At 61.4% G+C, this 115,343-nt stretch carries 93 protein-coding genes, 2 tRNA genes and 3 rRNA genes (1 of these 98 cut by a window edge); 58 read left to right on the top strand and 40 right to left on the bottom strand.

Annotated features, from left to right (window positions below):
* The 8 genes from PspS35_RS03420 to PspS35_RS03385 all read right to left on the bottom strand — a co-directional run.
* On the bottom strand, positions 1-234 hold the start of the coding sequence (locus PspS35_RS03420) for a paraquat-inducible protein A (RefSeq protein WP_159932786.1). Its footprint begins 426 nt before the window's first position; only the first 234 of its 660 coding nucleotides appear in the window; the start codon lies at positions 232-234; the stop codon falls past the left edge of the window.
* Between the two features lie 151 nt (positions 235-385).
* Positions 386-501 (bottom strand): 5S ribosomal RNA (gene rrf / locus PspS35_RS03415).
* 157 nt (positions 502-658) lie between these two features.
* Positions 659-3,550: ribosomal RNA gene (locus PspS35_RS03410) — 23S ribosomal RNA — on the bottom strand.
* Positions 3,551-3,798: 248 nt separating this feature from the next.
* Positions 3,799-3,874: transfer RNA gene (locus PspS35_RS03405), tRNA-Ala, on the bottom strand.
* 30 nt (positions 3,875-3,904) lie between these two features.
* A tRNA-Ile gene (locus PspS35_RS03400) sits at positions 3,905-3,981 on the bottom strand.
* A gap of 83 nt (positions 3,982-4,064) precedes the next feature.
* Positions 4,065-5,601 (bottom strand): 16S ribosomal RNA (locus PspS35_RS03395).
* Together the 16S, 23S and 5S rRNA genes with 2 tRNA genes alongside form the textbook arrangement of a ribosomal RNA operon.
* Positions 5,602-6,170: 569 nt before the next feature.
* A complete protein-coding gene (locus PspS35_RS03390; RefSeq protein WP_159932785.1) occupies positions 6,171-7,664 on the bottom strand; it encodes a CoA-acylating methylmalonate-semialdehyde dehydrogenase in 1,494 nt (497 codons plus the stop codon).
* Between the two features lie 39 nt (positions 7,665-7,703).
* A complete protein-coding gene (locus tag PspS35_RS03385) occupies positions 7,704-9,053 on the bottom strand; it encodes an aspartate aminotransferase family protein (RefSeq protein WP_032887096.1) in 1,350 nt (449 codons plus the stop codon).
* A 125-nt stretch (positions 9,054-9,178) separates the two neighbouring features.
* On the opposite strand from PspS35_RS03385, the gene PspS35_RS03380 reads away from it, so the two are divergent.
* The 6 genes from PspS35_RS03380 (at position 9,179) to PspS35_RS03355 (ending at position 15,175) form a co-directional block, all read left to right on the top strand.
* The gene (locus PspS35_RS03380) at positions 9,179-10,099 is read left to right on the top strand and encodes a LysR family transcriptional regulator (protein WP_159932784.1); all 921 of its coding nucleotides are present in this window, start codon (positions 9,179-9,181) and stop codon (positions 10,097-10,099) included.
* 88 nt (positions 10,100-10,187) lie between these two features.
* Positions 10,188-11,582, top strand: a complete 1,395-nt coding sequence (locus tag PspS35_RS03375) for a nucleobase:cation symporter-2 family protein (protein WP_159932783.1) — start codon at positions 10,188-10,190, stop codon at positions 11,580-11,582.
* 87 nt (positions 11,583-11,669) lie between these two features.
* Positions 11,670-12,329, top strand: coding sequence for a TetR/AcrR family transcriptional regulator (locus PspS35_RS03370; protein WP_122310327.1), 660 nt, complete (start codon positions 11,670-11,672; stop codon positions 12,327-12,329).
* A 12-nt stretch (positions 12,330-12,341) separates the two neighbouring features.
* Positions 12,342-12,923, top strand: coding sequence for a YigZ family protein (locus tag PspS35_RS03365; RefSeq protein ID WP_159932782.1), 582 nt, complete (start codon positions 12,342-12,344; stop codon positions 12,921-12,923).
* A gap of 57 nt (positions 12,924-12,980) precedes the next feature.
* Positions 12,981-13,667: an SDR family oxidoreductase gene (locus PspS35_RS03360; RefSeq protein WP_099583555.1), complete on the top strand. Its 687-nt coding sequence runs from the start codon at positions 12,981-12,983 to the stop codon at positions 13,665-13,667.
* Between the two features lie 149 nt (positions 13,668-13,816).
* Positions 13,817-15,175, top strand: a complete 1,359-nt coding sequence (locus PspS35_RS03355; protein ID WP_159932781.1) for an 8-oxoguanine deaminase — start codon at positions 13,817-13,819, stop codon at positions 15,173-15,175.
* 87 nt (positions 15,176-15,262) lie between these two features.
* Here PspS35_RS03355 and PspS35_RS03350 read toward each other — a convergent pair whose 3' ends face one another.
* Together PspS35_RS03350 and PspS35_RS03345 are read right to left on the bottom strand one after the other, a co-directional pair.
* The gene (locus PspS35_RS03350) at positions 15,263-16,522 is read right to left on the bottom strand and encodes an IS256 family transposase (RefSeq protein ID WP_159932780.1); all 1,260 of its coding nucleotides are present in this window, start codon (positions 16,520-16,522) and stop codon (positions 15,263-15,265) included.
* Positions 16,523-16,620: 98 nt separating this feature from the next.
* Positions 16,621-17,712, bottom strand: a complete 1,092-nt coding sequence (locus PspS35_RS03345; protein ID WP_159932779.1) for a calcium:proton antiporter — start codon at positions 17,710-17,712, stop codon at positions 16,621-16,623.
* A gap of 193 nt (positions 17,713-17,905) precedes the next feature.
* Here PspS35_RS03345 and PspS35_RS03340 point away from each other — a divergent pair, with 193 nt between their 5' ends.
* The gene (locus tag PspS35_RS03340; RefSeq protein ID WP_003171521.1) at positions 17,906-18,859 is read left to right on the top strand and encodes an adenosine deaminase; all 954 of its coding nucleotides are present in this window, start codon (positions 17,906-17,908) and stop codon (positions 18,857-18,859) included.
* Between the two features lie 69 nt (positions 18,860-18,928).
* Here PspS35_RS03340 and PspS35_RS03335 read toward each other — a convergent pair whose 3' ends face one another.
* Positions 18,929-19,615 (bottom strand): helix-turn-helix transcriptional regulator, encoded by a 687-nt coding sequence (locus PspS35_RS03335; RefSeq protein WP_159932778.1) that lies wholly within the window; start codon positions 19,613-19,615, stop codon positions 18,929-18,931.
* A 133-nt stretch (positions 19,616-19,748) separates the two neighbouring features.
* Positions 19,749-20,678: a LysR family transcriptional regulator gene (locus tag PspS35_RS03330; protein ID WP_159932777.1), complete on the bottom strand. Its 930-nt coding sequence runs from the start codon at positions 20,676-20,678 to the stop codon at positions 19,749-19,751.
* 132 nt (positions 20,679-20,810) lie between these two features.
* Here PspS35_RS03330 and PspS35_RS03325 point away from each other — a divergent pair, with 132 nt between their 5' ends.
* The gene (locus PspS35_RS03325; RefSeq protein ID WP_159932776.1) at positions 20,811-21,824 is read left to right on the top strand and encodes a zinc-binding alcohol dehydrogenase family protein; all 1,014 of its coding nucleotides are present in this window, start codon (positions 20,811-20,813) and stop codon (positions 21,822-21,824) included.
* Between the two features lie 148 nt (positions 21,825-21,972).
* Entirely contained in the window at positions 21,973-22,146 is a 174-nt protein-coding gene (locus tag PspS35_RS30000; RefSeq protein WP_174244781.1) for a hypothetical protein, read from the top strand.
* 8 nt (positions 22,147-22,154) lie between these two features.
* Here PspS35_RS30000 and PspS35_RS03320 read toward each other — a convergent pair whose 3' ends face one another.
* On the bottom strand, positions 22,155-23,348 hold the full coding sequence (locus PspS35_RS03320) for a multidrug effflux MFS transporter (RefSeq protein WP_159932775.1): 1,194 nt from the start codon (positions 23,346-23,348) through the stop codon (positions 22,155-22,157).
* Between the two features lie 84 nt (positions 23,349-23,432).
* Complete coding sequence (locus tag PspS35_RS03315; protein ID WP_159932774.1) at positions 23,433-23,630, bottom strand: cation transporter; 198 nt, start codon at positions 23,628-23,630, stop codon at positions 23,433-23,435.
* Between the two features lie 147 nt (positions 23,631-23,777).
* Between PspS35_RS03315 and PspS35_RS03310 the strand changes: the two genes are divergently transcribed.
* The 3 genes from PspS35_RS03310 (at position 23,778) to cueR (ending at position 26,824) form a co-directional block, all read left to right on the top strand.
* A complete protein-coding gene (locus tag PspS35_RS03310) occupies positions 23,778-24,158 on the top strand; it encodes a hypothetical protein (RefSeq protein WP_159932773.1) in 381 nt (126 codons plus the stop codon).
* 66 nt (positions 24,159-24,224) lie between these two features.
* Positions 24,225-26,426: a heavy metal translocating P-type ATPase gene (locus tag PspS35_RS03305; protein WP_159932772.1), complete on the top strand. Its 2,202-nt coding sequence runs from the start codon at positions 24,225-24,227 to the stop codon at positions 26,424-26,426.
* On the top strand, positions 26,423-26,824 hold the full coding sequence (cueR, locus tag PspS35_RS03300) for a Cu(I)-responsive transcriptional regulator (protein ID WP_159932771.1): 402 nt from the start codon (positions 26,423-26,425) through the stop codon (positions 26,822-26,824). Before PspS35_RS03305 ends, cueR begins: the two co-directional genes overlap by 4 nt.
* An 85-nt stretch (positions 26,825-26,909) precedes the next feature.
* Here cueR and PspS35_RS03295 read toward each other — a convergent pair whose 3' ends face one another.
* A complete protein-coding gene (locus tag PspS35_RS03295) occupies positions 26,910-27,809 on the bottom strand; it encodes a PA4780 family RIO1-like protein kinase (RefSeq protein ID WP_027607961.1) in 900 nt (299 codons plus the stop codon).
* Positions 27,810-27,943: 134 nt separating this feature from the next.
* The gene (locus PspS35_RS03290; protein WP_159932770.1) at positions 27,944-29,221 is read right to left on the bottom strand and encodes an acetyl-CoA C-acetyltransferase; all 1,278 of its coding nucleotides are present in this window, start codon (positions 29,219-29,221) and stop codon (positions 27,944-27,946) included.
* Positions 29,222-29,324: 103 nt separating this feature from the next.
* On the opposite strand from PspS35_RS03290, the gene PspS35_RS03285 reads away from it, so the two are divergent.
* From PspS35_RS03285 to PspS35_RS03270, 4 genes are all read left to right on the top strand, one after another.
* Positions 29,325-30,668, top strand: a complete 1,344-nt coding sequence (locus PspS35_RS03285) for a 3-oxoacyl-ACP reductase (RefSeq protein ID WP_159932769.1) — start codon at positions 29,325-29,327, stop codon at positions 30,666-30,668.
* Between the two features lie 3 nt (positions 30,669-30,671).
* Positions 30,672-31,520 carry a MaoC/PaaZ C-terminal domain-containing protein gene (locus tag PspS35_RS03280; RefSeq protein ID WP_159932768.1) on the top strand — a complete coding sequence of 283 codons (849 nt, stop codon included), beginning with the start codon at positions 30,672-30,674 and terminating at the stop codon, positions 31,518-31,520.
* Positions 31,521-31,822: 302 nt separating this feature from the next.
* Positions 31,823-33,328, top strand: coding sequence for a collagen-like triple helix repeat-containing protein (locus PspS35_RS03275; RefSeq protein ID WP_159932767.1), 1,506 nt, complete (start codon positions 31,823-31,825; stop codon positions 33,326-33,328).
* 186 nt (positions 33,329-33,514) lie between these two features.
* Positions 33,515-35,197, top strand: coding sequence for a POTRA domain-containing protein (locus tag PspS35_RS03270; RefSeq protein ID WP_159932766.1), 1,683 nt, complete (start codon positions 33,515-33,517; stop codon positions 35,195-35,197).
* Between the two features lie 34 nt (positions 35,198-35,231).
* Here PspS35_RS03270 and PspS35_RS03265 read toward each other — a convergent pair whose 3' ends face one another.
* The 3 genes from PspS35_RS03265 to PspS35_RS03255 are packed head-to-tail and all read right to left on the bottom strand — an operon-like array spanning position 35,232 to position 36,129.
* Entirely contained in the window at positions 35,232-35,642 is a 411-nt protein-coding gene (locus tag PspS35_RS03265) for a response regulator (RefSeq protein WP_159932765.1), read from the bottom strand.
* Between the two features lie 55 nt (positions 35,643-35,697).
* Positions 35,698-35,889: a Flp family type IVb pilin gene (locus tag PspS35_RS03260; RefSeq protein WP_159932764.1), complete on the bottom strand. Its 192-nt coding sequence runs from the start codon at positions 35,887-35,889 to the stop codon at positions 35,698-35,700.
* Positions 35,890-35,937: 48 nt separating this feature from the next.
* Positions 35,938-36,129 (bottom strand): Flp family type IVb pilin, encoded by a 192-nt coding sequence (locus PspS35_RS03255; protein WP_159932763.1) that lies wholly within the window; start codon positions 36,127-36,129, stop codon positions 35,938-35,940.
* Between the two features lie 315 nt (positions 36,130-36,444).
* On the opposite strand from PspS35_RS03255, the gene cpaB reads away from it, so the two are divergent.
* From cpaB to PspS35_RS03215, 8 genes are read left to right on the top strand one after another with little or no spacing between them, the layout of a single operon-like run.
* Complete coding sequence (gene cpaB / locus PspS35_RS03250; protein ID WP_159932762.1) at positions 36,445-37,389, top strand: Flp pilus assembly protein CpaB; 945 nt, start codon at positions 36,445-36,447, stop codon at positions 37,387-37,389.
* A 20-nt stretch (positions 37,390-37,409) separates the two neighbouring features.
* Complete coding sequence (locus tag PspS35_RS03245; RefSeq protein ID WP_159932761.1) at positions 37,410-38,627, top strand: type II and III secretion system protein family protein; 1,218 nt, start codon at positions 37,410-37,412, stop codon at positions 38,625-38,627.
* Positions 38,624-39,814: a pilus assembly protein gene (locus tag PspS35_RS03240; protein WP_159932760.1), complete on the top strand. Its 1,191-nt coding sequence runs from the start codon at positions 38,624-38,626 to the stop codon at positions 39,812-39,814. The genes PspS35_RS03245 and PspS35_RS03240 overlap by 4 nt, the downstream gene beginning before the upstream one ends.
* On the top strand, positions 39,811-41,082 hold the full coding sequence (locus tag PspS35_RS03235) for a CpaF family protein (protein ID WP_159932759.1): 1,272 nt from the start codon (positions 39,811-39,813) through the stop codon (positions 41,080-41,082). Before PspS35_RS03240 ends, PspS35_RS03235 begins: the two co-directional genes overlap by 4 nt.
* A gap of 10 nt (positions 41,083-41,092) precedes the next feature.
* Positions 41,093-41,977, top strand: a complete 885-nt coding sequence (locus PspS35_RS03230; protein WP_159932758.1) for a type II secretion system F family protein — start codon at positions 41,093-41,095, stop codon at positions 41,975-41,977.
* 1 nt (position 41,978) lies between these two features.
* Positions 41,979-42,863 (top strand): type II secretion system F family protein, encoded by an 885-nt coding sequence (locus PspS35_RS03225; protein ID WP_159932757.1) that lies wholly within the window; start codon positions 41,979-41,981, stop codon positions 42,861-42,863.
* 11 nt (positions 42,864-42,874) lie between these two features.
* A complete protein-coding gene (locus tag PspS35_RS03220; RefSeq protein WP_159932756.1) occupies positions 42,875-43,591 on the top strand; it encodes a tetratricopeptide repeat protein in 717 nt (238 codons plus the stop codon).
* Between the two features lie 20 nt (positions 43,592-43,611).
* Complete coding sequence (locus PspS35_RS03215) at positions 43,612-43,884, top strand: DUF3613 domain-containing protein (protein ID WP_159932755.1); 273 nt, start codon at positions 43,612-43,614, stop codon at positions 43,882-43,884.
* Here PspS35_RS03215 and PspS35_RS03210 read toward each other — a convergent pair.
* Together PspS35_RS03210 and PspS35_RS03205 are read right to left on the bottom strand one after the other, a co-directional pair.
* Positions 43,881-44,663: a response regulator transcription factor gene (locus PspS35_RS03210; RefSeq protein ID WP_159932754.1), complete on the bottom strand. Its 783-nt coding sequence runs from the start codon at positions 44,661-44,663 to the stop codon at positions 43,881-43,883. The two genes, PspS35_RS03215 and PspS35_RS03210, sit on opposite strands and share 4 nt — an antisense overlap.
* Before the next feature lie 115 nt (positions 44,664-44,778).
* A complete protein-coding gene (locus PspS35_RS03205) occupies positions 44,779-45,264 on the bottom strand; it encodes a prepilin peptidase (protein WP_159932753.1) in 486 nt (161 codons plus the stop codon).
* Positions 45,265-45,336: 72 nt separating this feature from the next.
* On the opposite strand from PspS35_RS03205, the gene PspS35_RS03200 reads away from it, so the two are divergent.
* Together PspS35_RS03200 and PspS35_RS03195 are read left to right on the top strand one after the other, a co-directional pair.
* The gene (locus PspS35_RS03200) at positions 45,337-45,777 is read left to right on the top strand and encodes a TadE/TadG family type IV pilus assembly protein (RefSeq protein WP_159932752.1); all 441 of its coding nucleotides are present in this window, start codon (positions 45,337-45,339) and stop codon (positions 45,775-45,777) included.
* Positions 45,774-48,515, top strand: coding sequence for a PAS domain-containing sensor histidine kinase (locus tag PspS35_RS03195; protein WP_159932751.1), 2,742 nt, complete (start codon positions 45,774-45,776; stop codon positions 48,513-48,515). The genes PspS35_RS03200 and PspS35_RS03195 overlap by 4 nt, the downstream gene beginning before the upstream one ends.
* Here PspS35_RS03195 and PspS35_RS03190 read toward each other — a convergent pair.
* From PspS35_RS03190 to pbpC, 6 genes are all read right to left on the bottom strand, one after another.
* A complete protein-coding gene (locus PspS35_RS03190; protein WP_159932750.1) occupies positions 48,512-50,521 on the bottom strand; it encodes a pilus assembly protein TadG-related protein in 2,010 nt (669 codons plus the stop codon). The two genes, PspS35_RS03195 and PspS35_RS03190, sit on opposite strands and share 4 nt — an antisense overlap.
* Positions 50,522-50,643: 122 nt before the next feature.
* Positions 50,644-51,201 carry a DUF4136 domain-containing protein gene (locus PspS35_RS03185; RefSeq protein WP_159932749.1) on the bottom strand — a complete coding sequence of 186 codons (558 nt, stop codon included), beginning with the start codon at positions 51,199-51,201 and terminating at the stop codon, positions 50,644-50,646.
* 45 nt (positions 51,202-51,246) lie between these two features.
* Positions 51,247-51,849, bottom strand: a complete 603-nt coding sequence (locus tag PspS35_RS03180; RefSeq protein ID WP_159932748.1) for a DUF4136 domain-containing protein — start codon at positions 51,847-51,849, stop codon at positions 51,247-51,249.
* A 24-nt stretch (positions 51,850-51,873) separates the two neighbouring features.
* Positions 51,874-52,623, bottom strand: a complete 750-nt coding sequence (locus PspS35_RS03175; RefSeq protein WP_159932747.1) for a methyltransferase — start codon at positions 52,621-52,623, stop codon at positions 51,874-51,876.
* Positions 52,616-52,924, bottom strand: a complete 309-nt coding sequence (locus tag PspS35_RS03170) for a MazG-like family protein (RefSeq protein ID WP_159932746.1) — start codon at positions 52,922-52,924, stop codon at positions 52,616-52,618. Before PspS35_RS03170 ends, PspS35_RS03175 begins: the two co-directional genes overlap by 8 nt.
* Positions 52,925-53,018: 94 nt before the next feature.
* Entirely contained in the window at positions 53,019-55,349 is a 2,331-nt protein-coding gene (pbpC, locus tag PspS35_RS03165) for a peptidoglycan glycosyltransferase PbpC (RefSeq protein ID WP_159932745.1), read from the bottom strand.
* 91 nt (positions 55,350-55,440) lie between these two features.
* Here pbpC and PspS35_RS03160 point away from each other — a divergent pair, with 91 nt between their 5' ends.
* Positions 55,441-55,734, top strand: a complete 294-nt coding sequence (locus PspS35_RS03160) for a hypothetical protein (RefSeq protein WP_159932744.1) — start codon at positions 55,441-55,443, stop codon at positions 55,732-55,734.
* Positions 55,735-55,854: 120 nt separating this feature from the next.
* Here the strand turns inward: PspS35_RS03160 and PspS35_RS03155 are convergent, their stop codons facing one another.
* A complete protein-coding gene (locus PspS35_RS03155; protein WP_159932743.1) occupies positions 55,855-60,750 on the bottom strand; it encodes an alpha-2-macroglobulin in 4,896 nt (1,631 codons plus the stop codon).
* A 215-nt stretch (positions 60,751-60,965) separates the two neighbouring features.
* On the opposite strand from PspS35_RS03155, the gene PspS35_RS03150 reads away from it, so the two are divergent.
* Complete coding sequence (locus tag PspS35_RS03150; RefSeq protein ID WP_159932742.1) at positions 60,966-62,303, top strand: MATE family efflux transporter; 1,338 nt, start codon at positions 60,966-60,968, stop codon at positions 62,301-62,303.
* Between the two features lie 93 nt (positions 62,304-62,396).
* Positions 62,397-62,708, top strand: coding sequence for a hypothetical protein (locus PspS35_RS03145; protein ID WP_159932741.1), 312 nt, complete (start codon positions 62,397-62,399; stop codon positions 62,706-62,708).
* A gap of 50 nt (positions 62,709-62,758) precedes the next feature.
* On the opposite strand, the gene PspS35_RS03140 is transcribed toward PspS35_RS03145, so the two are convergent.
* The 5 genes from PspS35_RS03140 to PspS35_RS03120 all read right to left on the bottom strand — a co-directional run bounded on the left by PspS35_RS03140 (position 62,759) and on the right by PspS35_RS03120 (position 68,171).
* Entirely contained in the window at positions 62,759-63,622 is an 864-nt protein-coding gene (locus PspS35_RS03140; RefSeq protein ID WP_159932740.1) for an alpha/beta hydrolase, read from the bottom strand.
* 303 nt (positions 63,623-63,925) lie between these two features.
* On the bottom strand, positions 63,926-65,839 hold the full coding sequence (gene speA / locus PspS35_RS03135) for an arginine decarboxylase (protein ID WP_159932739.1): 1,914 nt from the start codon (positions 65,837-65,839) through the stop codon (positions 63,926-63,928).
* Between the two features lie 142 nt (positions 65,840-65,981).
* Positions 65,982-66,353, bottom strand: coding sequence for a translation initiation factor Sui1 (locus PspS35_RS03130; RefSeq protein WP_057724111.1), 372 nt, complete (start codon positions 66,351-66,353; stop codon positions 65,982-65,984).
* Positions 66,354-66,564: 211 nt separating this feature from the next.
* Positions 66,565-67,101: an NUDIX hydrolase gene (locus tag PspS35_RS03125; protein ID WP_159932738.1), complete on the bottom strand. Its 537-nt coding sequence runs from the start codon at positions 67,099-67,101 to the stop codon at positions 66,565-66,567.
* Between the two features lie 2 nt (positions 67,102-67,103).
* Complete coding sequence (locus tag PspS35_RS03120; protein ID WP_159932737.1) at positions 67,104-68,171, bottom strand: DUF2333 family protein; 1,068 nt, start codon at positions 68,169-68,171, stop codon at positions 67,104-67,106.
* A gap of 299 nt (positions 68,172-68,470) precedes the next feature.
* On the opposite strand from PspS35_RS03120, the gene PspS35_RS03115 reads away from it, so the two are divergent.
* The 13 genes from PspS35_RS03115 (at position 68,471) to PspS35_RS03055 (ending at position 85,351) form a co-directional block, all read left to right on the top strand.
* A complete protein-coding gene (locus tag PspS35_RS03115; protein ID WP_159932736.1) occupies positions 68,471-70,141 on the top strand; it encodes a PleD family two-component system response regulator in 1,671 nt (556 codons plus the stop codon).
* Positions 70,142-70,194: 53 nt separating this feature from the next.
* Positions 70,195-72,156 carry a methyl-accepting chemotaxis protein gene (locus tag PspS35_RS03110; RefSeq protein ID WP_159932735.1) on the top strand — a complete coding sequence of 654 codons (1,962 nt, stop codon included), beginning with the start codon at positions 70,195-70,197 and terminating at the stop codon, positions 72,154-72,156.
* A gap of 193 nt (positions 72,157-72,349) precedes the next feature.
* Positions 72,350-72,805 (top strand): type II 3-dehydroquinate dehydratase, encoded by a 456-nt coding sequence (gene aroQ / locus PspS35_RS03105; RefSeq protein ID WP_159932734.1) that lies wholly within the window; start codon positions 72,350-72,352, stop codon positions 72,803-72,805.
* A 24-nt stretch (positions 72,806-72,829) separates the two neighbouring features.
* Positions 72,830-73,291, top strand: a complete 462-nt coding sequence (gene accB, locus PspS35_RS03100; RefSeq protein ID WP_116627258.1) for an acetyl-CoA carboxylase biotin carboxyl carrier protein — start codon at positions 72,830-72,832, stop codon at positions 73,289-73,291.
* 17 nt (positions 73,292-73,308) lie between these two features.
* The gene (gene accC / locus PspS35_RS03095) at positions 73,309-74,670 is read left to right on the top strand and encodes an acetyl-CoA carboxylase biotin carboxylase subunit (RefSeq protein ID WP_116627259.1); all 1,362 of its coding nucleotides are present in this window, start codon (positions 73,309-73,311) and stop codon (positions 74,668-74,670) included.
* Between the two features lie 221 nt (positions 74,671-74,891).
* Positions 74,892-75,770 carry a 50S ribosomal protein L11 methyltransferase gene (gene prmA, locus PspS35_RS03090; RefSeq protein WP_159932733.1) on the top strand — a complete coding sequence of 293 codons (879 nt, stop codon included), beginning with the start codon at positions 74,892-74,894 and terminating at the stop codon, positions 75,768-75,770.
* 30 nt (positions 75,771-75,800) lie between these two features.
* Positions 75,801-77,108, top strand: a complete 1,308-nt coding sequence (locus PspS35_RS03085) for a DUF3426 domain-containing protein (protein ID WP_159932732.1) — start codon at positions 75,801-75,803, stop codon at positions 77,106-77,108.
* 185 nt (positions 77,109-77,293) lie between these two features.
* Positions 77,294-78,307 carry a tRNA dihydrouridine synthase DusB gene (gene dusB / locus PspS35_RS03080; RefSeq protein WP_159932731.1) on the top strand — a complete coding sequence of 338 codons (1,014 nt, stop codon included), beginning with the start codon at positions 77,294-77,296 and terminating at the stop codon, positions 78,305-78,307.
* Positions 78,304-78,624, top strand: coding sequence for a DNA-binding transcriptional regulator Fis (fis, locus tag PspS35_RS03075; RefSeq protein ID WP_002555375.1), 321 nt, complete (start codon positions 78,304-78,306; stop codon positions 78,622-78,624). Before dusB ends, fis begins: the two co-directional genes overlap by 4 nt.
* 81 nt (positions 78,625-78,705) lie before the next feature.
* The gene (gene purH, locus PspS35_RS03070; RefSeq protein WP_159932730.1) at positions 78,706-80,313 is read left to right on the top strand and encodes a bifunctional phosphoribosylaminoimidazolecarboxamide formyltransferase/IMP cyclohydrolase; all 1,608 of its coding nucleotides are present in this window, start codon (positions 78,706-78,708) and stop codon (positions 80,311-80,313) included.
* Between the two features lie 172 nt (positions 80,314-80,485).
* Entirely contained in the window at positions 80,486-81,778 is a 1,293-nt protein-coding gene (gene purD / locus PspS35_RS03065; protein WP_159932729.1) for a phosphoribosylamine--glycine ligase, read from the top strand.
* Positions 81,779-81,880: 102 nt separating this feature from the next.
* Positions 81,881-84,652, top strand: coding sequence for a hybrid sensor histidine kinase/response regulator (locus PspS35_RS03060; protein ID WP_159932728.1), 2,772 nt, complete (start codon positions 81,881-81,883; stop codon positions 84,650-84,652).
* A 102-nt stretch (positions 84,653-84,754) separates the two neighbouring features.
* Complete coding sequence (locus PspS35_RS03055) at positions 84,755-85,351, top strand: MarC family protein (RefSeq protein ID WP_032890615.1); 597 nt, start codon at positions 84,755-84,757, stop codon at positions 85,349-85,351.
* Here PspS35_RS03055 and PspS35_RS03050 read toward each other — a convergent pair.
* From PspS35_RS03050 to cobG, 5 genes are all read right to left on the bottom strand, one after another.
* Positions 85,348-86,127, bottom strand: coding sequence for a hypothetical protein (locus PspS35_RS03050; RefSeq protein ID WP_159932727.1), 780 nt, complete (start codon positions 86,125-86,127; stop codon positions 85,348-85,350). The genes PspS35_RS03055 and PspS35_RS03050 overlap by 4 nt on opposite strands.
* A 224-nt stretch (positions 86,128-86,351) precedes the next feature.
* Complete coding sequence (cobJ, locus tag PspS35_RS03045; protein ID WP_159932726.1) at positions 86,352-87,989, bottom strand: precorrin-3B C(17)-methyltransferase; 1,638 nt, start codon at positions 87,987-87,989, stop codon at positions 86,352-86,354.
* Positions 87,989-88,720 carry a precorrin-2 C(20)-methyltransferase gene (locus PspS35_RS03040; RefSeq protein WP_159932725.1) on the bottom strand — a complete coding sequence of 244 codons (732 nt, stop codon included), beginning with the start codon at positions 88,718-88,720 and terminating at the stop codon, positions 87,989-87,991. The genes cobJ and PspS35_RS03040 overlap by 1 nt, the downstream gene beginning before the upstream one ends.
* The gene (locus PspS35_RS03035) at positions 88,720-89,346 is read right to left on the bottom strand and encodes a precorrin-8X methylmutase (protein ID WP_094949786.1); all 627 of its coding nucleotides are present in this window, start codon (positions 89,344-89,346) and stop codon (positions 88,720-88,722) included. The genes PspS35_RS03040 and PspS35_RS03035 overlap by 1 nt, the downstream gene beginning before the upstream one ends.
* Positions 89,339-90,628, bottom strand: a complete 1,290-nt coding sequence (cobG, locus tag PspS35_RS03030; protein WP_275113837.1) for a precorrin-3B synthase — start codon at positions 90,626-90,628, stop codon at positions 89,339-89,341. Before cobG ends, PspS35_RS03035 begins: the two co-directional genes overlap by 8 nt.
* A gap of 95 nt (positions 90,629-90,723) precedes the next feature.
* Between cobG and cbiE the strand changes: the two genes are divergently transcribed.
* Together cbiE and PspS35_RS03020 are read left to right on the top strand one after the other, a co-directional pair.
* Entirely contained in the window at positions 90,724-91,929 is a 1,206-nt protein-coding gene (gene cbiE, locus PspS35_RS03025; protein ID WP_159932724.1) for a precorrin-6y C5,15-methyltransferase (decarboxylating) subunit CbiE, read from the top strand.
* On the top strand, positions 91,926-92,645 hold the full coding sequence (locus PspS35_RS03020) for a cobalt-precorrin-6A reductase (RefSeq protein ID WP_159932723.1): 720 nt from the start codon (positions 91,926-91,928) through the stop codon (positions 92,643-92,645). The genes cbiE and PspS35_RS03020 overlap by 4 nt, the downstream gene beginning before the upstream one ends.
* A gap of 215 nt (positions 92,646-92,860) precedes the next feature.
* Here the strand turns inward: PspS35_RS03020 and PspS35_RS03015 are convergent, their stop codons facing one another.
* Entirely contained in the window at positions 92,861-93,112 is a 252-nt protein-coding gene (locus tag PspS35_RS03015; RefSeq protein WP_159932722.1) for a DUF6124 family protein, read from the bottom strand.
* Between the two features lie 641 nt (positions 93,113-93,753).
* On the opposite strand from PspS35_RS03015, the gene PspS35_RS03010 reads away from it, so the two are divergent.
* The 10 genes from PspS35_RS03010 to PspS35_RS02965 all read left to right on the top strand — a co-directional run bounded on the left by PspS35_RS03010 (position 93,754) and on the right by PspS35_RS02965 (position 104,201).
* On the top strand, positions 93,754-94,041 hold the full coding sequence (locus PspS35_RS03010) for an addiction module antidote protein (protein ID WP_159932721.1): 288 nt from the start codon (positions 93,754-93,756) through the stop codon (positions 94,039-94,041).
* A 97-nt stretch (positions 94,042-94,138) separates the two neighbouring features.
* A complete protein-coding gene (locus tag PspS35_RS03005) occupies positions 94,139-94,534 on the top strand; it encodes a DUF2946 domain-containing protein (protein ID WP_159932720.1) in 396 nt (131 codons plus the stop codon).
* A 47-nt stretch (positions 94,535-94,581) separates the two neighbouring features.
* The gene (locus tag PspS35_RS03000) at positions 94,582-95,064 is read left to right on the top strand and encodes a copper chaperone PCu(A)C (protein ID WP_159932719.1); all 483 of its coding nucleotides are present in this window, start codon (positions 94,582-94,584) and stop codon (positions 95,062-95,064) included.
* A gap of 11 nt (positions 95,065-95,075) precedes the next feature.
* Positions 95,076-95,483 (top strand): DUF2946 domain-containing protein, encoded by a 408-nt coding sequence (locus PspS35_RS02995; protein WP_159932718.1) that lies wholly within the window; start codon positions 95,076-95,078, stop codon positions 95,481-95,483.
* A 93-nt stretch (positions 95,484-95,576) separates the two neighbouring features.
* Positions 95,577-97,655, top strand: a complete 2,079-nt coding sequence (locus PspS35_RS02990; protein WP_159932717.1) for a TonB-dependent copper receptor — start codon at positions 95,577-95,579, stop codon at positions 97,653-97,655.
* A 119-nt stretch (positions 97,656-97,774) separates the two neighbouring features.
* Complete coding sequence (locus PspS35_RS02985) at positions 97,775-99,157, top strand: PepSY domain-containing protein (protein ID WP_159932716.1); 1,383 nt, start codon at positions 97,775-97,777, stop codon at positions 99,155-99,157.
* A gap of 151 nt (positions 99,158-99,308) precedes the next feature.
* Positions 99,309-101,417: a TonB-dependent receptor gene (locus PspS35_RS02980; protein ID WP_159932715.1), complete on the top strand. Its 2,109-nt coding sequence runs from the start codon at positions 99,309-99,311 to the stop codon at positions 101,415-101,417.
* 50 nt (positions 101,418-101,467) lie between these two features.
* Positions 101,468-102,250 (top strand): ABC transporter ATP-binding protein, encoded by a 783-nt coding sequence (locus PspS35_RS02975; protein WP_159932714.1) that lies wholly within the window; start codon positions 101,468-101,470, stop codon positions 102,248-102,250.
* A complete protein-coding gene (locus PspS35_RS02970) occupies positions 102,247-103,194 on the top strand; it encodes an ABC transporter substrate-binding protein (RefSeq protein WP_159932713.1) in 948 nt (315 codons plus the stop codon). Before PspS35_RS02975 ends, PspS35_RS02970 begins: the two co-directional genes overlap by 4 nt.
* The gene (locus PspS35_RS02965) at positions 103,191-104,201 is read left to right on the top strand and encodes an iron ABC transporter permease (protein WP_159932712.1); all 1,011 of its coding nucleotides are present in this window, start codon (positions 103,191-103,193) and stop codon (positions 104,199-104,201) included. The genes PspS35_RS02970 and PspS35_RS02965 overlap by 4 nt, the downstream gene beginning before the upstream one ends.
* A 7-nt stretch (positions 104,202-104,208) precedes the next feature.
* On the opposite strand, the gene PspS35_RS02960 is transcribed toward PspS35_RS02965, so the two are convergent.
* Entirely contained in the window at positions 104,209-110,133 is a 5,925-nt protein-coding gene (locus tag PspS35_RS02960; RefSeq protein ID WP_159932711.1) for a DUF4329 domain-containing protein, read from the bottom strand.
* A gap of 321 nt (positions 110,134-110,454) precedes the next feature.
* Here PspS35_RS02960 and urtA point away from each other — a divergent pair, with 321 nt between their 5' ends.
* The 4 genes from urtA (at position 110,455) to urtD (ending at position 115,257) form a co-directional block, all read left to right on the top strand.
* Positions 110,455-111,720 (top strand): urea ABC transporter substrate-binding protein, encoded by a 1,266-nt coding sequence (urtA, locus tag PspS35_RS02955; protein WP_159932710.1) that lies wholly within the window; start codon positions 110,455-110,457, stop codon positions 111,718-111,720.
* Positions 111,721-111,857: 137 nt separating this feature from the next.
* Positions 111,858-113,360: an urea ABC transporter permease subunit UrtB gene (gene urtB / locus PspS35_RS02950; RefSeq protein WP_159932709.1), complete on the top strand. Its 1,503-nt coding sequence runs from the start codon at positions 111,858-111,860 to the stop codon at positions 113,358-113,360.
* Positions 113,360-114,427 carry an urea ABC transporter permease subunit UrtC gene (gene urtC, locus PspS35_RS02945; RefSeq protein WP_159932708.1) on the top strand — a complete coding sequence of 356 codons (1,068 nt, stop codon included), beginning with the start codon at positions 113,360-113,362 and terminating at the stop codon, positions 114,425-114,427. Before urtB ends, urtC begins: the two co-directional genes overlap by 1 nt.
* Positions 114,424-115,257, top strand: coding sequence for an urea ABC transporter ATP-binding protein UrtD (gene urtD, locus PspS35_RS02940; RefSeq protein ID WP_174244780.1), 834 nt, complete (start codon positions 114,424-114,426; stop codon positions 115,255-115,257). The genes urtC and urtD overlap by 4 nt, the downstream gene beginning before the upstream one ends.
* Positions 115,258-115,343: the final 86 nt, after the last annotated feature.

Below are 115,343 nucleotides of genomic sequence, written 5' to 3'. Positions count from 1 at the left end.
GATGGGTAGAAAATTCGCGGGGATGTACAGCAGCAGTGCGGCGAGCACTAAGGCGAGACTTCGCTCAACGACATTGTGCCGGTGAGCGTACAGCTCATAGCCGCACCGCGGGCATTGGGCTTTTTCTCCGAGGCCGAGCGCGGGTTTGCGCATAAGCAAGTCGCACTCATGGCATGCCACCAGATCGTCCAGTGGTAAATCCGACACCTCAAGGGTATCAACCGGATCGGGCATAAATAGGGCTCTGGCTCTAAAAAAGGTTAGGTACCTATTCTAGTGGTCTGGTTCAGAAATAACTGTGCAAATTTGTCGTGGTGTTTCCACGCTTTCCGAGCGCCCAAAACAAAACCCCATCTGCTTTCGCAAATGGGGTTTCGGAATTTAATCTTGACGATGACCTACTCTCACATGGGGAAACCCCACACTACCATCGGCGATGCATCGTTTCACTACTGAGTTCGGGATGGGATCAGGTGGTTCCAATGCTCTATGGTCGTCAAGAAATTCGGGTACTGAGTCGCGACCAGTTGGCCTCGCTTCAGCAAATTGGGTATGTGACAGCTTTCGGTGTTTTGTGAGCATCGAACTTTCGGTTCATTGCGTCTTCACACACCGCAATCTGATGCTCTTTCGAGTAGTCAAATTGCTTGGGTGTTATATGGTCAAGCCTCACGGGCAATTAGTATTGGTTAGCTCAACGCCTCACAGCGCTTACACACCCAACCTATCAACGTCGTAGTCTTCGACGGCCCTTCAGGGGACTCAAGGTCCCAGTGAGATCTCATCTTGAGGCTAGTTTCCCGCTTAGATGCTTTCAGCGGTTATCTATTCCGAACATAGCTACCCGGCAATGCCACTGGCGTGACAACCGGAACACCAGAGGTTCGTCCACTCCGGTCCTCTCGTACTAGGAGCAGCCCCTCTCAAATCTCAAACGTCCACGGCAGATAGGGACCGAACTGTCTCACGACGTTCTAAACCCAGCTCGCGTACCACTTTAAATGGCGAACAGCCATACCCTTGGGACCGGCTTCAGCCCCAGGATGTGATGAGCCGACATCGAGGTGCCAAACACCGCCGTCGATATGAACTCTTGGGCGGTATCAGCCTGTTATCCCCGGAGTACCTTTTATCCGTTGAGCGATGGCCCTTCCATACAGAACCACCGGATCACTAAGACCTACTTTCGTACCTGCTCGACGTGTCTGTCTCGCAGTCAAGCGCGCTTTTGCCTTTATACTCTACGACCGATTTCCGACCGGTCTGAGCGCACCTTCGTACTCCTCCGTTACTCTTTAGGAGGAGACCGCCCCAGTCAAACTACCCACCATACACTGTCCTCGATCCGGATAACGGACCTGAGTTAGAACCTCAAAGTTGCCAGGGTGGTATTTCAAGGTTGGCTCCACGCAGACTGGCGTCCACGCTTCAAAGCCTCCCACCTATCCTACACAAGCAAATTCAAAGTCCAGTGCAAAGCTATAGTAAAGGTTCACGGGGTCTTTCCGTCTAGCCGCGGATACACTGCATCTTCACAGCGATTTCAATTTCACTGAGTCTCGGGTGGAGACAGCGCCGCCATCGTTACGCCATTCGTGCAGGTCGGAACTTACCCGACAAGGAATTTCGCTACCTTAGGACCGTTATAGTTACGGCCGCCGTTTACCGGGGCTTCGATCAAGAGCTTCGCGTTAGCTAACCCCATCAATTAACCTTCCGGCACCGGGCAGGCGTCACACCCTATACGTCCACTTTCGTGTTTGCAGAGTGCTGTGTTTTTAATAAACAGTCGCAGCGGCCTGGTATCTTCGACCGGCATGAGCTTACGGAGCAAGTCCTTCACCCTCACCGGCGCACCTTCTCCCGAAGTTACGGTGCCATTTTGCCTAGTTCCTTCACCCGAGTTCTCTCAAGCGCCTTGGTATTCTCTACCCAACCACCTGTGTCGGTTTGGGGTACGGTTCCTGGTTACCTGAAGCTTAGAAGCTTTTCTTGGAAGCATGGCATCAACCACTTCGTTAACTAAAAGTTAACTCGTCATCAGCTCTCGGCCTTAGAATCCCGGATTTACCTAAGATTCCAGCCTACCACCTTAAACTTGGACAACCAACGCCAAGCTGGCCTAGCCTTCTCCGTCCCTCCATCGCAATAACCAGAAGTACAGGAATATTAACCTGTTTTCCATCGACTACGCTTTTCAGCCTCGCCTTAGGGACCGACTAACCCTGCGTCGATTAACGTTGCGCAGGAAACCTTGGTCTTTCGGCGTGGGTGTTTTTCACACCCATTGTCGTTACTCATGTCAGCATTCGCACTTCTGATACCTCCAGCAAGCTTCTCAACTCACCTTCACAGGCTTACAGAACGCTCCTCTACCGCATCACTTACGTGATACCCGTAGCTTCGGTGTATGGTTTGAGCCCCGTTACATCTTCCGCGCAGGCCGACTCGACTAGTGAGCTATTACGCTTTCTTTAAAGGGTGGCTGCTTCTAAGCCAACCTCCTAGCTGTCTAAGCCTTCCCACATCGTTTCCCACTTAACCATAACTTTGGGACCTTAGCTGACGGTCTGGGTTGTTTCCCTTTTCACGACGGACGTTAGCACCCGCCGTGTGTCTCCCATGCTCGGCACTTGTAGGTATTCGGAGTTTGCATCGGTTTGGTAAGTCGGGATGACCCCCTAGCCGAAACAGTGCTCTACCCCCTACAGTGATACATGAGGCGCTACCTAAATAGCTTTCGAGGAGAACCAGCTATCTCCGAGCTTGATTAGCCTTTCACTCCGATCCACAGGTCATCCGCTAACTTTTCAACGGTAGTCGGTTCGGTCCTCCAGTTAGTGTTACCCAACCTTCAACCTGCCCATGGATAGATCGCCCGGTTTCGGGTCTATTCCCAGCGACTAGACGCCCTATTAAGACTCGCTTTCGCTACGCCTCCCCTATTCGGTTAAGCTCGCCACTGAAAATAAGTCGCTGACCCATTATACAAAAGGTACGCAGTCACCCAACAAAGTGGGCTCCCACTGCTTGTACGCATACGGTTTCAGGATCTATTTCACTCCCCTCTCCGGGGTTCTTTTCGCCTTTCCCTCACGGTACTAGTTCACTATCGGTCAGTCAGTAGTATTTAGCCTTGGAGGATGGTCCCCCCATATTCAGACAAAGTTTCTCGTGCTCCGTCCTACTCGATTTCATGACTAAGAGATTTTCGCGTACAGGGCTATCACCCACTATGGCCGCACTTTCCAGAGCGTTCCGCTAATCTCAAAGCCACTTAAGGGCTAGTCCCCGTTCGCTCGCCACTACTAAGGGAATCTCGGTTGATTTCTTTTCCTCAGGGTACTTAGATGTTTCAGTTCCCCTGGTTCGCCTCTTACGCCTATGTATTCAGCGTAAGATAACCATCTTATGATGGCTGGGTTCCCCCATTCAGACATCTCCGGATCAAAGTCTGTTTGCCGACTCCCCGAAGCTTTTCGCAGGCTACCACGTCTTTCATCGCCTCTGACTGCCAAGGCATCCACCGTATGCGCTTCTTCACTTGACCATATAACCCCAAGCAATCTGGTTATACTGTGAAGACAACATTCGCCGAAAATTCGATAATACTCAAAACTGAGTAACTCACAAATTTTACCTTAGCCTGATCCGTTACCAGTGAAAGTAACGTTCAGTCTATCTTTCTATCACATACCCAAATTTTTAAAGAACGATCTAATCAAAGACTAGAAATCAACATTCACCATCATCACAATGGAATGCTCATTTCTAAGCTTTCAACAACAGAAGCAGTAGTGGTGGAGCCAAACGGGATCGAACCGTTGACCTCCTGCGTGCAAGGCAGGCGCTCTCCCAGCTGAGCTATGGCCCCGTATTTCTACAGGCGTTTCCCACACAAAATTGGTGGGTCTGGGCAGATTCGAACTGCCGACCTCACCCTTATCAGGGGTGCGCTCTAACCAACTGAGCTACAGACCCAATTTCGGGCTGCTTCTTTATCGTCTTCTTCAATGAATCAAGCAATTCGTGTGGGAACTTATGGAGCAGCTGATGTCGTCGATTAAGGAGGTGATCCAGCCGCAGGTTCCCCTACGGCTACCTTGTTACGACTTCACCCCAGTCATGAATCACACCGTGGTAACCGTCCTCCCGAAGGTTAGACTAGCTACTTCTGGTGCAACCCACTCCCATGGTGTGACGGGCGGTGTGTACAAGGCCCGGGAACGTATTCACCGCGACATTCTGATTCGCGATTACTAGCGATTCCGACTTCACGCAGTCGAGTTGCAGACTGCGATCCGGACTACGATCGGTTTTATGGGATTAGCTCCACCTCGCGGCTTGGCAACCCTCTGTACCGACCATTGTAGCACGTGTGTAGCCCAGGCCGTAAGGGCCATGATGACTTGACGTCATCCCCACCTTCCTCCGGTTTGTCACCGGCAGTCTCCTTAGAGTGCCCACCATAACGTGCTGGTAACTAAGGACAAGGGTTGCGCTCGTTACGGGACTTAACCCAACATCTCACGACACGAGCTGACGACAGCCATGCAGCACCTGTCTCAATGTTCCCGAAGGCACCAATCTATCTCTAGAAAGTTCATTGGATGTCAAGGCCTGGTAAGGTTCTTCGCGTTGCTTCGAATTAAACCACATGCTCCACCGCTTGTGCGGGCCCCCGTCAATTCATTTGAGTTTTAACCTTGCGGCCGTACTCCCCAGGCGGTCAACTTAATGCGTTAGCTGCGCCACTAAGAGCTCAAGGCTCCCAACGGCTAGTTGACATCGTTTACGGCGTGGACTACCAGGGTATCTAATCCTGTTTGCTCCCCACGCTTTCGCACCTCAGTGTCAGTATTAGTCCAGGTGGTCGCCTTCGCCACTGGTGTTCCTTCCTATATCTACGCATTTCACCGCTACACAGGAAATTCCACCACCCTCTACCATACTCTAGTCAGTCAGTTTTGAATGCAGTTCCCAGGTTGAGCCCGGGGATTTCACATCCAACTTAACAAACCACCTACGCGCGCTTTACGCCCAGTAATTCCGATTAACGCTTGCACCCTCTGTATTACCGCGGCTGCTGGCACAGAGTTAGCCGGTGCTTATTCTGTCGGTAACGTCAAAACAATCACGTATTAGGTAACTGCCCTTCCTCCCAACTTAAAGTGCTTTACAATCCGAAGACCTTCTTCACACACGCGGCATGGCTGGATCAGGCTTTCGCCCATTGTCCAATATTCCCCACTGCTGCCTCCCGTAGGAGTCTGGACCGTGTCTCAGTTCCAGTGTGACTGATCATCCTCTCAGACCAGTTACGGATCGTCGCCTTGGTGAGCCATTACCCCACCAACTAGCTAATCCGACCTAGGCTCATCTGATAGCGCAAGGCCCGAAGGTCCCCTGCTTTCTCCCGTAGGACGTATGCGGTATTAGCGTCCGTTTCCGAACGTTATCCCCCACTACCAGGCAGATTCCTAGGCATTACTCACCCGTCCGCCGCTCTCAAGAGAAGCAAGCTTCTCTCTACCGCTCGACTTGCATGTGTTAGGCCTGCCGCCAGCGTTCAATCTGAGCCATGATCAAACTCTTCAGTTCAAACATCTTTGGGTTTTTAAGAAACCCTAAACTTGGCTCAGCAATCGTTGGTTACATCTTTGATTTCTCGCGGAGTAACTTGTTATGCTGATAATCTTGTTGACTATCAGTCTGACTCCACAAGCACCCACACGAATTGCTTGATTCAGTTGTTAAAGAGCGATTGGTTAAGATCTTTCGTCTCAACCGAGGCGCGCATTCTACAGCAGCCTCATTTGCTGTCAAGTGATTATTTTAAGAAGTTTTCAAGGAATCCTTAATAACTTCAACCACTTGCGCTTCAGATCTCTCATCAGCGGGAGGCGAATTCTACAGCGTTACACGCTGCTGTCAACACCTCTTTTTCAACTTCCTTCTGGCTTCGATGAACTGAAGCACCCGCTGCCGAAAACTGCGTAACTCATTGTTTACCAAGGAGTTTTCCGTTTCGACTGCGCCGGAAGTGGGGCGAATTATAGGCTTCCAGAATCTGGCGTCAACCCTCTTTTTCACATTTCTGTCATATAGGTCAAAAAAGCCCCAAAACGCAAAAGCCGGCCCCAAGGGGCCGGCTTTGCCATTAGCGAACCTTACAAGCTAGGGAAGGCGAACTGCGACGCTTCATGGCTGGCCCGCTGTGGCCAGCGCTGGGTAATGGCCTTGCGGCGAGTATAGAAACGCACGCCGTCCGGCCCATAGGCATGCAAGTCGCCAAACAATGAACGCTTCCAGCCGCCAAAGCTGTGATACGCCACCGGCACCGGCAGTGGAACGTTCACCCCGACCATGCCCACTTCAATCTCGTCACAGAACAGCCGCGCCGCCTCACCGTCACGGGTGAAGATGCAGGTACCGTTACCGTATTCGTGATCATTGATCAGTTGCATCGCCGCTTCCAGGCTATCCACCCGCACGACGCACAATACCGGCCCGAAGATTTCTTCTTTATAGATGCGCATCTCTGGCGTCACACGATCAAACAAGCTGCCGCCAAGGAAGAAACCTTCTTCATGCCCGGCAACACTCAAGCCACGACCATCAACGACCAGCTCCGCGCCCGCCGCCACACCGTCTTCTATATAGCCACTGACCTTATCCCGCGCTTGCCCCGTCACCAGCGGCCCCATATCCAGGCCACAAGACGTGCCCGCACCGATCTTCAGCGCCTTGACCTGCGGCACCAGCTTGGCAATCAACGCATCCGCCACCTGATCACCCACGCACACCGCTACCGAGATAGCCATGCAACGCTCGCCGCAAGAGCCATACGCCGCGCCCATCAAGGCACTGACTGCATTGTCCAGGTCCGCATCCGGCATCAGCACCGCATGGTTTTTCGCCCCGCCCAGCGCCTGTACGCGTTTGCCGCGCTTGGTCGCCTCGGAGTAGATGTACTCGGCAATTGGCGTCGAGCCGACAAAACTCAGCGCTTTGACTTCCGGCGCCTCGATCAACGCATCCACCGCGCCCTTATCGCCGTGCACCACGCTCAATACACCTTTAGGCAGGCCAGCTTCCTGCAACAGTTGTGCGATCAACAACGTCGAACTGGGGTCACGCTCCGAAGGTTTCAGGATGAAACAGTTACCGCACACGATTGCCAGCGGGTACATCCACAGCGGCACCATCGCCGGGAAGTTGAACGGCGTAATACCCGCCACCACGCCCAACGGCTGGAAGTCCGACCAGGCATCAATGTTTGGCCCAACGTTGCGGCTGTACTCGCCCTTCAGAATCTCCGGCGCCGAGCACGCATACTCCACGTTCTCGATCCCACGCTTGAGCTCACCGGCTGCGTCTTCCAGGGTCTTGCCGTGCTCCTCGCTGATCAACTGGGAGATACGTGCTTCGTTCTGCTCCAGCAACTGCTTGAAACGAAACATCACCTGGGCACGCTTGGCTGGCGGGGTATTGCGCCAAGCCGGGAAAGCAGCCTTGGCCGCGTCGATAGCCTGTTGAATGGTTTCACGGCTGGCCAACGGCACCTGGTGAATCACCTGGCCGGTGGACGGGTTGTACACGTCGGCACTGCGACCGCTGTCGTTGACCAACTCACCGTTGATCAAATGCTGGATAAGGCTCATGCAGGGCTCCTGAAAAGTTGTTCTATATAGAAGGAGAAATCAGTCGATCTTGTTCAGCACTTCGCCGACCGCATCAAACAGGCGATCCAGATCCTGCGGCTTGCTGTTGAAGGTTGGCCCGAACTGCAGGGTGTCACCACCAAAACGCACGTAGAAACCGGCTTTCCACAAGGCCATGCCGGCCTCGAACGGCCGCACGATCGCATCACCATCACGCGGGGCAATCTGGATCGCACCGGCCAGGCCGTAGTTACGAATGTCGATCACGTTCTTGCTGCCCTTCAATCCGTGCAGCGCATTCTCAAAGTGTGGAGCGACTTCGGCTACGCTCTGCACCAGGTTTTCCTTCTGCAACAGGTCGAGTGCCGCCAAGCCCGCCGCGCAAGCGACGGGGTGCGCCGAATAGGTGTAGCCGTGGGGGAATTCCACCGCGTACTCAGGCGTCGCCTGGTTCATGAAAGTCTGGTAGATCTCGCTGCTGGCGATCACCGCGCCCATTGGGATCGCGCCGTTGGTGACTTGCTTAGCGATGCACATCAGGTCGGGGGTCACGCCGAAGCTATCAGCGCCAAACATCGAGCCGGTGCGGCCGAAACCGGTGATCACTTCGTCGAATACCAGCAGGATATTGTGCTGGTCGCAGATCTCACGCAGACGCTTGAGATAACCCTGCGGCGGCACCAGCACGCCCGCGGAACCGGCCATCGGCTCGACAAACACGGCGGCGATGTTGGAGGCGTCATGCAGCTCGATCAACTTGAGCAGTTCGTCGGCCAACGCGATGCCGCCCAGCTCAGGCATGCCACGGGAGAAGGCATTGCTCGCCAGCAAGGTGTGTGGCAGATGGTCGACGTCCATCATCGCCTGACCAAACATTTTACGATTGCCGTTGACGCCACCCAGGCTGGTGCCCGCGATGTTCACGCCGTGGTAGCCACGGGCCCGGCCGATCATTTTGGTCTTGGTGGCTTGGCCCTTCAGGCGCCAATAAGCACGCACCATCTTCACCGCCGTATCGGCGCACTCGGAGCCGGAGTCGGTAAAGAACACATGATTGAGGTTGCCTGGGGTCAAGTCGGTAATCTTTTCCGCCAGTTGAAAGGACAACGGATGACCGTACTGAAAGCCAGGGGAGTAGTCCAAGGTGCCCAATTGCTTGGCCACCGCTTCCTGGATTTCCTTGCGTGTGTGCCCGGCGCCGCATGTCCACAGGCCCGACAGCGAGTCGTACACCTTGCGCCCCTTGTCATCGGTCAACCAACTGCCTTCAGCGGCCACGATCAGTCGCGGGTCACGCTGGAAGTTACGGTTGGCCGTGTAGGGCATCCAGTGCGCGTCCAACTTCAGTTGGCTGGCCAGGGACGATGGGGCGTTTTCGGGCATGTTCATCAGCAAAACCTCGCAAGGCAAAAGGCAGCGTCGGGATTGAAAAGCGTTGTTGCAGCTAAATTGCCACGGCGATAAAGTCGGTGAAATCCAACTCTTCTAACCTTCAGTCAGGCCTTGACTAAACTATGAGCAGCCGTCGACCCGATCCCCTGGCCCAAGTCAGCGACTTTGATATTCGCCTACTGCGCATCTTTCGCAGTGTGGTGGAGTGCGGTGGCTTTTCGGCAGCAGAAACCGTGCTTGGTATCGGCCGCTCAGCCATCAGCCAGCAAATGAGCGACCTTGAGCAACGCCTTGGCTTAAGGCTCTGCCAACGCGGTCGCGCCGGGTTCTCCCTGACCGAAGAAGGCCGCGAGGTCTACCAATCCGCCCTGCAGCTATTAAGTGCTCTGGAAAGTTTTCGCACCGAAGTCAACGGCCTGCACCAGCATTTGCGTGGGGAGCTGATCATCGGCCTCACCGACAACCTCGTCACCCTGCCCCACATGCGCATCACGCACGCCCTGGCCCAACTAAAGGAGCGCGGCCCGGACGTACAGATCCAGATCCGCATGATCGCCCCCAACGAAGTCGAACAGGGCGTACTCGACGGTCGCCTGCATGTCGGTGTAGTGCCGCAGGCCAGTGCCCTCTCCGGGCTGGAATACCAACCGCTATACAGCGAACGCTCACTGCTCTACTGCGCAGTCGGCCACCCGCTGTTTTACGCCGACAACAAGCAGTTGGACGACGAACGCATCGACAGCCAGGACGCCATCGCCCCGACCTTCCGCTTGCCTGCCGACATCCAGGCTCATTACCAGGCGCTCAACTGCACCGCCAGCGCCTCGGACCGTGAAGGCATGGCGTTCCTGATCCTCACCGGGCGTTACATCGGCTACTTGCCGGACCACTACGCCAGCTTGTGGGTGCAACAAGGCCGACTGCGCGCGCTGAAACCGGCTACACGTTTTTACGATTTGAGCCTCGCATCGGTCACGCGTAAGGGGCGTCGCCCTCATTTGGTGCTGGAGAGCTTTCTCGAAAGCCTGGCCGCAACGCGCTAACTCGGGCCTTACGCAAAAAGCTGAGCAACTGGACAGCTTTTTGCAAGAGCACAAGGACCTAGAACCGTCCGTCACGAGTTTGCCCGCCATGCCACCAGAATCCTCCAGCCCCAGCGACCTGATCTACGGCCTCAACGACCGTCCCAAACCCGCGCCCGCCTTTTTGGCCGCACTGCAACATGTGCTGGCCGCTTTTGTCGGCATCATCACCCCGCCACTGATCATTGGTTCCACCCTGGGCCTGACCGCCCATTTGCCCTACCTGATCAGCATGGCGTTGATGGTGTCCGGTGTCGGCACATTCATCCAGGCGCGTAGGCCATTTGGGATCGGCGCCGGGATGATCTGCCTGCAAGGCACCAGCTTCGCCTTTCTCGGCGCGGTGCTGTCGGCCGGTTTCCTGGTGAAGCAGCGCGGCGGCAGCCCGGAAGACATCATGGCGATGATCTTCGGCGTGTGCTTTTTCGGCGCGTTGGTGCAGATCGTGCTGAGCCGTTTTATCGGCCAACTGCGCCGAGTCATCACGCCGTTGGTTACCGGGATTGTCATCACCCTGATCGGCATCAGCCTGATCAAAGTGGGTATCACCGACCTCGGCGGTGGCTTCAATGCACCGGACTTCGGTGCGCCCACCAACCTGGCGCTGGGCCTGTTCGTGGTGCTGACGATCATCCTGCTCAATCGCTCCAACACGCCCTGGGTGCGGCTCTGCGCGATTATCATCGGCCTGGTGCTTGGTAGCCTGGCCGCGTGGCTCAGCGGCAAACTCGTCCCCCAAGCCCTACCGGATTTACCGCTGGTGAGCCTGCCGATCCCATTTCGCTTTGGCTTCAACTTCGACTGGAGCGCTTTCCTACCGATCGCGCTGATTTACCTGATCAGCAGCATCGAAACCGTCGGCGACCTCACGGCCAACTGCATGATCGCGCGCCAGCCCATCAGCGGCCCCTCCTACATAAGCCGACTCAAGGGCGGCGTACTGGGCGATGGCGTGAGCTGCATGATCGCCGCCACCTTCAGCGCCTTCCCCAACACCACCTTCGCGCAGAACAACGGCGTGATCCAACTCACCGGCGTGGCCAGCCGTTACGTTGGCTTATATATAGGCGTGGTGCTGTTTTGCCTCGGCTTGTTTCCGTTGATTGGCGCGGTGCTGCAGCAAATCCCCAAACCGGTATTGGGCGGCGCGACGCTGGTGATGTTCGGCAGTGTGGCCGCCGCCGGCGTACGCATCCTCGCCCAGGCGCCGCTGGACAGGCGCAGCATGCTGATCATCGCGACGTCGTTTGGCGTCGGCCTGGGCATCGCCGCGCAACCGAACCTGTTGCACCTGATGCCGACGCTGGTGCAGAACCTGTTCGACTCGGCCATCACCAGCGGCGGGCTGACCGCCATCGTGTTGTGCCTGTTACTGCCGGAATCCAAGGCGACCGAGACCGCCGCAAACCAAGCGCCGGAAAGCGACACGCTGGAGCCGCTTTAAGGGTTTTATTGCATCGGGACTTGTCTGAGGCTTGAGGGTGGGTTATCTGTGCACACGTCGTCTCTATCGATCAGCACGGTAATCTCCATGAGCCTCGAAGTTCCTGCCCACAGCAACCACGCCGGTAAGCCCGCCAGCCGCATTCGGCAAAAGAACGAACAAGCGATTCTCCAGGCTGCTGAAGATGAGTTCGCGCGCCATGGCTACAAGGGCACCAGCATGAATACCATTGCTGCGAGTGCCGGGCTGCCCAAGGCCAACCTGCACTACTACTTCACCAATAAGCTGGGCCTGTATATCGCGGTGCTCAGCAATATCCTCGAGCTGTGGGACAGCACCTTCAACACCCTGACCGCCGAGGACGACCCGGCCGTCGCCCTCTCCCGCTACATCCGCACCAAGATGGAGTTTTCGCGGCGCCAGCCCCAGGCCTCGCGCATCTTCGCGATGGAGATCATCAGCGGCGGCGAATGCCTTACCGAATATTTCAGCCAGGACTACCGCACCTGGTTCAGTGGCCGTGCGGCGGTGTTCCAGGCCTGGATCGACGCGGGCAAGATGGACCCCATCGACCCCGTGCACCTGATCTTCCTGCTGTGGGGCAGCACCCAGCATTACGCCGACTTCGCTACCCAGATCTGCCGCGTCACCGGTCGCACCAAGCTGACCAAGCAGGACATGGAAGACGCCGGTACCAACCTGATCCACATCATTCTCAAAGGCTGCGGCATCAAGCCGACCCTCTAGACGAAGCCACTTATGCCTTTCACGCTTACCGGCCTTTGCGAGTTTCGCGAAGAAATACGCAAAAGCCGCTTCATCACCCTCGCCGCACCGATCAGCAGCCCGCAGGACGCCCAGGCGTTTTTCGAGCAACACAGCGACCTGAACGCCACGCACAACTGCTGGGCCTGGAAGCTGGCCGATCAATACCGCAGCAGTGACGACGGCGAACCCGGCGGCACCGCCGGGCGACCAATCCTGGCGGCCATCGAAGCCCAGGGTTTTGATCAGGTCGCCGTGTTGGTGATTCGCTGGTATGGCGGTATCCAGCTGGGTACCGGCGGCCTGGCCCGCGCCTATGGCGGCGGCGCAAACAAATGCCTGCAGAATGCCGAACGCCTCGAACTGATCAGCCGCGTACCGCTGAGTTGCGCCTGTGGCTTCTCCGAGTTGAACCTGGTGAAACTGCGCGTCGCCGAACTGGGTGGGCTGGTGGTCGAAGAAACCTTCACCGCCAACGGCGTCGACCTGCAACTTGCACTGGGCGAAGCCCACATCGACACACTGCAAACCCAACTGGCCGACCTGAGCCGTGGGCGCATCCTGCTGCAACGCTGAAACTGTTACTGTTATTTGCTGAACTCCCCTGAACCGCGACTCCAAAGGAAGCTTTTCATGTCTACGCCAAAAACCGCACTGATCATCGGCGCCTCGCGCGGGCTGGGCCTTGGCCTGGTCAAGCAATTGCTCCAGGACGGCTGGGACGTGACCGCCACCGTGCGAGACCCGAGCAAGGCCGATGCATTGAAAGCCGTAGGCCCGGTGCAGATCGAAAAACTCGACATGGACGATCAGCAAGCCGTGATCGCCCTGGCCCAGCGCCTCAAAGAGCGCACCTTCGACCTGCTGTTCGTCAACGCCGGCGTCAAGGGCCCGGCCAACCAGGAGCCCGGTCACGCGACCCTGGCGGAAGTCGGCCAGCTGTTCTTCACCAACGCCGTGGCACCGATCAACCTGGCGCAGCGCTTTGTCGGGCAGATCCGCAAGGACAGCGGCGTACTGGCGTTCATGAGTTCGGTGCTGGGCAGCGTCACTATTCCTGATGGCTCGGACCTGGCGCTGTACAAGGCCAGCAAGGCCGCGCTCAACTCCATGACCAACAGCTTCATCACCCAATTGGGCGACCACAAGCTAACGGTGCTGTCGCTGCACCCGGGCTGGGTCAAGACCGACATGGGCGGCGAAAACGCGCACATCGATGTGGACACCAGCGTTCGCGGCCTGGTGGATCAGGTAAATGCCTACACCGGCAAGGGCGGCCATCACTTTGTGGACTACAAGGGCGACACCATCGCCTGGTAAATAATGTGGGACGGGCGGTTTTCCTACGGGTAGACCAGACCCGGAACTACACGTAATCTAGCGCCTCGCCCTCACCGGCGACCCTGGATCAGCAGACAGGGCAACACTGAGCTGGCAAACCTGAACCCATCATTCAGAGGAGCCGGCCAATGCCTGCGACCCGTATCTGGTTAAAAAACCCCCTCGCGATCTTCACTGCCAATGGCCTCGATGCCCGTGGCGGCCTGGTGCTGCAAAACGGTGTGATCACCGAAGTGCTGGCCCAGGGGCAAGCGCCCACACAACCCTGCGCAGAAGTGTTCGATGCCCGCGAGCATGTGGTCTTGCCGGGCCTGATCAACACCCACCATCACTTCTATCAAACCCTCACCCGTGCCTGGGCGCCGGTGGTCAATCAGCCGTTGTTCCCATGGCTGAAAACCCTGTATCCGGTGTGGGCGCGACTCACGCCGGAGAAACTCGCCCTAGCCACCAAAGTCGCACTGGCCGAGTTGCTGCTCTCAGGCTGCACCACCGCAGCCGACCACCACTACCTGTTCCCCGACGGTCTGGAAAATGCCATCGACGTGCAAGTGCAAAGCGTGCGCGAGCTGGGCATGCGCGCCATGCTCACCCGGGGTTCCATGAGCCTGGGCGAAGCCGACGGCGGCCTGCCACCGCAACAGACCGTGCAACAAGGCCAAGTGATCCTTGACGACAGCCAGCGCCTGATCCGCGACTACCACGAGCGCGGCGACGGTGCGCAGGTCCAGATTGCCCTGGCGCCCTGCTCGCCGTTCTCCGTCACCCCGGAAATCATGCAAGCCAGCGCCGAGTTGGCCAACGGCCTTGACGTGCGCCTGCACACCCACTTGGCGGAAACCCTCGACGAGGAAGACTTCTGCCTGCAACGCTTTGGCCTGCGCACCGTGGATTACCTCGACAGCGTCGGGTGGCTAGGCCCACGTACCTGGCTGGCCCATGGCATTCACTTCAACCCGGATGAAATCGCGCGCCTGGGTGCAGCCGGCACCGGTATCTGCCATTGCCCAAGCTCGAACATGCGTCTGGCGTCCGGCATCTGCCCGACCCTCGACCTGTTGGCTGCCGGCGCACCTATCGGCCTCGGCGTTGACGGTTCTGCGTCCAACGATGCGTCGAACATGATCCTCGAAGCGCGACAGGCCCTGTACATCCAGCGCCTGCGTTACGGCGCAGAAAAGATCACCCCCGAAGGTGTGCTGGGCTGGGCCACCAAAGGTTCGGCGCAGTTGCTGGGGCGTACGGACATTGGTGAGTTGGCCGTCGGCAAACAGGCAGATCTGGCGCTGTTCAAACTCGATGAGCTGAGGTTCTCCGGCAGCCATGATCCGATTTGCGCACTGCTGTTGTGTGGTGCGGATCGGGCCGATCGGGTGATGGTAGGCGGCAAATGGCGGGTCATTGATGGCCAGGTGGAAGGGCTGGACCTGAAAGGCTTGATCGCCGATCACACCCAGGCGGCTCGACAGCTTATCGCCGGAACCTAAGCAAACACCGTTCAATATGTGGGAGAGAGAGTGTCAGATTTTTTGTGTGCGGGCCGGTTACGGCCTGCCGTCAGGCAGGCCCTAGCTTTACCAGGTCGGCCTGATAAATCGATCTCCGTACAGAATCGAAAATTGATTCATCGCGCTCTTCCAATCATGAGCTGCGCTGCCCCAGTTCGCGGTGATATTTCGCAATGCCAGCCAGATTAGTTTTGTCGCGGCCTCATCCGTTGGGAAGTGGCCTCGCGTCTTGATGATCTTGCGCAACTGGGCATTGATACTCTCGATGGCGTTGGTTGTGTAGATCACTTTGCGTATCGCCGGGGGAAACACAAAGAACGGTATAACTCGATCCCAAGCACGTTTCCAAGCCGATACGACCGTCGGATATTGCTTACCCCAAGGCCCGGCTTCGAAAGCCAGTAGCGCTTGTTCTGCAGCGTCAACATTGAGTGCTTGATAGATCGGCTTCAGTGCCTTGGCCAGCTCACGGCGCTTATCCCACGGGGCGTAATCGAGGCTGTTACGGATCAAGTGGACGATACAGGTCTGCAATGTCGTCTCAGGAAATACAGCACTCAGCGCTTCGGGCATGCCTTTGAGACCATCAGTCACCGCGATCAAGACGTCTTCGACACCTCGGGTTTTCAGGTCGTTAAAGACCTTCATCCAAAACTTGGCGCCTTCGGTTGTTTCAATCCAAATTCCCAGGATATCTCGCGTTCCGTCCGGCAATACTCCCAGTGCCAAGTAAATCGCTTTGTTGCGAACCAGGCCTTCGTCGCGAATTTTGACTCGCAATGCATCGAAGAAAATTACCGGGTACATCGGTTCAAGCGGTCGCTGTTGCCAGGCGGTAACCTCCTCCAAAACTGCGTCAGTGACAGAACTGATGAAGTCGTGGGAGACGTCTGTTCCGTACTGTTCCGAGAGAAACGCCCGGATTTCGCGAACCGTCATACCTCGGGCATACATCGCGATGATCTTGTCATCAAAGCCTGTAAAACGGCGCTCATGCTTAGGGATCAAGATCGGGGCAAAGCTTCCATCGCGATCTCTGGGAATGTCGAGACGCAACGGGCCGTCATCGGTCAGCACCGTTTTGCCACTTTTGCCGTTGCGTTGGTTGCTCGATTCCTCAGGGCGCTCCGCGCCCTGAGGGTAGCCAAGGTGGTGGCCCAACTCGGCACCAAGGGCTCGCTCGATAAGTGCCTTTTTAAACGCCATCGAGGCATCCTGAATGGCTTCGGCACTCATCGGGCCGCTGACGAACTGGTCGATCAGCTCTTTTGGAATAGATGGAAGGTCTCGCAGGGCCTCACGGGCCGGTTTCTTTTTGGTCGGCATACATGCACCTCTATCAACATGTTATGCCCGAACACAAAATTTATGACAGTCCCGTGGGAGAGGGCTTGCCCCCTCCCACACTTTTATCTGCTGTGTTCCTACAACCCCAGCAGGGACAACATGATAAACGTCGCAAACAACACAAAATGGGTCATCCCTTCGATGGCGTTGGTTTCGCCATCGTTGAGGTTGATCGCGCTGACGATCAACGTGATAAACACCATCACCGTTTGCACCGGCGTCATCGCCATCTGGAACGGTTGGCCAGTGTAAAGCGCCATGGCCTCCATCACCGGCACCGTCAGAATCACCGTCGACAACGACGCACCCAGTGCAATGTTCACCACCGACTGCATGCGGTTGGCCAATGCGGCGCGCAACGCCGTGAGGATTTCCGGCGCAGCAGAGATAGCCGCCACCACAATCGCGGTGATCACCGGCGGTGCGCCCGTGCCTTCGAGGCCCAGGTCGAGGGTCTTGGACATCACCTCGGCCAGCGCGCCAATCACAATCACGCCAAACACCAGGGTGCCAATGGAGAACGCCAGGTTCACCGGCGGCATTTGCTCTTCTTCCGGCAGTTTCTTGCGACGTTTTTCCGGATAGCTGTAGCTGAAGAAATAGCTGTGTGGCCCCACCTGCATGCGCAGGAACAAGGTGTAGAGCACCACCATCGCGCCAATGGTGAAGGCCGAGTAAATTTTCCAGTCGGCTTCGGGGATAAATTCCGGCACCACCATCGACACACCCATGGCAGTGAGGATCATCACGCTGTAGGTGCGCGCCGAATCATCGTTGTAGGACTGCTCGCCATGCTTGATGCCCCCCATCAACGCGGCCAGGCCAAGGATGCCGTTGATATCGAGCATCACCGCCGAATAGATCGTGTCGCGCACCAGCGTCGGCGACGGCTCGTTACTCATCATGATCGCCAGGATCACCACCTCCACCAGCACGGCGGCCAGGGTCAGGATCATGGTGCCATAGGGATCGCCGACTTTTTCCGCCAGTTGCTCGGCGTGGTGCGCCACGCGCATCGACGCCACCACGATAAAGCCGATCAGCGCCACGCCGGCCAGCAGCGCCACCATTTGCCCACTGTGCAGCATCCACTGCTCCAGCGGGTAGGCGGCGATGGCGGCAATCAGCGCCAGCAGCATGAATTTTTCTTGCTTGAGGGAAGTGAGCATTCCGGGCCTTTTAGTGCGGCAAATCAGTCATTGATGGGGTACAGACTGCGCCACGCCGCTAACGTTTCGTTACACCTTAGTTCACATCCCTCTTGCGCGAACAAAACGAATACTCTCCTGCCGGTCAGGTTTTACCGATTATTTCGGCCATGCCCTGTAGAATGCCACCATTGCACCTGATGAGAATTTAGACATGTACGATTGGCTCAACGCCCTGCCCAAGGCTGAACTGCACCTGCACCTGGAAGGCTCACTGGAGCCTGAGCTGCTGTTCGCCCTGGCCGAGCGCAACAAGATTGCGCTGCCATGGAACGACGTCGAAACCCTGCGCAAGGCCTACGCCTTCAACAACCTGCAAGAGTTTCTCGACCTGTATTACAAAGGCGCCGATGTGCTGCGCACGTCCCAGGACTTCTACGACCTGACCTGGGCCTACCTGCTGCGCTGCAAAGCGCAGAACGTGATCCACACCGAACCGTTCTTCGACCCGCAGACCCACACCGACCGTGGCGTGCCGTTCGAAGTGGTACTCAACGGCATCGCCGCTGCACTCAAAGATGGCGAGCAGCAACTGGGTATCACCAGCGGCTTGATCCTCAGCTTCCTGCGCCACCTGAGCGAAGACGAAGCCCAGAAAACCCTCGACCAGGCGCTGCCGTTCCGTGACGCGTTCGTGGCCGTGGGCCTGGACAGTTCGGAAATGGGTCACCCGCCGAGCAAGTTCCAGCGCGTGTTCGACCGTGCCCGCCACGAAGGCTTCCTCACCGTGGCCCACGCTGGCGAAGAAGGCCCGCCGGAGTACATCTGGGAAGCCATCGACCTGCTGAAAATCCAGCGTATCGACCATGGTGTGCGTGCCATCGAAGACGAACGCCTGATGCAGCGCATCATCGATGAACAGATCCCACTCACCGTGTGCCCGCTGTCCAACACCAAGCTCTGCGTGTTCGACGACATGGCCCAGCACAACATCCTCGACATGCTTGAGCGTGGCGTGAAAGTGACGGTGAACTCGGATGACCCGGCGTACTTCGGTGGGTATGTCACCGAGAACTTCCACGCGCTGTATACCTCGCTGGGCATGACCCAGGACCAGGCCAAACGCCTGGCGCAGAACAGCCTTGATGCGCGACTCGTCAAGCCCTGACACGATCGAAATGCGTAGATGAGCGCCTGTTGCGAGGGGACGTGTTCCCACGCAACAGGCGACTTGGGCCTACAGCGTGGCCAGTCGGGTGATTTCATCCAAACCAGTGTCGTTGACCTGCAACGCCTGGGACTCGTTGACCAGGCTGATCCAGTTCGACTGCATAAACAGTTGCAACAACCCCGCCCCCAGCGCACCACCCAGGTGCGGTTGCTGCTGGCTCCAGTCGAAGCAGTCACATACCAGCGGCGACGCCAGTGCCTGGGTAAAAATGCCGAGGCCCGCAAAGTGCTGCACACCCTTGAGCGTGACGCTGATGCGTTGCTCATGGCGCTCGATCCACCCCGCCGCCGCCATCCGTTCATACAACCCCGCCGCCAGCTCGCCCCCCAGGTGCCCATGGCACAGTCGCGCACGACGCAATGACGGCGGAGCCACCAGGACCAGCGTTGGAGCATCGGGTGTGCTGCGGGTCGCACTGGCCAGAGTGGTACTGGCCAAGGCATCGATGGCGGCGCTGACGTCGGCAGCCGCCACGCGGAACAACCGCTTGCCACGTCGCGCTTCGATCCGCAGCAGACCGCCACCCGTCAACCGTGCCAGATGGGCATTGGCCGAGGCCGGCGACAGCCCGGTAAGTGTCGCCAGCTCTTCGGACGACTTGGCCGAGCCATCCATCAAGGACCAGAGCATAGCGGTGCGTTTTGGCTCAGCCAGCAAGCCGGCGATCTGACTGATGCAAGGTGCTGCTTCCATCGGTTCACTCCCTGTCGAATTATTTTTGTATTACGGTGGCGCCAAAGTATAGGTGCACCAACTGCCAGTTCCGCGGCGTCTGACAGCTCGAATGGGGACAGGATCTGCGTGAAATGTCCTGCTGTGATGAAGGCTATTGCCCAACGCTCACTCGCGCTGGCAACTGTGCGGTCAATCTCGCACAGCGAGACACCAGCATTTCCCGCAACAGATTGATGGGTTTGCTCAACTGCGCACGGTGGGCACACAATAAATTCAACGGCGTACGCTCACCGCGCAGCTCCGGCAGGATCAGGCGCAAACGCCCGGCCAGCACGTCGGTGCTGACATCGAGCCAGGATTTGTAGGCAATCCCCACTCCCGCCACCGCCCAGCGGCGCACCACATCGGCATCGTCGCTGAAGCGATCGCCACTGACCGTCATACTGACGTCACGCTTACCGTCGTGGAAGCTCCAGTGGTCATGCACGCGGCTACCGAGCATGTACAACAAGCAATTGTGCTGGGCCAGTTGTTCCAGGTGTCGCGGTTCACCGTGGCGCGCAAGATAGCTGGGGGCCGCGCACAACACGCGAACGTTGTCCGGTGCCACGGGCAGTGCGATGAGGCTGGAATCTTCTGGCTCGCCATAGCGCAGGGCGATGTCCACCGGCTGGCGGAACAGGTCGGCAATACGATCCCCCAACAACAGCCGGACGTTGAGTTGCGGGTACTCGCCCTGAAACTCATCCAGCCACGGCAGCAATTGGTTGCGGCCAAAATCCGACGGGGCCGACAGTTGCAACACACCGCTGACATGATCCTGGCCACTGGCCAATAGGCGCCGCCCCTCGTCCAGCGAACTCAGCGCCGCGCGGGCGTACTCCAAAAAGCCTTCACCTTCAGCCGTCAGGCGCAGGCTGCGGGTGGAGCGCGCCAGCAAGCGTGCGCCCAGTTGTTGCTCGATACGCTTGAGCGCCGCGCTGGCCACCGCAGGCGACAAATCCATCACTCGCGCCGCCGCCGATAAACTACCCAGGTCCGCCGCGCGTACAAACAACTGCAAATCATCAAAGCGCAGCATCCAGCCCACCCATTATCAAAATTTTGTTGAAACAGAGTGCTGTTTTAGCGGCTTTTATCTTCATGGGAAATAGCCAATCATCTGTCCATCCCGTTTATCACCTCCTACAGCACACTCTTTTGCGGAGCCCTCATGAAAGCCATTGCCTACTACGCATCTCTGCCCATCAACGATGAAAAATCCCTGCAAGACATCGAACTGCCAGAGCCAGTCGCCGGCCCCCGCGAGCTGCTGGTAGAAGTCAAAGCCATCTCGGTCAACCCGGTGGACACCAAGGTGCGCCAGAACGTCGCCCCGGAAAACGGCGCCGCCAAGGTGCTGGGCTGGGACGTGGCCGGCGTGGTCAAGGCGGTCGGCAGTGACGTGACACTGTTCAAGGTCGGCGACAAGGTGTTCTACGCAGGTTCGCTGATACGCCCAGGTGGCAACAGCGAACGGCACACCGTGGACGAACGCATCGTCGGCCACATGCCCAAGAGCCTGGGGTTTGCCGAGGCCGCCGCACTGCCGCTGACCGCTATCACCGCCTGGGAACTGCTGTTTGAGCGCCTGCAAGTGCGCGAAGGTAAAGAAGACGAAGGCCAGAGCCTGCTGATTGTCGGTGCCGCCGGTGGCGTGGGCTCGATCCTGACCCAATTGGCCAGCCAGCTCACCGCATTGAACGTAATTGGCACCGCCTCGCGCCCGCAAACCCAGGCGTGGACCACCGCCCTCGGCGCCGACCTGGTGATCGACCACAGTCAACCCCTGAGCGAAGCACTGAAGCAGGCCGGCCATCCACAAGTGACCCACGTCGCCAGCCTGACCCAGACCGACCATCACCTGGACCAACTGGTGGAAGCACTCCAACCCCAAGGCAAGCTGGCGCTGATCGACGACCCCAAGGCGCTGGACATAAGCAAACTCAAGCGCAAGAGCCTGTCGTTGCATTGGGAGTTCATGTACACCCGTTCGATGTTCGAGACGCCAGACATGATCGAGCAGCACAACCTGCTCAATCGCGTAGCCGGGCTGATCGACGCCGGCACCTTGAGAACCACGGTGGGTGAGCACTTCGGTGTGATCAATGCGGCGAACCTGCGCCGTGCCCACGCGCTGCTGGAAAGCGGCAAGGCCAAGGGCAAGATCGTGCTGGAAGGTTTCTGACAATAACGGCTGTCAGTGTCGTCCATTATTCGTGTAGGTGATGGACGACACCGCTAGTCAGAGAGTTGATCTTTGTCATAGGGGGGAGCGTATTCGGGGTTTATATTGGCCGCCTTTGCCACGATTCTTTTACGCGAGGAAGTCAGCAATGAAGATCCTGATAAAAGCGTTAGCAAAATCCCAGTGGGAGGTCCGCCTGGACCAAAAGGCCATTACTTTCCACACTGAGGCCGAGGCCCGTGCCTTTGCCAATACCCTGCAAGCGCGCATCCAGGCGCCCCACCGCTTTCCGATCAGCCAGCAACACTGCGCTGCTGGCTGACCCGCTCTTCAGACCTGCGCTTGCGCGGCTCTCGCCCGCTGCAGGCGCTGGGTCGACACCGCGACGGTCACCGCCAATACACCGCACAAGCTGATGACCATCGCCATCGGCATCGCCGTGCCATCGTGCAACACCCCCACCAACGACGCCGCCCCCGCCGCCACACCAAACTGGATGCAACCGAGCAACGCCGACGCACTGCCAGCCCGTGCACCCTGCCCGCTCATGGCGCAGGCCGAGGTGTTGGGCAAAATGCAGCCCAGGCTGGCGATGCAGATAAACAGCGGCACCAGCAATGGCCACAGTGCATCGGTGTGCAAAGCCGTGATGCCCAGCAGCGACAGACCCGCCAGCAAATACACCCACACCGAACGCGACAGCAAAAACGCCGGGCCGCGCTTGGCCAGCAGGCGTGCATTGAGCTGCGCCACCAGGATGAAGCCGGCGGCGTTGGAGCCGAATACCCAGCCGTAATGCTCAGCAGGCACGCCATAGAGTTTGATAAACACGAACGGTGAACCGGCGATGTAGGCAAACATCCCGGCAATCGATAGCGCGCCGGTCAGCGCGTAACCGAGGTAAACCCGGTCCGACAGCAAACCGAAGTAGCGGCGCAGCGAGCCCGACAACGGCTGGCGTGGCTGATGGGCTGGAAAGGTCTCCGGCAGGCCGAATGCCACAGCAACGGCGGCCATCACACTGAAGATCGTCAACGCCAGGAAGATCGACTGCCAGCCCCACAACCCAACCATCACCCCGCCGGCCAACGGCGCGAGGATCGGCGCCAGGCCGGTCACCAGCATCAATTGTGAAAACACCTTGGCCGAGCCCACGGCATCACACTTATCGCTGACCACTGCGCGGGAAATCACCATGCCTGCGCAACCGCCCAAGGCCTGCACAAAGCGCGCACCAATCAGCCAATCCAGGGACGGCGCGTAGGCGCAGGCGAAGGACGCCAGGGTAAATAGCGTAACGCCGCTGAGCAACGGCCCGCGTCGCCCGAAACGGTCCGCCAGCGGGCCGTAGATCAATTGGCCAATGGCCAGGCCGGCAAAGTACACCGCCAGGGTCAGCTGGATGTGCTTTTCATCGGTGGCAAACGCCGTGGCCATGGCCGGAAAGCCCGGCAGGTAAAAGTCGATCGCCAGCGGCGCGAAGGCGCTCAAGGCACCCAGGATCAGGATTATGCGAAGGTTCATCAGGCACCCAAGAGAGTCGGCAGCCCGACAGTCTAGCCGGGCCTGGGTGCCTTGAACATTAAGTTAGCTCGCTAACTATCAAAATCAGGCGAGCTTGGCGCTGTAGCCTTCTTCGGTGATCAAGCTGATCACCTCTTCGGCAGACAAGCGGCTTTGCACGCCCACTTCCTTGGCGGCCAGGTCGACCTTCACGCTGGCCGCCGGATCCTGGCTCTGCACCGCCTGTGTCACCGCCCGGACGCAATGGCCGCAGGTCATTCCTTCAACGCTGAATACTTGCATGACATGACTCCTTTGATGAGGTTGAACCCAGTCTCGACCTTGCCACGATGGCAAGGTCAAGTTCTGAAAACATCGGCCGGGCTGGTATTCGGTGGCACTGTCGGCCAAGCTTGAGCCATCTTTGATTTACACCACGGAGCATTCGCCATGCGCTGGTCGTTTTTTGCCCTTGCCGGCTTGATGAGTTTGTCTGCCGCTGCGCCCATGGCCAGTGCCGATCAAGACTATGCCGTGCTGATCATTTCCCGGGAACGCCTGGAAGTGCTGACCAACTGCGAGATCGGCCTGTACCTGAATGACCAGCTTGCGGGCCGGCTGTACCAGGAACAGGCCACCTCCTTCAACCTGCCTGCTGGCGATGTGTCGCTGCGCCTCAAGCTGCTGCCGGGGCAAGCGCCCGGCTGCCTGCCGGGCCTGCTCGCCCCGCCCGCGCAGAACATCTCGCTCAAGGCCGGTGATGTACGCAAGTTGCGGATCGCCCAAGGCCCGGACGGCATGTACCTCAAAGCCGCTGCACTGGATTACTGAAGGCGCTTGACCTTACCCACAGGTCAAGGTTGATCCTTAGGGCAACTTCTCCTGGAGGACTGCCCCATGAATGGATCCACCACCTTTGACCTGCCCATCAGCGGCATGACCTGCGCCAGCTGCGCCGGGCGTGTCGAGCGTGCACTGGGCAAGGTGCCGGGGGTGCAAAGCGTCAGCGTCAACCTGGCCAACGAACGTGCCCATGTCGAAGTGCTGGGCCAGATGGACCCCGCCGTCTTGATCGCCGCCGTCGACAAGGCCGGCTATACCGCGACCCTGCCCCAAAGCGAAACCGCCACCGCAGCCAACCAAACCCAGCGCCTGCACCGCGAGCGCTGGGCGCTGCTGCTGGCGATTGCGCTGGCATTGCCGTTGGTGCTGCCGATGCTGGTGGAACCTTTTGGCCTGCATTGGATGCTCCCGGCCTGGGTGCAATTCGCCCTGGCCACCCCGGTGCAGTTCATCTTCGGCGCACGCTTCTATATAGCCGCCTGGAAAGCCGTGCGCGCCGGGGCCGGCAATATGGACTTGCTGGTGGCCATCGGTACCAGCGCCGGTTATGGCCTGAGTATTTATGAATGGCTCACCGCCCACGCCGCAATGGCGCCGCACCTGTACTTTGAAGCCTCGGCGGTGGTGATTGCCCTGGTGCTGCTGGGCAAATACCTGGAAAGCCGCGCCAAACGCCAGACCGCCAGCGCCATCCGGGCGCTGGAAGCCCTGCGCCCGGAACGCGCCCTGCGTGTGAAGGATGGCCGTGAAGAAGACGTCGCCATCAGCGCGTTGAAGCTCGATGACCAAGTGCTGGTCAAACCCGGTGAGCGTTTCCCGGTGGACGGTGAAGTGATCGAAGGCCAAAGCCATGCCGACGAGGCCTTGATCAGCGGCGAAAGCCTGCCGGTGCCGAAACAACCTGGCGACAACGTCACCGGCGGCGCCATCAACGGCGAAGGGCGTCTGCTGGTGCGCACCACCGCCCTTGGCGCCGAAAGCGTGTTGGCACGCATCATCCGCCTGGTGGAAGACGCCCAGGCGGCCAAGGCACCCATCCAGAAACTGGTGGATAAAGTCAGCCAGGTCTTCGTCCCAGCCGTGCTGGTGCTGGCGTTGATCACGCTGGTGGGCTGGTGGCTGTACGGCGCGTCGCTGGAGACCGCAATCATCAATGCCGTGGCGGTGCTGGTGATCGCCTGCCCTTGCGCCCTTGGCCTGGCCACGCCGACTGCAATCATGGCCGGCACCGGCGTCGCCGCGCGCTATGGCATTTTGATCAAGGACGCCGAGGCCCTGGAGCGTGCCCATGAAGTGAGCGCCGTGGTCTTCGACAAGACCGGCACCCTCACCTCCGGCACGCCAAGAATCGCCCATGTGGTCGCGGTGGATGGCAATCAGGCTCGGCTGCTGCAACAAGCCGGCGCTTTGCAACGCGGCAGCGAACACCCGCTGGCCAAAGCGGTGCTGGATGCCTGTGCCGGACAAGGGCTGCCCGTGGACAATGTGACGGCCAGCCAGTCCCTGACCGGGCGCGGCATCGCCGGCACCCTCGACGGTCGGCAATTGGCCTTGGGCAATCGCCGCCTGCTGGAAGAAAACGGCTTGGACGCAGGCGACTTGGCCACCTCGGCACGCGATTGGGAAGCCGAAGGCCGTACGTTGTCCTGGCTGATCGAGCAAGGTCCACAACCGCGCGTGCTCGGGCTGTTCGCCTTTGGTGACACCCTCAAGCCCGGCGCACTGGAAGCCGTTGAGCAACTCAAAGCGCAGCACATCAGCAGCCATTTACTGACCGGCGACAATCGCGGCAGCGCCCGCGTGGTGGCGCACGCGTTGGGCATCGACGATGTTCACGCCGAAGTCCTGCCCGCCGATAAAGCCGCCACCGTCGCCGAGCTGAAAAAAACCGGCGTAGTGGCGATGGTCGGCGATGGCATCAACGATGCCCCGGCCCTCGCCGCCGCCGATATAGGTATCGCCATGGGCGGCGGCACCGACGTGGCCATGCATGCGGCCGGAATCACCCTGATGCGCGGCGATCCACGCCTGGTCCCGGCCGCCCTGGAGATCAGCCGCAAGACCTACGCCAAAATCCGCCAGAACCTGTTCTGGGCCTTTGTGTATAACTTGATCGGTATCCCACTGGCCGCATTCGGCCTGCTCAACCCGGTGCTCGCGGGCGCGGCGATGGCCTTGTCCAGCGTGAGCGTGGTGAGCAATGCGCTGCTATTGAAAACCTGGAAACCCAAGGACTTGGAGGATCAACGCCCATGAACATCGGCCAAGCCGCACGCCAAAGCGGGCTGAGCGCGAAGATGATTCGCTACTACGAATCCATCGGCCTGCTCAAAGCCGCCCACCGCACTGACAGCGGCTACCGCGTGTATGGCCCGGAGGACTTGCACACCCTGGCGTTTATCAAGCGTTCGCGGGACTTGGGGTTTTCGCTGGAAGAGGTCGGCAAGCTGCTGACCCTGTGGCAGGACCGCCAACGGGCGAGTGCCGATGTGAAGGCGTTGGCACGCCAACATATCGATGAGCTGAACCAGAAGATCCTGGAGCTTGGGCAGTTACGCGATACCTTGCAGGACCTGGTGGAGCACTGCCAGGGCGATCATCGGCCGGATTGTCCGATTCTCAAGGAGTTGGCTTCGGGCAGTTGCTGCTCATAAGTGTGTACACAAAACAAATGTAGGAGGGGCAAGTCGAACCGTCGCACCGCCCCTCCCACATTTTTGATCTTCATTTATCTGAAGGTCATTGCATCCAAGGCGGCGGTGGCGGCTCTTCGGACGCTTTACTCGGCGGCGCATCATCTGCCGCGCGAATCGCCTGACGGCGCTCTTCATCCAGCCGCGCCGCTTCGATCTCGCGGATCACGCCGCCCACGTCCGCCAACTCTTCCGGCTCGTCGAACTCGCCGGTCAACACGCTGGCCGGGTGCAAGGTGCCGGCTTCGTACAGCGCCCACATTTCCTTGGCGTACTTGGTCTTCTTCAACTCCGGGGCAAAACGCCCGAAGTAGGAAGCCATGTTGCCCACATCACGTTCCAGCATGTTGAATGCGTGGTTGTTGCCTGCCGCATCCACCGCCTGGGGCAGGTCGATGATGACCGGGCCCGTCGGCGTAAGCAGTACGTTGAACTCGGACAAGTCACCGTGCACCAGGCCGGTACACAGCATCAGCACGATCTGGGAAATCAGGAAGGCGTGGTATTCGCGCGCCTGATCCGGCTCCAGCGTCACATCGTTCAGGCGCGGTGCCGCATCGCCGTACTCGTCGGCCACCAGTTCCATCAACAGCACGCCTTCGAGGAAGTCGTAAGGCTTGGGCACACGAACGCCGGCACCGGCCAGGCGGAACAACGCCGCTACTTCGGCGTTCTGCCAGGCATCTTCGGTTTCTTTCTTGCCGAACTTGGAACCCTTGGCCATAGCCCGGGCCTGGCGGCTGTTTCGGACCTTACGGCCTTCCTGGTATTCGGACGCCTGACGAAAACTTCGTTTATTCGCCTCCTTGTAAACCTTGGCGCAACGCAATTCGTTGCCGCAGCGCACCACATAAACAGCTGCTTCTTTACCACTCATGAGAGGGCGCAGCACTTCGTCGACCAGACCGTCTTCGATCAGGGGTTCAATGCGTTTAGGAGTCTTCATCAGCTTTTATTGTGGGTCCTTTATTACCAAATACGCGTATGGCACTCGTTATACGGCAATCGGCTCGCCGGTGGGAGGGGCTACCGATCTTTGACCACTCAAGAATGCATCCTATATGCCAGTTCCGCCTGCAATCAACGTTCAATGATCGCCGTCACACCTTGACCACCCGCCGCGCAGATCGAAATCAGCCCGCGCCCCTTACCCGCCGCATCCAGCAATTTAGCCAGGTTGGCGACGATACGCCCTCCCGTGGCGGCAAACGGGTGCCCGGCTGCGAGGGAACTGCCCTTCACGTTCAGCCGGCTGCGGTCGATGGAACCCAACGGCGCATCCAGCCCGAGGCGAGTCTTGCAGTAGTGCGCATCTTCCCAGGCCTTGAGCGTGCACAACACCTGGGCGGCGAACGCTTCGTGGATCTCGTAGTAATCGAAGTCCTGCAGCGTCAGGCCATTCCTGGCCAGCAAGCGCGGCACCGCATACACCGGCGCCATCAGCAGGCCTTCGGCGCCGTTGACGAAATCCACTGCCGCCGCTTCACCATCGCGCAGATACGCCAGGATCGGCAGCCCACGCTCCTGGGCCCAGGCCTCACTGCCCAGCAGCACCAGGGATGCACCATCGGTGAGCGGCGTGGAGTTGCCGGCTGTGAGCGTGCCCTTTTCACTGCGCTCGAACGCGGGCTTGAGGGCGGCGAGTTTTTCCAGGGTCAGGTCGGGGCGCAGGTTGTTGTCGCGGGTCAGGCCCAGAAACGGCGTCAGCAGGTCGTCATGCCAGCCTTCGGCGTAGGACGCGGCCATTTTCTGGTGGCTTTGCAGAGCCAACTGGTCCTGCTCGGCGCGGGGAATCTGCCAGGTCTGCGCCATCAACTCGCAGTGCTGGCCCATCGACAGACCGGTGCGCGGCTCGCCATTGCGCGGCAGCTCGGGCTTGAGGTGATGAGGGCGCAACTGCAACAGAACCTTCAATTTGTCCGCCAGGGATTTGCTGCGATTGGCGTGCAACAGGACTTTACGCAGCCCTTCATTCACGCCGATCGGGGCATCGGACGTGGTGTCCACGCCGCCGGCGATGCCGCATTCGATCTGGCCCAGGGCAATCTTGTTGGCCACCAGCAACGCCGCCTCCAGCCCGGTGCCACAGGCCTGCTGAATGTCATAGGCCGGGGTTTGCGGTGATAGGCGCGAACCCAGCACGCACTCGCGGGTGAGGTTGAAGTCACGGGAATGCTTGAGCACCGCACCGGCGACCACCTCGCCCAGGCGCTGACCGTGCAGGTTGTAGCGTTCGATCAAGCCCTCCAGGGCCGCGGTCAGCATCGCCTGGTTGCTCGCGGTGGCGTACGGGCCATTGGAACGGGCGAAAGGAATACGGTTACCGCCAATGATCGCTACACGGCGCAATTGAGTCATGGAAAGCTCCCTGTCGGTTGTGGGCACAATAGCTGAGCCTAGTCGAACGACTGCTACCCTGAGGTGGTCAACCCTTTGAACCCCAGCCTTCGGAGAGCGTTCCATGTCTGACCGTTATATCGACTTCGCCAACTCAAGCCTCGGCCATCGCATGGTCGCCGCCCTTGGCCTGCCGTCACCGGTACGCCTGGAGCGCTGGCAAGCCGGGCGCCTGCGCCCAGTCGAAGGGGCGTTGCTGCTGGGCGGTGGCGCGCTGATGGTCAAGGTGCAGGCGTTTGCCCACAAACTCACCGATGCCATTTACAGCTACGGCACCGAGACGTCGACATGGATTCCCGGGCACGGCCCCAAGCTCAAGGCCGTGGTGTTCGATGCCAGCGACCTGCAACACACCGATCAGCTCAAGCAACTGCGTGAGTTTTTTCAACCGTTGCTGAAAAACCTCGATAACAGTGCCCACCTGGTGATCCTAGGCCGTGCACCGGAAAGCCTCAGCGACCCGTTCGCCGCCAGCGCCCAGCGCGCCCTTGAAGGTTTCAGCCGATCCCTGGCCAAGGAACTGCGCAACGGCGGCGTCCTGCAATTGCTCTACGTCGGTGACGGCGCCGAAGACCAGTTGGAAGGCGCGCTGCGCTTCTTCCTCTCACCGAAAAGTGCCTATATTTCCGGCCAGGTGATTCGCCTGAAAGCCTGTGCCACGCCGGTAGAAGACTGGACCCGCCCACTGGCCGGGCGCAAGGCGCTGGTCACCGGCGCTGCCCGGGGCATCGGTGCGTCCATTGCCGAAACCCTGGCCCGCGACGGCGCCGAGGTGATCCTGCTCGACGTGCCCCAGGCCAAAGCCGACCTCGAAGCCTTGGCCGCACGCCTGGGCGCCCGCACGGTGGTGCTGGATATCTGCGCCGAAGACGCCGCCGGCCAGTTGATCGAACACCTGCCCGCTGGCCTCGACATCCTGGTGCACAACGCCGGCATCACCCGCGACAAGACCCTGACCAACATGACGCCGGAATACTGGGACGCGGTGCTGGCGGTCAACCTCAATGCGCCGCAAGTGCTGACCAAGGCGCTGCTCGACAGCCACACCCTGCACGACAACGCTCGCATCGTGCTGCTGGCGTCTATCAGCGGCATCGCCGGCAACCGTGGGCAAACCAACTACGCCGCCAGCAAGGCTGGCTTGATTGGCCTGGCCCAGGCATGGGCACCGTTGCTGGGGGAGCGTGGGATCAGTATCAACGCCGTGGCACCGGGGTTTATCGAAACCCAGATGACCGCACACATTCCGTTTGCCCTGCGCGAAGCCGGGCGCCGCATGAGTTCGCTGGGCCAGGGCGGCTTGCCGCAGGATGTTGCCGAAGCCGTGGCCTGGCTGGGCCAACCGGGGTCCGGGGCGGTCAGCGGGCAAGCGCTGCGGGTGTGTGGGCAAAGTCTATTGGGAGCTTAAAACATGCAATGGCAGACATTAGGCAGCACTCCGTTTCTGCCGCCGTTGTATTGGCGGGCCGCGTGCAAGCGCAAGATCACTGGCAGCACCCTGCCTGAGCAGGGCTTACGCTGCCGGGTCAGCATCAACCCCAAGCACGTAGCGGCCTATCGCAAGGTCTGTGGTTTTACCGAGAGCCCGCTCCTGCCGGCGACGTATCCACACATCCTGGCGTTTGGACTCCAGATGCAACTGCTCACCGCCAAGGCCTTCCCCTTTCCGTTGCTGGGGTTGATCCACCTGAGCAACCGCATCCGCATTCATCGCCCCTTGGGCGGGGTAAACGAGGTGTCGATTTCAGTACACGCACACAACCTGCAACCCCACGCCAAGGGCGCAACCTTCGAGGTCGTGACCACTGTCGAAGATGCCCTTGGTGTGCTGTGGGAAGCCGAAAGCCGGATGCTCTGCCGAGGCGTCAAACTGCAAGGCGAAGCGGCGGATGAGACCCTGCCCGCCCCCGCACACGTCAGCCAACTGGCCCACTGGCAGGCGCCCGCCGACATCGGCCGGCGCTACGCGAAAGTCAGCGGCGACTACAACCCCATTCACTTGAGTGCGCTGTCCGCGAAACTGTTTGGCTTCCCCCAGGCCATCGCCCACGGGCTGTGGAACAAGGCCCATACGCTCGCGGCCCTGGGTGATCACCTGCCCACCGCGAATGTCGAAATAAGCGTGGTATTCAAGAAACCCGTGCGCTTGCCCAGCGACGTTAAATTGCACGCCAGCGCCGCCGGCTCCAGTGGTGAGTTACTGCTCAAAGGCGCGGGCGACATTGAACATATGGTGGGCAAGTGGCAACCGATAGCGTGAAACATGCTGGTTAATTGTATATATACGCCCTAAGTTATAGCGGACTTACTCAAGTCCGCTATTTTTATTCAACCCATTAATTTTAAACATATATATATCTTGATACATGTCTTCACCACACCCTTAGTATTAGTCGCTAAGCAGGCGATTTGCGCCTCTATATAAGTTGTTAATACCAAGTTGAGCATTGAGAGAACACGCACCTGGGGCTGTTATTGCCACACGGACGAACGCATTGCTGCCCCTAGAAACAGCGAGCGTTTGATGACAACTCAGGTTGTACAGGTGCAAGGAACTCAATCATGAAAACTCAAGTAATGTTTTGGAAAGCAAGTACCGCGCTGGCCCTGGCGATAGCAATGACGCTCGGCGGCTGCAGCAGCGGTGGTGGCGGGCATCACAGCAGCGACTCTGCTTCCTCGGACCCTGCTGCGGGCGGCGGTGGTACCGGCGGCGGCACGGGTGGTGGTACTGATGGTGGCGGTACTGGCGGCGGCACTACCACCCCACTGGTAACTGCCAATGTGGTCGACACCGTCGGTGACACCGTGACGGACCTGGGTGGCACCGTGAGCAGCCTGGGCACGACCCTCGGCAGCTTGCCCATCGTTGGCGAGACCGCTGGCGGCCTGGTGGTCGCGACCGGCAACGCCGTCAGCAGCATCGGCGACGGCCTGTCGGAAGGCCTCGGCTCACTGGGCACCGACAGCAATGCCTTGGGCAAAACCCTCTCCGGCGTGGGCAACGGCGTTTCCGACCTGGGCGACGGCGTCAGCGTCACAGGCGGCAACGTTGCGACCTTGCTCGGCAAAGTGCCTGTCGTGGGCACCGTTGCGCCGGTGGTAGGAGGCGTGGTCGACAAAGTCGGCAATGCCGTGACCATGCTCGGCGATACCTTGAGCACCGCCAGCACCACCGGCCCGCTGGGCTCGGTCACCAATACCGTGGGTGCCAAAGTGCTGGTGCCAGTGGTGTCGCTGGTGGAAAAAGCCACGGGCAAAGTCGGCAGCACCACCGGCCTGGACAGCCCGGTGGGCGGCCTGCTGCAAAAAGTCGGCGATACCGTCGATGGCTTGGGCGATAAAGTCGCCGGTGCCGGCGGCAACCCCGTCACCGATGCACTCGGCAACGTACTCAATGGCGTAGGCACCGCGGTCGGCACGGCCAGCGGCTATGTCGACCCGAGTGCGAGTGGCTCCGGCAGCGGCACGGGTGGCAGCACCGTAAAACTGGGCCTGGCTGAACTGATCGGCGGCGTGATCGGCGGTGCCAGCAGCGGCCTGGATGCGGGCAGCACCAATGGTGTGGTCAGCGCCACGGGCGTCACCGGGCTCAAGGCCGGCAACACTGTTGCTTCCCTGGGCACCCTGCTCGGTGGCAGCGGCACTCCCAACACCGCCGCAGGTGCCGCGATCGCTCCGGTCACCAACACGCTCGGCGTCGCGCTCAACCCTGTCACCAGCGGCGTACAGAGCCTTACCCAAACCATCGGCGGCACAACCGGCCTGGGCGCGCCGGTCAACGGCCTGGTCACGAATGTGGGCGGCGCTGTCAGCAGCCTCGGCGGCAAAATCAGCGGCACCAACGCCAACCCTGTCACCAACGCCTTGGGTGGCACTGTGAGCGCAGTGGGCGGCACCGTGGCGTCAGTCGGCGGCCTGGTGACCGGCGGCACCAGCAGCGGCGGTGGCTTGCTCGGCGGCGGCCTGAGCCTGGGCGGTAACGCAACGGCCTCCACCGGCACCGGCGCCACTGTGAATGGCGGTGTACTGGGCGGGCTGCTCGGCGGCCTGACCGGCAAAAAATAGAATTGCACCTGGCCGATTAGACGGCCTCACCTACAGCGCCTACGCTTGGTTGAGACGAGAGATCCTATAAATCTCTCGTCTTTTTTATGGGCCGCTCAAACGCCTGCGAAAAACACCCGAACCGCGCCCCCAGAGCCCGGCGGGAATCTGCAAAACGCTGCTGCAGTTATGACCATGGAGTGTCCTATGCGCGCTTTGACGCCGTTGCTGTTGTTCACCCTCAGTGCTTACGCTCACGCCGATACCCTTCCCAGCTTCCTCAATAGCAACGACACCATCCGCAACCTGCCGGTGCCTAACCTACCCGCCGATGCCTACCGCCCCGTCACCCCACAAACGCAGTTGCCCACGCCCGCCGCCACGGCTGCGCAACCCTTGCTGATGGACACCAAAGTGACCATCCGCAAATTGCAGATCGACGGCGGCACGGTCTACCCGCTCAAGGACGTGGCCCAGGCCTTCGAGCCCTTGATCGGCCACGAAACCAACCTGGCGCAACTGATCGAGGCCACCCGCAGCATCACTCGCCGCTACCAGGAAGACGGCTACCTGCTGTCCTACGCTTTCCTTCCGGAGCAGCGCTTCGAGGATGGCCTGGTGCATGTGGTGCTGGTAGAGGGGTATATCCGCGACTATCAAATGCAAGGCAATATCGGCTCGGTCTCAGCCTACGTCGACAAGCTGGCGGAAAAACTCAAGGCCGAACGGCCACTGACGCGCAAGACCTTCGAACGCTACACCACCCTGATGAGCGCCATCCCTGGCGTGACCTTGCAGGCCCAAGTGCCGCCGCCCGCCACCACCGATGGCGGCACCCATATGAATATCACCGCCAGCCGCAAACCCTTCACCACCAGCATGAGCCTGAACGAGGCCAGCCGAGGCGGCACCCAAGCGCTGCTGACAGCCACCAGCAACGCATGGACGTCAATGGGCGAACAACTGAGCGTCAGTGGCCTGTTCCCGCCGGGCGAGGACAAAGAGCATTACTACCGCGCGGCCTACAGCCAGTTCATCAATGCCGAGGGTACCCAGTTGGCGCTGTCGGGCGAACGCTACCGCGCCGACCCACGCACCAACCTGCAATTGGGCGACGGCTTCGAACTCAAGCCACACCAGGAGATCGACCGCTACTCCATAGGGCTCAGCCATCCACTGATCGCCTCACCCAACGAATCGCTGAGCCTGGGCACCCGCTATTACGCCGTCGACCAGACCACCCGCTACCAACTCGTCGGTTTCCCACAACGTCTGGAGCTGCAAACCGACCTGCGCGCCCTGGCGTTCGAGGGTGACTGGCGCAAAGCCGACATGACCCAATTGCGCATCCTCAGCGCTGGCGTGTACCAGGGCATCAACGGCTTGGGCGCCAAGACCCGCACAGATTTCGGCGGCCTCAAGCCCGACCTCGACTTCTTCCGCCTGCGGCTGTCCGGCGTGCAGAGCAATAAGCTCTTCGACAATTGGCAAGGCGTCGTTTCCGGCGCGTTTTACTGGAGCGACGACACGTTGCCCGACAGCGAACGCGCCACCTTCGGCGGGCAGAACTTCGGCCGAGGCTACCCTGATGACCAAGGCTCGGGCGACAAAGGCTGGGGTTTGGCCTACGAGATCAACTACAGCTACAACCGCGCCGGCGACTGGGTCAGGATCCTGCAACCCTACATCGTGTTCGACCGCGCCAAGACCTGGTTCAACGACCTGCCCATCAAAGGCAACGACATGTCATCGACCGCTGCGGGCCTGCGCTTTGGTGACGCCAAGTACTACAACATCTCCCTGGAAGCGGCCAAGCCAATGTCGGACGTGGCACTCGACAGCCTCAATCGCAAGCCGCGGTACACGCTGAGTTTCAGTTATCAGCTCTGACGAGAGCGGCAAGTCGGCGGTGTACGCCGACTTGCTACTTGAAGCTTCGCACCGCTCTCAGAGGAAACAGGCTGTTCAATGTATCGATCAATCGCACCAGGTAGATCGGCTTGCGAAACAGGTCCAGCACCTGTAGCCGCAGCATGTCGCTGACGTCATCCATTTCGGCATGGCCAGACATGACAATCACAGGCAAGTGGGAGCGCGAGGTATGTTCGCGCAGGCGCTTGATCAAGGAGATACCACTCTCCTCGGGCATGCGCAGGTCTGTGATGACCAGGGCGATATCAGGGTGCAGGGTCAGTTCCTGCAGGGCGAAGGTGACGGAGTTCGCAGTGAAGCACACGAACCCTTCATTTTCGAGGGATTCGGCGAGTTCGATCAGGGCGTCCTCTTCGTCGTCCACTAACAGGATTTGTTGCCGGGTGGACGACGAGGGGCTCATTGAGAAAATCCTGATACGAGAGAGTGCACTCAGGGTAGTCGCGTCGCGCTATTGATCAAGTGGCCAGGAGGCTGGTTTCGACCAGTTGGAACAACGCCGTGACGCGTTCGCTGATGGGCGTCATGAAAATGCCGATCACCGCCGCACACATGGCCGCCACGATAGCGTACTCAATGCCTGAGGCGCCTTCCCTGGCGCACACCAGCAATTGCAGTTCGACGAATAACTTGCGAATACGTTCTTCCATGCGGTTCTCCAGACAGAGTGAAAAGCGACTCGCATACCGTTCAACGACTCAAGTAGCGATACCGGTTTGGATTGACGTGAAGATCGCCTTCACTTTAGTGCTGATGGGCGTCATGAAAAGGCCGATCACTGCCGCACACATGGCCGCGACAATTGCATATTCGATACCGGAGGCCCCCTCTCGTCCGTAAGACAGAATTTGGATTTTGACAAAAACCTTGCGAATGGCATCAAGGAACATATGACTTCTCCTTTGCGCTTGAGGCGCTGGTGTAGCGGGTCTGCGGCATGATCTCGCTGTGCCACTAGAGCATTGTCGGCAAATCCACTCCCAACAACTGTAATAAGGGACTAATCACAAAGTATTAGCCAATTGCATGGCGCCAAAAGAACCTTGTTTCCCACTGGAAGAGAGAATTTTTCCAATCAGTAATGGCATTTTGTCCTAGCTGAACTACCTTCAAATAGCGAAATAGTTAGATGTGCGTGTGAACTGATTGCGCAGTGACTGGATGGACCAGCCGGCAGGTTCTGCAGTGGGAAAGGGAGAGCCTTTATGAGCAGTCGCATCAGTATGATTTTGGCCGGGTTGCTGTTGCTCGGTGCGCTGGTTGCAGGTTACTGGGGCCTGGTGCTGAGCCGTCCGGAACCTGCACCCGCTGTCATCACTCAACCGGTTGCCAACACTCTCGCAATAGCCCAAGTGGAAGACCCGACGCGTCAACCCGTGGTCGTGCTGGCCCACGACGTACCGCCCTTCGCCGCCCTCACGGCCGCCGACCTGACCCTGGAAAAACTGCGCACCGCCCCGGCAGGTAGCTTGACCACCCTGGAGCAAGCGATCGGCCGCACACCGTGGCGCGCCCTGGAAGCAGGCACCTGGCTGACCGAAGAAAGCTTCAATGCAGGCGGAAGCCTCGCCCGCATGATCCGCCCCGATGAGCGCGCACTGGCTGTTGCGGTGGATGAGGTGAGCGGCGCCGGCGGGCAATTGAACCCGGGCGACTATGTAGACGTCATGTTGTACCTGCGCCAGGAGAACGGTAACCCGCAGCCTTCGGCACAAACGGTGGTACCTGCGCTGCGCCTGCTCGGGGTCGGTGACCAACTGGGGCTGACCAACGACGGCAAACCCGGCTCCCCCGTGGCCACAACGGCAGAAGACAAAGCCAAGCAGCAACAGAACCGAGCCAGTGCCCGTACGGTGTTGCTCGCGGTTCCAGAGCAATTGATGAGTCGGCTGATGCTTGCCACTCAAGCCGGCGCATTGCGCCTGGCCGTGCGCAGCGCTGACGAACAACGCTTGAGCCAATACTGGTCAGGTGCCGATGAGTCCCCGGCGAACCTCGATAACGCCAAGCGCGATCTCTACCAGTTCAACCAGTTGGCCTTGACTGTTCCACCCACCAGCAACGTCGGCCCATCTGCTGCCACGGGTGCCCCACGGCGCACGGGTGTCGAGGTGATACGCGGCAACCAGGTTACTCAACAAACGCCCTGATAGCGCTAAGGATGCCTTGAATGAGCAGTCGTTCCCTGCGGTTTTTTTCACGAGCATTCTGGGCCCTTGTAACCCTGACGCTGCCCGTCGCGATTGCACAGGCGGCGTCCGGCAACTGCGCCAGCCTGGCCCAATTGCCAGCAGCGCTGGAAGTGGGAGAAGGCCTGCAGCAAGCCATGCAATCCCCCGTTGCCATTACGCGCCTGGCCGTCGGCGACCCTAAAATCGCCGACGTCCAGATCAATGGCAACCAGGCATTCCTGTTGACCGGCATCTCGCCAGGCGCCACCAGCCTGATGATCTGGACAGCGTGTTCAAGTACCCCGCGTCAGAGCATGGTGTTCGTCAAAGGCAAAGCCACGGCGGCGATGACCAGCCTGTCGCGGTCGCCCTCGGAAGACCCCTTGCTGCCCAGCCAGGTACAAACCGACATCCGCTTTGTCGAAGTCAGCCGCACCAAGCTCAAGGAGGCAAGTACGTCGATCCTGGGCATTGGCAAGAACTTCCTGATCGGCAGCCCCAACCTCGCGGTGCCCAGCGCCAATACGCTGGCCCTGCCGGTAAGCACCTCCAATTTCAACATCGGCTTCGGCGGCGGGCGTGTGTCGGCCATGATCAATGCCCTGGAAAGCAGCGGTTTTGCCTACACCCTGGCGCGTCCCAGCCTGGTCGCGCTGAGCGGGCAAAGTGCGACCTTCCTGGCCGGTGGTGAAGTGCCGATTCCCGTGCCCAGCGCCGGCAGTGACACCATCTCCATCGAGTACAAAGAGTTCGGCATTCGCTTGACCCTGACCCCCACGGTGGTCGATCGAAACCGCATCACCCTCAAGGTGGCACCTGAAGTCAGCGAACTGGACTACAGCAACGCCGTGCAGATCGAGGGCATTCAAGTGCCGGCCCTGACGGTGCGCCGTACCGACACCAGCGTCTCGCTAGCCGACGGCGAGAGCTTCGTCATCAGCGGTCTGATCAGCACCAACAACCGCTCCACCATCAGCAAGTTTCCAGGCCTGGGGGATATCCCGATCCTTGGTGCGTTCTTCCGCGACTCCAACATCAGTCGCGAGGAAAAAGAGCTGCTGATGATCGTCACCCCACACTTGGTACAGCCCCTGGCCGCCGACGCTCAGTTGCCCTCCCTGCCCGGCGAAAAACTGCGCAGCTACGACCCGAATTGGTACCGCCTGTTCTTCCTCGAAAATGGCAACTTCGACCGTCGCACGGGGCTGTCCCAATGAGTGAAAGCCTGAGCCAAACCTTCCTCGCAATCACGCGCAACAGCACCGACCTGGAATGGCTGCAGGGCGCCCTTGCGCCCTTGGGCCAGGTCGTCAGCGCTGGCGGCGGCAGCCTGGATGAGTTGCTCGCGCTGGTCGACGTGACCTTCGCCAACCTGGTGTTCATCGGCCTGGACCGGGAAAACGTCACCACCCAATGCGCCCTGATCGAAGGTGCATTGGAAGCCAAACCCATGCTGGCCATCGTTGCCCTGGGCGACGGCATGGACAATCAGCTTGTGCTCAACGCCATGCGGGCCGGCGCCCGGGACTTTGTCGCCTACGGCTCGCGCTCCAGTGAAGTTGCGGGCCTGGTGCGACGCCTGAGCAAGCGCTTGCCGGCCGTCACCCACACCACCCACCTGGGCGGCCTGACGGTGCTGTATGGCACCCAATGCGGCACCGATGGCGCAATGCTTGCCAGCCACCTGGCGCAAGTGGTGCAAAAAAGCGGGCAACAAACCCTGGTCCTGGACCTGGGCCTGCCTCGGGGCGACAGCCTGGCGCTGCTTGGCCTGGAAAGCTCGTTTCATTTCGGTGACGCCCTGCGCCACTTGCGGCGCCTGGACGCAACCCTGATCAACAGCGCCTTCACCTCGGCCGAAGCGGGCCTGCGCCTGCTGGCCTACACCGACGGCGACGAACCCTTGGAGCAAACCAGCGCCGCCGAGCTGTATATGCTGCTCAGCGCCCTGCGCCAACACTTCCAGCACATCGTCGTCAACCTTACCGGCCAACCGGACAGCGAAGCATTGCGCACCTTTGTCAGCCATTGCGACAAGTTGCTGTGGTGTACCGATCAAAGCGTGCTCGACTGCCGCCGCAACCTGGCAGTGCTCAATCGGTGGCGCGAAAAAGGCATGAAGCTGGAACATGGGCGGCTGTTGGTCGACCGCTATATCAAAGGCGCCGCACCGGATGCCGAAGCGCTGGGCAAGACCTTCGGCCTGGAAGTGATCGCCGTGCTGCCCCTGAGTGCAGAGCTGCGCCTGAACGCCAAGAACCAAGGGCAGACGCTGTTCACCCTGGCCCCTCGCGAGCCGTTGACCCAAGGCCTGCGCATCCTTGGTGAACGCCTGGCCAAGCGCTCCGAAGGCCTTGAGAAACCTCCGGCCAATTGGCTGACGCGCCTGTGGAGCACGAAATGAACAGCGAGAACCTGTTTGGCGCGATCGGACGCGGTGCGGTGGGTAATACCGATCACGACGGCCTGAAGCTGGTCCTGCACCGTTACATCATCGATGCCATCGAGGAGTCGGGAAAAAACCTGCTGGAAGGCACCCGTCAGTCACTGGCGCAATTTGTGATCGATAAGGTCGCCGAGTACATCACCCGTATGCACCTGGCGATTTCCCGTTATGAGATGGAGCGCCTTGCAGAAGAAATCGTCGACGAACTGACCGGTTTCGGGCCACTGGAGGTGCTGCTGCGTGACGCCTCCGTGACCGAAATTCTGGTCAACGGCCCTCACCGGGTGTTTATCGAGCGCGATGGCCTGTTGCACCAAAGCGACTTGCGGTTTATCGACGACCACCACGTGGAGCGGGTCATGCAGCGCATCCTCGCACCGCTGGGACGGCGCCTGGACGAGTCGTCGCCGATGGTCGATGCACGCTTGCCGGATGGCAGCCGGGTCAATGCGATCATTCCGCCGATAGCCCTGGACGGTCCGTGCCTGTCGATCCGGAAGTTTCGCAAGGACACGCTCAAAAGCAGCGACCTGGTGGCCATGCAGACGATTGATCAACAGATCTTCGAGTTCTTCCAACTGTCCGTGGGCAAACGCTGCAACATTCTGATCAGCGGCGGCACCGGCACCGGCAAAACCACCCTGCTGAACATTCTCAGCCAATTGATCAACCCCCATGAGCGCCTCGTCACCATCGAAGACGTGGCCGAACTGCAACTGGGCCACCCTCACGTGGTGCGCCTGGAAACCCGCCCGCCGAATGCCGAAGGGCATGGCGAGGTGAAGGCCAGCGACTTGATTCGCAACGCCCTGCGGATGCGCCCGGACCGCATCATCCTCGGTGAGATTCGCGGTGTGGAGGTGCTCGACGTGCTCACCGCCATGAACACCGGTCACGACGGTTCAATGAGCACGGTGCACGCCAACAACGCGCAGGATGCGCTGCTGCGCCTTGAGACGCTGGTGGGCCTGACCGGGCGCGTAGTCGCGGAAAAAACCCTGCGCCAGATGATCTGCGCGGCACTGGATGTGGTGATCCAACTGACTCGCCTGCCCGATGGCCGCCGCTGCGTCAGTGAAGTGGTGGAGGTGGTGGGCGTGCGTGACGACGTGTATGTCACCAACACGTTGTTCAGACATGACAAACGTACCGGCTTCGGCTTCTTGCGTGAGGCCATCAACCCCGCCGGCGAAAAACTGCGCCGCGAAAGCCCCCTGTCGTTATAGGAGGCGCCTGATGACCGCTCCGATCCTGCTCGCATTGACCTCCCTGGCCCTGCTGTTGCTGGCCGCGCGCCTGATGCGCAGCGGTTTGCGCCAGGCCCAGACCGACCGCGTGATGGAACGCCTGGGCCAGGGCCAACCCCAGGCCTTGAATGAAAAAGCCGCAGTGACCAACCTTGAACGCATGTTTATCCGGGCCGGCCTGGGCAAACCCACCGAACGCCTGGGGCTATGGCTCGCGCTCTGGGGCGTGGGCGCGTTGCTGGGCTTGCTGGCCGCCGAATGGCTGGGCCTGCTGGTGATGATCCTGCTGCCGCCGTTGACCCTGCGGTTTTACCTGGCGCTGCGCTACCAACGTCGCTTGCGCCGGATGATCGAGCAACTCCCTCAACTGCTCGATCACGCTGTGCGCAGCCTTAAATCCGGGCGCACGCTGGCGGATGCCGTACTGGGCGGCATCGATGCCAGTGACGATCCGCTGAAGGCGTCCATGGGGCGCATCAAGCGCAACGTGCTCTTGGGGGTCAGCCTGCCGGAAGCCGCCCATGACTTTGCCGAGTTCTACGAACAGGATGAGCTGCGCCTGTTTGCCTTGGGCCTGAAGGTCAACCATCGCTACGGCGGCAACGCCAGTGAACTGCTGGAAAACCTGATCAAAATGATCCGCGAACGCGACCAGGGCGCCCGCCAACTGCGCGCAATGACCGGGGAAACGCGTGTGACGGCGGTGGTGCTCGCGTTGCTGCCGGTCAGCGTTGCCGGTTATTTCCTGCTGACCAACCCGACGTACCTGGTGGGCATGTGGGCAGATGACAGCGGCAAGTGGATGCTCATTGGCGCGTTCGCCATGCAGATCTTCGGTTGCCTCGCGCTGTGGCGCATGCTGAGGAGCATCTGATATGGCCCTGCTGATCAGCGCCTTATTGTTTCTCGCCGCACTGTTGTTGCTGGTCGGCAACGCCCTGGCTCAACGTCGCCAGCAGCGCCTGGTGACCTCGCGGCTGCAAGGCGAAATCGGCCGTGAAGACAAAATCGGCCAGTGGTTACGCCAGTTGGGCAATACCCGAATTGGCCAGCGCACCATCAGCCTCGATAACGAAACCCAAACCCTGCTCAACCGCATTGGCTGGCGAAAAGTAGGGCAGCGGTCGATGTTCGCCGCGTGCCAGGTGGGCTCACCGTTGCTGTTGTTGGGCCTGACACTGCTGGTCCAAGAATTGTTTTTCCCGGATGCCGAGCCCGCCTGGCTCGCGCCCTTTCTGGGCCTGGCCACCGGCTACCTGCTGCCAAAACGGGTGCTCGCCTCGCTGGCCAAACGTCGCCAGGAACAAATTGCCCAGGAGGTATCGACGTTTATTCCCCTGCTGCGAATCCTGTTTGAGTCGGGCATGGCCGTGGAACAAACCCTGCGGGTAATGGCCAACGAGGCGCAAAAACTGCTGCCGGTGCTGACCTCGGAATTGCGCATGGTGCTGGCACGGGTGGACTCAGGCCTGGAGCTTGGCGAAGAGTTGAGCAACACCAGCCTGATGCTCAGCGTCGATGAGTTCAGCGACACCTGCTCGATTTTGCAACAGCTGTTGCACCAGGGCGGGGGCGCCATGAAGTCGTTGCAGGCGCTCAAGCAATTGCTGGACGACCGGCGCCTGACCCGCATGCAGGAATACATCTCCAAGATGTCGGCCAAGATGTCCGTGGTCATGATGGTTTTTCTGTTCCCGGCGCTGCTGATCGTACTGGCCGGCCCCGGTTTTATTGCCATCTCGAAGGCCATGGGGCCTTGAAAGGACAACCGATGAAAACAATGATTGCCGCGTGCAGCCTGTTACTCCTCAGTGGCTGCGCGAACATGGGCCAGGCGCCCTGGGCCGGGCTCATCGCCAACAGCAGTTGCGCCAAGCCCAGCGCCGAGCAGGATCTTTCACTGAACCTCGCGGACGAAATGGCCAATGACGGCAAGCTGCACGCCAGCCTGGCCAACCTGCAAAGCCTGCCCGACAGCCTGCCCCAAGTGCGCCTGCGCAAAGCCAAAGCCTATCGCCTGCTGGGGCGCAACGAAGCAGCGCCCTTGTACCAGACCCTGCTGGGCACCTGCCTGTCGGCGGAAGGCGAGCATGGCCTTGGACAATTGGCCGCCGCCAAGGGTGACAACGGCCAAGCCATCGCCCACTTGCAACGGGCCGCCGCGCGTGCGCCGACCGATGAAAAAATCCGCAACGACCTGGGAGTGGCCTACCTCAACCAGTTGCGCATGGAAGATGCCCGTTTCGAATTCCTTACCGCTATGGAGCTCAACCAAAGCAATCAGTTGGCCGCCGTGAACCTGGTGACCTTGCTGATTTACCAGGACAACTGGAGGCAGGCCGCGCAAGTCGTCAGCCGCATGGGCTTGAGCCCGGAGCAAGTGACCCAGGCCCAGTCACGGGCGGCGCAACTCAAGCGTTCGCCAGCGTCGCCCGCCAAGGCACAAATGGCAGCCGTCAGCGAAGCGTCGCAGGCGCCTATCAAGTAAGTCATTGAGGGAGTATCCAGATGAAACTCACACCGCTCGCCAACTTGCTGCTGGCAACCCTGCCCTTGAGCGCCGTGGCCATCGAGCCGGGCCCGTCCTCGCCTCAGCAGAAACAGACCGAGGGCTGGCTGCAATTGCAGGTCAGTGGGCAATTGGCGTCTTCAACCCCTCAGAAAGCCACCGCCACTGAGCGCGAATTGACCTTGCAGCGACTTATAGAAAGTTACAAACACCCCATTCCCGAGTACTACGAACAGAAACAGGGCGGCAACTCACCGGGCAGTAGCAACTAGTGCGCGGTCACTCGCTGGCGTATCGATGAATTGCTCGGCGACAGCGCCAGCGCCAGTTGCGTGCGGTTGTGCATGTGGGTAAGGCGCAGCACTTGTGACACGTAGAGTTTCACCGTGTTTTCAGTGATGCCCAGTTCACAGGCGATCTGATAGTTAGTCTGCCCCTTGCCCACCAGCCGGGCGACATCCAACTGGCGCGGCGAGAGCTGCTTGAAAATAATCGGCATCTCGGTTTCTGCGGCCGCACCCTGCTCCTCACTGGAAATGGCAGAGGACTGAGGGCTGCTGCGTACCTTGTCGAGGTCGTGATAAAGATCATCAATGGACGCCGACAGGTATTGCAGCTTCTGATTCAAATGCCCCAATTCCAGGCTCTTATGCCGTTCCTGCAGCACCGCCTCCTGACGCTGTACCCCTTCGAGCAGCTCAGCGAGATTGATCGGTTTCTGGTAATAGTCCGCGATTCCCGCGCGCAACGCCTTGATGACATCCTGCTTATCGGCGCGTCCGGTCAGCATGATGGCCTCGAAGGGGCGCCGCTTACCGGCCAGGCTCTGCAACGCCTGAACCAGCTCGATACCGTCCATTTCCGGCATATGCAGATCGCACAGCACCAGGCCGATGTCGACGTCTTCGCGAAAACGTTCGACCGCCTGGGGGCTTGAGTGACAAGGGATGCAACGATAGCCGCTGCTTTCGAGGTATTCGCATAACTCTTCTACGATCAAAGGTTGATCATCGACAACGAGCACTTTCACTTGAGAAGTAAGCTTGTTCACGCGCGACTCCATGCCTGGGCAAGCCAAAGACCAACCGTTCCATTCCAACCGCTTATTTTACGGCGGCTCACCTATAAACGTAGACGTACTTTCTGACTATGTACATAGCACTAGGCTACGTCACGACTAATGGGATCCAAGCCCACGCCAGCGCAAATCCTGCGAGCAAAAAGGGCGCAAAGGGTTGTTTACCTGACGCCTGCGGCTGAAGGTAACGCAGTGTGTATCTAACCTCTTGATTCAGCAGAGGCCACAGCCTGGGTGCGAGCAACAGCCACCCTGCACTCGCCAGACCGGCACCGATAAACGTACCCAGCAAATAATGGCTGTCAGTCGCCAGGGCCAACGCCGCGAGCAATTTCACATCCCCCGCCCCCAGACGCCCCAAGGCATAACCAGGCAATGTAAACAGCAGCGCCAGGGCACACGCCCAACCACCCTCGGCGGCCGGCGCTCCAAGCCAGGTGGACCCGCTCCAGAGCAGGTAGACCAACGCCAACAGCAACCCTCCCCACGTCAGGCGATTGGCGATCCGGCGTTGACGGATATCTTGCACGGCGCACAGCGCCAGCCACACAAACAGCAACAGGCTATGAATCACGTAAAAAAAATCCCTTTCTGCTGAATGATTCTATGCTGATATCAGGTAGTGGTTGTCAGGGTAGACGCAGTCATGAAAAAGGGCCTCCCTAGAAAACAGAAAGGCGCCGCCGCGCTAGAGTTCGCGATGGTGTTCATGATCTTTTTCGCCGTGTTCTACGGCTTGGTCAGTTACAGCCTGCCGTTGCTGCTCCTGCAGTCATTCAACCAGGCGACGGCGGAAGGCGTGAGGCGCAGCGTGGCGCTGGACCCCGCGACTGCCGGTTACTCCGATGCCCTGAAAAACCGCGCGATCAGTGCCGCCCAGGCGCAGTTGCAGTGGCTGCCGCCCGCGTTCAAATTCGTGCCGGCTTATGTCACGGCGACCTATTCGGGTACCGGGATGCTGACCGTCCAAATCAACTACCCTTCCGACAACCTTAAACACGTGCTGCCCTTTCTGGTGCTGCCCGGCTTCGGCACCGTGCCCAACTTGCCTGCGACACTCTCCGCCCAAGCGAGCATGCAGTTTTGACCTCGGGGGAACGGTTTTTCGACCGGCTCCTCGGCCGCCCGCCTGACGCGCATGCAGCGACGGCCCTGCCACCGATGAACGCCGGCCTGCACCTCTATCTGGATAACCAAGGTCGCGTGCTGCAAACCCACGGCGCGCTACGCCATCGCCTGGCAAAAACCACAACCGCGCAAGAACCGGTACCGCTGGTTGATTACGTGGATGCGCGTAGCGCGGTGATGATCGAGGGCAGCCCCGGCGACTGGCTGGGGCAGACCCTGGACCTGGACTTCAAGGGCTATGCCGGGCGCCCCTTGCAAACTCGGGGCTGGATTCAACCTCTGGGTGATGGGTGGGTGTTGCAACTGCTGGACATCGGCGACCTGACTGCCCACCGCCATCAGGCCGAAACCCGCGAACAGCATCAATACCTGAGTGACCAGATCAGCGAGCGGTTAAGGGTGTGCAGCCTGGCACGCGTGCCCGAGGTCCTTGAGGATAACCTGCACAGCATTGCGCAACGTTGGCAGATCCCCTGTGTCGCCATTGCCCTGCTCGATGATCAAGACCAGGGCTGGCTGATCCACAGCCACTACCGCGCCCACGATGCGCCGGCACTGTGGCACAACGGCCAATCCCTGGGCGCTGCGCTCGATAGCCTGGACGGCCAGACCCCTTTGAACCTGACCCTGAATCACGGCCACAGCGAGCACCCGCGCCTGCAGGGTATTTTCGGCAACGCCGAGGGTTTGCTGGTGCCTTACCGCGACGGTCATGGCGTTGCCGCGTGGCTGCTTTGCGGCTTTTATCGCGGCCAAGAGCAGACCCGTGAACGCGACTGGTTGCAACTGACCGCCGCCCTCGCCGCACCGCTGCTCAGCCGGCTTCGCGAGCAGCGTCACCAGCAGCAACTGGAGCGACTCGAAGCCTTGCAGGGGTTGCTCGGCACCGGTTGGTGGGAGCTGCCGGCGAACAGTGAAGACATCCAACTGGCCCCGCAGTTATTGCAGCACCTGCGTCCCAACGACGGCACCGCGCGCATGCCCCTGGCGGACTGGCTGATGCTGATCCACCCGGCTGACCGCCAGGAGCTCGCCAGCCGCCTGCAAGACCTGCAGGCATTGAGCAAGCCGCTGTCCACCAGCGTGCGCCTGCACCGTGTGGACAGCTCACAAAGCCCCATCTGGTACCGCGTTCAGGGCCAGGCAATGGGCGCGGGAAGCGCCCGGCGGCTGATCGGTTTCATGCTGGATATCAGCGACATAAAAAACCAGCAACAACAGGCCGCCGCCGCCCATGCAAGGCTGGACAACCTGATCGCCAGCTCACCGGCAGTCATCTACGTGCAACGGTATGTCGAAGGCACGCTGCAACCACTGTTCTTCAGTGACAGCCTGCTGCCCCTGCTGGGCCGCACCCTTGAAGAGTGCACCCCAGCCAGCCTGATCGAATGGATTCATCCCGATGACCGCGACCTCTACTTCGAACGCACTCGCCAACTGCTGCGCGAAGGCAATGTGCGCAGCCGCTACCGCGTGCGCGATAAACACGGCATTGAGCATTGGCTGCTCGACGAAGCCAAGCTGCTACGCGATGACCTGGGGCTACCGGTAGAGGCCGTAGGCCTGTGGCTGGACGTCACCGACGCGACCCTGGCCGCCGAGCAGATCAAGCACAGCGAAGAACGCTACCGCATCCTGGTGGAGGACTCCCCGGCGATGATCTGCCGCTACCGCCCGGACCTGACACTGACCTTCGGCAACACACCGCTGGCCAACTATCTGGAATGCCTGCCCGAACAGTTGCCAGGGCAGAACCTGGGCCATTGGTTGTCGCACGAACAGCGCCAGGCCTTTGTACAACGCATTAGCCAACTGACCCCTGAATTTGCGGTCAGCACGGCGGAGATCAGCCTGCAATTGCCGGGCCGCGAGCATGCCTGGTGGGTGTGGTCGGACCGTGGAGTGTTCAATGATTGCGGCGAGCTGGTGGAGGTGCAAGCAGTGGGCCGCGACAACACGCAAGTGCGCCGCTCCCAGCAGCAACTGACCCAAAGCGCCAAAATGGCCACCCTCGGCGAAATGGCCACGGGCCTGGCCCATGAGATCAACCAGCCGCTGAACGTGATGCGCATGGCCATCGTCAATGTGCTCAAGCGCCTGGGCAACGGCAACGCAGATGTCGACTACCTCACCGAAAAACTCCAGCGCATCGACGCCCAAGTGCTGCGTGCAGCGCGGGTGGTGGACCATATGCGGGTGTTTGGGCGTCGCTCGGAAATCGAGCAGCAGCCGTTCGATCCGGCGCAGGCCCTGGACGGTACGCTGTCGATGCTCAGTGAGGGCTTGAAGGGCAAAGGCGTGGAGCTGCGCGTGGTACCGGCGAGCTTTAACGTGCAGGTCAAAGGCTATGTCGACCAATTGGAGCAGGTGTTGATCAACCTGATGGTCAACGCCCGTGATGCGTTGCTGAGCAAGCGTGAACACAACCCGACGCTGCGCCCCTGGATCGCGCTGCATTGCGAACACGACAGCCGCCACGTGCGGATCTGGGTCGAGGACAACGGCGGCGGTATTGACCCGCGCCTGCTGGAGCGAATTTTCGAACCGTTTTTCACCACCAAACCGATTGGCGTGGGCACAGGCCTGGGCTTGTCGGTGAGCTATGGGATCGTCGAAAACATGGGCGGCCGGCTAAGCGTCGTCAATGGCGAAGAAGGGGCCCGGTTCTGCGTGGAGCTGCCCCTCGTTGACGCTTAAAGCGCCAGCGCCGCCTGCCCGTGGGGCCTGCAACTGAGGTTGGCACCGACTTCGACCTGGTTCAGGTTGATGCCCAGGGTGGACAGCAGACCGTTGACCAACGGGTCGACAATCGGGCTGAGCACCGTGCCGATCACGTTGCCCAGGGTGCTGTTCAAATCGTTGAGCAGGGTTGCAGTGGTGGACAGTAAACTGCCCAGCAGGTTGAACCCTGTGGGTTTGTAAACCTGGAACTTCAGCCCTGTTTGCAGCGCCTGCCCGAGGGAGGCCACCAAGTTGACCGTCGACAGCGAATGATAGAGCGGCGCTTGTTTGATCTCCGGTGGCTGGTTGTATGTGTAAGCGCTACCAGACGAGGTAATTGAACCCACGCTAGGGTCGATAAGCATCCCGATCCCCCCACCATAAAACGCCTTGCGATTAGCGTAATCGCAGACAGTCGGCCCAAGCCCCAGCAGCGGCTTGAGGCACGTCAGCGCACCGATGTCGATCACCGGCAACGGTGGTACCGTCGCCAGCGGCGGGCTGGCCCCCAGCGAGTTGATCAGGGTGGGGCTCTGGCCGACTTTAATGTTCACCACCGACGCGTTGGTTTGAGTGGTCAGCGTTTTGGTCGCGTCGCTCGCGCAGGTGAACCCTGTGACATAGCTTTCAGCGCTGCCCAGTTCCAGAATCACATCCACACTGGGAACGGGCGGGTCGGTGGCGGAAGAGAGCAGCCTCAAGTCAGTGGTCTGGCAAGGAACCCCACCCACGGCACAGAGAAGCGAACTGACCGTCCCGGCCAGGTTCAGACTGAGCAGGTTATTCAACACGTTCGTCAGTGGAGCGACCAACCCGTTCAGGACCAGATTCACCGCCGCTGTATTGAGTACCGGAAGCGTCACGGTCAGCCCCACGCTGACCTGGGCCGTGCGCACGTATATCCGCGTGCTCGCATCGGTTTTGTTCTTGGCATAGGTAGGATCGCCTATGGCCGACAGTTGGGGGGGTTCAATCACCTTCAACTTGAGATTGGCTGTCACCCCTGGAATCGTCACCGGCACCTCGGCAACCACTCCATTCTTCTTGTTGGCCAACTGCACAAACGCCTCAGCCAGTTGAAACGCATTCAATGTGGTGTTGAGCCCGGCGGAAACCGCGCCCGTCTGCAGTTGCAACAGGCTGCCCAACGTCACGTCGAGGTTGCCCACCAATGCACTGATCTTCGCCAGCCCCGAAGCCGCCACCGTGGCAGTGCCCGAACCGGCCTGGAGCACAGTCACTGCCGCATCGATCAGTTGGCCGAGCTTGAGGTTCTTGGCCAGCAACTCGTCGTAATTGCCCGCCTGGACCCCGACATTCACGGCCAACTGGTTCAGGTAACTCAGCAAGTTGATATTGGTGTCCACCAGCCCCTGCCAGCCGGCAATGTCCAACGACAGGTTGCCGCCCAACAGCTTGCCGAACAGCAGGTTCAGCGCCGCGGAATTAGTGGAGTTGACCGTCACCAAGGTGGACTTGATCGTCAATTGCGCCTGGGGCGGCAAGATCTTCGGCGCGGCAACCGCCTTGGCCGTCAGCAGCGTGGTCAAGCTGTAGGCGCCGCCATTGATCAACGACCAGACGCCGCCAGCCACGCTGGTCAACACCGGCCGCGAGGCGATCACTTGAATCGCATCGCGCTTGCTGGCGTCTGCGGTGAAGACCCGCAGATTCGACGCCGCCGTGGTCAACGAACCACAGCGCACATCCAGGGCATTGGCGGGGGGAATACTGTAGCCGTTGCGCACCGCACTGGCGCCGGCATAGGTGGTGGCGGTGTTGTTGTTCACGGCCAGGCAATCGCCATTGCGTTGCACGGCTTCCAGCGCGGCCATGTCGGCGATGCCTTGCAACTTGCGCTTTTCCAGATACAGCCGCCCGCTGTCGATCACCAGCAACAGGAACACCAGCGCCAAACCGAGCGTCAGGGCGGCCATCAAGCCAATCGCACCACGTTGCCTGGAACGAAGTCGGGGAGACATCGAGCACTCCTTAGCACTTACTCTCCGTAGGTGCTGTGGAGTGTAGACAAGGCTCAGGCCTACACAACTCTGTGGTGAGGCTCACCACAAAGACAAGTTCCACGCGGGATCCGCGTCTTGGTTCAGTGCGGCGGGTAGCTGGAGAGCACGCGCGTTACCGTGGTGCGGATAGCGTTGCTGCGGTCCTGCGGGTTGGGCGTGCTGCTCATCATCTGCTCATCACTGCCGCGCCACACCAACTTGCCGTCCTTGCCGTCGAGCAAGTCGATCTGGAGGGTCGCGACTTTGTAGGTGATGTTGCGCGTTTCGTTGTACATCGGCGCGCCCCAGTAGCCGTTCCAAGGGCCACCCCAGGCGCCGCCGTAGTTGGTGGTGACTTGTTGCTGGCGGTCTTCGACGATCAGGTAGGCCTGCACGTTCAGGTCAGCCTTGGTGCCGGCTGCAGCGGGACGCAGGCCACGTTGGTCGAGTTGCTCGCCTACCGCCTGGCGGATGCGTTGTTCGGTGAGGTCGCTTTTGATCCGCGGGTCATCGGGACGGTATTGCAGGGCCGGGTCTTTCCAGGCCCAACTGCGGTAGGCGCCGAAGTCGCGGCTGGCGTCAAAATCGTGGTTGACCTGACTGGTCTGGCAACCGCCTAGCAGCACAACAAAAGCGAGCGTAGCGATACGACGAAACATGGTCTTTCTCCAAAGAGCGAACCGAGCTTTAGATGAGAATAGCTGTTAACTGGGTGGGTAGGCGGTCATTGCCTTTTGCACCGCCTGACGCAACGCATCCGCTCGCTCGCTGAGGCTGCCCTGGCTGCCTGTTTGCGCACTGGCGCTCCAGACGGGCTGGCCGCTGCGGGCATCGAACAGGTTGACGCGTACCACCACCACCTGCACTTCATAGGTGCGTACGATCGGCACCGAGTTGTACATGCCGTAGCCATTGCCATAACGGTTGTAGCCGCCATAACCGTAGCCATAGTCATCCTGGACTTGCTTGAGGCGCTTCTCCAGGCGCACGTCGGCGCTGACCAACAGGTCGGCGGGGCGATTGTCATGCGAAGGGCGCAGGCCGCGCTGGTCGAGGGCGCCGCTGACAGCTTCGGCCACCTGGGCAGAATCCGCCCAGGCCGTGCCTGCGGGCAGTTGGCCGTTGCGCCAGGCCCAATTGCGGTAGGCGCCATAGTCGCGTACCGGCGCCGGGTAGGCACTGGCATCGAAGGTGGCGGCGGCCTGGGCCGGCGCCGGTGGCATGGGCGCAGAAGCCGCCACGTATGGGTTGGGGCTGGAGCACGCGCCCAGCCCGAGGGACAACAGGATCAAACAGAGACGACGCATTTCGACCTCCGCAGACTGGGCCGCTTAAACCGGACGGCAGATCCAGTGCAAATAACGCCCAAGTCCGGCAAAGCCTGGATGACGACGGTGAGCGAGTTCCATCTCTACAAGGTCCTGCAGGTTGGCGCGGGCCTGGAATTCCACCGGCATATAGTCGTGGAACACCCGCACACCGCTTTGGCTTTCGACCTGCCAAAGCCCGTCGAGTTGCGCCGCCAATTCACGCGGGTCCAGCGGCTGTTGCGGGGTAAGGCTCTGCTTCTCGCCGGCCATGTCGTTCTTGCGCATTTTGCGGAAGTGGCCTTTGAGCAGGTTGCGGTAAATCAGCGCATCGCGGTTGTAGAACGCCAGGGACAACCAACCGCCGGGCACGGTCAGTTGATGCAGCACCGGCAGGATCGCATGGGGTTCGGCCAGCCATTCCAGTACGGCGTGGCACAGCACCAGGTCGTAGGGTTCGGTCAGTTGGCCCAGCAGGTCTTGCCAGGGCGCATGGATAAAAGTCGCCGTCTGCCCGGCCGCGGCGAAGCGTTGCCGCGCACCTTCGAGCATCGGCTCGGCGGGTTCGGCCAGGGTCACCTGATGGCCACGCTCGGCCAGCCACAGCGACATATGCCCCAAGCCTGCGCCGATATCCAGCACGCGCAAGGGCCGGTCCGGCAGCGCTTCGGCCAGGTCGGCCTGCAGCACCGCCAGGCGAATCGCGCCCTTGGCACCGCCGTAGATTTTCTCGGCGAAGCGCGTGGCCAACTGGTCGAAATGACGGTCACTCATGGGCAAACCGCCGCTCACTGTCGGCCAACTTGGCGCGCACCACCTCGTTCATGTCCAAGCCCAACTCACTGCACAACAGCAGCAGGTACAACACGATATCGCCGACTTCCTGCCCGGCGTGGGCGAGTTGGTCGGCAGGCAACTGGCGGGACTGGTCTTCGGTCAGCCATTGGAAGATTTCCACCAGCTCGGCCATTTCCACGCTGGCGGCCATGACCAGGTTTTTCGGGCAGTGGAAGCGCTTCCAGTCGTTGGTATCGCGTATGCGGTGCAAGCGTTCGGTGAGGTGTTCGAGGTTCATAGGGGGCTCCTGAAGGTGGGTAGCTTCGGGGGGATTGGCGTTGATGGCAAGTGAACCTTTAGGGCCTCATCGGGGGCAAGCCCCCGATGGCGATTCAATCGACGACGCTGAATTCAAGCCGTGCGGTCTGGCCGGCCTCATCCAACACACTGAGCTGATAGCGGCCCAAGTGCTCGAAACTGGCATTGATAAAGTCCTGGTTGGCACTGTCCCCCAACGGCGCTCCATTGAGGAACCACCAGCGCCGGCCACTGCCGCCCAAGGCCGAGAGTTTCAGGCGCAGGGTTTGTTGGCTGGCGGCGGGCAGGCGCAGTTGGTCGCCTTCGCGCACACCGACAATGGACAGCGGCGACGACGCGGTCAGCGCCGGTGGCGGGCAATCCGGGTCGGCGAGCGGGATGCGCGCTTCACGGCGCTCGGCCCTTGGCAGCCAGGGCTCTAGCGGCGCGGGCCACAGGGCGATATTCCTGGCGACTGCGCCGGGGCAATGGGCGTCCACCCGCAAGCCCTTGGCATTGACCCAGACGTTTTCCATCAAGCCTACGCTCAGCGGTTGGTCCAACGCCTGCAAGGTCGGCGGCGTGGTGTTGTCCAGGGTCCAGGCGAAGCGCTGGCGCCGGCAATTGGGGTCGCTGCGGCTCATGGGCTGGCCCAGCGGCCAGCAGATCGCCGCCACGCCGACATTGGCCGGCACCGGCTTGACGGGCGCGCTGACGCCGCGCTGGCTGTCGCGGTTGGTCAACACGTCGTGCACCTGCAACATCAGCGGCGCCGCCGACGCCAAGCCAAACTGGCCCGGCACCGGCGTGCCGTCCGGTCGGCCGATCCACACACCGATCAAATAGCGCGGCCCCACGCCAATCGCCCAGGCATCGCGAAAGCCATAGCTGGTGCCGGTCTTCCAGGCGAGCACCGGGCGCTGCACCAACTCGGCACGCGGGTCGCGGTCCGGCCGCGCCTGGCCACTGAGGATGCGCCGTACAATCCAGGCCGAGCCTGGCGACAGCATTGGCCGTTCTCTGAGCGTATCGTCCGGCTGCAATCGCAGGCTGGCGCTCTTGCCGTCACGGGCGAAGGCGCTGTAGCCACTCACCAGGTCTTCCAGCCGGCTGCCCGCGCCGCCGAGGATCAGCGCCAGGTTCGGCTCGGCCAGCGCCGGCAACGCCAAAGGCACGCCGCCGATGCGCATCTGGGCGGCAAACCGTTTCGGCCCGTAGGCTTCCAACAATTGCACCGCCGGCAGGTTGAGGGAACTGGACAACGCCGTACTCGCCGGCACCGCGCCGGTAAAGCCCATAGAGAAGTTACCTGGCCGGTAATCGCCATAGCGCCGGGGTACATCCTGTAGCAGCGATTCGGAGTGAATCAGCCCCTCGTCCAGGGCCATGCCGTACAGGAAGGGCTTCAAGGTCGAGCCCGGCGAGCGCAGCGCGCTGATCATGTCCACATGGCCAAAGCGCTTGGCGTCGTTGATATCCACCGAGCCCAGATAAGCCCGCACCGCCATGCTCTCTTCTTCCACCACGATGATCGCGGCCGAGGTGTGTTCCGGCAGCCGCGCGCGCCAGCCCAGCAGCAGGTCTTCGAGACGCCGTTGCAGGGTGGCATCCACCGTCGTGCGGATCAGCGGCGGGCTGTCGGGACGGTTCAAGCGGCGGGCGAGCAAGGGGGCCAGGCTCGGCTCCAGGCGCGGCGCGAGCAGCAGCGGTTCTTCCAAGGCTTCGTCGACGGCGGATCGCGGCCATACCTGGAACTCGGCGAGGCGGCGCAGCACCTTGTCCCGGGCCTCTTGGGCGCGCTGCGGATGGCGATCCGGGCGCAAGCGGCTCGGCGCCTGGGGCAACACCGCGAGCAAGGCCGCTTCGGCATGGGTCAAGTGTGCCGGGGACTTGCCCAGGTACGCCCAACTGGCTGCCGCCACGCCCTGCAGCGTGCCGCCAAATGGCGCACGGTTCAGGTACAGGTTGAGAATCTGCTCCTTGGACAAGTGCCATTCCAACTGCGCTGTGCGCCACAGCTGGCGCAACTTGCCATGAACGGTGCGCGAATGCGGGTCGAGCAAGCGTGCCACCTGCATCGACAACGTGCTGCCGCCCGACACCACCCGCGCACCGGTGAGGTTCTGCCACGTCGCGCGCACCAGCGCCAGCGGGTTTACGCCGGGGTGCTGGTAGAACCAGCGGTCTTCGTAGGTGAGCAAGGCATCCAGGTAATACGGCGAGACTTCACGGGTCTGTACCGGGTAGCGCCACACGCCATCGGCATCGGCAAACCGCCACAACGGCGTGCCATCCTCGGCGAGCACCACCCGCGCCAGGTCATCCTTGGGCAGGGGCAATGGCCAGAGGCGATCAGCCAGCCACAGCAAGGCAATCACCAACAGCAGGGTCGCCAGGGTCCAGCGGGCAACTAAACGCAAATTCAAACGGGCAAACCTCTATGCTTGTGGGAACTAGCCTGTCGTATTAATAACCAAAGGCACAGATACGCCCACCCTCTCATCAGGACACACACACATGCAGGTAGAAAGCTTCTTCGAATGGTTGGGCCAGGCGCTCGGTTCCATCATCCGCTTTATCGTCGATGGCCTCAGCGGGCTGTTCGGTGCCCTGACCAATGCGGGCGGCAACTTTGTCGAAGGCCTGTCCCGCACCTTGGGCATGGACACCTCGATCATCAGCATCATCACGCTGATCATCGGTCTGTTGTTTCTGTATTCGGCCGTACGCGCCTTTATGCGCGCCTCGATCATCGTCGGGGTGATCTGGCTGATGCTTGGGCTCTGGTTGCTCAGTTGGGTCGTTCACTAACCCCCAAAACACCCTCTGTAGGAGCGAGCTTGCTCGCGAAGGACGTCAACGATAACGCTGACATCCTGAATAGAGTTCTTCGCGGGCAAGCCCGCTCCTACAGTGCTCAACCGTCAAATTTCAGCGCCCTTTGATCACTAGGTCTGCCGGGGTCTCCCCCACCGCCTGCCAGTTCGGCCGGTACATCGACTCCACCTGCGGCGGCGGCACACGGTACGTGCCCGGCGTCACGGCACGCGCCAAGTACAGCAGGTGCGTGGTGCCATCGCTCTGCAGATTGATTGCCGCCACATAGCGATCATCACGGAACTCCTGATGCTTGAGCGCCGCGTTCTGCATCGACTCGCGCCATTCCTTCACTTGGCTGCTGGCGTTTTCAAGGCTGGCGGCACTTTGGGCGAGGTTCTGGTTTTCCAGCTCAAGGCCCGCGGGCAGCAGGTCGACCACCAACGCATCCGGCACGCGCTGCTTGGCGCTGACCGCCAAGTGCACCAGCACCAGGTCGCCACTGTTGAGGTTGCGCAGGTTCAGCGGCTGGCCGTTCATGCCCAGGTAGTCGCGGCGGATGCTCAGGTTCTCGCCGCCGGGTGCCGGAGGCACTTGGGGGTAACCCGAGATCGTCAGTTGCTGGTACACCGGCGTATCGCCCTGATTGCTCAGGCTCAGGTCGCTGGACAGCAGTTTGTCGTCCAGTGGCAGCGTCGATTGCTGGTTGTTCAATTCCCGCAGACCGCCACTGCCGGTCAGCGAAACCTGCCAGCTCGCCTCAGGCTGGGCAAAACCAAGCCGCCCCGCCAGGAACAGTGAATTGCGCTCCTGAGTCGACAGGTACGGGCTGGCCGCCAGTTGGTCCGACAAGCTGAACAAACGCTCCTCGCGCTTGCCCTTGGCCAGGTCGTTTTCTTCCAGCAACGCGAGAATCATCGCCTGATCGCGCAGCGGGCTGCCGTAGTCGGCCAGCCATTGCTTGGCACTGCGCTGCGTCGCCAGGCCAGCTTGCAAGGCCTGGTCCGCACGCGGTTGGTCGCCCATCTTTTGCAGGGCGATGGCCAACTGCACCAGTGGCAAACCGGAACGTGCATCGCTGCGCCGCTCGAAGATACTGCGCAACGCACCCAATGGCGCCTGCTGGCTGCGCGCCAGCACCATGCCGGCGTAGGCCTGCACGGCGAAGCGTGTGTGGTCGGCGTTGTCGCTGTAGTCGACGTCAATCAGGTTGCGCTCCTGCACATACCGCAGCAGGCGTTCGCTGGCTTTTTTCAGGGCCTCGGGCGGCACGGCAAAACCCTGGTCTCGGGCGCGCAACAGGAAGTCGGTGACATAAGCGGTCAGCCAATATTCTTCCTCGCCATCGGCGCCCCACAAACCAAAGCTGCCGTTGTAGCGCTGCATGCCCAGCAGGCGTTCGATACCCAGTTCGATCTTGCGTTTACGCTCGGCATCCGGCTCGCCCTTGATGCTCAGGCGCTTGAGCAGCGCGTCGTCGGCGTACAGCGACGGGTACAAGCCGCTGGCGGTTTGCTCCAGGCAACCATACGGGTAGGCCTTGAGCGCCGAGATCTGCGCGCCGAGGTTCAGTGGCGGCCGGCTCGACAGGCTCAACAGCGCCTCGCGCCCAGAGGTATCGAACTGATCCAGGGTGCCGGCTGGCAGGCTCCACGGCTGATCCTTGAGCACGGCGCGGTAATGCTTGAGCAGCGCCGGGTAGGCCGGGCGCACGCCCAAGGTCCACTCTCGGCTGAACGGCGGCAAGTTTTCACCCGGCAGAACCAGCCCGTTGACCGTGACCTTCACCTTGCCTTGGCCCAACCCGCCCCAGGCTTTCACCGGGATGCGCAGGGTGGTGCGCTGGCCTTGCTTGAGCTCAACGGTTTGCGCGGCGGCACTGACCAACTCCAACTGCCCCTCGGCGCTCAGTTGCACATCGAGTGTCTGCGCCTTGCCCGATAGGTTGGACAGGTCCAGGGCCAGGGTGGTCTGGTCGCCCCCGGCGAGGAAGCGTGGCGCCGACAGCTCAGCAATCAGCGGTGCGGCAATCACCGTCTTGGCTTCGGCCATGCCATAGCGGTCGTCGCTCCAGGCCTGGGCCATCAGGCGCAGCTCGCCGTTGAAGTCGGGGATATTGACGCTGACTTCGCCCTCGCCTTTGTCGTTCAAGGTCACCGGTGCGCTTTGCAGGGCGACGATGGTCACGCTGGTGTCCGGGCGCTTGCCGCCCTTGGCCAACGCCGCATCACCACCGAAGGCCAGGCTGGCCAGACGGCCCTGGCCGGCTTCGATCAACTGGCCGTAGATGTCGAACTGGTCCACGCCATAAGCCTTGCGGCCAAACAGACTGGAGTACGGATCGGGCGTCGGGTATTCGGTGATATTAAGGATGCCCACGTCCACCGCTGCCACCAGCACATGCACCTGTTTCGGCACGCTGCCATCGGCGTTCTTGGCGGCAACTTTCACCGTGAGCGGTTGTTTGGGGCGCATTTTTTCCGGCGCGGTGAGGGTCACGCCAAGCTTGCGCTGGGTCCGGTCCAACGGCAGATGCAGCAGGCCCACTGCGCGTTTGGGGGTGATATTGGCTTTGCGCTCGCCGGGACGAATCACCAGGGCGCTCACATACAGGTCATGGCGCGACCATTTCGGGTCGAGTTTCACGGCGAAGCTTTTGCCCTCGGCTGGCACCTCGATTTCCTGCCACCACAGCGGCCCTTCGGCAGACTCCACCAGCAGGTAGCCTTTACCGGCAGCGGGCGGCGTCACCGTGACGTTGGCGGTATCGCCGTCGCCATAGGCAGGTTTATCCAGCGCCAGCTTGACCTGATCGGGGCGTACCGCACCGCCTTCGGTGTTGTCCTGGGCTTGGTAACCGGCCCAAAAACGCAGGCTGCTGACCAACCCGGTCTGCGGGTCTTCAACCTCGACGCGGTACGGACCCCACTCCACCTGGAAGCTGACTTTGGCGGTGTCGCCGGCCTTGATGTTCAGGGTCTGTTCGTCGAGGTTGAGGAATTTCTCGTTGTAGTGGTAACTCCAGCCGTCGTTGTCGGAGTAGTTCCAGTAATAGTCGCGACGCTCGCGCACCAGGCGCACCTTGAGGCCTTGGGCTGCGAGCTTCTGCCCGTCCTGGTTGGCCAGCAGCACTTCGAATTCCGCCGGGCCATCGCCATTGGTTTCGGTGCCGTCAAACAGCCCGCGCAGGCCCGGCAATTGCTCGGCCGGCCAGATCGGCTGCACCAGGCGCCGGGTGATCGGCCGCCCGCCTGACTCTTGCAGGCTGGCCTGCACGATCAATTGCAGCGGCGATTTGGCCTCGGCCCATTTGCTCTCCAGGGTCAGTTTTTCCTGGCCCTTGGCATCCAGGACGCTTTCGTCCAGTTCAAAATCCTGGCTCAACTCCTCTTCCGTGACCGAACCGAACTGATAGCCGGGCAGCGACTTGACCGCCTCGCGCAATGGCCGCACATACACTTGCCCGCTGACGCGATTGCCGGAGGCCGGTGCGCCATACAGATAGCGACCATTGACCTGAATCACCGGGTTGTCCGCCGGGTTCAACGCCGTGTCGCTGCCCTTGAGCTCCAGCGCCAGGCGCTCGGGCAGGAAGTCTTCGACGAGGAATTCATACAACTGCGGCTTGCCGTCACCCAGGTCGAACACCAACTGCCAGCGCCCGGTCGGGGCTTCGCCGGCCAGTTGCAGTTGATATTGATACAGGCCGGACGCATCGGCATCCCACACGAATTTGCGGCTGACCTGTTCATCCGGGCGGCGCACCTCGACGCTAACCGGTTGCGGCTTGACGGCATTGCCGTCCTTGTCGCGTAGCAGGGCGTTGAGCAGCACGGTTTCGCCAGGGCGGTACAGGTCGCGTGGGCCGAACACAAAGAACTGCAGCGGGTGCGAAGGCTGGCCGCCGATATCGAATTCCGCCAGGTCCAGTGCGGCGCTGTCGAGGCGCAACAGGCTGGTCTGTTCGCCCTGTTTGGCCAGCAACACCTGGGCTTTTTTCGGCAACGGCAACTCGGCGTGGCCACCCTTCTCGGTCTTGCCCTGGCCCAACACACGGCCATCGGCGTCGAGCACTTCCAGGTCTACGCCATCCAGCGCCTTGCCGCCTTCCAGGGCCTGGGTAAACACGTCCAGGCGATTGGCGTAGCGGTGCACTGAAAGGCCGATATCACTCAAGGTGAACAGCGTGGCCGGTTGCGAATAGTTGTAGGTGCCCGAGGCGCGCATCACCGCCAGATACACGCCCGGCTGCTGCAATTGCTTGAGGCCAGCAATGGGCAGCAGTAGGGTTTCGCGGGTGTTGCGGGCCGGGTTCAGGTCGAAACGGCCGCCGTAGACCAGATCCGCCAGCGGCAGCAGTTCGCGCGATTCATAACTTTGCAGGCTGGTATTGCGCCCCCACTGCGCCAGGAACGACGGCAGGGATTCGGGCTTGATGCGGAAGAATTCAACGTCGATCTTGTCGACGTTCAACGCGATCACCGGCAGGCCCTCGGCGAGGCGCGTCGGCAGCAAGGTGCCACGGCTGGCGAAGCCGACAGTGGCTTGCAGGTCGCGGGTTTCCAGGCGGGCGATGTACTCGGCGGCGAGTGTGTTGGCGTTGACTGCCTTGAGCCCAGCGTCGACCGTCAGCACCAGTTTGCGCTGCGGCTCCAGGTGGCGCAGGCGCAGTTCCATCAGGTTGTCCGAGAGCTCCCAGGCGCCATCGACCTTGCCGGACTTGCTGTCCACCAGATGGAGTTTGTCGGCAAACTTTTGATCAGGCTCCAGAGGGATGGAAAAACTCACCGACAAGGTGCTGGCCCCGTCCAACTGCACCTCGGACACGTCCACCACGCTCAACTCACGCCCGGCGTAGCGCTGCTTCAGCGCCGGCAAGTCCACCGCCACCTTGGCCGGTTTCGGCGCAGCCGCCACGGTGGGCGCGGGCGGTGCAGCGGGTTTATCAGAGGAATCGCAGGCGCTCAGCAGGGCCAGCGCGCAGGCCAGGAACAATCCTTTGTTAAGCATGGGGCACTCGTAGTGAGAGGGGACCGAGGGGTGAACTATATATCAGCGCCGGCGAAGCCGATGTGGCACTGGTCACATTGACCGACGGAGGGTGGTTTGGTTCTTGGGGCACGTTAAGCCAAGCAAAATCCCACAAACACAGTTAATCCGACCCCACATTGCCGCTGCTGCGTGGCGGATGCCCGGTTACAATGCCGTTCCCCAGAGGAGCCTGCATGTCCACCTTACTCACCGACTGGCGCGACCGCCCTACCCACCGCCGCGTCTGGGCCCTGGCGGCGCCGATGATCCTGTCGAATATCTCGGTGCCGCTGGTAGCCCTGGTCGACAGCATGGTCATCGGCCACCTGCCCCACGCCCATCAGTTGGGTGCCGTGGCCGTCGGCGCCAGCCTGTATACCTTTCTCGCCTGGGCCATGGGGTTCCTGCGCATGGGCTCCACCGGTTTCGCCGCCCAGGCCGCTGGCCGCAACGATGGCGCGGCGTTGCGGCAAATCCTGCTGCAAGGCCTGTTGCTGGCGCTGGGGCTGGCGATGTTGCTAGGCACGGTAGGCATTCCCTTGAGCCACCTGGCGCTGGAGTGGATGCAGCCGTCACCCGAACTCAATCAACTGACCCGCGACTTCTTCCACACCCGCCTGTTCGGCCTGCCCGCCGCCCTTGCGAGCTATGCCCTGGTGGGCTGGTTCCTCGGCACGCAGAACGCCCGTGCGCCGCTGATGATCCTGCTGACCACCAACCTGGTGAATATCGCTCTGAACCTCTGGTTCGTGCTCGGACTGGATTGGGGTGTGGTCGGCTCCGCCCGGGCCTCCGTGATCGCCGAGTGGACCGGCGCCCTGCTCGGCCTGACGCTGACGCAAAAAGCCCTGCGCGCCTACCCCGGCCATATCGCCTGGGCCGCGCTGAAGCTCTGGCAAAGCTGGCGCCCATTGCTGGCGGTGAACCGCGATATTTTTATCCGCAGCCTGGCGCTGCAATCGGTGTTTTTCATGATCACCGTGCAAGGCGCGCGATTGGGGGATGCGACCGTGGCCGCCAACGCCCTGCTGCTCAACGGCCTGCTGCTGACGGCCCATGCACTGGACGGTCTGGCCCACGCAGTCGAGGCCCTGTGCGGCCACGCCATCGGCGCCCGCGACCGCCACTCACTGCGCCGTTCATTGGTAGTTGCAGGTGGCTGGTCGCTGATCGCCAGCGTCGGTTTCGCGCTGTTATTCACGGTTGCCGGGCACCTGTTTATCGCCATGCAGACCGACATCCCCAGCGTGCGCGACACCGCCGATATCTACCTGCCGTATCTGGCGCTGCTGCCGTTGATTGCAGTGGGGAGTTACCTGCTGGACGGCCTGTTTATCGGTGCCACCCGTGCGCGGGAAATGCGCAATGGGATGCTGCTGACGTTATTGCTAACACTGCCGTTTGCCTGGGCGTTGCAAGGCTTGGGCAATCACGGACTGTGGATCACTTTCCTGCTGTTCATGACGTTGCGCAGCCTGACCTTGGGCGTCATCGCCTGGCGGCTCAAACGCCAGGACCAATGGTTCAACTGACCCTACCTGTTAGTTCTGACAGGTTACAAACCGACATTCCAAGCGTTGAATGGTCAGGGATCTACCCTTTCATATATGCATGGAGAGTCGGATATGAACATCACAAAAACCCTGTGGGCTACCATCGCGTGCGCGCTAGTGACCATCGCCGGATGCACCAGCGGGCAAGGGCCAACCAACGCTGCCGGCATATTGCAGGTCAAAAACGAAAGCCAGTTCAATTTGATGGTTAGCCAAGGCACAGAGCTGCACCCTCTTGCCCCAGGAGCATCGATTGAACTGCCGATCAATAGCAGGGGCGTCAACGTTTCCCGTAGAAACAGCAACGTTGACAGGATTGACCAAGTCAACCTTGAGTTCAACCCAGGCCAATGCGCGTACTACTTGTGCCAGATTTTCCGCTGACCTGTCAGCAGGAACCTTGCGTATGCTCAATGAGCCTGCGCCACACCGGCTTATCGGCTAGGCACGGATGCAATAAACCCCGTCACCCGATCCAGCACCGGCGCCAGCCAGCGCAACGGCTTGGCGATGGACGCGACCAATGTCGCGTGGCTGGTTCGGGTGAAATAAAACACCTCTACCGGCACCCCCGCTTCCCGCAGTTTTTTCGCCAACCCACCCGTGTTGCGGGTGGAGTTGACGAGCGTGTCATCGGTCGAGGCAATCAACAGGCTTGGCGGTGCATCATGGCTGACATGGTTGATCGGCTGCGACTCCGGCGGTGAGTCGGGGAAGAAGAACACCGGGCGCACGTCCTGGTTTTCAATCGGCAAGAAATCATAAGGCCCGGCCAGGCCGATCCAGCCTTTGAAGATCGACGGCGCCAAGCCCACTGCCTTGAGCCAACGCCCATCCAGCGCCAACATCGCGGCGTTGTAGGCGCCAGAGCTATGGCCCATCACGTAAAGCTGCTTGGGATCTGCACCGTATTCAGCGCTGTGGTTGACCGCCCACGCAACGGCCTGGGCGCCATCCTGGAGAAACGCGGGATAACGCACCTGCGGGTACAGCCGGTAATCGGCGATCACCGCCACAATGCCGCGGGAAGCCAGGGCTTCGCCGACGAAAGCGTAGTCGTCCTTGGCGCCGCTGTTCCAGCTGCCGCCGTAAAAGAACACCACCACGGGAGCGTTGGACACGGCAGGAACGGGCCGGTAGATATCGAGTTTCTGGCGGGGGTCATCGCCGTAGGCGATGCCGCGAGTCTTGGTGAAGGTGCTGGAGGGGGTGAGCGCATTAAGCACTTTGATCGGCGAACAGGCCGCCATGAAAGCAGCCATTGCCAGGGTGAACACTTGCAGCCATTTGCTCGACATCATTGAGCCCCCACAAAACCTCAGCAATAGCAGTGTTCCAAATATGGGATGGGCTTGCCCCCGATGGCCATAGTTATCTACACAACTCTTAAAGGCTGACACATAACTCTGTGGTGAGCGGGCTTGCCCCGCTCACCACAGAAGCCTAATTGCCATAGATTCCGTATTCACTGGAAGTTGTGTAGATACCCATGCCCCGATGGCAGTGTGTCAGGCAACTTATCTGCTGCTGATGTACCGCTATCGGGGGCACGTCGAATCGTCGCACCGCCCCTTCCACAGTTGGATGTGTGTCAGCTCAGCTTACGAGGACAAGTACGACGACCGCGTCAACCCAAGGCGCAAGGCATCAAGGAACTGGGTACGTTCCGACGCGGAGATCTTCGCGCTCGCACACTTGTCACGGTAGTGCGTCATCAACTCCTCCGGCGACAAGTGCACGTAGCGCAGCATGTCTTCGATGGTGTCGTGGGTCTCGATCCCGGCGCTGTACACCGAACCGTCTTCGCGCTGGTAGATGTTCACCGAGTCGGTGTCACCGAACAGGTTGTGCATGTCACCCAGGATTTCCTGGTACGCGCCGACCAGGAAGATGCCCAGCAAGTAGTCCTCGCCTTCGTTCAAGGCGTGCACCGGCAGGCTGGTCTCGATGCTCTGCTCGTCGACGTATTGCTTGATCTTGCCGTCGGAGTCGCAGGTCAAATCCTGCAATACCGCACGACGCAGCGGCTCTTCGTCAAGGCGGTGCAGCGGCAGGATCGGCAATACCTGGCCGATGGCCCAGGTGTCCGGCAGGCTCTGGAACACCGAGAAGTTGCAGATGTACTTGTCGGCCAGCTTGTCGTTGAGTTCGTCCAGCACCTGGCGGTGCGAGCGCTGGCGGGCTTTCAGCGAGTTGTGCAGGCGGCGGCACACGGCGAAGTAGCACTGTTCGGCCAGGGCTTTTTCGGCCAGGGTCAGTTTGCCGTCGGCGTACTGGGTGGCCACGTCGCTCATGTAGTGGGTGGCGCGCCAGTAGGTTTCGGTGACCATCTCGATGTCGGTCGGGCCCAGCAGGTCCACCAGCCATTGCACGGTTTCCGGCAGGCTTTCCTTGTTTTCGATGGTCGGGATTTCGTCGTTGTGTTTCTCGACGTCGGTCACCTGCACCACCAGCATGGCGTGGTGGGCGGTCAGGGAACGGCCGCTTTCAGAGAAGATATTCGGGTGCGGCAGGCTCTGCGCGTCGCAGAATTCCTTGAGCATGCCCACGACCACACCGGCGTAGTCGTCCATGTCGTAGTTGATCGAGCTGGCGTTACGCGAGTGAGTACCGTCGTAGTCCACGCCCAGGCCACCGCCGACGTCGATGTGATCCACCGGCAGACCGAGGTTGCGCAGTTCGCCGTAGTAACGAATGGCTTCCTTGAACCCGTGCTGGTAATCGGCCAGGTTGGCGATCTGCGAACCCATGTGGAAGTGCAGCAGGCGAATGCCCTGGTCCAGGCCCGCCGCGCGAAAGCGCTCGACCACCGACAGCAACTGCGCCGCCGACAGACCGAACTTGGACTTCTCGCCACCGGTGTCCGCCCATTTGCTCGACGCCAGGGACGACAACCGCACGCGCAGGCCGACCTGGGGCTTGACCTTGAGGCTGGCAGCCTCTTCGATCACCAGGCCGACTTCGGATTCTTTCTCGATCACGATAAACACGTTGTGGCCGAGTTTCTGGCCCATCAACGCCAGGCGAATGAACTCACGGTCTTTGTAACCGTTGCAGACGATGGTGCCACCCTTCGGCGCCAGCGCCAGCACGGCCAGCAGCTCAGGCTTGGAGCCGGCTTCCAGGCCAATGGAGACGTTCTGGGTGGCGATAATGTTTTCGATCACCGCTTCTTGCTGGTTCACCTTGATCGGGTACAACGCGGTGTACTTGCTCTGGTATTCCAGGCGCTCGATGTTGGCATCGAAGGCACCGGTCAGCTGGCGGACACGGTCTTGCAGGATATCGGGGAAGCGCACCAGCAACGGCAACGACAGGCCGCTTTTACGCAACTGGTCGACTTGCTCGTAGAGGTCGACGGGGGTGCTGTTCGGGCCGTTCGGACGGACTTCAACGCGACCGGCTTCATTGATCGCGAAATACCCGGCCCCCCAATGGCGAATCCCGTAAACACTGCGGCTGTCCGCAACTGTCCATTGGCTGCCATCGTCTTTGCGTGTGCGTCGTACGGACATCGAAGTCCCCTATAAATGAAGGCGAAGGCGCCACCTCTCGCGGAGGCTGGCGCAGTCTAAAGAATGAAAATGACGATTTGCCTGTAAGAAGGTGAGACCCCACTCGCAGGACAGAGTTTAGACACAGGTTGGGAAGAGGCTGTCAGCCGCCGGACTTCTTGGCCTTGTAACCGAGCTTGATCAGCTCGGCCAACAGCAATTCGACGTGCTCGCCCTGGATCTCGATGACCCCGTCTTTCAACGCGCCACCGGTGCCACAACGCTTTTTCAGCGTGGTGGCCAGTTCCTTGAGCGCCTCTTCAGCCAGGGGCACGCCGGTGATAGTGGTCACCGTCTTGCCGCCACGGCCCTTGCTCTCGCGGCGCACGCGGGCAATACCGTCGCCTTCAGGGATCAGGGTCTGTTTGCAGGTGCACGAATCCACGGGCTGGCGACAGTCCGGGCAGTGTCGACCTGCGTCGGTGGAAAATACCAAGCCACCAAGGGCGGCGAAGGATGCGGCTTTTTTGGCCACCGGCAATCCTCTTGGGAGGATGAAGACTGATCGGCGCGCGCATGCGCCACCGACCGCGAAGCCCCACTCAGGCAGGGGCAGCGCTACCAAACCGCCAAGGTTCGCTCCTACAATTGCCGGGGTGAATAATGGCGGTTCGGGTGAAAAGTCGCGCAGTGTAACGGCAAAAAGCCGACTTGCTAAGGGCCAAATGGCGCCAATTTATGCAACTTTAGCGACGCGAGCCAAGATAGCGCCGCAAGCCCTCTTGCGCGTCCGGGCAGTAGGGCTTTTGTTCGGCCTCCTGTAGGACAATCTCGATGGGCAAAAAGCGTGCTTCCATGACTTCTTCGGGCTGCAAACGCAAGGGGCCATCCCACACGGCGGAATAGGATCGGCACCAGAGCCGGTTGTTACCGTCCTCGAAATAGAAGTGGTCATGTTCGACCAGTTCCACGCCGCCCACCCCAAGCTCTTCCTCGAGCTCACGCACCGCTGAATCGGCATACGCCTCCCCGGCCGCCACCATGCCGCCCGCCGCGGTGTCCCAGAACCCCGGGTACATGGCTTTGCTCAGCGTGCGCCGATGCACGCACAGCTCGCCGGCGGAGTTGAACAGGAAGATAAAGGTGCAGCGGCCGATCAGGCCGCGCTGGCGAAGGTCGGACCTGACGAGCGTGCCGAGCAGGTTGTCCTGCTCGTCGACCCAGCAGATCAGTTCAGCGTCGGAAGCCGCACGGTGCGCGGCCTCCTGTTGAGTCGCGTCCATCATCAACCCTGGTTGAGCAGTTGACGCAGGTCGATCACCGCAGCGTTGGCCCGCGAGATGTAGTTGGCCATCACCAGCGAGTGGTTCGCCAGCACGCCGAAGCCGCTGCCGTTAAGGATCATTGGGCTCCAGACCGGTTCCTGGGAGGCTTCCAGTTCACGAATGATCTGACGCACGCTGACCGTGGCGTTCTTCTTGGCCAGTACGTCGGCGAAGTCGACTTCGATGGCGCGCAGCAGGTGAGACAGCGCCCACGCCTGGCCACGGGCCTCGTAGAACACGTTGTCGATCTGCATCCACGGGGTTTCCACCACTTCTTCGTCGACCTGCGGCACTTCACCCGGCGCCAGGGCTTCGGTTTTCAGGGCGGTGTTCAACTTGACCCGGCCCACACTGGCCGACAGGCGTTGCGACAGCGAACCCAGACGGGTAGCGACATCCCCCAGCCAGTTGTTCAGGTTGTCGGCACGCGCGTAGAACAGCGCGCCGCGTTGGTTAGGGTCGGACAGGCGCGCTTCATAGCGGCTCAGGGAATTGATGCCTTCCTGATACTCCGACTCGCTCGAGGGCAGCACCCAGCTCTTGTTGTCGAAGTTGAAACGCGGCTCGGCCTTGGCCAGGTCGGCGTCTTCGGCCGATTGCGACTGGGACCGGGCGAAGTCCTTACGCAAGGCGCGGGTCAGGTCACGTACCTGCACCAGCACGCCGTATTCCCAGCTCGGCATGTTGTCCATCCACAGGCCTGGCGGGAAACGGTCATTGGAAATGTAGCCACCGGGCTTGTTCAGCAAGGTGCCGACCACGGTCTTGAGGGTTTCGACGGTGGTGTAGCCCACCACCATCTGCTTGCCTTCTTTCTCGGCAGCAATTTGGGCGTTCTGCTGGACCGGGAACAGCGATGGTTCTTCGCTCCAGTACCAACCCAGGGCACCGGTGACCAACAGGTACAGGCCAAGCACGCTGAGCAACGCCCGGCTCATCAGCAGGGTACGAAAATAGCTGCGGTTGGCCGACTTGGGCTCAGGGGCGGGGCCTTTGGCACTGCCTGCACGGTTTTTCCAGTCCAGCATGGCGATATCCTTTCAATCACTTGAGTTCATGCACTTGAATTGATGGCGTGCGTTCAAACACTCCGACCACAACCCTACCCCATCGTGCCCGCCCATGCGGGGCTTTTCACCAAAGTGGCGCGCGGAAGACGTTCGACTATAAAGGATGCACGCTTTTTAAGCTGTGCGACCGTCAGGTCACTAACTGAATATCGGGGACATGCAGTTAATTGACATATGACACTCATCCCATCGAAAAGAGGTGCTAGCATAGAGCCATCAGTTCGACCTCAGCATGCACCCTTACTAGTAGTCAGGATATGACCGAGCCAGAAGACCCCAGCCGTGAGCGTCTCAAGCAGCATTTTGCCCAGCGGGTAATTCATCAGGCACGTCAAATTCTTGAGATCTGGCAGCGCCTGCAACGCAGCGAATGGTCAGGCGCCGACCTCTCCGAACTCAGCGAGGCCAACCTGCGCCTGCTGCGCTTTGCCGAGCGTTTTGAACAGCCCGAACACGGCCAGTTGGCGCGACACATCGGCGAGTCACTCAAGGCAGTGGATGAAAACCGTGGCCGCCTGAGCAGCCACCTGATTACTGAACTCAACCGCCTGATGCAGCGCCTGTCCCGCACCGGCCTGCGCCAGGGCGACCAGCTTGAGCAAACCTTCCTGCCGCCGATGCGCAAGCCGATCTACGTGATGCTGGCCGATCACGACCGCGCCGAACGCCTGGCCAAGCAGCTGGAATTCTTTGGCATGAGCGCCCAGTCTCTGGACAGTGTGGCGGCATTTCGCGCGTCTATGGCCGAGCGCCTGCCCTCGGTGATTGTGATGGACGTGGATTTCTGTGGCGCAGGCCTGGGCCTCAAGCTCGCCGCCGAAGCCCAGGAAGGCCTGGAGCAAAAGCTGCCGCTGCTGTTTTTCAGCCTGCACGAAACCGACACGCCGACGCGCCTGGCCGCCGTGCGCGCCGGTGGCCAGGAATTTCTGACCGGCACGCTGGAAGCCTCCAGCCTGCTGGAAAAAATCGAAGTGCTGACCTGCGTCGCCCAGTACGAACCCTATAAAGTGCTGATCATCGACGACTCACGGGCCCAGGCGCTGCACACCGAGCGGCTGCTCAACAGCGCCGGGATCGTCACCCGCACCCTGATCGAACCGATCCAGGCCATGGCCGAGCTGGCGGATTTCCAACCGGACCTGATCATCCTCGACATGTACATGCCGGCCTGCACCGGCACCGAGCTGGCCAAGGTGATCCGCCACAACGACCGTTATGTGAGTGTGCCGATCATCTACCTGTCGGCCGAAGACGACCTGGACAAGCAGTTGGACGCCATGAGCGAAGGCGGCGACGACTTCCTCACCAAGCCGATCAAGCCACGCCACCTGATCACCACCGTGCGCAACCGCGCCGCCCGCGCCCGCCACCTCAAGGCGCGCATGGTGCGCGATAGCCTGACCGGGTTGTACAACCACACCCATATCCTGCAACTGCTCGAAGACTGCAGCTTCCGCGCACGCCGCGAGAACAAGCCGTTGAGCTTTGCCATGCTCGACATCGACCACTTCAAACGGGTGAATGACAGCCACGGCCACCCTATGGGCGACCGCGTGATCAAGAGCCTGGCGCTGTTCCTCAAGCAGCGTTTGCGCAAGACCGACTTTATCGGACGCTACGGCGGTGAAGAGTTCGCCATCGTGATGCCCGACACCGACCTGGAATCGGCCTGCAAGGTGCTGGATGAAATCCGTGGGCGCTTTGCCGAAATTCACTACCCGGCCCAGCCTCAGGATTTGTGGTGCACCTTCAGCGCCGGGCTGGTGGAGCTGTGCGACGGTTCCGACAGCCTGATGATGGCGGCCCAGGCCGACGAGGCGCTGTATCGCGCCAAGGACGCAGGACGTAACCGCGTGCACGCCGCGCGCACATCAAAGCAAAGTGCCATCTTTTCACCAGAATCCACTGATTCCGTCATAACGCTGTAACGAAAACGCAATAACTTCAGGCACTTACCTTTTGCTGTCGGTTGAATCCACGCATGCGCCTGAAGCTGCTGACCAATCTCAATACCCTTCTTCTGGTGGCCGTGTGCCTGGCACTTGGCGCGACGCTGTGGTGGTCGCAACGTGCGCTGGAACGGCCCTACCTGCTGATGGAACGCTACCTGGGGTTGTCGCAGGCCTTTCAAAACCAGACCGCTCGCAGCCTCGACGATTACCTGGCCAGCGGCGACGCCCTGCGCCTGAGCAGCGCCAGCCAGAGCCTGGAAAGCCTGCTTAAGCAGTTGGCTGAATTGCCCGCTGACCTCGCGCAAAACCTGCGTCCCAGCCTGGTAGACCTGGACACCTTCAGCAAGACCGACTTGCTGGCCGCCGGTAAATTGGCCGGCGACCCGCAAGCCCTGTTGCTGCAAGCCGAGCGTGAATTGGGCGCCAACCTGGACCAGTTGAGCCAGTACGCCATCGGCGTCAATTCCCCTGAAGCCGCACGCTACTTGCCACCCCTGCTGACCGCGGCCCAGCACCTGGGCAAGCTGTCCCTGGCCCGCGACAAGCTGGTGAGCAGCGGGCGTGCGGAGTTGGCCGATGATGTTGAACGCGAAGTCGCAAATATCCGCGCCCAGGCCGACGTGCTGGGGCAACTGCCACTGCTTGGCGTCAAAGCCAGTACCGAATCCAATACCGATGATTTTTCCGCGCTGATGGGCCTGGAACACACCGAAAAAACCGAAGCCCAGGACACCGGCGTCGACCTCAAGCGCGAACTCAACAGCCTGCTGACCCGCTACCCTGCCGAACTCAAGCGCACCCGCGAGCAGATCCAGCAACGCGCTGACCTGGCCGCCAGCACCCACCTGAAGATCAACGCCGTGCAACAGGCCATCGCCGGCCTTGAGCCAGTGGTGCGCGCCCAACACGCCCTTATCCAAGGCGAAGTGCGCCTGATGCAGGGCGTCATGATCGGCCTGATCCTCCTGATTGCGCTGTTGATCGACACCCTGCAACGCAAACTGGCGCGGGTGCTGACCAACCTGGCACCCGCGCTGTCGACGTGGGCCGAAGGCGACTTCAGTCGGCCGATCGCCCTGGGCAAGACCAACCGCGAACTGCACGACATCGAAGCGTCCCTCAACCGCTTGCGCGCTTACCTGGTGGACCTTGTCGGCACCATTCGCGGCAACGCCGAGGAAGTGGCCGGCAGCAGCCGCACCCTCGCCGAACTGAGCAGCGGCCTGCACGACGGCGCCGAACGCCAGGCCGGGGACACCGCACAAATCCGCGATTCCCTGGGCGAGCTCGAAGCCACCATCCAGCAAGTGGCCGGCGATGCCAGCCAGGCCGCCAACGCCAGCCGCAGCGCGGGCCAAGCGGTGGAACACGGCCAGCGCGTAATCGGCCTGAGCCTCACCGGCCTGCACGCATTGGTCGGCGAAGTGCAGCAAAATGCGCAGATGATCGAGAAACTCGCCAAAGAGTCCGCCACCATCGGCGGCGTGCTCACGGTGATTCGCTCGATTGCCGACCAGACCAACCTGCTGGCACTCAATGCGGCGATTGAAGCCGCCCGCGCCGGTGAGGCCGGCCGTGGTTTTGCCGTGGTCGCCGACGAAGTCCGCACCTTGGCCCAACGCACGGCTGGCGCCACCGCTGAAATCCAAGGCTTGATCACCGGCCTGCAAAGCGCTGCCCACCAGTCAGTGGAGGGCATGCGCACCCAGGTCGAACACGCCGAAACCACCGCCCAGCAGGCTCAAGCGGCGGACGGCGCGCTGGATGAAATCGTCGGGGCGATCCAGACCATTTCCGACACGGCGGTGCGGATTGCCGATGTAACCGCGCAGCAGAGTGGTGCGGTCAGTGAAATTCGCGATAACAGTGAGCGGATTCACCAACTGGGCGAAGATAATTTGCTGCGAATCGGACAGGGCCGTCGCCAGGGGGAACACCTGCTGGTGCTGGGCGGGCAGCTCAATACGGCAGTCAAAGCCTTCCGCGTCTGACCCTATCTCCCACATTTGATCTCCATTGGGTTCGAGACAGTGTTACCAATGACTGAACTCAAGCCCCTAGTCACAAATTTTGCGCAATCCTCGTTAATCGTGCTGCCTACTGCATAGAACTGGACAGTCACAAAGGCTTTGCGGCATAGTCGCCGGGTTCTGCCGTACTCCTATCCATAACAAGGAACAGCCGATGGCGACGCTACTGGTTCTTCACGGACCCAACCTGAACCTGCTCGGCACCCGTGAACCGGGCGTCTACGGGGCTGTGACCCTGGATCAGATCAACCTCGATCTGGAGCGACGGGCACGCGAAGCTGGCCACCATCTGCTCTACCTGCAAAGCAATGCCGAGTACGAATTGATTGATCGCATCCATGCCGCGCGCGGCGAAGGCGTGGACTTTATCCTGATCAATCCCGCCGCTTTTACGCACACAAGCGTTGCATTACGTGACGCGCTGCTGGCGGTGAGCATCCCATTCATCGAAGTGCATTTATCGAACGTGCACAAACGCGAAGCTTTCCGCCATCACTCTTACTTCTCCGATGTAGCGGTAGGAGTGATCTGCGGCCTTGGCGCCAGCGGTTACCGACTGGCCCTGGAGGCCGCCCTGGAACACGTTGAAGAACAGGCTAAACGCCCCTGACCGACCCTTGGGAGTTGATGATTCATGGATATCCGTAAAGTTAAGAAATTGATCGAACTGCTGGAAGAATCCGGCATCGACGAGCTGGAAATCAAGGAAGGCGAAGAGTCCGTACGGATCAGCCGCCACAGCAAGACCCCGGCCCAACAGTTCTACGCGCCGCAGATGCAAGCACCGGCGCCAGCCGCTGCTCCGGCTGCCGCACCTGCTGCTGCTGCCGCACCTGCTGCCCCGGCCGCACCTGTACTGAACGGTTTCGTGGTCAAGTCGCCAATGGTCGGTACGTTCTACCGCACCCCGGCACCGACCTCGCCAGCCTTCGTTGAAGTCGGCAAGACCGTGAAAGTGGGCGACACCATCTGCATCGTTGAAGCGATGAAGATGATGAACCACATCACCGCGGAAAAAGCCGGCGTCATCGAATCCATCCTGGTAGAAAACGGTCAGCCGGTTGAGTACGACCAGCCGCTGTTCACCATCGTTTGAACCGCGGAGCGCCTTCGATGTTGAAACCTGCGAAGAAACTGCAAAAAGTCCTGATCGCCAACCGCGGCGAGATCGCGCTGCGGATCCTGCGCGCCTGTAAGGAAGAGGGCATCAAGACCGTCGCTGTTTACTCGACGGCCGATACCGAATTGATGCACGTGAAACTGGCGGACGAAAGCATCTGCATCGGCCCGCCACTGGCCACGAACTCGTACCTGAAAGTCTCGAACATCATCGCCGCTGCAGAAGTGACCGGCGCTGATGGCATCCACCCGGGCTACGGCTTCCTTGCGGAAAACGCCGACTTCGCCGAACAGGTGGAAAAATCCGGGTTCGCCTTCATTGGCCCGAAAGCCGAAACCATTCGCCTGATGGGCGACAAGGTCTCGGCCAAGGACGCCATGATCGCGGCCGGCGTGCCAACCGTTCCAGGCTCCGACGGCCCACTGCCGGAAGACGAGGAAACGGCCCTGCGCATTGGTCGCGAAGTCGGTTACCCGGTGATCATCAAGGCCGCCGGCGGCGGCGGTGGTCGCGGCATGCGCGTGGTGCACAAGGAAGAAGACCTGATCGAAGCGGCCAAGCAGACTCGCTCCGAAGCGGGCGCCTGGTTTGGCAACCCGATGGTCTACCTGGAAAAGTACCTGACCAACCCACGTCACGTGGAAGTGCAGGTACTGTCCGACGGCCAGGGCCACGCCATCCACCTGGGCGATCGCGATTGCTCGCTGCAACGCCGTCACCAGAAGGTGCTGGAAGAAGCACCGGCACCGGGCCTCGACGAGAAAGCCCGCGAAGAAGTGCTGGCTCGCTGCGTCAAGGCGTGCATCGACATCAACTACCGTGGCGCCGGTACCTTCGAGTTCCTCTACGAGAACGGCCGTTTCTACTTCATCGAGATGAACACTCGTGTGCAGGTAGAGCACCCGGTATCGGAGATGGTCACCGGTATCGACATCGTCAAGGAGATGCTGAGCATCGCCGCCGGTAACGTGCTGTCCTTCACCCAGGACGACGTGAAGATGCACGGCCACTCCCTGGAGTGCCGGATCAACGCCGAAGACCCGAAAACCTTTATCCCAAGCCCTGGCCTGGTCAAGCATTTCCACGCGCCCGGCGGCAACGGCGTCCGTGTGGATTCGCACCTGTACAGCGGCTACAAGGTTCCGTCCAACTACGACTCGCTGATCGGCAAGCTGATCACCTGGGGCGCGACCCGCGACGAGGCCATGGCCCGTATGCGCAATGCCCTGGACGAAATCGTGGTAGACGGCATCAAGACCAACATCCCGCTGCATCGGGACCTGGTTCGCGATGAAGGCTTCTGCGAAGGTGGTGTGAACATTCACTACCTGGAACACAAACTGGCCAACCAGTAAGTGCTCCACCCAACAAAGCCGCCTTCGGGCGGCTTTGTTGTTTGTGGGCCCTCTACTTTTTTGAAAATGTACACCGTCAAAATGTGGGAGGGGGCTTGCCCCCTCCCACATTTGACCGGCGTGCAGTCAGTAGTGTCGTCTTCTGCCCGCCGCTGGCGTAAACTTGCGCGCTTTCGCGACCTCGCTCGTCGCACCCTCATTTTTATTCAAAGGTGCCCGCCATGCCTTGGCTGCAAGTCCGTCTCGCCATCAGCCCAGAACAAGCCGAAACCTACGAAGACGCTTTCCTTGAAGTGGGCGCGGTATCGGTGACCTTCATGGACGCCGAAGACCAACCGATCTTCGAACCTGAACTGAACACCACCCCGCTGTGGTCCCACACCCATTTGCTGGCCCTGTTCGAAGACGGCACCGATGCCGCCAGCGTACTGGCTCATATGGAACTGCTCACCGGCGGCCCGCTGCCCGAGCACCACAGCGAAGTGATCGAAGACCAGGACTGGGAACGCAGCTGGATGGACAACTTCCAGCCCATGCGTTTCGGCCAGCGCCTGTGGATCGTGCCGAGCTGGCACGCTGCACCCGAGCCTGACGCGGTCAACCTGCTGCTGGACCCGGGCCTGGCATTCGGCACCGGCACCCACCCCACCACCGCACTGTGCCTGGAATGGCTCGACGGCCAGGACCTGACTGGCAGCAACGTGCTGGACTTCGGCTGCGGCTCTGGGATCCTGGCAATTGCCGCCCTGCTGCTGGGCGCCAAGGAAGCCGTGGGCACCGATATCGACGTGCAGGCGCTGGAAGCCTCCCGCGATAACGCAGGGCGCAACAATATTGCCGAAGGCAAATTCCCACTCTACCTGCCTGAAGACCTGCCACAGGTACCGGCCGATGTGCTGGTGGCAAATATCCTCGCCGGGCCGCTGGTGTCCCTGGCGCCGCAGCTGTCGAGCCTGGTCAAGCCGGGCGGTCGCCTGGCACTGTCGGGCATCCTTGCCGAGCAAGGCGAAGACGTCGCCGCTGCGTATGCCAAGGATTTCGAGCTGGACCCGATCGCCAACCGTGATGGCTGGGTACGCATCAGCGGGCGTCGGCGCTAGAATGAGCGCTTGCCTGAATCGGATGGCCGCATGACCGACAGTTTCGTCACCCAGTGCCCGCATTGCCAAACACGCTTTCGCGTCAATCACGCCCAACTGAGCGTGGCCCGTGGCGTGGTTCGCTGCGGCTCGTGCCTGCAAGTGTTCAACGCCGCTCGCCAGTTGCTGGAGCAGCGCGCCCATGCGCCTGCACCAGAGCAACCGGGCGCGATTGAGCCAGTGCCCGAGGCTGTTCCAGAAGCCGCTCCCCAGGCAGCTCCCCAGGCAGCTCCCCAGGCAGCTCCCCAGGCAGCTCCCCAGGCACCGCGGGCAATCAGCCAGAAACAATGGACCGCCGAAGAGCTGGACCTGGACAACCTGGACCTGGACGAAGAACTGGCCAAGCTGGAGCGCCGCGAGATTCAGCACACCCTGGCCGCGGGCGCTGAACGTCGCCAGCCCGGCACCGATCGTCGGCAAAAAGAAGAAACCCTCAGCGCCAGCCGCGAAACCATCAAGGCCGAAGAAGAAAAATGGGCCGCCAGCCTGTTCAGTGAGCCACCTGAAGAACGCGCCAACGCTCCAGAAGCCGACCCGGAACCGGCCAAGGCCCCGACATCCAAGCAGCGCACCGAGCCGTCCATCACGCCGCACAGCGACGATATCGACGACGCCCCCGCACTGCACGCATCGAAGCAGGACGCGCCCACCGAGCCGCCGTTCACGCCACTGACCCAGGCAGCAGACGAGCCCGAGCCGCAAGCGCACCAACCGTCGCGTCGCAAGCGTGCACGCGTCGAGGCGGGCATCCACGACGACCTGCTTCAGGACCTGGAAGACGACCCGCTGCACCTCTACGCGCAAAAGCGCCCGACCGGCTGGGGTCGCCGCCTGATCTGGATGCTGCTGGTGCTGATGGCCGCTGCCGGCCTGGCAGGCCAATACATTGCCTACCAATTCGACGACCTGGCCCGCCAGGACGCCTATCGCCCGTGGTTTCAGCAACTGTGCCCAACATTGGGCTGCACGCTGCCATCGCGGGTCGATATCGCGCATATCAAGAGCAGCAACCTGGTAGTACGCAGCCATCCGGGGTTCGCCGGCGCACTGGTGGTGGACGCGATCATCTACAACCGCGCCACCTTTTCCCAGCCGTTCCCATTGCTGGAGCTGCGTTTTTCGGACCTCAATGGCAGCCTTATTGCCAGTCGTCGCTTCAAGCCCGGCGAATACCTCAGCGGCGAATTGGCCGGTGTGAGCGAAATGCCATCGCAGACCCCGATCCATATCTCCCTGGACATCCTCGACCCGGGCAATAAAGCCGTGAATTACAGCCTGAGCTTCCACTCGCCCGAGTGAGCCAGCCCAGGCACCGAAGCTTGACGATGTTTTTTTGACTTCACGCCGTACAACCAAACCGGCGGCGATAAAGAAATAACTGTTCAGATTTTATCCAATTCAGCCTTTATCCAGTCATCGAGAGCGGGTATCATGCCAACCCTTTTTCGAACTCTAATGATCCGGCCCCACAACAGGGAAGTCCTATGTCGGCGGTACGCATCGGCCCATATACATTGCAGAACGGCTTGATTCTCGCCCCAATGGCGGGCGTCACCGACCAGCCCTTTCGTCAGCTGTGCAAACGTTTGGGCGCGGGTCTTGTAGTCTCGGAAATGGTCACCAGCGACATGAGCTTGTGGAACACCCGCAAATCGCGGATGCGCATGATCCACGAAGGTGATCCCGAGCCCCGCTCGGTACAGATCGCCGGCGGTGATGCGCAAATGCTGGCGGATGCGGCCCGAGCCAACGTGGAGCTGGGCGCACAGATCATCGACATCAACATGGGTTGCCCGGCCAAGAAGGTCTGCAACAAGGCCGCCGGTTCCGCCCTGTTGAAGGATGAGCAGTTGGTTGCCGAGATCCTGCAGGCCGTTGTCGCCGCAGTGGATGTGCCGGTGACCCTGAAGATTCGCACCGGCTGGGACCGGGACAACAAAAACGGCCTGACGGTGGCGAAGATCGCCGAACAGGCAGGCATTACAGCGCTGGCGGTGCATGGCCGCACCCGCGCCGATCTGTACACCGGTGAAGCCGAGTACGACACCATCGCCGCTATCAAGCAGGCGGTGTCGATGCCCGTGTTTGCCAATGGCGATATCGACTCAGCCGAGAAAGCCCGGCGCGTGCTGCACGCAACCGGCGCCGATGGTTTGTTGATTGGCCGAGCCGCCCAGGGGCGGCCGTGGATTTTTCGTGAGATCGAGCATTTCCTGCGTACCGGCGAAGTCATGCCGGCACCGGAGCTGGTCGAGGTGGAACGTATTCTGCTAGAGCATCTGGCTGCCCTTCACACCTTCTATGGAGACGTGATGGGCGTGCGCATTGCTCGCAAGCATGTGGGTTGGTATCTCGCAACCCTGCCGGGCGCCAGGGAGTTTCGCGCCGGGTTCAATCGTTTGGATGAAACGCAAGCACAGGTCACCGCCGTTCGTGAGTTCTTTGCCGAACGAGACAAGAGCCTGAGAGCAGGGGACGGAGAAGGGGTGGCCGCATGACGATGATGACCGAGACTTTAGTGAGTGGAACAACACCCGTGAGCGACAACGTCAATTTGAAACAGCACCTCAACACGCCGAGCGAAGAAGGCCAGACCCTTCGCGGGAGTGTCGAGAAGGCGCTGCACAATTATTTCGCCCACCTTGAGGGCGCTTCCGTCACGGACGTGTACAACCTGGTGCTCTCCGAAGTCGAGGCGCCCCTGCTCGAAAGCGTGATGAACTACGTCAAGGGCAACCAGACCAAAGCCAGTGAGCTGCTCGGCCTCAACCGTGGCACGTTGCGCAAAAAGCTCAAACAATACGATTTGCTGTAAGCATTCAATCAAACCAGAAAGGCGCCCGCGTAAAACCGGTCGCCTTTTTTGCTGACTCCTTTGCTTTTGATGGAAATTGAAATGACCGACCAGACTACCCGCCTGCCGATCCGCCGCGCCTTGATCAGCGTTTCCGACAAGACCGGCATCCTCGAATTTGCCCGGGAGCTCGAAGCCCTGGGCGTGGAAATCCTCTCCACGGGCGGGACCTTCAAACTGCTGCAGGACAACGGCGTGGCCGCAGTAGAAGTGGCGGACTACACCGGTTTCGCAGAAATGATGGACGGTCGGGTCAAGACCCTGCACCCGAAAATCCACGGCGGCATCCTCGGCCGTCGCGGCATCGACGACGCCATCATGACCGAGCACGGCATCAAGCCGATCGACCTGGTCGCCGTTAACCTCTATCCGTTCGAAGCCACCATCAACAAGCCAGGCTGCGACCTGCCCACCGCCATCGAAAACATCGATATCGGCGGCCCGACCATGGTTCGCTCGGCAGCCAAGAACCACAAAGACGTGGCCATCGTGGTCAACGCCAGCGACTACGCCCAGGTGCTCGAAAGCCTGAAAGCCGGCGGCCTGACCTACGCCCAGCGTTTCGACCTGATGCTCAAGGCCTTCGAACACACCGCCGCCTACGATGGCATGATCGCCAACTACATGGGCACCGTGAACCAGGCGGCTGAAACCCTCAGCACTGAAGGCCGCAGCCAGTTCCCGCGCACCTTCAACAGCCAGTTCATCAAGGCCCAGGAAATGCGCTACGGCGAGAACCCGCACCAGAGCGCGGCGTTCTACGTGGAAGCCAAGCCAGCCGAAGTCGGTATCGCCACCGCAACCCAGCTGCAAGGCAAAGAGCTGTCCTACAACAACGTGGCCGACACCGACGCCGCGCTGGAGTGCGTCAAGAGCTTCGTCAAGCCGGCCTGCGTGATCGTCAAGCACGCCAACCCGTGCGGCGTGGCCGTGAGCCCCGATGCGCAAGGCGGCATTCGCCAGGCCTACGAACTGGCCTACGCCACCGACACCGAGTCGGCGTTCGGCGGCATCATTGCGTTCAACCGCGAACTGGACGCCGAGACCGCCAAGGCGATCGTCGAGCGTCAGTTCGTTGAAGTGATCATTGCTCCGAGCGTAAGCGAAGAAGCCCGCGCCATCGTTGCGGCCAAGGCCAATGTGCGCCTGCTGGCCTGCGGCGAATGGTCGGCTGACCGCGCTGCTGCCTGGGACTACAAGCGCGTCAACGGCGGCTTGCTGGTACAGAGCCGCGACATCGGCATGATCGGCAGCGACGACTTGAAAGTCGTGACCAAGCGTGCCCCGACCGAGCAAGAGATCAACGACCTGATCTTCGCCTGGAAAGTGGCCAAGTACGTTAAATCCAACGCCATCGTCTACGCCAAGAACCGCCAGACCATCGGTGTCGGCGCAGGCCAGATGAGCCGCGTGAACTCGGCACGTATCGCCGCGATCAAGGCTGAACACGCCGGTTTGCAGGTAGTGGGTTCGGTGATGGCTTCCGATGCGTTCTTCCCGTTCCGCGACGGCCTGGACAACGCTGCGAAAGCGGGCGTGACTGCCGTGATCCAACCAGGCGGCTCGATGCGTGATGCCGAGGTGATTGCAGCGGCTGATGAAGCCGGCATTGCCATGGTCTTCACCGGCATGCGCCACTTCCGTCACTGATCCAAATGTGGGAGGGGCTTTTTGTGGTGAGCGGGCTTGCCCCGCGCTGAGCTGCGCAGCAGCCTCACTGGATCTCCAGTGAACCCAGCGGGGGGGCAAGCCCCCTCACCACAAAAGCCCTCCCACATTTAAAAGCGCTCCAGCGGCGCCTACAGAATTTGAGGTTTTTGAAATGAATGTTTTGATCATTGGCAGCGGTGGCCGCGAACACGCCTTGGCCTGGAAAGTTGCCCAGGACCCGCGCGTCCAGAAAGTCTTCGTAGCCCCCGGCAACGCCGGTACCGCCATTGAAGCCAAGTGCGAGAACGTCGCCATCGACGTGCTGGCCCTCGAGCAACTGGCCGACTTTGCTGAAAAGAACGTCTCCCTGACCATCGTCGGTCCGGAAGTGCCTCTGGTAGCCGGCGTTGTGGACCTGTTCCGCAGCCGTGGCCTGGACTGCTTCGGCCCTACCGCCGGCGCTGCCCAGTTGGAAGGCTCCAAGGCCTTCACCAAGGATTTCCTGGCACGCCACAAGATCCCGACCGCCGACTACCAGAACTTCACCGAGATCGAGCCAGCCCTGGCTTACCTGCGTGAAAAAGGTGCACCGATCGTGATCAAGGCCGATGGCCTGGCCGCCGGTAAAGGCGTGATCGTGGCGATGACCCTGCAGGAAGCCGAAGACGCCGTGCGCGACATGCTCGCCGGCAATGCCTTTGGTGATGCAGGCTCGCGTGTGGTGATCGAAGAGTTCCTCGACGGCGAAGAAGCCAGCTTCATCGTGATGGTCGACGGCAAGAACGTACTGCCGATGGCCACCAGCCAGGACCATAAACGCGTCGGCGACGCCGACACTGGGCCGAACACCGGCGGCATGGGTGCATACTCCCCTGCCCCGGTCGTCACCAGCGAAGTGCACAAGCGCGTCATGGACCTGGTGATCTGGCCGACCGTGCGCGGCATGGCCGACGAAGGCAATGTGTACACCGGTTTCCTCTATGCCGGTCTGATGATCGACAAAGCCGGCAACCCGAAAGTCATCGAATTCAACTGCCGCTTCGGCGATCCGGAAACCCAACCGGTGATGCTGCGCCTGCAATCGAGCCTGGTGCTGTTGGTGGAAGCTGCCCTGGCCCAGGCCCTGGACAAGGTTGAAGCGCAATGGGATCCACGCCCGAGCGTCGGTATTGTGCTGGCGGCCGGCGGCTACCCTGCCGACTACGCCAAGGGCGACGTGATTGAAGGCCTGGATGCGGCGGCAATGCTGGAAGGCAAGGTGTTCCATGCGGGTACCGCGCTCAAGGACGGCAACGTCGTGACCGCCGGTGGCCGTGTCCTGTGCGCCACCGCAATGGGTGCCAGTGTCGACGCGGCGCAGCAACAGGCCTACAAGCTGGCCAAGAAAATCGACTGGAAAGGTTGCTTCTACCGCACGGACATCGGCTACCGCGCCATCGCCCGTGAACGTGGCGAAAACCAGTAACAATAGCTATCCGTTCGGCTAGGTAAGGGCCTCTGGCCCTTGCCGTCTACAGGCTTCCCCGCGCATAGTTAACCGTGCATCAACCTACGAAGGGATTTCGCCGTGCGCTGGCTCAGGATCGCCATAGGTTTCACTGTCAGTCTGCTGACGCTGCTCTGCCTGTTCCCGGCCCAGGCCGCCGCGCAAGGCAGTGGCTGGGCAGTATTGCTTGATGACCAGGCCGACCTGCAACTGAGCGACATCCGCTCCTCGCGCTACACCAATCAATTTAGCCCCATCGAACTGGACCGCATTACCGCCGCGCAGCCGGACGGTGCGTTGTGGGTACGTTTCAAGCTGCAACCCGGCAAGCACGAGCAAGTGCTGCGGGTATTCGCCCCAGACCTGTCGCACCTGAGCCTTTATGTACTGGACGGCGACTCGCTGGTGGAACAACAGAGCACCGGCACCCGCCAGCCCCAGGCTGAACGCCCGCTGCCCAGCAGTGACTTCATGCTGCCGCTGCCCCAGAGCCAGAAACCCCTTGAGGTCTACCTGCGCCTGGTCTCAGAGCACGAACTGCGCCCCTATATCACCCTGGAACCCGCCGTGCTGGCCGCCGCCGACCAGACCCAGACGCTGATCTACGGCCTGCTGTTCGGCTGCCTGCTGATGTTGATCCTGCACAACGTCTCGCGCTTTGCTTATCACCGCTCACGCAGCAGCCTGTGGCTGGCGGCCTGCGAGATCCTGCTGATGCTCAGCCTGGCGCTGCTACTCAACCTGGTGGGCCCGTGGCTGCCGAACTGGCACGCGATCCAGACGCCTGGCGCCTACCTGGCCCTGCTGCTGACGGCACCCTGCGGGCTGATGTTTGCCTACCGCTTCTTTATGCCCCTGGGCCCGCACTCGCTGAACAAGCTGCTGATGGCCGATATCCTGTTTATCGTGCTGTGCGGCCTGCTGCTGTTGTTCGTCAACACCCTGCCGCTGAACATCATCACCTATGCCCTGGTGGCCCTGGCGGGCCTGAGCATGCTGTTTGTCTCGGCGTATCACTGGCAGAAAGGCTACCGCCCGGCGCGCCTGTTCGTGGCGGGCATGGTGGTGTTCAACATCGGCACGCTGATCATCCTCCCCGCGCTGCTGGGCCTGACGATGGTGTCGCCCCAGGGTTTGATCATCACGCTGCTGGCGTTCATCTGCCTCAGTGGCCTGTTGATGAGCCTGGCGCTGGGTGAGCGCCAGCGCGCGATTGTCGAGGCCCGCTTCAGCCTCAGCCGCGACCTGGCCGCCAGCAACGCCGAAATCGCCGCCAAGGCCGAGTTCCTGGCCAAGATCAGCCACGAAATCCGCACCCCCATGAACGGCGTGCTAGGCATGACCGAGTTGCTGCTGGGCACGCCGCTGTCGGTGAAGCAGCGCGACTATGTGCAGACCATCCACAGCGCCGGCAACGAACTGCTGACGCTGATCAACGAAATCCTCGACATCTCCAAGCTTGAATCCGGCCAGATCGAGCTTGATGACGTGCAATTCGACCTCAACGCCCTGATCGAAGACTGCCTGAGCATCTTCCGCGCAAAGGCCGAGCAGCAAAACGTCGAGCTGATCAGTTTTATCCAGCCCCAAGTGCCACGCGTCATCAGCGGGGACCCGACGCGCCTGCGCCAAGCGCTGTTGAGCCTGCTGGAAAACGCCTTGCAAAAAACCGATGAAGGCGAAGTGCTGATCGTGGTCGCCCTGGACGACCGCAGCACCAAGCCGCGCCTGCGCATTGCGGTACAAGACAGCGGCCTGCCGATGGAAGCCGCCGAACGCGACGCCCTGCTGCACAGTGAGCTGCACAGCAAGAACTTCCTCTCGGCCACCCGTTTGAGCGGCCACCTGGGCCTGGTCATCGCACGCCAACTGATCCTGTTGATGAGCGGCGAGTTCGGTATCAAAAGCGGCAGCCACCAGGGCAGTACCCTGTGGCTGACGCTACCACTGGACCCTGAACGCCTGGAACACCCCACCTCCGACCTCGACGGCCCGCTCAAGGGCGCCCGCGTGCTGGTGGTCGACGACAACGACACCTGCCGCAAAGTGCTGGTGCAGCAGTGCACCGCCTGGGGCCTGAACGTCAGCGCAGTGCCATCGGGCAAGGAGGCCTTGGCGTTGCTGCGCACCAAGGCGCACCTGCGTGATTACTTCGACGTGGTGCTGCTGGACCAGAACATGCCCGGCATGACCGGCATGCAACTGGCAGCGAAGATCAAGGAAGACCCGAGCCTGAACCACGACATCCTACTGATCATGCTCACCGGCATCAGCAATGCGCCGAGCAAGATCATTGCGCGCAACTGCGGGATCAAACGCATCCTCGCCAAGCCAGTGGCCGGTTATACCCTCAAGACCACCTTGGCCGATGAGTTGACCCAACGCAGCAAAGGTGGCGTGCAACCACGCGCAGTCCTGAACACCCCGGCGGCGGTGATCGTGCCGAGCGATTTCAAGATCCTGGTGGCTGAAGACAACAGCATCTCCACCAAAGTGATTCGCGGCATGCTCGGCAAGCTCAACCTCAACCCGGACACCGCCAGCAACGGCGAAGAAGCGCTGGAGGCGATGAAAGCCCAGCGCTACGATTTGGTGTTGATGGACTGTGAAATGCCGATCCTTGATGGCTTCTCGGCCACTCAGCAACTGCGCGCATGGGAAGTCAGCCACCAGCGCATTCGCACTCCGGTAGTGGCGCTCACGGCGCACATCCTTTCGGAACACAAAGAACGCGCGCGCCAGGCCGGGATGGACGGGCACATGGCCAAGCCGGTGGAGTTGTCGCAGTTGCGGGAGCTGGTGGAATTCTGGGTCGCGCAGCGTCAGCAGCGCCCGGAGCACGCGCCTTCCTGACCTCAAATACGATCCCATGTGGGTAGGGGCAAACCCCCTCCACATCTGATCCCTGGCGCCTGTTAGACTCTCGACACTTCCCCCGCCCGCGAGCCCGCCCCCATGCTCCACGTGTTATTCAGCGTCTACCTGAAAATGCTGGTGCTCTACAGCCCGTTCTTCGTGCTGTCCTGCTTTATCAGCCTGACCCGTGGCTACTCCAGCAAAGAACGGCGGCGCCTGGCCTGGAAGGTCGCGCTGGCGACCCTAGTATCAAGCGTGTTGCTCTACCTGTTCGGCCGAGTGATTTTCAGTGTGTTCGGCATCACCGTGGATGCGTTCCGCATCGGCGCCGGCAGCGTGCTGTTTATCTCGGCCCTGGGCATGGCCCAGGGCAAGTCGGCCGTACAGACCGACAACGTGCAGCAGGACGTGACCATCGTGCCGCTGACCATCCCCCTCACCGTCGGCCCCGGCACCATCGGCGCCTTGCTGGTGATGGGCGTGAGCCAGCCGCACTGGGATGACAAGATTACTGCCATCCTCAGCATCGCCCTGGCCAGTTTTACGGTTGGCGTCGTGCTTTACCTCTCCAACCGTATCGAGCGCATTCTCGGTGACCAAGGCTTGCAGATAGTCAGCCGGTTAATGGGCCTGTTCGTCTGCGCACTCGCCGCGCAAATCATCTTTACCGGTGTGCGCGGGTATCTGGTGCCTTAGATGCGGTACTTGGCGATCGCCAACTGCACCTTGTCGCCCGCGCTCTCACGCATCAGTTGCAGGGTTGTTTCATTGACCACCGAGGTATTCAACACCATGCAGGTCTGCCCACTGAACGCCTCGGCCGAGGAGCAGTCCCACTCCAGGAACGGCACCCCCACCTGCTTGCTCTCGCCGTGGGTGCTGTAGGTCACCAGCACCATCATCAACTCGCCGTCCGTTTCGGCACAGGACGCCAGGCCGAAATCCCCCCCCTGGTGCACCGTGCTGTTGCGCTTGAACAGCTCGAAACACCCGGGTTGCTGCTTCAAGGCTTCCAGCGCATCGGCGGCCAGTTTAGGCAGCGCAGTGAGCAGCGGCCCGGACAATGACGTCGACGCCAGCAGCGCAGCGATGAAATTCAGCGCCGCCAATTGCACTGTCAGGCCTTTGCCGGAGTAAGAAACCCGTTCAAAACGACTGCGCACCGGCAGCCACCCCAGGCTGATCATCACCTTGATAAATTCGTCGTACCAGGCCTCACTGCCTCGCTGGATGTTCAATACATCGCTGACGTAGCTGCTGGCCAACAGATAGCTTTTGCGGATGTACTCCCGGTTCAAACCCGACAGGCCTTCAGCAAATGAAATCACGCTGTTGTTGACCACCGCCGCGTTGCAATCCTCCTCGGTGTCCTGCGGTAAAACGGACAGCGCACCGGGCGTTTTCGGCAACGCGTAGGCGGCAATCAACTTGCGCCTTCCCTTACTGTTGATCCTTCTGTGATGTCGCTCCATTTCAATTCTCCACAAGCACCCCACATGGGCTTACTTGCACACTAGTCCACTGCCAGGCGGGCTTTCCAGGCGACAACGTTAGCTGGCAGGGGCACCCCGGAACACGCCGCCCAGCAATCGCGGGGAACATCGGCAGCCGTTCTGGTTTTCATCGATAGAGAACGAAAAAAACTCCGAATAGCCGCCGGTAATTACCCACAGCTAATCGGAGCTTTCATGCAGCCTCAGGAGGCGGGTTTGTCGCCGTACCAACGCGGCGTATACACCCACTCACCGCCACCGGCACGGGGGAATGTGCAGGTGGTGGACGAGCCGATCAGCACCATCGTGCGCATATCCACCTGCTCCGGGGTCAGTTGACCCAGCGTGGTGACGCGCAGGGTCTGGCCCGGGCGGCCGATATCGCGGCCCAGCACCACCGGTGTTTCAGGCGTGCGATGCAACGCGACGATTTCCAGCGCACGGCCCAACTGCCACGGCCGCGAGCGCGAAATCGGGTTGTAGAACGCCAGGGCCAGGTCGGCCTGGGAGGCAAGGTCCAGGCGCTTTTCGATGATCGACCACGGCTTGAGGTTGTCCGACAGCGACATCACACAGAAGTCGTGCCCCAACGGCGCACCGGCCTGGGCAGCAGTGGCCAGGGAGGCCGAAACACCGGGCAGGATCTGCAGGTCGACCTGATGCCAGGCCGGGTCGCTGGACTCGTGCAATGCCTCGATCACCGCCGCCGCCATGGCGAACACGCCTGGGTCGCCGGACGACACCACTACCACCGAACGGCCTTGGGCGGCCAGTTCGAAGGCGTGGCGCGCGCGCTGCATTTCTTCACGGTTGTCGGTGCAGTGCTGAACCTGGTCGTCACGAAACGGCCCGGCCATGCGCACGTAGGTTTCATAACCCAGCACGTCGGTGCAGCGCGCCAGCTCAGCCTTCACCGCCGGCACCATCAACTCGGCAGCGCCAGGGCCCAGGCCAATCACGGCGAGACGACCACGCGGGCGGCCAACGTGCGACAAGTCCAACGGCTGCTCGGCGACATCAATCACGATGTCGGCATCCTGGCTGACACTGGCAAAACGCAGCGGCACCGCCAGGGCCAAGGCCGCTTCATGCAGCGACGCCTCGGCCATCTGCGTGTCGCTGGCCAACAGGCACGCCAGGGATTGCACGGCGATACCCGCCTCATGCAGCGCAGCGCGCACACGCTCGGCCAAGCCCGCGCCGGGCTTGCAGGTCACACACACGGTCTTCGGATAGATCAGCAGCTCATTGGCCGCAGGCACGCGCTCGGCACTGCCCACGTGAATCGCCAGGCGTGCTTGCTGGTCCTGGGGCAGGTTCGCTTGGTCCAACCACGGCGCCAGGCCTTCGATGCGCACGCTTTCGCCGGCCAGCAGGTCGGACACAAAGCGCTTGCCCAGCTCCAGGTCGGCCAACTCATAGCCCCTTGGCGGGTTGAGCAGGCAGGTGCCGAAACGCAGCTCGCCGCTGGTGGTGATCGCCGCCGCCACGTGCAGTGCGGCCGCGATTTCGCGGGCCATGACGTTTACACCGCCCAGGCCACCGAGCAGCGGCACCACGGCGCTGCCGTCTTCGGCCACGGCCAGCACGGCCGGCTCTTCGCCTTTTTCCAGCAGCAGCGGCGCGAGGGTGCGGATCACGATACCAGCGGCGCACAGCACAATCAGCGGTGTGCCTTGCTGGTAAAGCTGGCGCAGGGTCGCGCCGAATTCAGCGTAGGGCTGGTCCGCGCCTTCAACCCGAGCGGCCAAACCGTGGATCACAGCGTCGGGGTACACCTGCTGGATCTTGCGCGCAGTCGCCAGGCTGCCCTGGCCGAGGATGACAATCGCCGGGCGCATCACCCTTGCCACCGTTCACCGGGCACGATGATCAGCGAGAAGTAGGGGGACGACGAGGGGTCGACCTGATCCAGCGGCACGATCTTCTGGTTGGCCATGGTGGCGCGCTCCACATACAACGCGCGCTCGGCCAACCCCAGTTCTTCAAGCACCTGACGCACCTTGGGGAAGTTGCGCCCCAGCTTCATGATCACCGCCGCATCGGCATCCGCCAGGCGGCGCTTGAGGTCATCGTGCGGCAACACGCCGGACAGCACCGACAGGCTCTGGTTGCGATACACCAACGGCGCGCCGAGCACCGAGGCACCGCCAAGCATCGAGCACACGCCCGGGATGACCTGGGCTTCGTAGCGCTCGGCCAGACGGTCGTGCAGGTACATATAGGAACCGTAAAAGAACGGGTCACCCTCGCAGATCACCGCCACATCGCGACCGGCGTCGAGGTGCGCGGCCACATCCAGGCTGGCCGTGTCGTAGAAATCGCTGATCACCTGCTCGTAGGACAGCGGCGCCGGCAACACTTCGGTGGTCACCGGGTACACCAGCGGCATCAAGGTCTGTTGTGCCACCAGGTGGTCTTCGATGATGCCAAAGGCATTGCCCTTCTTGCCCTTGGCCACGAAATACGCCACCACCGGCGACTCGCGCAGCAGGCGCAGGGCCTTGAGGGTGATCAGTTCCGGGTCGCCGGGGCCCACGCCCAGGCCGATCAACCGTCCACGTGCCGGCATTATTCGACCTCCGTGGCAAGTGCATTGACCGCAGCAGCGGCCATCGCGCTACCGCCCAGGCGGCCTTGCATGATCACGAACGGCACGCCACGGCTGTCGGCCGCGAGCATCGCCTTGGATTCGGCAGCGCCGACAAACCCCACCGGGAAACCGAGGATCAACGCCGGTTTCGGTGCGCCGGCATCGAGCATTTCCAGCAGGTAGAACAACGCGGTCGGCGCATTGCCGATCACCACCACACTGCCTTCCAGGTGCGGGCGCCACAGCTCCAGGGCGGCAGCGGAACGGGTGTTGCCCAGTTCCCGCGCCAGCTCCGGCACGCTGTCGTCGCGCAGGGTGCAGATCACTTCGTTATTGGCCGGCAGGCGCGTACGGGTCACGCCTTCAGAGACCATCCGCGCATCACACAGAATCGGCGCGCCAGCGGCCAGCGCATCGCGCCCGGCTTTGCCGGCACCTTCGGAAAATTGCAGGCCGTCGATGGCCTCGACCATGCCGCAGGCATGAATCACCCGTACCGCGAGTTTTTCCAGGTCGGCCGGGATGCGGTCCAACTTGGCTTCCGCGCGAATAATGGCGAAGGAGTTGCGATAGATCTCCTGACCGTCGCGGATGTAATCAATCATCGGTGTTGCTCCGTGGACGAGCGCGCAACAGGGCGCCCGCCGCTTCAATGGAAAGAGTGCGCGCGTGCAGCCGGCCGAAACCTGGGTGGGCTGCATCGCGAAAATAGAGGTCGTAGTGGCCGGGGCTCACTGCCAGCAAGGTGACAGGGGCGGTGTGCGCGGCGGCACAGGAACGTGGGCAACCGGACAGGTGCACATCGTGGTCAGGTTGCAGCGCAGCCAGTTGCAGGGCGTCGGCCTTGGTGTCGGCCAGGGCTTTGCCACAGCCACTGGAACCGGTGCAGGCAGTCAGGCGCGCCAGGGGTTGGTCGATGGAACAGAGAAAGCCCAGTTGCGCCAGACGTTCAGTCACGGCGTGAGGTTTTTCGACGCTGGGCAGCAGCACGCCTTGCCAGGGGGTCAAGCGCAAGGTGCCGTCCCCATAGTCGCGGGCCAGTTGTGCAGCGCCCCTGAGCATCGTCGAATCCAGGCGCCCCAACGGGGCGATGGCGGCAACATAGAACTGATTCTTTTGCGGCTGTGGATAAGTACCCAGGTGCAGTGAAGCCCCACTGGGCGGGCGTTTGAAGCCGTCGATCGGCAGCAGCGGCAGGCGCAGATGGCTCAGCAAGTTATCCACAGGCAAATGACGCATGCGTGTTTGTTCTGGGCTGGCGAGGTCGAGAAAGGCTTCCAGCACGGCCACCACCAGCGCATGGCCTTGGTCCAAGGGCACGGCGGCCAACGGCGCATCCAGGCCCGGACAGCCGGCCAGACCGAACGCGAGCAGCGTCTGGCCATTGCGCACGAACGCTGACAACCACAGGTCATGGTGATGTTCGAGCATCGCCAGATCCTCGCCGCCATCCAACTGCACGGCGAACTTGGCCGACAGTTCATGAAAACGCGGATGGTTTTGCAAAGTAGCGAGGATCTGCCCGGCCAACGGGCGGGTGTCGAACAGCATCTGCGTGTCGATACCGGCGCTGGGGCTGAGCATCAAGTTGCGCACGTCGTCACCGGCGGCGTTGCTCGGGCCCAGATCGGCGGCCAGCAGCATGGCGATCAACGCATCCTGCTCGGTGCCGATCCCACGTATTTGCAGGTTGGCGCGGTTGGTCGCCTCGATCACCCCACCGGCGTAGGCCTGGGCGGCATCGGCCACCGCGTCGGCTTGCGCGCTGGTGATCGAACCGCCGGCCAATTTGATCCGGCAAATGCCGCCATCCAACGCCTGGACGATACGCAGCAACCCCGGACAAGCCGAGGGGCGCAAGGTATTCAGAGCAGTCGTTGGGTTCACGGGGCTACCGGTTCACAGGTAAAGGCGCGGTATTATGCCTGCTTTGTCCGGCGGCATGAAAAGCCTGCCCGTCGGATGTCGTTCAAGGAATTGATATGTCGCCCTGGCTGACGGTTGTAGGCATCGGTGAAGACGGCTTCAAGGGACTGGGCAGAAATGCCCGGCATGCCTTGTTGCGCGCCACGCGGATTATAGGTGCTCAGCGCCAATTGGACCTGTTGCCGGTGTGTATTCGCGGTGAACGCCAGTTGTGGCCGAGCCCGTTTTCCCTGGAGCCGGTGCTGACGCAGCCCGGCACGCCGGTGTGTGTGCTGGCCAGTGGCGACCCGATGTTCTATGGCGTGGGCGCCAGCCTGGCGCGACAGGTGGCGGCTGAAGAACTGCTGATTTTGCCAGCGCCGTCATCGGTGTCGTTGGCGGCAGCTCGGCTGGGCTGGCCGTTGCAGGACGTGGTGACGCTGTCCGTGGTGGCTCGGCCAGTGGCGGCGATCAATGCGCACCTGGCCACGGGTGTGCGCTTATTGGTGCTGAGCAATGACGGGGGCAGCCCGGCGTTGATCGCCGCGTTGTTGACTGACGCCGGGTTTGGGCCCAGCCGGTTGAGCGTGTTTGAACACCTGGGCGGCGCAGATGAGCGGCGCATCGACGGTTTGGCTGAGGACTGGCAACACGCGTCGGTCGCCGATTTGAATCTGGTCGCCATCGACTGCCTGGCCTCTCTTGAAACACCACGTTTGTCACGTCTGGCAGGCCTGCCGGATTCAGCCTTCAAACACGATGGCCAACTGACCAAGCGCGATGTCCGCGCCATGACCCTCGCCCGCCTCGCCCCGATGCCCGGCGAACTGCTGTGGGACGTAGGCGCGGGCAGTGGCTCCATCGGAATCGAATGGATGCGTGCGCACCCGAGCTGCCGCGCCTTGGCGATTGAAGCAGACGAAGGCCGCCAGGGCCTGATCGAACACAACCGCGACGCCCTCGGCGTGCCCGGTTTGCAGTTGATTCGTGGCAAAGCCCCGGAGGCGCTGCACGGCCTTACGGCACCCGACGCGATTTTTATCGGCGGCGGTGTCACCCGTGAGGGCGTGCTCGACACCTGCTGGCAGCACCTGCGACCCGGTGGCCGGTTGGTCGCCAACGCGGTGACCCTGCAAAGTGAAATGACGCTGATGAACTGGCGCGCTCAACATGGCGGCGAACTGACGCGCATCCACGTGGCCCAGGCGCAGCCGTTGGGGGAATTTGACACGTGGCGGCAGGCATTGCCGATTACGTTGCTGGAAGTGGTCAAGCCGCTATGAAACGCATCTTGCTGCTGGGCGGCGTGACCGAAGCGTTGGCTATCGCGCGCACCTTGGGGCCGGAGCATATCTACAGTTTGGCGGGGGTGGGGCGTGTGCCTACCGATCTCAACTGCCAGGTGCGTGTCGGCGGTTATGGCGGCGCCGAAGGGTTGGCGCAGTTTGTTCGCGACGAACAGATCAGCCTGATCCTCGACGCGACCCATCCGTATGCGGCGCAGATCAGCCGCAATGCCGCCGAGGCTGCACGGTTAAGCGGTGTGCCGTGTTGGGCATTGCGTCGCCCAGCGTGGCAACCGCAGGCCGGTGACGATTGGCGAGAGGTCGGTGATTGGGCCGAGTTAGTTGCGGCGTTGAAACCCTTCAAGCGTCCATTGTTCACCTTGGGTCGCGAACCGTTGCAGCACCTCGATGAAATCCCGCCCGAGCAGTTCTGGACGTTGCGCGCGCTGGATGTGTATCCCGGCAATGATCGCTGTGAAGTGATTGGCGCACGCGGTCCGTTTCTGCTTGAAGATGAACGCGTGTTGTTTGAACGGCGTGGGATTGATGTGTTGATCAGCAAGAACAGCGGCAGTACGGCGACCGAGCCGAAGCTGGAAGTGGCGCGCGAGCGTGGGGTGCCGGTGCTGGTGTTGAAGCGGCCGGTGCTGGCGGCGGTGGATCGGGAGTTCACCACGGTGGCGGCGGCCTTGCAGGCAATCCAATCGCCCTGAACAACGCAGTTCAAATGTGGGAGGGGGCTTGTCCCCGATACTTCCCGTGGATGCTGAATCCCTGGCTCATGGGCAGTTGTGGTGAGCGGGCTTGTCCCGCGCCGGGCTGCGCAGCGGCCCCAATAAGGTCAACGCGCAGTGCCTGAATCAATAGAGATGAAGGTTTTGGGGCCGCTTCGCAGCCCAGCGCGGGACAAGCCCGCTCACCACAGAGATTAGCTGGTAGCGGCGGTCGTCTGCCCGACACCATCGTGCACCCGATCAGCCAACAACTGCACCAGCTCAATCAACTGCGCAACGCCCAGCAATTCCTCGCGTTTCGGGCCTTCCAAATCAAAGGCCAGATCACAACTCAGCGCATTGGCCGAGGCGAGTGTTTCGCTGAGGTTGACCAGCAGGTCTTCGGTGCTGAATCCGTCGGCTACGGTGAAGAGCCGGACGGGGGGATTTGGGGTGGGTTTAATCATTTGTGAAGCTCCGGAGAAGTAAAAAGGAGCTGCCACTGATCGCCGCGACGCGATGGAGGGTGGCAGCTGTACGCAGGTTCGCGGACCGATTCTCCAGAACACCGGCATACCCGAAGGTATCCCGCGCACAGCCGCCATAGCGCCGCACAGTAGACGATAAAAAGGCGCCAACTGAAAGGAGACTATGACGCTTTTGCGTCTGGAGAAATCCGGGCCGCGACGCCCGACCGCTGCGTTGGTAGCGGTGCACGGAGACTAGAGATCAAGCGTCCTAGGGACAACCTCAAAGGCTTGTTGGAAATTTCTGCTTGTACGAATAACCAGCCAAACGACTAGCTATTTGGCCCCCCTCCAAAAAGTCGATTCCCCCTACAAACACTTCCGAACCAACTGGCTGGCTCAGCCAAAAGCACCCGCACTAACCTCCTCCCTCGCGGTTTTGCGTCAGCGCCCGCGAGGGGGATGCATTGCTTTTGCAGCGCGTCGCATCTTGCCACGTTGTATCCCAAGGGATACGATCCAAGATAATTCAATTTAAGAAGTCAAAACACTTTCTAGAATGGAGGCGACAAATCAACGCAGAAACGTGACATTCAGCGCGCTAAACAAATTGCAGAAGACTTTGAAAAAAGGAGTAACTCATGAATGAATTCACTGACTTCGACATAGCCGAGCATCTGACGACTCCTGAGGACATGGCGGAGTATCTCGAAGCTTCTTTCGAAGAGGACGCCGGTGACGGATTGCTGATTCGTTCAGCGCTTAACAATATCGCCCGCGCCCAAGGCATGACCCAAATTGCTCGCGACGCCGGCCTCGGACGCGAAAGCTTATATAAAGCCCTCTCCAGCACTGGCAATCCCGAGTTCGCGACTATCATGAAAGTCATGAAGGCTTTGGGCCTCAAGCTTCACGCCACGACGGTATGATCCTGCTGCGACACCAAACCACACCGCCGCTTTTTACTTATCCCCCCCGATCAGGCTAAATACCCGCCTGATCGTTTAACCCTACGGATTGTCCGCCATGGCCCGTCAACGCTTTGCAATTGCCTGGATCGCCTGCCTTGCAGTGCTGTTCAATGCCTTTGCCATGCCAATGGCCGGTGCGATGCAGCAGACCGACGATCCGGTCAAGCGGCTGATGTGGGGCAGTTTCTGTTCGTCCAATGGCGCCAGCCTCAAGACCATCGCCCTGGGCCAGCTGGAGATTCCAGCGCCGCAGCAAGATGATCATTCCACCATGCAGCATTGCTGGTGTTGCTCCGGCTCGGCGCCGTTGGTGGCGTTGCCAGGGCATGTGCCGCAGGTGTATGTCACGCGGTTAGAGTCGGTCGAGAACCTGCCGCCACCATCAACGGCACCCCCTACCCCGCACCAGCAATGGCCGAGCCTCAACCCCCGCGCCTCTCCAACGGTCTGATTGCCTTCGCAAGTGAACTGCGTTTAGAACCGTTCTGGAGAACTGCCATGCTCAAATCTTCCCTGCTTCTGGCCGCATTGCTGCTGCCGGTGTTCAGTGCCGCCAATGCCGATGACTACAACGCCGGCGACCTGCTGGTCAGCGATCCCTGGTCCCAGGAATTGCCACCCAATGCGCCCACGGTCGCGGCGTATTTTGTGATTCATAACACCGGTGCAACCGCGGACCGCCTGCTCAGTGTCGACACGCCGGTGGCTGACAAGGCCGAGCTGCACGAGCATGTGATGCAGGGCGACCTGATGAAGATGCAGCAAGTGCCCAGCGTAGCTGTACCGGCCAAGGGTGAGCTGACCTTCGCGCCCATGGCCTACCACGTGATGCTGCTGGGCCTCAAAGACCGCAGCCTGCTGGCCGATGGCAAGCAATTCCCACTGACCCTGACCTTCGAAAACGCCGGTAAGGTCGAGGTGCAAGTCTCGGTACAAAAGGTGCCGCCTATGGCCACCCAGGCGCATAAGCACGCCCAATAGGCCGACTCCCGATGGGCGCCCCTCGCGCCAGGCTCTCTGCACACCACCGCGTGAAGCGCGGCAGTTGGATCAGCCTGTTCGCCATGCTGATGATCTTTATCGGTCCGCTGATTTCCCAAGCGATGCCGATGGACCATCACGCCGGCATGTCGATGCCGATGAGCATGTCTATGGACATGCCAAGCAAGCATGGCGAATCCCATCACCCTAAAGCCCCCGACGAACATCACGCGCTCTGGGCCAAGTGCGGTTACTGCGACCTGCTGTTCAGTTGCCCGGCCCTGCCCGGCAGCGTCGCCTACGTCACCCTCAACACCCCACCGCCGGCCACCGCCCTCACCCCGGCCACGCGCCTGGGCCATGCCCGGCAGAGCATCTTCCCCGGCGCCCGCAGCCGTGCGCCGCCCATCGCCTCGTAAACACCAAGCACCGTTACTTCACCCCGGCCGACTTTAGACAGACAGCCGCAGGCTGCTGGCCGTGTTGTTTACGATTGATTGATGGAATTTGTCATGTCCAGGTTTTCTGCTGACACCCGTTTGGGATGTACCCCTGTGCTCGCCGCCCTGTGCGGCGCATTGCTTGCCACCCCTGCTCAGGCCGACGAACACGCCGACCACGCCGACCACGCGTTGAGCCCCACGGTGATCACCGCGATTGCACCCAGTTCGCCGCTGACCGTAATCACCAACCCGAAAGACCCACGCCAACCGGTACCCGCCAGCGATGGCGGCGACTACCTCAAGACCATCCCCGGCTTCGCCCTGGTGCGCAACGGCGGCACCAATGGCGACCCGGTGCTGCGTGGCATGTTCGGCTCGCGCCTGAATATCCTCACCAACGGCAGCATGATGCTCGGCGCCTGCCCCGGCCGTATGGATGCGCCCACTTCGTACATTTCCCCGCAAACCTACGACACGCTCACGGTCATCAAAGGCCCACAAACCGTGCTCTGGGGCCCAGGCGCTTCGGCCGGCACCGTCCTGTTCGACCGCGAGCCGGAGCACTTCGGCGAACTCGGCACGCGGCTCAACGCCAGTGTGCTGGCCGGCTCCAACGGGCGCTTCGACAAGGTTATCGATGCCGCCGCCGGCGGGCCGCTGGGCTATGTGCGAGTGATCGGCAACCAGGCCCACGCCGACGATTACAAAGACGGCAATAACCACACCGTCGCCTCGCGTTACGACAAGTGGAATGGTGACGTGGCCGTGGGTTTGACCCCCGATGCCGACACCCTGCTGGAGCTCACTGCCGGCCGTGGCGATGGCGAAGCGCGCTACGCCGGGCGCGGCATGGACGGCTCGCAGTTCCTGCGCGAAAGCCTGGGGCTGCGTTTTGAGAAATCCGATATCGGTGAGGTGCTGGATAAGGTCGAGGCCCAGGTCTACTACAACTACGCCGACCACGTGATGGACAACTACAGCCTGCGCACGCCGTCAGGCACCGGGATGATGGCCGGGCCGATGGCCTCCAACGTCGACCGACGCACCCTCGGCGCGCGGATCAAGGCCACCTGGCGCTGGGCCGACCTGCAGTTGATCGGCGGCCTGGACGCGCAGACCAATGAACACCGCGCACGCAGCAGCATGGGCATCGACACCTACAAGGCGTTGCCCAAGGTCAAGGACGCCAACTTCCACAACTACGGTGTGTTCGGCGAGCTGACCTGGTACGCCGCCGACCGTGATCGCCTGATCACCGGCGCACGCCTGGACCGCGCCTCGGCCAAGGATTTTCGGCAGACCACCGGCTCCGGCATGAGCACTCGCCCCAACCCGACGGCCGACGACACTCGCGCCGACACCCTGCCCTCAGGCTTCATGCGCTACGAGCACGACCTGGCCGACAGCCCCACCACCCTCTACGCCGGCCTGGGCCATGCGCAACGCTTCCCGGATTACTGGGAGTTGTTCTCCCCCAACACCGGCGCGGTCGGTTCGGTGAATGCCTTCGACGGCGTGAAACCGGAGAAGACCACCCAACTCGACTTCGGCGCGCAGTACAAGGCCGACGACCTCCAAGCTTGGGCCTCGGGCTACGTTGGCCAAGTGCGTGACTTCATCCTGTTCGACTACCGTGCAGGAATGATGGGCACCACCTCCCAGGCACGCAATGTGGACGCCCGCATCATGGGCGGTGAAGTGGGCGCGGCCTATAAGCTAACCCCCAACTGGAAAGCCGACGCCACCCTCGCCTATGCCTGGGGCAAGAACAGCAGCGACGGCAAGGCCCTGCCACAAATGCCGCCATTGGATGCACGCCTGGGCCTGACCTACAGCCAGGACGACTGGAGTGCCGGCGCGCTGTGGCGGGTGGTCGCCGCACAAAACCGTATCGATCAGAACAAGGGCAACGTGGTCGGCAAGGACTACGACAAGAGCGGCGGTTTTAGCGTGTTCTCACTGAACGGCGCCTACCGCATCAATAAAAACTTCAAGGTCAGCACCGGCGTCGACAACCTGTTCGGCAAGGCCTACGCCGAGCATTTGAACCTGGCGGGCAATGCCGGGTTCGGCTACCCGGCGAGCGACCCGCAAGCCATCAAGGAGCCGGGGCGCACCCTCTGGACTAAAATCGACATGAGCTTTTAACGCATTGTAGGAGCGGGCTCTTTGTAGCGAGCAAGCTTGCTTGCGCGCCACAATAAGCACGCTCCTACAGGTTTGGCGTTCACATACCCAAAAAATCACAAGCCTTGCGGAGAAGCCCGATGAGCACTCAAAAAGTATCCTTCTACAACCTGGCCTGGCGCTGGCATTTCTACGCCGGCCTCTTCGTCGCCCCTTTCATGGTGCTGCTGGCCGTGACCGGCATCATCTACCTGTTCAAACCCCAACTCGACCCGCTGATGTACGGCGACCTGCTGACCGTACCCGCAGCCGAACACGCCTTGAGCGCCGACGAGCTGCTGCAACGCGCCAAGACGGCCTACCCCCAGGGCGCAATCAGCAAATACCTGCCGCCGGCCGATGCCACGAGCAGCGCGCAGTTCGTCATGCATCAAGATGGCCGGGAAGTGACGGTCTTCGTCGACCCGTACCGCGGCACCGTCCTCGGCGAGCAGGACGCGAAATACAACCTGCAAGCCATCGCCCGCGCGTTGCACGGTGAGTTGATGATCGGCACCACCGGCGACCGCCTGATAGAACTCGCCGCGGGTTGGGGCGTGATGCTGGTGGTGTCGGGCCTGTACCTGTGGTGGCCGCGCGGCAAATCTGGCGCCGGGGTGTTGTGGCCGCGCTTGAGCAGTCGCGGCCGCCTGTTCTGGCGCGATATGCACGCGGTCACAGGCTTCTGGGGTGCCGCGCTGCTGCTGGTGATGCTGCTCAGCGGCATGACCTGGACCGGCTTCTGGGGCAAGCAATACGCCGACCTGTGGAACACCTTCCCGGCGGCCATGTGGAACAACGTGCCACAGTCGGACCAACAGGCGCGGGTGCTCAACAGCGCGACACAACAGACCGTGCCCTGGGCCATGGAAAACACACCGATGCCCCTGTCCGGCGCCCACGCCGAGCATATGAACCACGGCACCATGCACTCAGCCCCGGCCGCGCCCGCGATCAAGCTGCAGCAGGTGGTCGACCTGGCCACTTCGCGCAAGGTTGAGCCCGGCTACAGCATCACCTTCCCCACCACCGCCGAAGGCGTGTTCACCGTCGCCGTGTTCGCCAACGACCCACGCAATGACGCCACCCTGCATGTGGACCAATACACCGGCAAAGTGCTGGCCGATGTGCGTTGGGCGCACTACAACTTCGTGGCGCGGGCCACCGAGACCGGTGTGATGCTGCACGAAGGCAAGATGTTCGGCTGGGTCAACCAACTGATCGTGCTGGTGATCTGCCTGATGATCCTGCTCAGCGCCGTCAGTGGCCTGGTGATCTGGTGGAAGCGCCGCCCCCAGGGCGGCCTGGGTGTGCCGCCGTTGCGTCACGACCTGCCAAAGTGGAAAACCGCGATGGTGATCATGCTGGCGCTGGCGATCATTTTCCCGCTGGTCGGCGCCTCGTTGATCGGGGTCTGGGCACTGGACCGCCTGGTGCTGTCGCGGCTGTTCGCGCAACGTGAATCCGCCTCAGGTTCGACATGAAGTAGGTGAGATGCCCTACATAGAGGGGTTATGTAGTCTTACGCAGGCTTTCGCCAATGACGTAGGAAGTGTTAACTTATAACACTCACTGCATACCTCAGCTCGCCGCACCCGCGGCGAGCACCGCCTCGAAGAAGCGATTTTCCGTCCGATGAACAAGTACCTTGCGTCCGGCCTGTGCCTGCTCGCCCTGCATCACAGCGCCCAGGCCCTGACCCTGCCCGCCAGTCCTGTCACCGCAACCGCCGTGGACGATGCACACGTCGACCTCAAGACCCCGACCACCGCCGGTTCGCGCCTGAACCTCACAGCCCTGCAAACCCCAGGCAGCGTCGAAAGCCAGACCGGCGCGCAGATCCGCGAACGCGGCAACGCCAGCGTGCAGAACGCGATTTCCCGCGCCACCGGCATCAGCCGCACCGGCTCGCCGGGCGACGGCGGCACCTCGTTGTCGGCCCGTGGGTTTACCGGCCAGGGTTCGGTGATGCAACTGTACGACGGCAACCGCATGTACATGGGTATGGGCACCTCGACCTTCCCGGTGGACACCTGGTCGGTGGAGCGTGTCGACGTGCTGCGCGGCCCGGCCTCGGTGCTGTACGGCGAAGGCGCCACCGGGGCGGTGATCAACACCGTGCCGAAAAAGCCGTTTGAAGGCGAGATCGAAAACCACATCCGCCTGGGCTATGGCTCCTACGACCGCCAGCAGCAAGCCCTCGACAGCGGCGGCTCGCTGACCGACACCCTGAGCTACCGCCTGAACCTCAATCGCCTGCGCAGCAACGGCTTTATCGACCGTGGCGACTCGGCCAGCGACTTCATCAGCGGCGCCCTGCGCTGGCAAGCGGCAGACAACCTGAGCTTCACATTGGCCAGCGATTACGGCGACCAGCGCCCGCAAAACTACTTCGGCACGCCGCTGATCAACGGCCAATTGCACAAAGGCCTGCGCGACAAAAACTACAACGTCAGCAACGACACCCAGCACTACAACGACCAATGGACACGCCTGACCAGTGAGTGGCAAATCAGCGATAACGTCAGCGCCACCAACGAGCTGTACTATCTGAAAAACCAGCGTCGCTGGCAGAACGCCGAGAACTACAACTTCACCGCCGGCCAACTGACCCGCAGCGGTAATTTCGCCATCAAGCACAACCAGGAACAGGTCGGCGACCGCCAGACCTTTACCTTCAAGCACAGCCTGTTCGGCCTCGACAGCCAGACCGTGACCGGCGTGGAATACAACCGTATCCGTTTCCGCCTGGCCAGCAACTCACCGTTCAACGATGTGTCGAGCAATGGCCAGCCCATCGACATCAACCACCCGGCACCCGCGCCGTTCGACAGCCAGAACGCCTTCAAGCCGCTGTTCGCCACCACCACCAAAACTGTCGCCGGCTTCGCCGAAAACCGCCTGCAACTCACCGACCAACTGTCGCTGATCACCGGTATCCGCCGCGACTATGCGCAGGTCGAGCGTGAGGATTTGCGTAACGCCAGCAGTACCGACAAGACCCTCACCGGCAACAACTGGAAGGCCGGCCTGGTGTACGCCATCACCCCGGACACCTCGGTCTACGGCCAGTACGCCACCAGTACCGATGGGGTCGGCGGCCTGATCTCCCTGAGCCAGAGCCAGCAGCAATTCGACCTGTCCACGGCCAAGCAAACCGAGATCGGCATCAAGCAAGCCTTCTGGGACCAGCGCGGCGAATGGACGTTGGCGGCCTACCATATTGTCAAAAAGAAACTGCTCACCGACGTACCGGGCGACCCGGACCTCAAGCAGCAGGTCGGCCAGCAATCCTCCCGTGGCCTGGAAGCCAGCCTCGACCTGCAACTGCCCAATGCCTGGCAACTGCAAGCCAACGCGGCACTCGTCCACGCGCAGTACGACGACTTCAACCAGGACGTCAACGGCGTGCAAGTGTCCCGCGATGGCAACCGCCCGGTGGACGTACCACGGCGCACCGCCAACCTGTGGCTGAGCAAGGCGGTGAGCGATGACATCCGCGCCGGTGCCGGGGTGCGTTATGTCGACGCGCGGTATGCCGACATGGCCAACCAGAATGAGCTGCCGAGCTACACCGTGGTCGATGCAACCGTGTCGTGGAAAGCCATGCGCAACACCACGCTCGGCCTGCAACTGAACAACCTGTTCGACCGTACCTACGCCGTCAGCCAGTACAACGACGGGCAGCAGTGGATCCTCGGTGAGCCGCGCTCGTTCTTCGTCACCGCGGACTACACCTTCTAACCGACCAAGCCCCCTCCCACATGGGAACTATGTAGGACTTGAGAGTATTGATGACTTCACTCACCCTCACTCGCCTCAACTGGTCCACGGCGAACCACTGCCATCACCAGTTCCAACTGCGTGACGCCAGCCTGCACGTCGGTGCGGGGGAGTTCGTGGGGTTGATCGGGCCCAATGGCAGCGGCAAGACCAGCCTGTTGCGCTGCGCCTATCGCTTCAGCAAGCCCGCCCAGGGCGAGGTACTGCTTGAGCACCAGAACGTCTGGAAGCAAAGCGCGAAGTGGTGCGCGCAGCGTATCGCCGTGGTGTTGCAGGAGTTCCCCGACGCCTTTGGCCTGCGGGTGGATGAAGTGGTCGCCATGGGCCGCACGCCCCACAAGGGTTTGTTCGATGGCGACACACTGCACGACCGGCAGTTGGTTCAGCAGGCGCTTGAAGCGGTCGGTTTACTGGGCTTCGAAGACCACGGCTTCGCCACCCTCTCGGGTGGTGAAAAACAACGCGTGATCCTCGCCCGCGCCCTGGCCCAGCAACCGCACCTGCTGATCCTCGACGAGCCGACCAACCACCTCGACCCGCGCTATCAGCTGGAGTTGCTGCGGCTGGTCAAGCGCTTGAATATCGGCACCCTGGCCAGCATCCACGACCTGAACCTGGCCGCTGCGTTCTGCGACCGCCTATACGTGATCAACCACGGGCGCATCGTCGCCAGCGGCACGCCCCATGAAGTGCTGACCGTCGAGCTGCTGCGCGATGTGTTCGGCGTCGATGCCTTGATCGACACCCACCCCTTGTCCGGCTACCCCCGAATCACCTGGATAACCCCCTCATGATCCTGCGCTCGCTGCTGTCTCTCGCCCTGTTGCTCGGCACTGCCTGTGCGTTCGCCGAGGCGACCCATTACCCAGTGACCGTCAAAAGCTGCAACCGCGACGTGACCTTCCAGGAGGCGCCTAGGCACGCGGTCAGCCACGACATCAACATGACCCAGATGATGCTCGCCCTGGGCCTCAAGCCGCACATGGCTGGCTACAGCGGTATCACCGGCTGGAAGTCAGTGACGCCGCACATGGCCGAAATGCTCGACGGCCTGCCAGAGCTGGCGAGCAAATACCCTTCGGTGGAAACCTTGCTCAACGCCAACGTGGATTTCTTCTTCGCCGGCTGGGATTACGGCATGCGTGTGGGCGGCGACCTGACGCCGAGCACCCTGCAACCGCTGGGCATCAATGTGTATGAGCTGACCGAGTCCTGCGCTTTCGTGATGAAGCGCCCGGCCGCGACGCTGGACGACACCTACAACGACCTGCGCAACCTGGGCCGGATCTTCGACGTGCAGGACCGCGCCAACACGCTGATCGCACAGATGCAGGCACAGGTCGATGAGGTGCAAAAAGACCTACCCGCCGATAAGCCACGGGTGTTCCTCTACGACAGTGGCGAAGACCGCGCCATGACGTCCGGCCGCCTGGGCATGCCTCAAGCGCTGATCGAAGCGGCCGGCGGGCGCAACATTCTCGATGACATGCAGGCCAGCTGGACCCGCGTCAACTGGGAGACCGTGGTGGAGCGCAACCCGCAGGTGATCGTGATCGTCGACTACAGCGAAGTCACCGCCGAGCACAAGCAAGCGTTCCTGATGAACAGCCCGGCGCTGCAAGGGGTGGACGCCATCAAGAACCAGCGTTTCATCGTGATCCCCTACGTACAGGCCACGCCCGGCATCGATAACGTGCTGGCGGTGGAAACCCTGGCCAAGGGGTTTCACGGCGAATGAACAGCCGTCGCTATGCCTGGCTGCTCGCTGTCCTTGGGATGCTGCTGCTGATCTCTTGCGTGATTTCCCTGGCCTTCGGCCCAGCGCGGGTGCCGGTGGAGGTGGTGTGGCGCATCCTGCTGCACAAGACGCTGGGACTGGGCGAGGTGGCTTGGACGGCCGGGCAGGAACCCATCGTCTGGCTGATCCGCGTGCCGCGCATGTTACTCGCTGCCCTGGTGGGCGCCGGGCTGGCGTTGATCGGCGCAGTATTGCAGGCCGTCACGCGCAACCCGCTGGCCGACCCGCACCTGCTGGGCGTGACCTCGGGCGCCACTTTGGGCGCGGTGATCGTGGTGGTGCACGTGGGCGAGATCATCGGCTTGCTGACCCTGCCCATCGCGGCATTCATCGGCGCCTTGACGAGCATGCTGGTGGTGCTGGCAGTGGCCAGTCGCAATGGCCGGCTGGAGAGTGAGCGCCTGTTGTTGTGCGGTGTGGCGGTGTCGTTCGTGATGATGGCGGCCGCCAATCTGCTGCTGTTTATGGGCGACCACCGCGCGGCATCGGCGGTGATGTTCTGGATGCTCGGCGGCCTCGGCCTGGCACGCTGGGAACTGCTGGCGATACCTGCTGTGACCGTGCTGCTGGGGTTACTGGTACTGCTGGGCATGGCGCGGCCGTTGAACGCCTTGATGGCCGGTGAACAGACCGCCGTGACCCTGGGCTTGAACGCGCGCGCTGTGCGCTTGAAGGTGTTTCTGGTGGCCTCGCTGATGACCGGCGTGCTGGTGTCCATCAGCGGCTCCATCGGCTTTGTCGGGCTGATGGTGCCGCACATTGCCCGGCGCCTGGTGGGCGCCGAGCATCGCCGCTTACTGCCGGTGTGCGGGCTGCTGGGCAGCCTGTTCCTGGTGTGGGTCGACGTCGCCGCACGGACCTTGATTGCCCCCGAAGACCTGCCCATCGGCGTGGCCACGGCGGCCATCGGCGGGTTGTTTTTTATCGGCCTGATGCGCAAGCGCTAGCGGCGGTTTAGAGCTCATCGCGGTCACGGATCCGCAACGGTTCGTCAATCACGGGCACATCGGTCTGGACGCCTTCGCGACTGTCCGTTTGCAGGGTCTTGATCACCTCTTCCTGTTGCCAGTAGTCATCTTTTTCGAGCACATACAACTGGCCAACGCCCGTCAAGCGGTTGAAAAACGCAATGGGTTTGACACTCGCCGCCGAGACCATGAGCTGGCTTTCCAACGGCGAGAATCCGGGGATGTATTTCAACAACGCCCCACCGCGCGTGACCACGTAAAGGCTCGGCGAGGTGTGCGGATGCGCCTTGAGGATGCGGATGAAATAGCTCAGGAACGTGGGTTCGATAAAGTGGCTGGTGAGGCGCTCATCCTTGGGCACCGACGGCCCGGCGGGCGGGGCATCCTTATAGATCAACTGAGCGCCAACCACACGATAGCCGCTCGGGAAGTCCGGCCAGGGCACAGGTTTATCATCCGGTTGCACGGCCGGTTGCACCGGCCCGGAACGCCCGGTGTAGAACAACCGCAGCAGCCTTGGCATATCCAGGCCCGGCCATAACGGCAACGTCGCGATAAACGAAGCATGCGCCGCATCTGCCAGGATCGCCGCCACATAGTTGTGCCCATGCACCGAGCTAAAACTGCGTTGAACGTAACGCGCAGCGTCATCACTGTGGGAAAACAGCGGACCACAGCCCAGCGGGTAGTCGGTAAAGCCTTCACCTGTTCCAGGTATCCAGCCAGGGGTGATTCGATTCGTACCGGCCCAGACCTTGCCCTCCACGAGTACATCCAGGTTGCCGCGACGGGCCAAGTCGTGCACAGAGTCCAACACGCTGATTTTGCCCGCGTGCAACTGCTGAAGGATCGCCGGGAAATGCGCCCGTGAATCCAAGGCCTCGTCGGTGTCCCGATACAGGTAGCGGATCAATGCACCCTCCGGGCAAGACAGGTACAACCTCAAGGTTTTACCGTTCACGGCACGCCGGGAAAAACGAATCCCATTGTCGATGTCCAACGGCGAATGGAACGTCTGCTGATGGGGGTCTTGCCCCGGCGTCAGGGCCTCAAGCGAGGCACACAAGTAAAGCCCTTCGAGCACATACCCCTGGGGAAACAGGCCATCGGGAAATACCTGCGCGTACTTCCAGTAGCTCTGCCGCGCCAGCGGTAACGTCACCATGTACTGTTCTTTGCGGGTCGATTTGAAGACATAGCCAAACTTCAGCGTGTCACCGTACTGACAGCGCTCATGGGCGTATCGCACGGCAGCCTGCTCCTGCGCGAAAACCGGGCTGAAGGCGGGCTCGGCAGACGCATTCTCGATCTGCAGCGCGGGCGGGCGGTCAACGTTGGGTAAGAAATCCACCAGCAACCTGGGGGCTCCCCAGACCTTGCTGCCCTCCACCACGCGCAACGTGCCGGCCTTGCTCAAGCGCACGACGAATGCCTGGGGTTTGAGCGTCCCTGAGCGGATCTGATGCTCCAGCGTGTTTTCCAGTCGATCTGCGCGCACCCGATTCAAAGGTTGCAAATCGACCTTCAAGCGCGCCTCCAACTCAGACCCGCTGCGGCTGTAACTCAACACACTGCCATCAGAGCCGAACAGGTACTCGCGGTTCAGATGGGTATCGGTCGCCGACAGCGCAGCACCAATAACCCGTGTCGACAGCATGTTGCGGTAGATGTCGCGTTGCGTGGTGTCCAGGGCGAACGGCAGCTCACGTCCCGAGCTTGAACGGTAACGCGCCACGATGGTGTGGGCGGCGGGAAACCCGCCAAGCGCGACAACCTCATCGGGGAATACCCACTTGGGATCGAAGTCTTCCGTGGGGACGCTCAAAGGTTCGGTGGCCACAAACAACCCGTCGGGTCGCTTGAGAATCAAGCCCCCCGACAGCGGCGCACCGTTCATCCCTTTAAGCAGGGCATGGGCATAGCGGGCGGCGTCGTCCTGATCATGAAAGGCCGGCCCCAGGCGCCGACGCAGCAAATGCTCGTACGGCCGCCACTGTGAGGGCTGCGCGCTCACCGCGCCTCGACGGTCCCAGCAGGGGCTGGAATACAGCACCGTCAACCCACCGGTTTGGGCCATCAATGTCACAAAGCGGCGAATATCGAGGGTGCCCCGGCTGAGACTCATGCCCCCTACGCTGACCTCAGCGCCATTCACCCCGCCCTCGAACACTGAGATTTCGGGCGGCTGAAAGCGCAGCAACGCGCCTTCCAGCGTCGACAGATAAACCGGCAGCACGCCCGCCGCGCCGACGCGCGGCAGATAACGCGCATCCTTCTCGGCCCGCTGCAGCAGGTGTGGCGTTGCCAAGAACTGGGTCAACCACGCCTCGGTGGTGGGCAGGCCGCTGGGCAACCACTGCTGAGAGTAGAACAACCCAACCACCACGAAACCATGGACAAAGTCGCCGCCTGCCAGGTAGGCCGCGCCCAGGGCAGAGTCACTCAGCCAACTGCCGGGTTCGGCAGGGGCCAGTTCGCTGACCACGTACTCGTTCTTTTGCGGGTGCTTGAGCAGGTAGGCCGTACACCCTTGGGCATTGAGGTTGCGACCATAGCCTCGGACGTGCGCATTGACCGCCGCCGCATCCGCGCTGGCAAACAGCGCACTGAGCGAGGGTGTTTGCGGGGCCGTGTCGGCGTATTGAAAGTGCGGCGTCCAATCCGGGTAGACCCGGATGCGCGGGCCCCAAAGCGGCGTACGTGCAAGCACCCGCAACTCACCGGCATCCGCCAGGCGCGTCACCAGGTTCTGAGGCTTGAGTTCGCCGCTTTGAAGACGGCGATGATAGCCAATGATTCCAGGTTCGCGCGTCGCGTTGGCCAAGACCAGCGCCTCATGCTCCAACCCGCTGGGGAAGTAGCCAATCAGGTTGTTGGGCGAACCACTCAGGTACGCGGGACGCTGGGACTGAAGCACCGAACGGATTTCCACGTCCGAAAACGTCGTAGCGCTGACCTCAAGGTCGGTGGTCGTCCATCCCGCACGCTGCCACTGCGCCAGCTCGTCATGGGACAGCGGCGGATGGGAACTGTAGCGCGCGTAAATCTCATGATCACTCGGGGGCACCAGCAACCCGTTGCCCCTGCTCGGAAGCAAGAGATCACCGGCAAAACCATCGCCTTGAATACGCACCGGTTCGGTGAATACGAAGCGTTGATCCCTGCGCCGCAGGATGTAGCCACCGTAGGCCACATCACGCCGTACACCGATGCGTTCATGCGCATGGCGCGCCGCATCGTCGGCACTCAAGAACGCCGCACCGAGGCTGCCGTTCTTGAGGCCCAGCGGCATGGATTCACTGTCATACAGCTGTCCCAGGGTGTTCCATAACCGCCCCTGTTGCAGCACCGTCAATTGGCCTGCACGGATCACCCGGCGTACGAACGCACGCGGTGTCAGCGTGCCGTCCATCAAGGCCGCCCAGTTGCCGTTGTCGGTGACTGAATGGTCGGCACTCACCCCGAATAACTCGGTGGCGGTCTCGGCGTCGGGGACCTGCCATTGCAGCAGGGCGCCGTCGGACGTGTGCAAAAACAGCTTCAAGCCCATCTCGGCGATCTGCAGGCTCTTGGTGGCGGCCGCTTGGTTCATCGCCGTCACCAACAGGGGCGGGCTGACAAATCGCGTGTACAGCCACGGCTCCTTCGCAGACACCGATGCACCCGCCTGCAGGGCAGTCGTGTAGTAAAAACCCACCAGCCGATAGTTGGAGGGCAATCGGTATTGGCCGTTGTCCCGGACCGCAAACAGGTCCGCCAACGAAGTGCCCAGGGCCATCGGCTCGGTGGCGATATAGGTTGAGGTGCTCTGGTGCTTGAGCACTGCCCCCTGAAAGCCATTCGACGGCAGCCGCGAAACCAGGCTCAAGGCAATCAGCACAGCGACTTGCGCACTGCCGCCGAGCGAGGTGAAAAACGGTTGTTCCTGCGGCGCGCGCGTTCGGCTCACGGGGCTGCGCAAGGTCCAGCCAGCGCTCACTCGGCCGCGCACGCCGCCCCACACCGGCGAGGGCACTACCACCCGCAGGTCGCCTGCCTTCGCCAACCGCCAGACCGCGCCTTCGAACGCCGTGAATGGCACAACCGGTGCCGTACCTGCCAGTTGCGCATATAGGCTTTTTTCTTCGGCCGAGCCACTGCTGACGTATTTGAGCAACGCGCCCTCGGCGCCCGACAGGTAGTGCACACGGGCAAAGTCGCGGTGCGTGATGACAAACACCTGGTCAGCGTTGGAGTAAAAACTATTGAACAGCTCGACCTGATCAGGCGTGAAACTCGGGTTATGCCGCTTTATCTGACCATCGTCCCCTGGGTGTGAATGGTAGAGCGCGTGGCACTCATACGGGTAGGGCGCGATGAAATTCTGCTGATCGTCCAGGGCCAGGATCGCCCGAAAATCAAACAGCACGTGCGCGCCACTGGTGGGCTCGGTGGCGAAATAACGATTGCCGCGCTTGAGAATCGCGCCACCATATTCCTTATTGCGCCGCGTGCCGATCTGGTTGTGTGCCCAGCGTGCGGCATCGTCGGGGCTCATGAAGGCCGGCCCCGTCGTGACAGGCGCGATGTTGGAAAACGGTCGCCAATGAGCCGTGACGCGCCCGGCCTGATCCCACACACGGTCCGTCCCCAGCACCGTCAACGTCCCCGCTGCCGCGACCTTCAGGACGAACGCCTGGGGCGCCAGTTTTCCCGCCAGCAATTGAGCGTCCAGCCCGTGGTCGCTTATCTGGCCATCATCGGCGATTCGATACAGTTGAGCTTCGGCATCGGCGTAGGAAAACTGGTAGCCAAGCAATGCGCCATCCGGCATGGCTTGGTAAAGGCTCAACGGCCGATCCGGCACCCGCAGGCTGGCAATAAGCCGCGACTGATGAGCCGCCGTCGCCAGCGCCAACGGCGGGAAAAAGCTGCGGTAAAGCCAGGGTTGCTGTGGCGCCACCTGAGTGCGTTCGGCGGGTGGAACGCAGTAGAAACCTTCGATACGGTGCGCGTGCGCTAGTACGTAATTGCCGTCATGGTCCGTCGACAACAGGTCATTCACGGCGAAGCGCGGCTCGGTCATGGCGAGGGCCGGCGTGGCCACATATTCCTCGAGGTTATCGCGCTTGAAAATCAGGCCCAGGCGCCAAGTATCCTTGACTGCCGGGCTGCCTTCTACCCCGGCCTGAATGGCCTGCGCGACCTCGGTGCAGACCCTCGACGTGAGTGGCCGCACCGCTTGCTGGAACGGCGCATAGGGTTGCCAATGGGGCGACACAACCCCACGCGAACCGCCCCACACTGCGCTGGAGATAACCAGGCTCAACTCGCCCAGGGCGGCCAATGTCTTGATATCCCCCTCAACCGTGTTGTCCGCCTCCGTGGGACGCTGCGCCAGCTTCCCCTCCAGCCACTGCACATGACGCGCCTCGATAGACGAGCCACTGGGCTTGTAGCGGATCAGGGAATCGTCCGGCCCCGACAGATACGACAGCGCAAAAGACTGCTGGTCCAATACATCGGCCACCACATCGCCAATGGAGAAGAAGTTCACGAACGCCTTGACCTGTTGGACGGAAAGCTCTGGGTTGTTGCGGGTGACCTCGTCGTGTACGGCAGGATGCGAATGGTAGATGCCTGAAAGCTCATACCCTGCGGGCGCAAGCACCGCGCCGTCATCGCCGATGTTCAATACATCTTTGACATCGAAAACATCACCACTGCCTTTCACCGGCTCCGTGGCAAAAAAATACCCCTGTGGGTTGCGAAGGATCACACCGCCATATTCGTGTTCATAGCGTGTGCCAATGCGCCGGTGGGCCCAAAGCGCCGCATCGTCCGGATGGATAAAGCGCGGGCTCAAGGCCGGCAACGGCACGTCCCTGACGCGCTGGGCGGCGCGCGCTTGCCTCGACAATCGTTTGTTCATTTGCAGCTCCCTGCTTCCGTCTGACAACCAGGTGCACCCGCCTTGCGCGGTACCGCACCGAATCAGGCGATTCTGCTCAACCAGACACGGGACCAGGCATTACATATAGATGAGCCTCGACAGCCCGGCACCAGAATGACGCACGCACGCGCCCCCTTCTGGCGTTCAGGCCCCGCCTTGGGGCGCGACCCGTGGGATATCCCCGTGGATACGACCTGTGCATGCCGTTTGCCGACTGGGCACAGCCTTTGCAATCACTCCAGCAGCCCACCTAGGCAACCGGTTTACGCCCCATAAAAATCAGTTCACGGAGATTGCACAATGAAGCGTCGCAGCTTGATCAAGGCTTTCACTTTGTCGGCATCCATTGCCGCCATGGGCATGACCTGGACCGTCCAGGCCGCCGAAACCATCAAAGTCGGTATCCTGCATTCGCTGTCCGGGACCATGGCGATCTCCGAAACGTCCCTCAAAGACATGGCGTTGATGACCATCGATGAAATCAACGCCAAGGGCGGCGTGAACGGCAAGATGTTGGAGCCGGTGGTGGTGGACCCGGCCTCGAACTGGCCGTTGTTCGCCGAAAAGGGCCGGCAACTGCTGACCCAGGACAAGGTCGCCGTGGTGTTCGGCTGCTGGACCTCGGTGTCGCGTAAATCCGTGTTGCCAGTGTTCGAAGAACTCAACGGCCTGCTGTTCTACCCGGTGCAGTACGAAGGCGAAGAGATGTCGCCGAACGTGTTCTACACCGGCGCGGCGCCAAACCAGCAGGCGATCCCGGCCGTGGAATACCTGATGAGCGAAGAAGGCGGCAGCGCCAAGCGCTTCTTCCTGCTGGGCACCGACTACGTGTACCCACGCACCACCAACAAGATCCTGCGCTCGTTCCTGCACTCCAAAGGTGTCGCGGATAAAGACATCGAAGAGGTCTACACCCCGTTCGGCCACGCCGACTACCAGACCATCGTTGCCAACATCAAAAAGTTCTCCGCCGGCGGCAAGACCGCGGTGATCTCCACCGTGAATGGCGACTCCAACGTGCCGTTCTACAAAGAACTGGCCAACCAGGGCCTGAAGGCCACCGACGTGCCGGTGGTGGCATTCTCCGTGGGTGAAGAAGAACTGCGCGGCATCGACACCAAGCCGCTGGTGGGCAACCTCGCCGCCTGGAACTACTTCCAATCGGTGGAAAACCCGGTGAACCAGAAGTTCGTCGCCGACTGGAAAGCCTACGCCAAGAAACACAACCTGCCGGGCGCCGACAAAGCCGTGACCAACGACCCGATGGAAGCCACCTACGTGGGTATCCATATGTGGGCGCAGGCGGCGGAGAAAGCCAAGTCCACCGACGTCGACAAAGTACGTGAAGCCCTGGCCGGCCAGACCTTCGCCGCGCCGTCGGGCTTTACCCTGACCATGGACAAGACCAACCACCACCTGCACAAGCCGGTGATGATCGGTGAGATCCAGGCCGACGGGCAGTTCTCGGTGGTGTGGCAGACCCAGGAGCCGATCCGCGCCCAGCCGTGGAGCCCGTACATTCCTGGCAATGACAAAAAGCCGGATCACGCTGTGAAGAGCAACTAAAGCCCCACCACCAGTCAAATGTGGGAGGGGGCTTGCCCCCAATGGCGGTGAGTCAGTGACAGAAGTATCACCTGACACTCTGCTATCGGGGGCAAGCCCCCTCCCACACTGTCCACGCATGATCAGGACATTTGTTTATGCCCACTGCCCTCACACGCTACTTCCTGACGCTGCTGCTGTTGCTGCCCCTGGCCGCACACGCCAGCGACGCCGAAGACTTCCTCGCCGCCAACCCGACACAGCAAGCCAAGCTCCTCCAGGACTGGGCCGCAACGCCTGACCCGGCACGCATCGAACTGGTAGACGCGCTGCAACAAGGCCAACTCACGGTCAACGGCCAAACCAAGACCGTGCGCCTGAACAACCGCCTGCGCGGTTTAATCGACAACGTGCAAGCCAGCCAGCAACTGCTCGCCGCCGACCCCAAGGTGCGTCTGGCCGCAGCGCTGACCCTGCAAAAAAGCGCGCAACCTGCGCAGCTCAAATTCCTCGACCAGCAGGTCGCCGCCGAGACCGATGAAGGCGTGCACACCGCCCTGAGCCTGGCGCTGGCCAACCTGCAATTGGTCGACCCCGACCCCGTGGTGCGCCTGGCCGCCGTGCGCTTGCTCGGCAGCACCGGCGACCCGCTGGCCCGCACCCGCCTTGAAGCGTTGCTGGCCCCCGGCGTCGAAACCGATGCTGGCGTACACACCGCCGCAGAAACCAGCCTGGCCCAGGTCAAACGCAAACTGATGTTTGGCGAGATCCTCGGCCAGGCCTTCAGTGGCATGTCCCTGGGTTCGATCCTACTGCTGGCCGCGCTGGGCCTGGCGATTACCTTCGGCCTGCTCGGCGTGATCAACATGGCCCACGGCGAGATGCTGATGCTCGGCGCCTACTCGACCTACATGGTGCAACTGATGATGCAGCGCTACGTGCCGCAGGCCATCGAGTTCTATCCGCTGGTCGCGCTGCCGGTGGCGTTCTTTGTCACCGCCGCCATCGGCATGGCCCTGGAACGCACGGTGATTCGCCACCTCTACGGCCGCCCCCTGGAAACCCTGCTCGCCACTTGGGGCATCAGCCTGATGCTGATCCAGCTCGTGCGCCTGGTGTTCGGCGCGCAGAACGTCGAAGTGGCCAACCCCGAATGGTTGTCCGGCGGTATCCAGGTGCTGCCCAACCTGGTGCTGCCGTACAACCGCATCGTCATCATCGCCTTCGCCTTGTTCGTGGTGGTGCTCACCTGGCTGCTGTTGAACAAGACACGCCTGGGCCTCAACGTGCGTGCCGTCACCCAGAACCGCAACATGGCCGCCTGCTGCGGCGTGCCCACCGGGCGCGTGGACATGCTCGCCTTCGGCCTCGGCTCCGGCATCGCCGGCCTGGGCGGCGTGGCGCTGAGCCAGATCGGCAACGTCGGCCCGGACCTGGGCCAGAGCTACATCATCGATTCGTTCCTGGTGGTGGTGTTGGGCGGCGTCGGCCAGTTGGCCGGTAGCGTCACGGCGGCCTTTGGCCTGGGCATCGCCAACAAGATTCTGGAACCGCAGATCGGCGCCGTGCTCGGCAAGATCCTGATCCTCGCGCTGATCATTCTGTTTATCCAGAAACGCCCGCAGGGACTCTTCGCACTGAAAGGACGGGTGATCGACTGATGAACCAACCATTGATGCTGACGGCCGCGCAAAAGGCCGGCCCCAAGGCGACGATTGCCGTCGGCGTGATCATCCTGATCCTGCTGCTGGCCTTGCCGTTGTGCTCTCTGCTCTCGCCGGAAAACCCGCTGCATGTGTCGGCCTACACCCTCACGTTGGTGGGCAAGATCCTCTGCTACGCCATCGTCGCCCTGGCCCTGGACCTGGTGTGGGGCTACGCCGGGATGTTGTCCCTCGGCCACGGTTTGTTCTTCGCCCTCGGCGGTTATGCGATGGGCATGTACCTGATGCGCCAGGCGTCCGGCAGTGAATTGCCGGCGTTCATGACCTTTTTGTCGTGGACCGAACTGCCGTGGTATTGGGCCGGCACCGATCACTTCCTCTGGGCGCTGTGCCTGGTGGTGCTGGCGCCGGGGCTGCTGGCGTTGGTGTTCGGTTTCTTCGCCTTCCGTTCGCGGATCAAGGGCGTGTATTTCTCGATCATGACCCAGGCCCTGACCTTCGCCGGGATGCTGCTGTTCTTTCGCAACGAGACCGGGTTTGGCGGCAATAACGGCTTTACCAATTTCCGCAGCATCCTGGGTTTTGGCATTACCGAACCGGGCACGCGGGCGGTGTTGTTCCTGGCCACGGTGCTGTTGTTGGTCGCCAGCCTGTACATCGGCTGGCGCCTGGCGCAGAGCAAGTTCGGCCGGGTGCTGACCGCCCTGCGTGACGCCGAGAACCGCCTGATGTTCTGCGGCTACGACCCGCGCGGTTTCAAGCTGTTCGTGTGGGTGCTGAGCGCAGTGCTGTGCGGTCTGGCCGGCGCCTTGTACGTGCCGCAGGTGGGCATCATCAACCCCAGCGAAATGTCGCCGACCAACTCCATCGAAGCCGCCGTGTGGGTGGCCCTGGGCGGGCGCGGCACACTGATCGGCCCGTTGCTGGGCGCGGGCGTGGTCAATGGCATGAAGAGCTGGTTCACCGTGGCCTTCCCGGAATACTGGCTGTTCTTCCTCGGGGCGCTGTTCATCATCGTCACCTTGTATTTGCCCAAGGGCGTTATCGGCCTGCTGAAGAAATGAGGAACGTCATGCTTGAACCTATTTTCGACGCAGGCAGCGGCCGCGATGCCATCGGCATTGGCCAGGCGGCGGGCAAGGGCCTGAATACTCGCCACGGCACCATCCTGACCCTGGAAGACATCAGCGTCAGCTTTGATGGCTTCAAGGCGCTCAACAACCTCAACCTCTACATCGGCGTCGGTGAACTGCGCTGCATCATCGGCCCCAACGGCGCGGGCAAGACCACGCTGATGGACGTGATCACCGGCAAGACCCGGCCCAGCCACGGCAACGCCTGGTTCGGCGAAACCCTGGACCTGACCAGCCTGAGCGAAGTGCAGATCGCCCAGGCCGGCATCGGGCGCAAGTTCCAGAAGCCCACGGTGTTCGAAGCCCTCAGCGTGTTCGAAAACCTGGAGCTGGCGCAAAAAACCGACAAGTCGGTGTGGGCCAGCCTGCGTGCACGCCTGAGCGGCGAGCAGAAAGACCGGATTGATGAAGTGCTCGACACCATCCGCCTCACCGCCTCGGTGCATCGTCCCGCCGGGTTGCTGTCCCACGGCCAGAAGCAGTTCCTGGAAATTGGCATGCTGCTGATGCAAGACCCGCAACTGTTGCTGCTGGACGAACCGGTGGCAGGCATGACCGATGCCGAAACCGAATTCACCGCCGAACTGTTCAAACGCCTGGCGGGCAAGCATTCGCTGATGGTGGTGGAGCACGACATGGGCTTTGTCGGCTCGATTGCCGACCACGTGACCGTATTGCACCAGGGCAGTGTGTTGGCCGAAGGGTCGCTGGAACAAGTGCAGGAAAACGAGCGGGTGATCGAGGTTTATCTCGGTCGCTGAATATGTGTGGAGGGGCTTTGTGGTGAGCGGGCTTGCCCCGCGCTGGGTCACGAAGCGGCCCCAAAACCAGGCAATGAGTTTTACCT

Origin of the sequence: Pseudomonas sp. S35, from assembly GCF_009866765.1 — a bacterium.
Lineage (GTDB): Bacteria > Pseudomonadota > Gammaproteobacteria > Pseudomonadales > Pseudomonadaceae > Aquipseudomonas.
Note: the sequence above shows the minus strand (reverse complement) of the source record. Positions and strands in the feature narration are given on the sequence as shown.

Bases quoted from the DNA above. Each gene is read 5' to 3' on its own strand.
- PspS35_RS03285 (WP_159932769.1), top strand. From the start codon at position 29,325: ATGTCTGACCGTTATATCGACTTCGCCAACTCAAGCCTCGGCCATCGC.
- PspS35_RS03225 (WP_159932757.1), top strand. From the start codon at position 41,979: ATGGCCCTGCTGATCAGCGCCTTATTGTTTCTCGCCGCACTGTTGTTG.
- PspS35_RS03150 (WP_159932742.1), top strand. From the start codon at position 60,966: ATGTCCACCTTACTCACCGACTGGCGCGACCGCCCTACCCACCGCCGC.
- PspS35_RS03245 (WP_159932761.1), top strand. From the start codon at position 37,410: ATGAGCAGTCGTTCCCTGCGGTTTTTTTCACGAGCATTCTGGGCCCTT.
- dusB (WP_159932731.1), top strand. From the start codon at position 77,294: ATGTCGGCGGTACGCATCGGCCCATATACATTGCAGAACGGCTTGATT.
- PspS35_RS03035 (WP_094949786.1), bottom strand. From the start codon at position 89,346: ATGATTGATTACATCCGCGACGGTCAGGAGATCTATCGCAACTCCTTC.
- PspS35_RS03270 (WP_159932766.1), top strand. From the start codon at position 33,515: ATGCGCGCTTTGACGCCGTTGCTGTTGTTCACCCTCAGTGCTTACGCT.
- PspS35_RS02990 (WP_159932717.1), top strand. From the start codon at position 95,577: ATGTCCAGGTTTTCTGCTGACACCCGTTTGGGATGTACCCCTGTGCTC.
- urtB (WP_159932709.1), top strand. From the start codon at position 111,858: ATGCCCACTGCCCTCACACGCTACTTCCTGACGCTGCTGCTGTTGCTG.
- PspS35_RS03340 (WP_003171521.1), top strand. From the start codon at position 17,906: ATGTACGATTGGCTCAACGCCCTGCCCAAGGCTGAACTGCACCTGCAC.
- PspS35_RS03325 (WP_159932776.1), top strand. From the start codon at position 20,811: ATGAAAGCCATTGCCTACTACGCATCTCTGCCCATCAACGATGAAAAA.
- PspS35_RS03255 (WP_159932763.1), bottom strand. From the start codon at position 36,129: ATGTTCCTTGATGCCATTCGCAAGGTTTTTGTCAAAATCCAAATTCTG.
- PspS35_RS02995 (WP_159932718.1), top strand. From the start codon at position 95,076: ATGGGCGCCCCTCGCGCCAGGCTCTCTGCACACCACCGCGTGAAGCGC.
- PspS35_RS03350 (WP_159932780.1), bottom strand. From the start codon at position 16,522: ATGCCGACCAAAAAGAAACCGGCCCGTGAGGCCCTGCGAGACCTTCCA.
- PspS35_RS03180 (WP_159932748.1), bottom strand. From the start codon at position 51,849: ATGCGTCGTCTCTGTTTGATCCTGTTGTCCCTCGGGCTGGGCGCGTGC.
- PspS35_RS03240 (WP_159932760.1), top strand. From the start codon at position 38,624: ATGAGTGAAAGCCTGAGCCAAACCTTCCTCGCAATCACGCGCAACAGC.
- PspS35_RS03355 (WP_159932781.1), top strand. From the start codon at position 13,817: ATGCCTGCGACCCGTATCTGGTTAAAAAACCCCCTCGCGATCTTCACT.
- PspS35_RS03310 (WP_159932773.1), top strand. From the start codon at position 23,778: ATGCGCTGGTCGTTTTTTGCCCTTGCCGGCTTGATGAGTTTGTCTGCC.
- PspS35_RS03120 (WP_159932737.1), bottom strand. From the start codon at position 68,171: ATGCTGGACTGGAAAAACCGTGCAGGCAGTGCCAAAGGCCCCGCCCCT.
- PspS35_RS03265 (WP_159932765.1), bottom strand. From the start codon at position 35,642: ATGAGCCCCTCGTCGTCCACCCGGCAACAAATCCTGTTAGTGGACGAC.
- PspS35_RS03305 (WP_159932772.1), top strand. From the start codon at position 24,225: ATGAATGGATCCACCACCTTTGACCTGCCCATCAGCGGCATGACCTGC.
- PspS35_RS03315 (WP_159932774.1), bottom strand. From the start codon at position 23,630: ATGCAAGTATTCAGCGTTGAAGGAATGACCTGCGGCCATTGCGTCCGG.
- PspS35_RS03155 (WP_159932743.1), bottom strand. From the start codon at position 60,750: ATGCTTAACAAAGGATTGTTCCTGGCCTGCGCGCTGGCCCTGCTGAGC.
- PspS35_RS02960 (WP_159932711.1), bottom strand. From the start codon at position 110,133: ATGAACAAACGATTGTCGAGGCAAGCGCGCGCCGCCCAGCGCGTCAGG.
- PspS35_RS03320 (WP_159932775.1), bottom strand. From the start codon at position 23,348: ATGAACCTTCGCATAATCCTGATCCTGGGTGCCTTGAGCGCCTTCGCG.
- PspS35_RS03380 (WP_159932784.1), top strand. From the start codon at position 9,179: ATGAGCAGCCGTCGACCCGATCCCCTGGCCCAAGTCAGCGACTTTGAT.
- PspS35_RS02970 (WP_159932713.1), top strand. From the start codon at position 102,247: ATGATCCTGCGCTCGCTGCTGTCTCTCGCCCTGTTGCTCGGCACTGCC.
- PspS35_RS03235 (WP_159932759.1), top strand. From the start codon at position 39,811: ATGAACAGCGAGAACCTGTTTGGCGCGATCGGACGCGGTGCGGTGGGT.
- PspS35_RS03000 (WP_159932719.1), top strand. From the start codon at position 94,582: ATGCTCAAATCTTCCCTGCTTCTGGCCGCATTGCTGCTGCCGGTGTTC.
- PspS35_RS03215 (WP_159932755.1), top strand. From the start codon at position 43,612: ATGAAACTCACACCGCTCGCCAACTTGCTGCTGGCAACCCTGCCCTTG.
- PspS35_RS03050 (WP_159932727.1), bottom strand. From the start codon at position 86,127: ATGGAGCGACATCACAGAAGGATCAACAGTAAGGGAAGGCGCAAGTTG.
- PspS35_RS03275 (WP_159932767.1), top strand. From the start codon at position 31,823: ATGAAAACTCAAGTAATGTTTTGGAAAGCAAGTACCGCGCTGGCCCTG.
- PspS35_RS02985 (WP_159932716.1), top strand. From the start codon at position 97,775: ATGAGCACTCAAAAAGTATCCTTCTACAACCTGGCCTGGCGCTGGCAT.
- prmA (WP_159932733.1), top strand. From the start codon at position 74,892: ATGCCTTGGCTGCAAGTCCGTCTCGCCATCAGCCCAGAACAAGCCGAA.
- accB (WP_116627258.1), top strand. From the start codon at position 72,830: ATGGATATCCGTAAAGTTAAGAAATTGATCGAACTGCTGGAAGAATCC.
- PspS35_RS03005 (WP_159932720.1), top strand. From the start codon at position 94,139: ATGGCCCGTCAACGCTTTGCAATTGCCTGGATCGCCTGCCTTGCAGTG.
- PspS35_RS03110 (WP_159932735.1), top strand. From the start codon at position 70,195: ATGCGCCTGAAGCTGCTGACCAATCTCAATACCCTTCTTCTGGTGGCC.
- PspS35_RS03185 (WP_159932749.1), bottom strand. From the start codon at position 51,201: ATGTTTCGTCGTATCGCTACGCTCGCTTTTGTTGTGCTGCTAGGCGGT.
- aroQ (WP_159932734.1), top strand. From the start codon at position 72,350: ATGGCGACGCTACTGGTTCTTCACGGACCCAACCTGAACCTGCTCGGC.
- PspS35_RS03375 (WP_159932783.1), top strand. From the start codon at position 10,188: ATGCCACCAGAATCCTCCAGCCCCAGCGACCTGATCTACGGCCTCAAC.
- PspS35_RS03140 (WP_159932740.1), bottom strand. From the start codon at position 63,622: ATGTCGAGCAAATGGCTGCAAGTGTTCACCCTGGCAATGGCTGCTTTC.
- cobJ (WP_159932726.1), bottom strand. From the start codon at position 87,989: ATGCGCCCGGCGATTGTCATCCTCGGCCAGGGCAGCCTGGCGACTGCG.
- PspS35_RS03020 (WP_159932723.1), top strand. From the start codon at position 91,926: ATGAAACGCATCTTGCTGCTGGGCGGCGTGACCGAAGCGTTGGCTATC.
- PspS35_RS03290 (WP_159932770.1), bottom strand. From the start codon at position 29,221: ATGACTCAATTGCGCCGTGTAGCGATCATTGGCGGTAACCGTATTCCT.
- PspS35_RS03085 (WP_159932732.1), top strand. From the start codon at position 75,801: ATGACCGACAGTTTCGTCACCCAGTGCCCGCATTGCCAAACACGCTTT.
- PspS35_RS03170 (WP_159932746.1), bottom strand. From the start codon at position 52,924: ATGAACCTCGAACACCTCACCGAACGCTTGCACCGCATACGCGATACC.
- cbiE (WP_159932724.1), top strand. From the start codon at position 90,724: ATGTCGCCCTGGCTGACGGTTGTAGGCATCGGTGAAGACGGCTTCAAG.
- cueR (WP_159932771.1), top strand. From the start codon at position 26,423: ATGAACATCGGCCAAGCCGCACGCCAAAGCGGGCTGAGCGCGAAGATG.
- PspS35_RS30000 (WP_174244781.1), top strand. From the start codon at position 21,973: ATGAAGATCCTGATAAAAGCGTTAGCAAAATCCCAGTGGGAGGTCCGC.
- PspS35_RS03160 (WP_159932744.1), top strand. From the start codon at position 55,441: ATGCAGGTAGAAAGCTTCTTCGAATGGTTGGGCCAGGCGCTCGGTTCC.
- purH (WP_159932730.1), top strand. From the start codon at position 78,706: ATGACCGACCAGACTACCCGCCTGCCGATCCGCCGCGCCTTGATCAGC.
- urtA (WP_159932710.1), top strand. From the start codon at position 110,455: ATGAAGCGTCGCAGCTTGATCAAGGCTTTCACTTTGTCGGCATCCATT.
- PspS35_RS03125 (WP_159932738.1), bottom strand. From the start codon at position 67,101: ATGGACGCGACTCAACAGGAGGCCGCGCACCGTGCGGCTTCCGACGCT.
- PspS35_RS03190 (WP_159932750.1), bottom strand. From the start codon at position 50,521: ATGTCTCCCCGACTTCGTTCCAGGCAACGTGGTGCGATTGGCTTGATG.
- PspS35_RS03230 (WP_159932758.1), top strand. From the start codon at position 41,093: ATGACCGCTCCGATCCTGCTCGCATTGACCTCCCTGGCCCTGCTGTTG.
- PspS35_RS03260 (WP_159932764.1), bottom strand. From the start codon at position 35,889: ATGGAAGAACGTATTCGCAAGTTATTCGTCGAACTGCAATTGCTGGTG.
- accC (WP_116627259.1), top strand. From the start codon at position 73,309: ATGTTGAAACCTGCGAAGAAACTGCAAAAAGTCCTGATCGCCAACCGC.
- PspS35_RS03360 (WP_099583555.1), top strand. From the start codon at position 12,981: ATGTCTACGCCAAAAACCGCACTGATCATCGGCGCCTCGCGCGGGCTG.
- fis (WP_002555375.1), top strand. From the start codon at position 78,304: ATGACGATGATGACCGAGACTTTAGTGAGTGGAACAACACCCGTGAGC.
- PspS35_RS02980 (WP_159932715.1), top strand. From the start codon at position 99,309: ATGAACAAGTACCTTGCGTCCGGCCTGTGCCTGCTCGCCCTGCATCAC.
- PspS35_RS03015 (WP_159932722.1), bottom strand. From the start codon at position 93,112: ATGATTAAACCCACCCCAAATCCCCCCGTCCGGCTCTTCACCGTAGCC.
- PspS35_RS03145 (WP_159932741.1), top strand. From the start codon at position 62,397: ATGAACATCACAAAAACCCTGTGGGCTACCATCGCGTGCGCGCTAGTG.
- PspS35_RS03370 (WP_122310327.1), top strand. From the start codon at position 11,670: ATGAGCCTCGAAGTTCCTGCCCACAGCAACCACGCCGGTAAGCCCGCC.
- purD (WP_159932729.1), top strand. From the start codon at position 80,486: ATGAATGTTTTGATCATTGGCAGCGGTGGCCGCGAACACGCCTTGGCC.
- PspS35_RS03335 (WP_159932778.1), bottom strand. From the start codon at position 19,615: ATGGAAGCAGCACCTTGCATCAGTCAGATCGCCGGCTTGCTGGCTGAG.
- PspS35_RS03330 (WP_159932777.1), bottom strand. From the start codon at position 20,678: ATGCTGCGCTTTGATGATTTGCAGTTGTTTGTACGCGCGGCGGACCTG.
- PspS35_RS03385 (WP_032887096.1), bottom strand. From the start codon at position 9,053: ATGAACATGCCCGAAAACGCCCCATCGTCCCTGGCCAGCCAACTGAAG.
- PspS35_RS03055 (WP_032890615.1), top strand. From the start codon at position 84,755: ATGCTCCACGTGTTATTCAGCGTCTACCTGAAAATGCTGGTGCTCTAC.
- PspS35_RS02965 (WP_159932712.1), top strand. From the start codon at position 103,191: ATGAACAGCCGTCGCTATGCCTGGCTGCTCGCTGTCCTTGGGATGCTG.
- PspS35_RS03295 (WP_027607961.1), bottom strand. From the start codon at position 27,809: ATGAAGACTCCTAAACGCATTGAACCCCTGATCGAAGACGGTCTGGTC.
- PspS35_RS03010 (WP_159932721.1), top strand. From the start codon at position 93,754: ATGAATGAATTCACTGACTTCGACATAGCCGAGCATCTGACGACTCCT.
- PspS35_RS03115 (WP_159932736.1), top strand. From the start codon at position 68,471: ATGACCGAGCCAGAAGACCCCAGCCGTGAGCGTCTCAAGCAGCATTTT.
- speA (WP_159932739.1), bottom strand. From the start codon at position 65,839: ATGTCCGTACGACGCACACGCAAAGACGATGGCAGCCAATGGACAGTT.
- PspS35_RS03220 (WP_159932756.1), top strand. From the start codon at position 42,875: ATGAAAACAATGATTGCCGCGTGCAGCCTGTTACTCCTCAGTGGCTGC.
- PspS35_RS03390 (WP_159932785.1), bottom strand. From the start codon at position 7,664: ATGAGCCTTATCCAGCATTTGATCAACGGTGAGTTGGTCAACGACAGC.
- PspS35_RS03200 (WP_159932752.1), top strand. From the start codon at position 45,337: ATGAAAAAGGGCCTCCCTAGAAAACAGAAAGGCGCCGCCGCGCTAGAG.
- PspS35_RS03040 (WP_159932725.1), bottom strand. From the start codon at position 88,720: ATGCCGGCACGTGGACGGTTGATCGGCCTGGGCGTGGGCCCCGGCGAC.
- PspS35_RS03365 (WP_159932782.1), top strand. From the start codon at position 12,342: ATGCCTTTCACGCTTACCGGCCTTTGCGAGTTTCGCGAAGAAATACGC.
- urtD (WP_174244780.1), top strand. From the start codon at position 114,424: ATGAGGAACGTCATGCTTGAACCTATTTTCGACGCAGGCAGCGGCCGC.
- PspS35_RS02975 (WP_159932714.1), top strand. From the start codon at position 101,468: ATGACTTCACTCACCCTCACTCGCCTCAACTGGTCCACGGCGAACCAC.
- PspS35_RS03280 (WP_159932768.1), top strand. From the start codon at position 30,672: ATGCAATGGCAGACATTAGGCAGCACTCCGTTTCTGCCGCCGTTGTAT.
- cpaB (WP_159932762.1), top strand. From the start codon at position 36,445: ATGAGCAGTCGCATCAGTATGATTTTGGCCGGGTTGCTGTTGCTCGGT.
- PspS35_RS03345 (WP_159932779.1), bottom strand. From the start codon at position 17,712: ATGCTCACTTCCCTCAAGCAAGAAAAATTCATGCTGCTGGCGCTGATT.
- urtC (WP_159932708.1), top strand. From the start codon at position 113,360: ATGAACCAACCATTGATGCTGACGGCCGCGCAAAAGGCCGGCCCCAAG.
- PspS35_RS03175 (WP_159932747.1), bottom strand. From the start codon at position 52,623: ATGAGTGACCGTCATTTCGACCAGTTGGCCACGCGCTTCGCCGAGAAA.